The following is a 115,343-nucleotide window of genomic DNA, read 5'->3' as shown; positions in this document are numbered from 1 at the left end:
TGCTTTAACAATATGAAAAGAAATAGCGGAAATAATCCTATGGTTGCACAGATAAAAAATGTCGTGCTATAAGCCATTTGTGACGATACAAAAAGAGATAATGTGTTGAAGATCATTGCAACAAGTGTCGCGCCAACACTAAATACAACTTGACGATTTATATTCCAAATAACACTAGCTTGAATAAGCCTTTGTTTATCAAAGTCATAAAGGGCCGTTGTTTGTGCTGTATTTGCACCGATCCCTCCACCAATTCCCATCATTAAATAAGCCAGTATTAATAAAGGCAGATCGTTCTCTTTATTTACTAATGCTAATAATACAATACCAATACTGTGCAGAATTAAAGCGAATATAGCTAAGCGCTTCATACCCAATTTATTATAAAGTGCACCACCAACAATAATGGAAATAAATGCACCTATAGCATATAGCAGCATAAAACTGCCTGTACCCTGCCCCGAAAAATGGAGATATTGTTGTAAATAAAAAATCGCCAGAATATTTACACCAGTAAAAACACCTGGAATACAGTAATAGAGAAAAATGGAAAGTGATAAGTTTCTATTTTTTAATAAATTTAGATTAATTACCGGTGATAAACTCTGTTTATAATGACGATAATAAAGAAGAGAAAATAATGCAGCAAAAAAACTGATGACTAATGCTAATTGTGTAGAGTGATACTCACCGTAAGCAGATAATGCACATAACCCTGATACGATAATAATACTGATTAATAAGATCCCTTTAAGATCTGGTATTATATTTTCTTGTGATTTAGACTCTTTTACCCAAATAAAAGCCAAAAACGCAGTAAGTAATGAAAAAGGCACATTACTATAAAAAACCCAACGCCAAGATACAGCATCAACGATAAACCCACCTATTGTGGGAGAAATTGCAGGTGCAATAAGAGCAACAGCCATAATTAAAGTTGAGACTTTGCTTCTTTCATGCCCTTGAAAATACTGAAATGTTAGAGCTTGGCCGATGGGAATTAATAATCCACCACTAAGACCTTGAATAAAACGCCATAAAATCAGCTCAAAAAATGAGTGTGAATAGCCTACTAACGCCACAGAAGCACTAAATATCAACATCGAGCTGACCATTAATACTCTCACGCCAAAACGTTGAGATAACCAGTGACTCAATGGAATAATCAGTGTTAAACCTAAAATATAACTATTTGATACCCATGTAATGGAGACGATAGATACCTTCATATCCGCTGCAATTGCTGGTAATGCAATTGCCGACATAAAAATATTTATACAATCAATAAAAAAACCCAGTAAAAAAATAATGGCTATTTGATAACGATAAGACATAGCAATCCTCCGCCCTATAGGGTACGAAAGATTGACGAATATCGTCTATCTGACAAAATAGAACTTATTGTTTAATCAGAGTAAACAATCATGCAAAATCAAATAGACCGAATTCGTTCTTTTATCGCCGTAGTAGATACAGGCTCTTTTACACAAGCAGCAAAGTATTTACGCTTAAGTAAATCAATGGTGAGTATTCATATTAAAGCATTAGAAACGGAATTAAATGTATCTCTTCTTAATCGGAATACTCGGCGCTTCACATTAACTGAAACGGGAGAAATCCTTTATCAAGATTTTCGTCAAGTTTTAATTCAACTCGAGCAAACATTAGATAAGGCACGGTTAGGACAACAAAACTTACAGGGAACTTTACGATTAACTTCAACGGCTGAATTTGGTGAACATTATATATTGCCACTTTTACATCAATTTATGTGTTTACACCCTCAACTAAAAGTGCAATATATATTCAATTCTTCTATTGATGATCTTATCAATCATAAGTTAGATTTGGCGATACGCCTTGGCGCATTAAAAGACAGTAATTATCGCTATCGCAAATTAGCAGATTACACAATCAAATTAGTGGTATCACCACATTTATTGAAAAAATATCCTATCCAAGAAATTGCAGATTTAGCGGCAGTTCCCTATCTTGCAAACAGCAATTTACGCCATAGCAAACTCAGCCAACAAGATAAAATCAATCAACTATTTTCACAATTGCACTCAATGGCACTTTTCGAAACGAATACTATTAGTGCATTAAAACAGATGGCACTCAAACAAATGGGAATGACTATATTACCAGAGTGGTACATTCAACAAGAAATAACACAGGGTGAACTTGTTAGCCCTATTCCTGAACTTACCTTATTAAATCAATCTATTAATGTCATTTTTCCACATGGTGAACATATGCCAAGAAAAACCCGTCTATTTATTGATTTTTTAAAAGAGAGAATTAATTCTATGCCCTAAAAGGTGAGGGGGAATATTGCATAACCCATATACAAGAAGTGAATGCCTTATTTTACGCCACTTACTAGAGGTTAAAATAAGGCATTTTGATTAGAAGAAGAAATAATATAGCCCTACAACTAAAATAATAATGGCGGGAATGGGATGTAATAGATATTGCGCTACGACATGTTTAGGACGATAGGCTAAGCCAAAAACTGCCCCTGCACATACAGCCCAAATCAGTAATATTCCTTGCCAAATCGCTAATGAGCTTGTATTAGCCGCGAATCGACTCGGATCCCACATAACACAAAATGCCATTGCTAGAGCCATGATTAAAACAAGAGCCCTAATTGGGCCCTTGTTAAGTAGTTGGTAACTTTTATCCAACATTATTCTTCACTTTCTGAAGTTTTTTTCGCTTCAGCGTGCTCATAAGCCAGTCCTGCGATCACCGCAATACTACAAGCGAAGAGTGTGCCGAGAAGCCATGCAAAATACCACATTCTCTATGCTCCTTAGTAAAGAGTATGATTATTGCCTTCGATAAATTTCTTATCGAGGCGACCATGCATTTTCCAGTAACACCAGATAGTGTAGAGGAGAACGATAGGTACAAAGATAATCGCGACTACTGTCATCACTTGTAAAGTGAACAGGCTTGAAGTTGCATCCCAAATTGTCAAGCTTACATCAGGGAATGTGCTTGATGGCATAATGAATGGGAACAGGGTTACACCAAACGTTAGGATAACACAAGCAATAGTCAGTGAAGTGAACAGGAATGCCCAAGCTCCTTTGTTTGCTTTAGTTGCAACAACCGCTAATAAAGGACTTAACAGACCTAATGCCGGTAAGATCCATAAAATAGGATAGTTGTTGTAGTTCGTCATCCAAGCGCCAGCTTCGTGAGAAACTGTTTTCAACAACGGAGAAGAAGGACCCGCAGTATCAACCGCACTAGTGATAATAAAGCCATCAATACCGTAGATTAACCACACGCCTGCTAATGCAAAAGCAATAAAAGTGATTAAAGAGGTAATGTAAGTTGCTTTACGAGTACGCTCATGCAGCTCACCGGTAGTACGCATTTGAAGATAGCTAGCACCCTGTGCCACAATCATCATTAAGCTAATAACACCAGCTAATAAACCATATGGGTTTAATAGGCTTAACAGGTTAATTAGTGCGTTAGTTGTACCATTATAAGATACACGTTGCATGCTATCGACTTCTAATGGAACACCTTGTAACAGGTTACCAAAAGCAACACCGATAACTAATGGTGGAACAAAGCTACCAATAAAGATACCCCAATCCCACATACCACGCCATTTTGGTGATTCTAATTTAGAACGGTAGTCAAAACCTACTGGACGGAAGAATAATGCCGCCAGTACGAAGATCATACCAAAATAGAAACCAGAAAATGCCGCAGCATATACCATAGGCCATGCAGCGAATAATGCACCACCGGCAGTGATTAACCAAACTTGGTTACCATCCCAGTGAGGTGCAACAGAGTTAATTAAAATACGGCGTTCTGTGTCATCTTTTGCAATGACGCGCAATAACACACCAACACCCATATCAAAACCATCGGTGACCGCAAAGCCGATCAGTAAGATACCAATCAGTAGCCACCAAACAAACCGCAATACTTCATAATCAAACATAGTGGACTCCTGTGTTACTTACTTTGTGCAGAAGAAGCTGTCTTCTGTTCAAAGTGATAGCGACCCGTTTTCAGACTACTTGGGCCAAGGCGACCAAATTTGAACATCAGGAACATTTCGGCAACGAGGAACAGAGTATACAGACCGCAGATAAGTCCCATAGAAACGAGAATATCAGCCTGTGTCAGTGAAGAAGTTGCTACAGCCGTAGGCAAGATTTCACCAATCGCCCATGGTTGACGTCCATATTCTGCAACAAACCAGCCCGCTTCAACAGCAATCCATGGTAATGGAATACTAAATAGCGCAGCACGCAGTAACCATTTGTAGTTACCGATACGGTTAGACAGAACAGTCCAGAAGGAGATCGCAACAACCAGTAACATCAAGAAGCCGGCCGCGACCATGATACGGAATGACCAGAAAAGTGGTGCGACGTTAGGAATAGAATCTTTTACAGCTGACTTAATTTGCTCTTCAGTTGCATCAGAAACATTTTCAGTATAACGCTTCAATAATAGACCGTAGCCTAAGTCTTTTTTAGACTCATTAAATGCAGCTCGTACGGCAGGATCAGTGTTACCTGAACGTAGTTCAGTTAACAGGTCATACGCTTTCATACCATTACGAATACGCACTTCATGCTGGCTCATCAGATCATGCAGACCTAATACCGGCGTATCAAAAGAACGTGTTGCTATAATACCCATGACATATGGAATTTGTAGAGCAAACGTGTTTTCCATTTTTTCTTGATTAGGGAATGCAATCAAGTTAAAGGAAGCTGGTGCTGGCTCTGTATGCCACTCACCTTCAATAGCAGCCAATTTGGTTTTTTGTACGTCACCCATTTCATAACCAGATTCATCACCCAGTACGATAACAGATAATACCGCAGCGATACCAAAGGTTGCCGCAACAGCGAAAGAACGTTTTGCAAAACCGATGTCACGACCTTTGAGTAGGTAGTAAGAGCTGATACCTAAAACAAAGAATGCACCAGTACAGTAACCTGCAGCAACGGTGTGAACAAATTTCACCTGAGCAACTGGGTTTAAGACCAGATCAGCAAAACTCAACATTTCCATTCGCATGGTTTCAAAGTTGAAGTCTGCAGCAACAGGGTTTTGCATCCAACCATTTGCGACTAAGATCCACAGCGCAGAGAAGTTAGAACCAAAGGCAACTAACCAAGTTACCATTAAGTGTTGCTTCTTGCCTAAACGATCCCAACCGAAGAAGAATAATCCGACGAAAGTTGATTCTAAGAAGAATGCCATCAGACCTTCGATTGCTAAAGGTGCACCGAAGATATCACCAACGTAATGAGAGAAATATGACCAGTTAGTACCAAATTGGAACTCCATGGTCAAACCAGTTGCGACACCCAGAGCAAAGTTAATACCGAATAACTTACCCCAGAACTTTGTCATATCTTTGTAAACTTGTTTACCTGACAGGACATATATCGTTTCCATGATTGCCAGCATAAACGCCATACCGAGCGTTAATGGGACAAACAGGAAGTGATACATCGCTGTTAAGGCAAACTGTAACCGTGACAGTTCGACAATATCAAACATCTTGACTCCTTGCTCCTAGCAGGAAGACACCGACTTGCGGCAACCCGACTTTAATTAATAAATAAAGCCTCATAACTACCAGCAATAAATGCCTCTAAAAACAACAACGAATATTAAAGACCAAAAACACAATACCTTACAAATAGTACGCCTATATTTACATATAATAAATATATTTTGCGTGACCCAGATTTGAATTCTGAGCTTAGGTCAACAATACGACTTTTAGGTTAGTAACAGCATATTTGATCGTGTGCCAATTTAAGCATATTTAGAAAATTTTTCCACAATTAATAACTTGACCCACATCAAAAAAACACTTTAATGTTAACTAGTTGCGAATAAATTACCCAATGGTTACCGTAATGTTAATTTACTGTTGGTTTTATTTTTAAGTATAATTTACCTCCCATTAATTTCCATAATAAAATTAACTTTTTATTTTCATAAATACATTTAAATAGTCATATTTAGCTGTATTTCATTAATTCTAATATTAAAAACATTTTTTTTCAGGTAAAAAAGAGATATTTAAAAAAAATAATCTATTAATTAATAAGTTGAAAATAAATTTTTAATTTTTTATCTTTTTTAATTTAGTTTTATCGAGCGAACCTAAAATATAAATAAACTCTTATAATGATAATCTTTTTTTAATACAAAGTTTAATTTAGGATAAATAATGTATCTATCCGTTGAATAGAAATAACTCATGCACTCTATAGCAATCATACCTTAAGCCATAAAAATAAATAATATTTACTTACAAAACAAAAAGATACAATTTCCTCATTTTTAAATATGGGTAGCAAAATGGCATAACTGTATTGAAGAATGATTATTTGTAAGCTTTATCTCTAAAGTTTAGCTGATAGTTGATAGTTTAATGTTATTTTAGAAGGTCGGTTTTTTAGCATGGTTACTCTGCTACTCATTAAACTTCTCTTTCGAGCATTATTGTATCTATAATACATTTTTTACTATGAAACCTTCACCATACTGCAATAGGGCAAGATTGTGCCCTTCCAATAATACTAACAAATGATAATAATTGAGGGGGGGTATCTGCTAATAAGGTATCGTTAAACAATATAAATTAACTATAGTAAATCTTATACACATAGTATTAATGAATAAAAATTATACTAAAAGTATCCCTTTTTTTGCCTTCCCCTACTCTTCATATCAGTTAGGCTGAGTAAAACAAATTCCGCATTTTTTAGCAAACCAGGGCTCAGGTATTCTTGTTTAGCGCCATATTTTCGTTATTGCTGTGTTTAAACCACTATTTAACACAAAAAAATAAAATAAAAATATATTTAAAAACAATAAGATGAGATAAAATCAAACAAAAATACACGTGACTACTTGCTGATAGCACCTAAAGGCGCCATAAAATAGAACAATAAAAAATGCCAATCTCCAGTTTGATCAGAGATTGGCATGATATGTAGTTTTAACTAGAGATGATTAACAAAAATGTTACTTATTTAATAGCGATTTAACAGCATCACCGATATCAGCTAAACTACGTACTGTTTTAACGCCAGCGGCTTCTAATGCGGCAAATTTCTCGTCAGCAGTACCTTTACCACCCGCAATAATGGCGCCAGCATGCCCCATACGCTTACCTTTAGGTGCTGTAACACCAGCAATATAGCCTACAACAGGTTTGGTAACGTGATCTTTGATATAAGCAGCTGCTTCTTCTTCTGCTGTACCACCAATTTCACCAATCATAACAATTGCTTCTGTTTGCGGATCTTCTTGGAATAGCTTCAGAATATCAATAAAGTTCGATCCCGGAATTGGGTCACCACCGATACCAACACAGGTTGATTGACCTAAACCAACGTCAGTAGTTTGTTTTACTGCTTCATAAGTTAAGGTACCTGAACGAGAGACAATACCTACTTTGCCAGGTAAGTGAATGTGACCAGGCATAATACCAATTTTGCACTCACCTGGAGTGATAACCCCCGGACAGTTAGGGCCAATCATGCGAACACCAGCTTCATCTAATTTTACTTTTACAGTCAGCATATCCAGCGTAGGAATACCTTCTGTAATTGTAATAATTAGTTTAATACCTGCATCAATAGCTTCTAAAATAGAGTCTTTGCAAAATGGTGCTGGTACATAAATAACCGTCGCCGTCGCCCCCGTTGCTTCCACTGCTTCACGTACAGTATTAAATACTGGTAAGCCTAAATGTGTTGTACCACCTTTACCCGGTGTAACACCACCCACCATTTGAGTACCGTAAGCAATAGCTTGTTCGGAGTGGAAAGTTCCTTGGCTTCCAGTGAAACCTTGGCAAATAACTTTAGTGTTTTTATCGATTAAAATAGACATTATTTTGCCTCCGCTGCTGCAACAACTTGTTTAGCGGCATCCGTTAAGCTCTTAGCAGCAATAATATTTAAACCGCTATCTGCTAATTTTTTAGTGCCTAACTCTGCATTGTTTCCTTCAAGACGAACAACAACTGGTACGTTAACACCGACTTCTTCAACTGCACCAATAATACCGTCTGCAATAAGGTCACAACGTACAATGCCACCGAAAATGTTGACTAATACAGCACTGACATTTTCATCTGACAAAATAATCTTAAATGCTTCTGTAACACGCTCTTTGGTTGCCCCTCCCCCAACATCAAGGAAGTTAGCAGGTTCACCGCCATGCAGTTTAACGATATCCATGGTTCCCATAGCTAAACCAGCGCCATTAACCATACAACCGATATTGCCATCGAGTGCTACATAATTTAATTCCCATTGTGCCGCTTGCGCTTCACGTGGATCTTCTTGTGATGGATCATGCATTTCACGCATTTCCGGTTGACGGAATAACGCATTACTGTCCACACCTAATTTACCATCAAGACAAATCAAATCATCATCTTTGGTGATCACCAATGGGTTGATCTCAATAAGCGCTAAATCACGCTCTAAGAAGATCGTCGCTAATCCCATAAATATTTTAGCAAATTGACTAACTTGTTTGCCTTTTAAACCGAGTTTGAAGGCTAATTCTCGTCCCTGATAAGGCATAGGTCCTGTCAGCGGATCAATAATGGCACGATGAATAAGCTCTGGCGTTTCTTCCGCCACTTTTTCAATTTCAACGCCACCTTCAGTGGAAGCCATAAAGACAACACGACGGGTACCACGGTCAACAACAGCACCAAGATAAAGTTCTTTAGCAATATCTGTTGCCGCTTCAACCAAGATTTGCGTTACTGGTTGGCCATTAGCATCTGTTTGATAAGTTACTAAACGTTTGCCTAACCATTGTTCAGCAAATGCGCGGATCTCTTCTTTTGAGTTGACGACTTTTACGCCACCCGCTTTACCACGTCCACCCGCGTGAACTTGACATTTAACAACCCAAGGGCCTTGGCCAATTTTTGATGCAGCTTCTTCTGCCTCGCGCGGCGTGGAGCAGGCGAAACCAGCAGGTGCTGGTAATCCATACCGTGAGAAAAGCTGTTTTGCCTGATACTCGTGTAAATTCATGATGTTCTATCCATAATCTTGTTGAAAGTCGGACTTTCTTATTTTTTTGACTATAAGCCAGAAAAATCTGGCTTCACGAACACACTGTACTTCTTTGATGCTTGTGTATGTTGCTGTAGAGGCAGGAGGAGCATCTCCTGCCTAAAAGCGATATTTATTACCTACACATCCAGTAATAAACGGGCAGGATCTTCTAGCATTTCTTTAACGGTCACTAAGAAACCGACAGACTCACGGCCATCAATTAAACGATGGTCATAAGAAAGTGCTAGATACATCATAGGTAGAATAACAACCTGACCATCAACTGCCATTGGGCGATCTTTAATCGCATGCATACCCAAAATAGCACTTTGTGGTGGGTTGATAATCGGTGTTGACATTAATGAGCCAAAAACACCACCGTTAGTAATAGTAAAATTACCGCCTGTTAAATCTTCAACGGTTAATTTACCATCACGACCTTTCACTGCTAATGCTTTGATATTTTTCTCAATATCCGCCATGCTCATCGCATCTGCATCACGTAATACCGGTGTTACCAGACCACGCGGTGTTGATACGGCAATACTGATATCAAAATAGTTGTGGTAAACCACATCAGTACCATCAATAGACGCATTGACTTCTGGATAACGTTTTAACGCTTCAACTACCGCTTTAATGTAGAAAGACATAAAGCCTAAACGTACACCGTGGCGTTTTTCGAATGCTTCACCATATTGCGCACGTAAATTTTTAATAGGCTGCATGTTGATTTCGTTAAACGTTGTCAACATGGCGGTAGTATTTTTCGCTTCTAATAAACGCTCTGCAACACGTTTGCGTAAACGTGTCATTGGTACACGTTTCTCACTACGATGCGATAATGGAGCTTGAGAAACTTCAGCGGTGGCCGCTGTTGCTGATTTATTATTAGCAACATGGCTTTCAATATCTTGACGAGTTAAGCGTCCACCAACACCACTGCCTTTTACATCTGCTGGATTAATATCGTGTTCAGCGACTAAACGACGTGCTGTCGGGCTAAGAGCATCATTGCTTTCTTTCGCAACAATATCTGCACTTTGACGTTGCGCAGGCGTCGTATCTTGTGCAGGTTTCACATCCGCAGGAATACCAGTGCTATCACCAAGACGAATACGTCCTAATAATTGACGTGAACCTACCGTAGCGCCTTCTTCTTCAAGAATGCTATCCAGCACCCCAGCTTCACTCGCCGGTACTTCTAACACAACTTTATCTGTTTCAATTTCAACCAGCACTTCATCGCGTTGAATGCTATCACCAGGTTTTTTATGCCAAGTTGCGACTGTCGCGTCAGCAACTGATTCAGGGAGATCCGGTACTAGAATATCTACACTACTCATTTTCTATCCTTATTTATTCAACTTTCAGTGCATCTTCAACCAGAGCTTTTTGTTGCTCCTGATGAACAGAGGTATAACCAACAGCTGGAGAAGCTGATGCAGGACGACCTGCATAACGTAATGTTGCGCCAGTAGGAATAGCATCACGGAAGTTATGCTGACTACAATACCAAGCGCCCTGATTTAGCGGTTCTTCTTGACACCAAATAAAATCTTTCACATGAGCATAAGGTGCCAAAATCTGTGCCATATCATCATGAGGGAATGGATATAGCTGTTCAATACGAATAATCGCAACATCTGTTTGCCCATTAGCACGACGTTGTTCTAATAAATCGTAGTAAACTTTCCCTGAACACATCACGACACGTTTCACATCCGCTGGATTTAATTCATCTAACTCACCAATTACAGGTAAGAATTTACCATCCGCTAATTCATCTAAGCTCGATACCGCTAATGGATGACGTAACAGTGATTTAGGTGACATAACGATTAATGGGCGACGCATGCCACGTAACGCTTGGCGACGTAACATATGGTAAACCTGCGCTGGTGTGGAGGGCACACAAACTTGCATGTTTTGCTCTGCACATAATTGCAGATAGCGTTCCAAACGTGCAGATGAGTGCTCTGGACCTTGACCTTCATAACCATGAGGTAACAGCATGACTAAGCCACACATACGACCCCATTTTTGCTCACCAGAGCTAATAAATTGGTCGATAACCACTTGTGCTACGTTAGCAAAGTCACCAAATTGCGCTTCCCAAATAGTCAGCCCGCGAGGCTCAGTAGTGGCATAACCATATTCAAATGCTAATACCGCTTCTTCTGTTAAGACAGAATCCCAAACATTAAATTGACCTTGGGCGTTATGAATATTGGCTAATGGTACATAAACTGAACCATTGGTTTGATTGTGAATAACCGCGTGACGATGGAAGAATGTGCCACGGCCTGCATCTTCACCAGAGAGGCGAATAGTAATACCTTGATCCACTAAAGTGGCATACGCTAAGGTTTCAGCCGCCCCCCAATCGAGTAATTTTTCGCCTTCAGCCATAACAGCACGATCGGCATAAATTTTCTCGACGCGAGATTGCATTGCGATTTCAGAAGGTACTGTGCTAACTCGGCGCGCTAAATCTTGTAAGCGTGATTTTTCGACTTTATGCGGATACTCTTCATTCCATTCATGGTTTAAGTAAGGTTCCCATGTATAAGAATGTAGCCCCATAGGACGATACTCTTCAACGACACAATCACCACGATCGAGAGCATCACGATAGAGATTCACTAACTCAGTAACATCATTAGCTTCGATTAAACCTTGCTCTACTAACTTATCAGCATAGATCTTACGAGGTGTTGGATGTTTTTTGATTTTTTGATACATCAATGGCTGAGTTGCATTTGGCTCATCCGCCTCGTTATGTCCATGACGACGATAACAAACAAGGTCAATCATCACATCACGCTTAAAGGTATTACGGAAATCCAACGCTAAACGGGTGACGAAAGCTACCGCTTCAGGATCATCTGCATTTACATGGAAAATAGGTGCTTGAACCATTTTCACAATATCAGTGCAGTATTCTGTTGAACGGGCATCTTTAGGATTTGATGTGGTAAAACCAACTTGGTTATTAATAACAATACGAACCGTACCACCAACTTCATAACCGCGAGCTTGTGACATGTTCAGTGTTTCTTGAACAACACCTTGCCCTGTCACTGCTGCGTCACCATGAATGGTGATCGGAAGAACCATATTACTGCGCGCTTCATCTAAGCGGTCACGACGAGCACGGACAGAACCGATAACAACCGGACTCACAATTTCTAAGTGAGATGGGTTAAAGGCTAAAGCAAGGTGAACTTGAGCACCTTCTGTTGCAAAATCAGATGAAAAGCCTTGGTGATATTTAACGTCACCAGTTCCCAAATGCTCTTTGTGTATACCCGCAAATTCATCAAATAAATCTGCCGGTTTTTTCCCTAAAATATTAACCAGAACGTTTAAACGCCCGCGGTGAGCCATGCCAAGTACCACTTCACGGGTATCTTGTTTCCCTGCATGACGAATTAAGTCTTTTAACATTGGGATCAGAGCATCCCCACCTTCTAAAGAGAAACGTTTTGCTCCTGGGAATTTAGCCCCTAAGTAACGTTCTAACCCTTCAGCTGCAGTCAGTTCTGCTAAAAAGCGAATTTTTTCTTCTTTAGTAAATTGGTCTGCAACATTGACAGATTCTAAACGTTGTTGGATCCAACGTTTTTCTTCTGTATTGGTAATATGCATATATTCAGCACCGATAGAACCGCAGTAAATACGTTTCAGTGCTTCATAGATATCACCGAGTTTCATGGTTTCTTTGCCGATAGCAAAAGAACCAACATTAAAGGTTTCTTCAAAATCTTCTTTGGTGAGATTATGGAAAGCAGGATCTAAATCTGGAACAGATTCTCTTTTCCATAAACCAAGCGGATCGAGATTAGCATTTTGGTGACCACGAAAACGAAACGCATTAATGAGCTGCAAAACTTTAACTTGTTTTGAGTCCATTGCAGGATCGCTTACCGAGGTATGATATCGAGTGGATTCTTTTGCGAGGCGTCTGAAGTAGTCGCGGGTTTGAGAATGCGACTGTTCTGCGCCTTGACTTACGGGTAGTTGTTGAAAGATTTCTCTCCAACTTTCGTCAACAGAGTTTGGGTCAGTTAGGTAATCTTCATAGATTTCTTCTATGTAAGACTGATTCTCTCCTGCTAGAAATGTGGAATCTAGCCAGTCCTTCATTGCGCCGTTCTGCATTATGATCCCTTAAGCTATACAGCTTTAGTTCGCCGTGGATAACTAGTACCGTTATTAAACGGTGTCGATTGCAAGGTTCTCTTATGACCCGCTATCTCGCAGGTTCTTAAAATATTGGAGTTTTTCACTCTCAAGGAACCTTTAAAAACTGTCTAACAGTGTTTAAAGGTGCCTCCAAAAACCGCTATCAAGACAAACTTATACAAATACACAGACTACTTATTGCAAACGTCTAACTTAATTTTTTCATTAACCGCCCTAACTATTTTAGGGCGGTTATTAATTTATGCACTATGTTTTAGCAACATTGATTTAATATGACCAATTGCTTTAGTCGGATTTAACCCTTTTGGACATACGCTGACACAGTTCATAATACCGTGACAACGGAATACACTAAACGCATCACTTAAATCATCAAGACGAGATTCTGTTTCAGTATCACGACTATCAATCAAGAAACGATACGCTGCTAACAGTCCAGCAGGTCCGATAAACTTATCTGGATTCCACCAGAATGACGGGCAAGATGTTGAACAACAAGCACAAAGAATACACTCATAAAGTCCGTCAAGTTTTTCACGTTGTTCTGGTGACTGTAGATTCTCACGAGCCGGAGGATTTTTGTCGTCGTTAATCACATATGGACGGATCTTCTCGTACTGCGTATAGAATTGAGTCATATCCACTATTAAATCACGAATAACCGGTAGACCTGGTAACGGTCTGATCACAATTTTCTTACTTCCTTTCTGTAAAGATGAAATAGGTGTGATACATGCCAAACCATTTTTACCATTCATGTTCACTCCATCGGAGCCACATACACCTTCACGGCAAGAACGACGGAATGATAATGTAGGATCTTTTTCCTTTAATTGAATTAATGCATCTAGCAACATCATGTCACGCCCTTCGGGTACTTCAAGCGTGTAATCTTGCATACGCGGCGCATTATCAACGTCGGGATTATAACGATAAATTGAAAATTCAAGTTTCATAATTCAGTCTCCGCAACTTCAATAACACCGCTAATTAATATGTACGCACTTTTGGAGGGAAAGCCTCACGCAGTTTCGGCTGCATATTGACTTTACGTCGTGTCATTGTTTCGGTTTGCGGTTGATATAATGTATGGCATAACCAGTTTTCATCATCACGATCAGGGAAATCGAAACGGCTATGTGCACCACGACTTTCCGTACGGAAATTAGCAGATACCGCTGTGGCATAAGCTGTTTCCATCAAGTTATCTAACTCTAAGCATTCAATACGCTGTGTATTAAATTCACTTGAATTATCATCGAGTCGGGCATTTTGCAGGCGTTCACGGATCACTTTCAGCTCTTCTAAGCCCTTCGCCATTGCATCCCCTTCACGGAAGACCGAGAAGTTATGTTGCATACAAGATTGTAATGCTTTACGGATCTCAACCGGATCTTCGCCTGAACGATTATTTTCCCAACGATGTAAGCGTGTTAATGCAGCTTCAACATCAGAATCGCTGGCATCACGCATCGTGCCCTGCTCCATCAAAGACTCTTTTAAGTGAACACCCGCAGAACGACCAAATACCACAAGGTCAAGCAGTGAGTTACCACCTAATCGGTTAGCACCATGGACAGATACACAAGCAATTTCACCCACAGCAAATAATCCTGGGATCACTTCATCTTCGCCTTTTTCATTCATGCGAATAGCTTGTCCGGTAACTTTAGTTGGGATCCCCCCCATCATATAGTGACAAGTAGGAATAACCGGAATAGGTTCTTTAACTGGGTCAACATGAGCAAAGGTACGAGAGAGATCAAGGATACCCGGTAGACGAGATTCCAGAACTTCTTTACCTAAGTGGTCGAGTTTCAGTTTGGCATGAGGTCCCCATGGTCCATCGCAACCACGGCCTTCACGGATTTCAATCATAATAGAACGTGCAACTACGTCACGACCTGCTAAGTCTTTAGCATTTGGTGCATAACGTTCCATAAAGCGTTCACCGTCTTTATTCAGTAAATAGCCACCTTCACCACGGCAACCTTCCGTCACTAACACCCCAGCCCCTGCGATACCTGTTGGGTGGAATTGCCACATTTCCATATCTTGTAAAGGCACACCCGCACGAACTGCCATACCAACACCATCACCCGTATTGATATGCGCATTAGTTGTTGATTGGTAAATACGCCCCGCACCACCTGTCGCTAAAATGGTGGCATTGGCTTTAAAATAAACAACTTCACCTGTTTCAATGCAAATAGCGGTACAACCAACAACATCACCGTCTTGGTTTTTAACTAAATCCAGCGAATACCATTCAGAAAAGATAGTGGTATGATTTTTTAAATTTTGTTGATACAAAGTATGTAATAGTGCATGGCCTGTACGGTCAGCAGCGGCAGCAGTACGGGCAGCTTGTTCACCACCAAAATTTTTCGACTGACCACCAAATGGGCGTTGGTATATCCGTCCATCATCAAGACGAGAGAAAGGAAGTCCCATATGTTCCAGCTCTAAAATAGCTTCTGGACCGGTTTTACACATATATTCGATAGCATCTTGGTCACCGATATAGTCGGAACCTTTAACAGTATCGTACATATGCCATTCCCAGTTATCCTCATGGGTATTGCCTAAAGCAACTGTAATACCACCTTGAGCGGAAACAGTATGAGAACGAGTAGGAAAAACTTTTGAGATTAGTGCACATGACAGACCCATTTGAGAAATCTGTAAAGCGGCGCGCATACCTGCACCACCAGCACCAATTACAACTGCGTCAAATTCTCTAACTGGCAGATTCATTACACACCCCACACCACAATTGTTCCATAAATAAGATAAACCAACAGCGCAACGACAATAATAAGTTGTAACGTCAAACGTAATGCTATTGGCTTAATATAGTCCGTTAACACTTGCCACATACCAATCCATGCATGAATTAGAATAGAAAGTAGCGTTAATAGGGTAAAAACTTTGGTTAGAGAGGAGCTAAAGAATCCACGCCAAACTTCATAGGTAATATCAGTTGTTGCAACAAAACCAACAAAATATAAAACATATAAGAAAATAATGATGGCAGTTGCACGTAGGAATAACCAATCCTGTATGCCTGTACGGCCTAAAGTAGAAGAATTACTTACCATACTAATACCCCCGCCAATATTGATAAAATAACGGTAATAATCATTGAAATTGCCGCAGAACGACGACCAACAACCAATGTTTCATCAATAAAGCCGAAGTCCATTAACATATGACGAATACCACCACAAATGTGGTATGCCAATGCTGTTAGGATGCCCCATAAAATAAACTTCGCGAAGAAGCCAGTCATGATATCAGCGGCTTGCTGAAAACCTTCGGGAGATGAGAGAGAGGTGCCAAGTAACCACAGTAAAATACCAACTGCGACTAACATGATAACCCCTGAGACACGATGCAAGATCGATGCGATAGCAGGGAGTGGAAACTGTATCGTCTGTAAATCCAGATTGACAGGTCTTTGTTTTTTCACAATTTATGCCCACACAGCTTTTATAATTTTTCCTTCCTCCGGACCTGGATGGAAATTAAGCAGCGAATGGGGTACAAAGGCACACTTTAAGTAAAATGTTAAATCCGTCTATTTTACAAAAATTGTGGATTCGTTACGCTGGTTCTCCATACAACAAAGGTTCCGGAGACCTGGGCGCAGTATAAGTGCTTCACAAACTTATTACAATTACCACACAACTTGTGTGCTAGACATTTGGTTCGAACAGTGAGAGGGATCACTTTTTCAAACATCCAATGTAATAATCGTTATCATTTTTGACACATGTACAACATTTTTCTTACATTTAGTGCATATTTTTAATGTTTATGTTTTTTTTGTGCGCAAACACGCTTCCAGAAATCGAAAACTTATGTAAAAGTGTAAGCAGAACACATTCTAAGTGCCTTGCATAAAAAAGCACCTAAAAAACATAACATCAAAAGCTCCTTAACAAAAGTGACACACTATAGACCTACGGTTTTACTCGTGTTAAGCCATAAAATAAAACTCGCTAGGTACTTTTTATCAACTATAGTTTCACTATCGAAGTGCATCTTTATGAAGATACCCTCGACTTTGTTAGGAGACATAATAAGCGCTAAGGAGATTATAAATGGCTGATAACAAAGCTAAGTTAACGATTGGTGAAACTTCTGTGGACTTGGACGTTCTCTCCCCTACACTCGGTTCCAAAGTCATTGATATTCGTACTCTCGGCTCCAAAGGTTATTACACCTATGATCCAGGCTTTACCTCAACGGCATCTTGTGAATCGAAAATTACCTATATCGACGGTAATAACGGTATTTTACTGCACCGCGGTTTCCCAATTGGGCAATTGGCTACTGAGTCAACCTACTTAGAAGTATGTTATATTCTGCTTTATGGCGAAGCACCGACCCAAGAGCAATACGATAAATTTAAAACAACCGTCACTCGCCATACCATGATCCATGAGCAAATCACCCGCCTGTTCCATGGTTTCCGTCGTGACTCACACCCGATGGCTGTACTTTGTGGTGTGACAGGAGCTTTAGCTGCCTTTTACCATGATGCGCTTGATGTCTCTAATCCAGTTCACCGTGATATCACAGCATATCGTTTACTGTCTAAGATGCCTACTGTAGCCGCAATGTGTTACAAGTACTCCATAGGACAACCTTTTGTTTATCCAAGAAACGATCTGTCTTATGCAGGTAACTTCCTACATATGATGTTTGCCACACCTTGTGAAGAGTACGTGGTTAACCCAGTTCTTGAACGTGCGATGGATAGGATCTTTATTCTTCATGCCGACCATGAACAAAATGCTTCAACATCTACTGTACGTACTGCAGGCTCTTCAGGTGCAAATCCATTTGCCTGTATTGCTGCGGGTATTGCTTCACTATGGGGACCTGCTCATGGTGGTGCTAACGAAGCTTGTTTACGTATGTTGGAAGAGATCAAAACCGTTGAACATATTCCTGAATTTATTAAACGCGCAAAAGACAAGAATGACTCTTTCCGTTTAATGGGCTTTGGTCACCGTGTATATAAAAACTACGATCCGCGTGCAACAGTCATGCGCGAAACTTGTCACGAAGTATTAAAAGAACTGAATCTCAATGACAGTTTACTTGAAGTGGCAATGGAATTAGAACGCATCGCCTTAAATGACCCGTATTTTATTGAGAAAAAACTCTATCCTAACGTCGATTTCTACTCAGGTATTATTCTAAAAGCGCTAGGTATTCCATCAAATATGTTTACGGTCATTTTCGCTATTGCACGTACTATCGGTTGGATTGCTCACTGGAATGAAATGCATGAAGATGGACTGAAAATTGCACGTCCTCGTCAGTTATATACTGGTTATAACGAGCGTAAATTCCATAGCGAACTTAAAAATAAATAAATCGATTTAAACACGATTTATTGACTGGCTAAGCCCCGTTTTTGCGGGGCTTAATGCTATTAGTATGGATCAATTTCTTAAATACTCTTGTGGTGTTTGCCCGGTCATTTTTTTAAAAAAAGTGATAAAGGCACTATCGCTGGCAAACCCTAATAATTGACTAATTTCTAAATAACGATGATGTGTGGCTAATAGCTCTATCGCTTTCATTAATCGCCATTGCTGACGCCATTGTTGATAGCTTAATCCTGTTTCTTTATAAAATAATCGAGTAATGGTTTTTTCACTAGCGCCAATATATTGCGCTAATTCTTGTAGTGGCGGAGGTAATTCATCGAAAGATAATTTTCTTAACCGTCTATCATTGGGCATTGATAAATGATTAGGTTGACGTTTAGCTTGCTGAATTTCATCTAAAAAAACAGCTAATAAATTTGCATAACGCCCTACTTCCCACTGGGTGTCAAAATCAGCAATAGCAATACGCTCTAATATCTCTCTAAGTAAAGGTGAAATAGTCAGTATTTCGCTTTCAGTTGGGAAACGATGATGAAATTTATCAGCAATATAAACTGAACGATAACCTACAGCCGCATACATCTCGACTCGATGTTCCAGTTTTGGCGGGATCCAAGCAATTCTCATGGGTGGCAAAACAGATACACGAGAGGCTAAAGTAATTCTCATACAACCCGATTGAGTAAACAGTAACTGCCCCCTATCATGTGAGTGAAAACCTGAATCATGTTTTCCCATCTCTGCGGCAATACCCACAACTGATGCAAGGTGTTCTTCTGGCACAAAGTGGTCGTATTGATTAAGCCAAGCCATCACTTGTCCTATTTGGTAAATATTATGTCTTTATATATATAACAAGACAATTATTATCACTGTATTCTGTCATCAAAGTATCAAGCTTTAGGAAAACAAAGAATGAACAGAAAACTCTCTCTATGGTTAGCAATTGCGTTAATGATGTTTCCACAAATTGCAGAAACCATTTATAGCCCAGCACTTACTGATATTTCAAATGGTTTTAGAGTCAGTGCCAATGAAGCAGGGCAAACACTTTCGCTCTACTTTTTTGCTTTTGCACTCGGTGTCATTATATGGGGTCGTTTATGTGATGTCATTGGCCGGCGCCCAACAATGTTAGCAGGGTTATTTATTTATGCCATTGCTTGTATTGGTGTCTTTATGACCGATAATTTTTCTGTATTACTGATATTACGTATGCTTTCTGCTTTTGGTGCCGCAGTTGGCTCTGTAGGAACACAAACTATTATGCGTGATGTTTATAGTGGTGAAGAATTAGCCAAAGTATTTTCCGTTATGGGAGCGGCAATCGCATTAAGTCCGGCTATTGGTATGTTAAGTGGTTCTTTACTGGTGAGCTATGCAGGTTATCAAGGGGTATTTAGTGGTCTTGCTCTTCTCGCCATCGTTTTATTGCTGTGGAGTACTATTGCATTACCAGAAAGTCGCCCTGCAACAATAAAAACCGCACCACTAGCGGAAACAGCGATAAAAATGCTGAAAGATAAACAAATTGCCAAGACTATACTTTTAATTGCTTTTTTTAATATCAGTCTATTTGCTTATTACCAACTAGCACCTTTTATGTTTGATAATCAAGGTTATAGTGCAAGTACTTTTGGCTATAGTGGTATTGTATTAGCAATAGGTGTCGGTATTGGTTCTTACATTAATAAAGCATTATTAAGCCATCATTGGCAATGTGAGAAATTAGTATTACTTGCAAGTATTATTGCAGTAATTAGTGCTGTAAGTGTTTATTTATTGCGCAATCACATTAGTTTTATTATTCCAATGATGACAAGTGTCGTTGCCTATGGCATTGCTATTCCAAATATCTTAGCGACGGCTTTAGCGCAATATAAAGATCGCTTAGGCACAGCGGGTGCACTATTAGGTTTATTCTACTATTTACTTATTGGTGGTGGTTTAGCACTGGCTGGATGGGGACAAAGTTTAGCGATTACCTTGCTGATTTGTAGTATAGGTGCTTTGTTACTCTCTTTCTCTCGCCAAACAGCAAAATAATATATTTAAAAGAGCTTGTTATATTTATAAGAAGCTCTTTTTATTTTGTAACATTTCGAAAAAATCAAGAATAGAAAGATTAACTTGTCTACAGGACTAAGTGTTAATACTTAGCAAATTAAACAGACAATTCTTAATCTTTTTAAAATCCACAAAAAACGCCTTTATTATCACTTCTTAACTTTTAGTACTTTTTCCTGAGATTGCATTTTATATAATGATGAATTGAATATTAATAAAGTTAGATTGGCTTTTTTAGTGTTTATATCCATATATTTAACAAATGTTATGCCTTGACTTTATTTTCGCCAGTAATAATAAATTGTTCGTTTTACTGTTTCATGGTAAAAAAAACTGTTTATCCATACATGGCTTAAGGAACTGGCGTGATAAAAAAAATATTAGATATTCTCCCTATTTTTGGGAAAAAAGACGTCGATATTACTGAACAATATCTTCAAGGCTCTCTTGTCCTACTGGCTATATTTGATGAAAGTTTACCTAAGCGTGCATTAGATTATGTACTTACAGGTACAAACCCTGAAATTCTATTTGAATTAAATAAACTAGATGCAGCGAAAGCCGCCGTTTATTTTCATCGTGCAGGAACATTAGAGTGGTGGTATGCCAGTAATGTTGATACAGGAAAGTACGGTAAGGTTATCACCCAAGGCCTTAATGCCCGCCATAAACTCTACTCAAAGGTTGGTGAAAGTTTTTCCTTAGAGCAAGTGGCCCGTTATGCCAAAGTCATCGCTGCCGCATGTCAAGATATCAATATTAAAGTAACAACAACGCAAGTCCCCACTTGGGTTATCTACCTGTTAGTTGATGCGTTTTATACCACTTACGATAATGCACGTAATCTTAATTTAGAACATCGTAAACATTGGAGTATGGAGTTTATCGCCAATATGGTCGAAGCAGAGGCCAATATTGCCGGTGAAAATGCGTTATTTGCAATTTTTGATAGAAAAGATGTCTCTGAATATTATGCCGCTAATCTTAAGCGTATTTATGAACTGTGTGATTTAAAAGACTATCTACTTTCACATCAAGAATTTGTTAGAAAAGAATTAGTTGAAAAACTTTCAGCGAATGGCTTAGTCGAGCTAATAAATTATCTAAATAAAAATACGATATTACGCGATACTTTTGCAGATATTATTGTTTTACTTGCCACTAGCAGTTTAAGAACCGTCAAAAAAACGGCTGAACCTATTTTAAATACCTTACCTGCTGAAATCGTAAAAGAAAATTTAACCCATGTTTTAATGAATGGTACTCCCAAACAACGTACACAAGCCGCTGATTTATTTGCGCGCCAAGGTGAAAACCGTGATGTGCTGGCAGAAGCATTAAAACATGAAACCTCAAAAGCAGTTATCAAGAGCATTGAAAGTGCGCTACAACGTTTTTGTGTTGCTGATAATGCAAATACCGTTGAAGCCATTAAAGCGCCTGATTTTACTCCCTTAGAAGACACACCATTACCCGATAGTGCCCGCGATATTCTGGTCAATAACTTCAATGAAATGTTAGTAAAAGCAAAAGAAAATGCTGAACGTGAAATTGAAGAAAATAAAACGTCTAAACACTCTTATAATTGGGCACAACGCCATTATAAAGATCTCTCTAAAATTGATGAAAAACAGTGTCGCGCATTAGTGGATAAACTCAATAGCGGACAAGGCACTATTCAAGTCAATGAGATCCAAATAATTAAACACAAAAACCGTATTCCTAATTTACCTGAATACACCTTTTTCCATGCCGTGCGCGTGATCACCAATAACCGCCAACATGCGGATCACTTTTCCTCTCACTATTTTAATAGTGATATTCCTGAACGTTTATTGAGTGATATTGAATTACGACACGTTGAAAATGTATTAGAACGATGTCATTTCAAACGTGCAACGCGTATCACAGCGGCGCTGTGCTTAGAATCTTATCAAGATGGCTTACGTCGTTTCCGTAAACCAGAACAAGTTTGGCCTTTCTTCTCTCAACATACTGATTATATTGCAGAAGCGCTAAACTTAATGCCAAATCAAAGTGAACACCGCTATCGCCAATTTGAAACTTCACAAGGTATTGAAGTATTAAGCCGTTTTCCAACCATTCCAGCACAATTCGTTCCGCGTATCATGGAATTGGCTCTAGGTGAAAATAAAACACACCGAGTTTCAGCTCAGAAATTATTAGAAACCTTACCGAATATTCACTTAAGTGCACAAGAAGGCTTAACTTCAAGTAAACAAGAAATTCGAGTCACCGCGATTGAATGGTTAGCACGTTTAAATAACCCTGACTCATTACCTGCCCTTAATGCCTTACTGAAAAAAGAGAAACGCGAAGTAGTACGAGCCGCTCTGCTCACTGCGTTAGAACAATTAGGTGAGGATATTTCAAGCTATTTATCGCCAAAGACATTATTAGCAGAAGCTGAAAAAGGTCTCAAAGCCAAACCACCCGCAAGCCTTGCTTGGTTTAACTTCGAGGCGATCCCTGCATTAACATGGGAAAACAAAAAAGCGGTTGATCCCGCGATTATTCGTTGGTGGATTATTCTCGCCGTCAAATTAAAAATGCCAGGGGGTAATGCGTTATTACAACGTTATATCAGCCTACTTTGCGTTGATAGCCAACATAAACTTTCAAGCTTTATCCTGCACACTTTTGTCGCTCAAGATATTAAAGGACCAACACTTGAAGAAGCGATGGCTGAAGCGCAACAAAATGCCCCTTCTCGATTAACACAATACAAAGATTGGGCCAAACGTTATCCTGAATATTATGCTAAATATGAAACCTATACTTTAGAGCAAGTCGTCGAAGAAATTAAAAACGAGGTATTACGTCGTTATTTAGGTTCGGCAATCAGCGATAAAGGAATGCTCGCGCTTATTTGTGGAATTGAGGGGCATATTGCAGTATCAGTATTACGTAACTATATGCGTGATCACTATCAGCGTCGTGCGCAAATCGAAGCGATGATTGATGCGGTAGCTTCAAGTAATGATCCTATTATCATTCAACTTCTGCTTTCATTATCACGTCGTTATCGCACAGCATCTGTGCAGGAAAAAGCGCGTAATTTAGTTACGCAAATAGCTGAACGCAATGGTTGGAGTGCTGATGAATTAGCCGATAGAACCATTCCAACCGCCGGCTTTGATGATTCAGGAACATTAGTACTGGAATATGGTGAGCGTACTTTCACCGCCAAAATGGATGCAAAACAAAAAATTGTCCTGTTTAATCCTGAAGGTAAGGAAGTTAAGTCATTACCTGCAGCACGCAAAAATGACGATCCAGAGCTGATTAAAGAAGCGAAAAAACTTTTCACTTCAAGTAAAAAAGAACTTAAACAAGTTATTGAATTACAAAGTGTGCGTTTATATGAAGCGATGTGCGCGCAACGCCAATGGCTAAGCGCTGATTGGCAAGAGTATATTTTAGCTCACCCTATTATGCATAAATTGATTGAACAATTAGTTTGGCAAGAAGTAAAAGAGGGTGAAGTTATCAATACCTTCCGCCCTTCTGATGATGGTGCTTTACTTAACCTTGAAGATGACGAAGTCACCTTACAAAATGATTCTTTGATTCAATTAGCTCACGCCGCCCTAGTTAATGAAGATGAGCGTAAAGCATGGATTGCACACTTCAAAGATTACAAAGTGAAATTCTTATTTTCACAAATGGAACATAAGATCCCTGATTTAGATCTGACACAAACAGAAGTTGAAGACCGAAAAGGTTGGATCACATACACCTTCACCTTACGGGGTATTTTAACCAAAATGGGCTATCAGCGAGGCCCTGCTGAAGATGGAGGCTCGTTCTCTCACTATTACAAATTCTTCTCTAGCTTAAACTACTACGTCAATATCGGTTTTAGTGGTAGCTATGTACCAGAAGAAAATATTCCAGCGGTTTTATTCGATTTAAGTTTTGAGAAGGATCAGCAAAATTACTGGGATCGCAATAATATTGAGTTAAAGCAAGTACCACCGATTTTATTAGCAGAAAGCTACGCGGATTATCTAAAAGTCGCTGAAGCTTGTGCAGGATTTGATCCTGAATGGGAAAAGAAAACACCTTGGTAAAATTTAGGGATAATTAGGAAAGAATATGGCTAAAAAAGCACCCAAAGAACAACAAGCAATTAGGGAAAGTGCCGAGGTTCGATTTGCTGAAGAATTAGAACGCTTAACAAAAGCGGATGCTAATAATCCGAAGCCCCAAGGATGGCTTCGCTCTCCTCGAGCTGTGCGCCAATTTATTTTAGGTGATGATACTTTAGGTATCACACCTAAGTTTTTCGGTGATGATGCCTTAGTTGATCGTGCAATTGTTACATTATTAGGCAAACAGGGCTTAATGCTGGTTGGTGAGCCAGGTACAGCAAAATCAATGCTCTCAGAACTTTTTGCGGCTGCTATCAGTGGTGATTCAGGATTAACCATCCAAGGTACTGCAGGGACGACAGAAGATCATATCAAATACTCATGGAACTATGCGTTACTATTAGCAGAAGGCCCAACAGAACGAGCATTAGTCGGCTCACCGATTTATCAAGGCATGTTACAAGGTAAAATTGTTCGTTTTGAAGAGATAACTCGCTGTCCTCCTGAAATTCAAGATGTACTGGTTTCTTTAATGTCCGAAAAGCAGTTAATGATCCCTGAAATGGGCGACGGTGCGCGTATTAGTGCAAAACCCGGATTTAACTTGATTGGTACCGCAAACTTGCGTGACCGAGGTGTACATGAGATGTCTGCCGCATTAAAGCGACGTTTTAATTTTGAAACAGTAAAACCTATTCGTGATCCAGCTTTTGAAATCAGTTTGATCCAATCACAGCTTGAAAATGAGTTAGGTACTTTAGCGACAGAAATCACCGTCCCTATGGATGTGGTGGAATTACTGGTTACCACATTCCAAGAATTACGTTCAGGTAATACGCAAGATGGTGGCAATATCAAAACACCTGATGCGGTTATGTCAACAGCAGAAGCCGTAAATATCGCTTATGCTTGTGCGTTAGAAGCGCATTATTTAGGTGATGGCGTGATGAATGCCGGTGCGATTGCACGTCAATTAATCGGCGTTGTATTAAAAGATAATCCTGATGATATTAAGCGTATTCGTTATTACATGGACAACGTCGCCAGAGAAAGGGCCAGAAATAGTAAAGAGTGGAAAGCGTTCTTTGATGCATCAAAAGACTTTTGGCAATAAAACGTAAAGAGCTATAGCGAGGCATTAAAGTCTATTTATTTATCTATCAAAGGCAGAGTTAACTTACTCTGCTTTTTCACCCAAAAAAGGGATCAACACGGTGACGCTACCTTCAATATCTTTACCAACAAGAATTGACCAAGCCCGACTGAAATGGACGTCGTTACAGCAACAACATCTCTATTTTGCCCCTGTACGCCACCATAGCCCAGCTTGTGCTTATGCAGTTTTATCATTAATTGATTCTGTAAAACCTGATTATATCTTAATTGAAGGTCCGGATACCTTTAATTCGCTTATTCCTAGCCTAACGGATAAAGATACTCTCCCTCCTATTGCTATTATGGGGCAAGCCGAATATTGTCATCATGATAGTGGCCTAGAAGAGCGTGAAAAATCGCTACACTCTGCCTATTTCCCATTTTGTGAATATTCCCCTGAGTGGCAAGCTTTGCGAGGTGGTTTACGCATCAATGCAACAACACGTTTTATCGATTTACCTTGGGCTGCTCAAGTCAATAACGAAGAGTATAGCGATCTACAAAGCCGTAGCTTACAAAAAGAACGTTATTTAGCCCATAGCCAATTTATTGCACAATTAGCTAAACAATGTCATTGCCGTGATCATGATGATGTTTGGGAACATCTTTTTGAGTTACGCAGTATTGAGGCATTAGCAGATTGGCAAACTCTGTTTAATGACATTTTTATTTGGTGTGCACTTGCACGCCTTGACTATGAACCTGAAGTACTTGCATCTGAGGGCTCTTCACAACGTGAAGCACATATGCTCACTCATATTAAAACCATCAAACAGCACGAGCCTAATGCCAAAATATTAATCGTCACAGGGGGAGCCCACACCCTTGCGCTAATCGAAGGCTTAGCTTCTTCACAACCCCACTCTTTCGCTATTTCTAGCTCAGAACAAAAGCACTTTACTAAAATGCAAAAAATGGGCGAAAAAGAGCAAGCTTGGCTTATTCGCTATAGCTTTGACAGATTAGATGCACTTAATGGCTATGCATCTGGTATGCCATCTCCGGCTTTTTACCAACAAGCTTGGCAAAGCTTAATGCAACAACATCATGATAAATTAGAAAACAATGAGGCGGCAAAACAGCCAACGCAAGTTTATCGCAATAAAATGGGCATCGCCTTTTTAAGCTCAGTGGCTCAGACTATCAGAGAAAAACAATTTGATAATCCCCCCAGTTATTTAACCGTAAAACTAGCAGCCGAGCAGAGTTTACGCCTCGCTTTACTAAGAGAGCACACTGGTATGGGGCGTTATGATTTGCTTGATGGGTTACAAAGCGCCTTTATTAAAGGCAGTTTAGATGACAGTCAAAACGAATTATGGGACGAAATCAAAACCTGTTTTTCAGGTTATCTATTAGGACAAATTCCATTAGGTACAGCAACGCCCCCTTTAGTCAATGAAACCTATGAACGAGCCAAAGCATTTCGCTTTAAACTTGATGATACATTAGCAAAAACTACAAAATGTGATGTTTATCGTAACCCCCAACATCGCTTAAGAAGTCGTTTTTTACATTTATTGGCATTTTTAGAAATCCATTTTGCCCACCGTGTCAATGGACCTGATTTTCTTTCTGGTCACCAGTTAGATCTATTATTTGAAGAATGGCAATATGCATGGACCCCCAATGTTGAAGGTGAACTGATTTCATTATCAGAAAAAGGCTCTCAACTTGAAACTATCGCCTTAAATAAACTGTTAGCAATGGAAAAACAGCTTGCAGAACAAGGACAAAGTCGTTCAAGCCAAAGTGCGGTCACTTTGTTAATTCAAGCGGCATTAATTGGGCTCCACCAGCGTATCCCTACGCTATTTAAACTGCTAGATAGCTATATTCAGCAAGATTTTCGCCTTGAGTCATTAACACAATGTGGACATAAATTGATCCATTTATGGCGAGGTCGTCAATATCTTGATATTACCGATGAGCTGACATTGGAAAATAGGCTACATCAAGTGATCCCTCAAGCCTTCTTTTGCTTAGAGCAATTGGCTCAAGGTGATGAGCAACAACAAGAAAGCAATCTGCAAGCCCTACTCTCTTTACGTGAACTCATTGAGTTTATGCCATCACTGGATCATCAATATGATTATAAAAGTGATTTTTATCAGCAACTTAATCGTCTTGATGGACAATTAGATACCGTTCCTTTATTAAAAGGTGCGGTAGATGCATTACGTTATCTAGGTTCGTATATTGACGAAAAGACCTTAGCGGCCGTGCTAAATACGACCTTTAGTACAGGCAGCGCTCCCGAACATGCCATTGGTTATTTTGTCGGTATAATGCGCACTGCACCAGAGCTAGTCATTCGCCTACCGTTGTTAGTCAATCACTTAAATAGCTTATTACAGCAATGGGATGAAGAACGCTTTATTCAGATTTTACCTGATCTGCGTTTTGCCTTTAGCCAACTTAATCCCAAACAAAATGCAGAGCTTGCACAATATATTGCTAATGATATTGGTTTAGATACGCAAGCCTTATCACTATGGCAATCAGAATTTAGTGCCAAGCAAATGCTTGAAGCCACTAAACTCAATCAAAAACTGCAACAGCGCATTAAGACACAAGGCATGATTTCTTGGTTTGAGGCGAAGAAAACAGAGAAAGGAGACCATACTCATGGAGAAGCATGATGATATGCCTAAAGATAAAATACAACAAGCCAAACGCTGGCGCTTGATTTTAGGCCAATACGCTGATGATGCTTTAGGGCAAGCCAGGTTTAATGCTGATGATCTTAAAATTGAACGTACACTCGATTTTCTTTATCGCCGTGAATATCAGCGCCGAGGATTACGTCAAGAGCGCGGTCGCCATGGCTCTCTCGATGCATCGCAACTTACTGCCGTAAACTGGCTAAATCAAGCTCGCAAACTTTTTCCCAATAGCACATTTGAACGTATGCAATCACAAGCGATTGAACGTTATCAAATCAGTAGCTTTCTTAAAGATCCCAATACGCTAAAAGCCATGGAGCCGACGAAAGCGTTAGCTAAAACACTATTAAGCTTACGCGGACGAATGAGCGAAGAAACGCGAGATGCAGTAAAAACCATTATTCGTAAAGTGGTTGAAGATATTTTGCGTCAAATTCGTAATAACTTTCGCCAATCATTAACTGGTCGTCGTAATCGCTTTAGACGCTCGTTAGTGCCAAATAGTCGTAACTTTGATTGGCGTGCCACTATTGCCGCCAATTTAAAACATTACGATACCCAAAATCGTCGTTTATTGATTGAAACTCCTTACTTTAATTCACGAATGCAACAGCATTTTCCATGGGATGTCATTCTCTGTGTTGACCAAAGTGCATCAATGTCTAGTTCCATTATGTATGCAGCTGTGTGTGCGAGTATTTTAGCTTCATTACCTGCTGTTAATGTCTCCTTAATCGTTTTTGATACTCAAGTTGTCGATTTATCACACTTAGCCGACGATCCCGTTGAAGTATTAATGACAGTCCAATTGGGAGGAGGTACGGATATTGCTAGTGCCATGCAATATTGCGAAAGCTTAGTTAACAACCCTAAGCGTACTGTTATTTCGCTTATCAGTGACTTTGAAGAAGGGGGATCATTAACCCGATTATTAGATTGCACACAACGTCTCAATAGCCAACAAGTTAAGTTATTAGGACTGGCAGCACTAGATGATGAGGCTCAACCGGTTTATGACTCAACTATCGCACAAAAACTCGCCGATAGAGGTATGCAAGTTGCAGCTTTAACCCCAGAACATTTCGCACAGTGGCTAGCAGAGGTAATGCAATGAGTTGGCAGACCGTTTATTTTCATTATGATGAAGATGCGCTTACCGTCTTTGCTAATGCCGGATTATTAAGACGCGCAAGAAAAGATGTTGATAACGAAAAAGTCTCTGTTACTGATGCAAATACAGGGCAATTTAGCAGTGATGGGCAAAAAGTCGTTTTACATGAAGCAGGCATTCAGCAAGCCAGTTGTGATTGTTCCGCAGCAGGTTGTTGCAAACATATTTTAGCCGCTATTTTATGGTTACAAGCCAACAACAATTCGACTGATGATATTAATACTGATAATCCCATTGAAACATCAGCAGAAAAAATTATAGCGCCTGTTGAAACACCGCCTTTATTACCCTCTTTATTTACGCTTGATCCCGAGTTACTCATCAAAAAAGCAGGTAAACCCGCCTGTCGGACTGCGATTAACTTAATTGAACAATGGGAAGATAAAACTTTAGTTCTAGAAGACACAGGAACCCAGCTAAAAATCCAACTCCCTGATGTTGATGAACCGGTCATTTTCTTACAAGCAAGTGGTTACGATGGCATGTTATCCCCTTTTTCTAGCTCTCAGAAAAAAGCTTTTCATCTTGCGATTGTCGCGAAAATATTTGAGCAAAATACACAGCCTTGGACGTGGCCTGAAGATTTAATTCCTTTAAAATCTTCAAAACGCCCACTAAATGATGAAGAAATTGCCCTTATTAATACTATTGAACAATTTATTGATGATCTATTACGTCAAGGGCTATCACACATTAGTTTAAGTAGCGCAACGCAATTACATTTACTTAATATGTCTGCTCGTGCCGAGGGTTTACCTCGTTTAGCCTCTTATTTACGAACATTAAGTACTCAAGTCAAACGGTTAGCAGAAAGACATTTCACTATGGATGAAAGCAATGTCTTACGTCTATTAGCCCATATCTCAGCCTATCTTTTCCAGCTATCTTATGCGACACCTGAACAATTAAAAACATTACGAGGACAACTTCGCCGTCAATATGATGATAAAAAAACCAGTCTCGCGCTTATTCCTATCGATGCACATTGGTGGACAGCACAAAGTGGCGCATTAGGCACAACTTTTACTTTCTGGGATAAAGAAGCAAAACAATTTTTACAAGCGACACAAGCTCGCCCTAATCAACTTGATACCCTATTTAATCGCTATAGTGTTTGGCATAGTTTATCGTTATGGAAACAAACTGCAGATAAGCTCATGCGCCGACCTTTCTTATTACAAGCGCCTCGTATTTCTGATGAAGGGAAACTAGCTACTATTGGCGATAGCTTTGCGCAAAATCAAACCGATTTTCTTGATGTCACAGATTATCATCAACTACAAACAGAATTAGGTATTCATAACTGGCAAGATTTACCCAATTATTTTACGGATCAACCAGAAGGATTTCTTTCCCCTCTGGTTTTACATATCAAAAGCTATAATCCCTTAATTTGGCATGAAGTAGAGCAGTGTGTTATTTGGGAAGTGGTAGATAATAATGGAAATTCGGCCTTTTTGCGCCTTTATTGGGAAGGCGAAACGCAAAATAATTTAGAAGAATTACGTTTTCTCACTAAACGAGAATTAGAAATCGTTGCGATCACCGTGCAACCTGTTCGACGTGATTTCAATATCGATTTATTACCCACCACCATTTGGATCAAAACAGAGCAAGGCATTGAAATGTTTTATCTCGATTTTGACCAATTTCCACGTAAGAAAAAACAGTCTGGTTTTATTAGTCATATTCAAGAATATATGGCTAAACGTAAGCGACAAACGGCAATGCATCACAGTGAACCTACCCTTGCACAAAAATTTTGTCGCCCCATTTTATCCGTATTGGAAGCCCAAGCATGTACAGGGCGAGAACAACTTTCTGCAATGCAAAAAGAGCAATTAGAGAGAAGCAAACAAATTGCTGACGATTTAGGTATGACATTAATAGCTAACCAATTAACTCGTTATCTCGCTTTAACTGCTCGTGACTCTCAAGCTTTATTACAGTTAATTTGGCTATGTGATAATCTGCAACAATTACAAAGCCCGTTACCCATTCAACTTAATGAATAAATTTCAAGGTTGTTGTTAAATAAAAAGCTATCTCACTTAGTTAATAAGAGAGATAGCTTATAGAATAGCAATAACTGGGTTTAGGCAGGATTATCAATATCGACAAAAGTAACATCTAAATGGTGTGTTTGTGCTAACCATTCACCTAATGCTTTAATACCATAACGCTCGGTAGCATGATGCCCAGCAGCGAAAAAATGCACGCCCATTTCTCTTGCTATATGAATCGTCTGCTCTGAGACTTCTCCTGTTACAAATGCATCAACACCTTGCTCTGCCGCCTGTTGAATAAATCCTTGTCCTCCACCAGTACACCAAGCAATATGGCGAATAACATCTGGTGCATTGTCACCACAGTGAAGCACATTACGCTGTAAGGCTTTTTCGAGTCGTGTTTTTAATTCATTGGCTGTGACAGGTAGATCAAAAATCCCTTTCGGCACTAAAGGCTCGATCTCACCCTCAACTTTTACGCCCATTTTTAACGCTAATTGAGCGTTGTTACCTAAAATAGGATGGGCATCTAAAGGTAAGTGATAACCATATAGATTGAGATCATTACATAGTAGGGTTTTTAAGCGATTGCGTTTCATTGAACGGATAACAACTGGCTCATTCTTCCAAAAATAACCATGGTGAACTAATACAGCATCTGCATTTAAACGTACCGCTTCATCAAGTAAAGCTTGGCAAGCCGTTACTCCTGTCACTATTTTTTGAATATGAGGGCGCCCTTCTACTTGAAGACCATTAGGTGCGTAGTCGTGAAAATTCTCAATACTTAGCTTTTCATTAATAATTAATTCTAGATCAGTATTTTTCATATCCTGTTTCTCCTTGTTATCACGGCGCCACAGTGCGTAGTGTACATATGTGATAAATAACAATAGATTAATTAGCACTTCTCAAAGTGAATAACCTTTATTGTAACTTAAAATAAGAGAATAAATAGAACAGTGAAAAATACACGTGATAACACGTTAAAAAGGGTTTGAAGAAGGGAAAAAATAACGCCTGTTTCAACAGGCGTTAAATGGAATTTTCTGTTATTTATGGCTAGTTAATGCCATTTCTGATTTAGCTAACCAAACTGGCTTATTGCTTGTTTTAGACCATACACGATGTAAATAGCTATAAAACTGAGCGCGTTTAGGATGAAAAACCATAACAGGAAATGCCACAATACCTAGCGCTACCGCACCAGTACGACGGGCTAAAACATGTTTTTTAGTGTATTCGTTATAAGCTGGCATAGTGTTCTCCTGCATAAAATGAATTGATGCTGAAATTTTACCTCATTTGATGAAATTTTACTACTGATCAGACCACTTATTTTGTGCGAAAAATCACCTTTATTTTGCTTGTAGTGTAATTAAATTTCACAATAGAAATAAAAATGAAACAAAATTGAAACAAAAACAAAAAAACATTAACAAAGCAAACTAATACTTTATTGAATTACGGTTATAGTAAATAATTTCGCGAGTGAATGATAAAAAAGAGAAAATCAGAGAAAGAGATTTACTGCTAAACAAAATAAGTTTAGCAGTAAACAAGAAATTAGATATTGGCTAACTCTTTAAATAAATTAGGGTTTTTATAAATAGCAATAAGTACTTTCGCTGTAAGCCCTGTCGGATTACGTCTTTTTAATTCCCAACTTTTTACAGTATCGATACTTGTCCCTAATGCATGTGCAAATTCACTTTGTGAAACGTTAAGTTGCTCCCTAATCGCTTTTACATCAGCAACTTCAAACCGAGTCACTTTCGATGCTTTTTTATCGCCATTTTTAATTTCTACGGCTTCTTCTAAAGAGGCTTTTAGATCATTGAAGAAACTCATATCACCGTTCACCTTTAAGTCTTTTTGTTAGTTTTTTTAACTCAATCTTTTCTGAATCAGTTAAACTAATTTTTATTGTTTTTGGATACGCCATAACTAAATAGATAACTTCTTTAGTCGCTAAAAAATAAATAACTCTAGTCCCCCCACTTTTACCTTTGTTACCTACAGCCATTCTTATTTTGCGTAATCCACCTGTTCCTTTAATTAAGTCGCCTTTATCAGGTTTACTGATAAGTTCATTTTGAAGTATTCTTATTTCTTTATCTGTAGCCAATAGTTTGATTTGCTGAGTAAATATTGAGGTTTCAATAAATTCTATAGCATGACTCATTAAGTTCCCTTTCTAATCCATCATTTAAAAGTGTACAATGTACACCATCAAAATTCAAGATTAAATACGAGTTCTCATACTATAAAGAATTTTCTTGAAAAAATTCTTCTATTTCTATTTAGAAGGAATAATTTGAATTAAGACATATTTATTTCTTCACTGCTTTACCTTTGCCACGTAAGGTTTCAGTTAACCCTTTCAGAAAGTATCTCACCAGTTGATCGCCACAGTTACGGTAGTTTTTATGTCCTGGCTTACGAAATATCGCGCTAAGTTCAGGCTTAGAAACGCGAAAATCCGCTAGTTCATAAATGTTAATCATATCCATGTCTTTTAATTCAAAGGCAACACGTAATTTCTTTAAAATAATATTGTTGGTTATCCGTTTTTCGACTTCTGGAGTAGGATATTTTTCATCTTTACCACGACGATAAAAGATAAGCCCATTTAAAAAATGCCCCAAGGCCATATCATCACACTCAACAAAGGCAGGATCATCGTCTTTTTTTAACCACTGATTGACTTGCTCTTTAGTCGCGGTGAAATCCGCCAGTTTCATTATATCAACAATATGACCATCGCTAAGATCTAACATATAACGCACACTGCGTAACACATAATTATTTTGCATTGATTATCCGCTCTTTATTCAATTCTAAATCAATCATCAATGATGGATATCAATGTTGTGATCTAAAAGTTATTATGATTAAAAAAATACACTCCACCTATAGGTAGAGTGTATTCTATTTGGTGATAAATAAATTATACGACTAAGTTATTTAGTTTATTGTTTACTGGCAAAAACATTATTAACAATTTCAATGGCTTCTTTTTCAATTAATTCGCGATGCTCAGAGCCACGGAAGCTTTCACAATAAATTTTGTACGCTTCTTCGGTTCCAGAAGGACGAGCGGCAAACCAACCATAATCGGTCATCACTTTTAAACCACCAATAGCAGCACCATTACCAGATGCGTGAGTTAAACGCGCAGTAATAGGATCACCTGCTAAGGTATTTGCGGTGACCATTTCTGGTGATAATCGTGACAACAACGCTTTTTGCTCATGAGTTGCAGATGCTTGTATACGATTATAGCTTGGAGAGCCAAAACGTTGCGCTAACTCGTTATAATGTTGTTGTGGATCTTTACCTGTTACCGCTTTTATTTCAGCAGCCAGTAAACATAAGATAATACCATCTTTATCTGTTGACCACGGTTTACCATTAAAACGTAAGAATGATGCCCCCGCACTCTCTTCACCACCAAAACCAAACTCGCCACTGAATAGACCTTGCACAAACCATTTAAAGCCGACAGGTACTTCAACAAGTTCACGACCTAAATCAGCCACGACTCGGTCAATCATCGCGCTAGAGACGAGTGTTTTACCCACTTTTACCTCATTTGACCACTGAGGACGATGGCGAAAAAGATAATTAATCGCTGCCGCTAAATAGTGGTTAGGATTCATCAAGCCCGAAGGAGTGACAATACCATGGCGATCGTAATCAGGGTCATTGGCGAAAGCTAAGTCAAATTTATCACGCAGTTGCAATAAACCTTCCATTGCCCAAGGTGATGAGCAATCCATACGGATCACACCATCATGATCTAATGTCATAAAGCGGAAAGTTTGATCCACCTGATCGTTTACCAACTCAAGATCAAGTTCGTAATATTCACCTATGCGTTTCCAGTATTCAATTCCTGAACCACCCAGTGGATCGACACCTAATTTCAAACCCGCTTTTTTAATTGCCTTCATATCAACAACGTCACCTAACGCTTTAACATAAGGCATAATTAAATCTTGCTCGTGAATATAACCACTCGCTAATGCATCATCATAAGAAAGACGTTTAACCCCCAATAAATTATTTTCCAATAATTCATTGGCGCGTTTTTCAATCACAGAGGTTAAATCAGTATCAGCAGGCCCACCATTTGATGGATTGTATTTTATCCCCCCATCTTCTGGAGGATTATGTGATGGTGTAATGACGATACCATCAGCAATGTCTTGGTGCCCTTGATTGTAAGTTAAAATAGAGAAGGAAACGCTAGGCGTTGGGGTATAACCATTATTCTCTTGAATAATCACGTTAACTTTATTTGCAGCAAGCACTTCTAAAACCGAAATAAAAGCAGGCTCAGATAATGCATGGGTATCTTTACCTACATAGCAAGGCCCCGTTACACCATTATTAGCTCGGACTTCAGCAATAGCTTGAGCAATTGCTAGAATATGTGCTTCATTAAAGCTATGACGTTTGGCACTGCCTCGGTGACCCGATGTACCAAATTTCACACGATGAGCATTCTGATTTGCTTGTGGTTTTAGTGAATAATATTGTGCGGTTAATTGCGCTACATTAATCAGATCGCTTTGACGAGTATGTTGCCCAGCTCTTGAATGGATTGCCACAAATCTTCTCCTATTTTACATCACAATCATGCTTTAAACGAAAGCCTTTGCAATGCATCAATTAACAATAGTGTTTAGATAGTTCCACACACTTTATCAATCTCATTGGCAGGGAATTGCATATCCTGCATGATGCTTTGTACCATAGTTCTTTTACGCTCAGTATTTGAGTTGGTAATAACCCAAAATGGCGTACCGGGAATATGGCGAGGTTTTGTATGACGTCCACTGTCGAGCAATGTTTTTTCATCACCGGCAAAATAAATTCGCGTGCGTCCATGTACTGTTTCAGCAGATTGAGTAAAAGTAGCACTATCTAAGCTATATAATGTAGACAGGATCTGTAAAAAACGATCAACTGATTTTGTTTTCTCTGCATAACTATCAGATAACAGCAGTTCACGCATTTCACGGACCGGATTTTTTGCTGGTGCGACAGGCTTAAGATCAGCATCCTGTTTAACGACAGGCGCTTGTACTGACTCAGTGACAACGACTGGCTGTACGGGCTGTTTGGCATCAAGCTTCAATAGACGCCTTAAAATATCTGAAGCGCTTTCACCGATATGTCTAGTTTCGCTAGCGATATAGCGGTAAAGTTCGTCATCAATTTCTATCTTTTTCATTGCTACCCAGTACTATTTTCAAAAAAAAGTGACTAGGATTATAAGATATAATCTTTAAAAACAAAATAGGTAAAATTTCAATAACTTAAAGCGTATTCATTAAAGAATTAATCTTTTTAAACTTTAAGCTGGGTATTTATCCTATTGTTTCTATCTGTATCATCTTCTATTCTTTAAGTTTATTGCCATAGAATAGAGTTGACATCTTCTTCAATGCCCTTTCACATCAGCAATTAAAATAATATAAAACTCTGACTTATCCTTATTGAGCTATATCAAAATTTTATTTTTTCCATTACATTTGGAATAATAATCTATATTATTCTGTTTTCTCAGAATATAATAAATTACACTATCTCTTGTTAGCTTAACTTTATCTCATATTCCGAAAAAGACAACAAGTTGGCTAATATGATTGCACATGTCATCATAAGGAAAAAATAGACTTAATTTTGGTCATCAATATGAAACTCAATGCATTATTAAACTATCAAATACATCAACCAGAAACAGCAACGATAAACAATTTACCTATTGTTTTGATCCATGGGCTTTTTGGTGATCTCAATAATCTAGGCGTACTAGGTCGCGATCTACGTCAAGACCATACCGTGATACAAATTGATGTGCGCAACCATGGGCATTCTCCTCATAGTGAAAGTATGCACTATCACGATATGGCACAAGATGTATTAACCCTACTTGATAGCTTAAATATCGCAAAAGCAATCGTTATAGGTCATTCAATGGGAGGGAAAATTGCAATGGCAATGACCGCTCTCGCACCTCTTCGCCTTGAACGTATCGTGGTTATTGATATGTCTCCTGTTGCTTATAATGTTCGTCGTCATGATAAAATTTTTGCAGCCCTTGAAGCTGTCACTAAAGCTCACGTCACACAACGTACAGAAGCTATTGCTATTATGCGCCCTTTTATTGAAGAAGACGGCGTTATCCAATTCCTGCTTAAATCATTTAAAAAAGGTGAATGGTTATTTAATTTACCCGCAATCAAACAGGCTTACCCCGATATTATTGGTTGGCAAGAGGTGCCTGCTTGGCATCATCCCGTTTTGTTTATACGTGGTGGGCTATCCCCATATATTTTAGATGAGTATCGCGATAATATTGCTCGCCAATTTCCACAAGCAACCGCCTTTGTTGTCGCCAATACAGGACATTGGGTGCATTCTGAAAAACCAGAAACAGTAATTAAGGCCATTCGTCGCTTCTTAGCCAAAACAGTATAACGTTCCTTTGTTGGTTATAAATCACTAGCAATACTATTTTATAGCGTACAATTATTGCTCTTAAATCTGTCATTGTTGATAAAAAGACCAAATGACAATAGGTTAAACACAGGAAGCAGTAGCGATACGCCGATATGTGGGGTATTATTGGGCGCTTCATATTGAGTCATTGGTATACGCCCTTTCACAGCAAAATTTATGGCAAAAGAACAAACTGATCGCACCACACTGGATTTGTTCGCAAATGAACGCAGACCTGGGCGACCTAAAACAAACCCGCTTTCTCGGGATGAACAGCTTAGAATTAATAAACGAAACCAATTACGACGCGATCGCGTCAATGGATTACGTCGGGTTGAGTTGAAATTAAATGAGGATGCTGTCAATGCGCTTAATGAGCTTGCGAGCGCAAAAAATGTCAGTCGTAGTGAGCTTATTGAAGAAATATTACTAGAACAACTCGCACAAACTTATGCGTTAAAAAAACATCAAAGCTAAAAAAATCAGCAGGAAAATCACACAAATTCGACAGAATTACCCTGCTCTTTTCGTCAAAATAGTGCTTTAGTTTTCAATTATGAAAACATGATGTTTATCTTTTACTGGTAATTGTTCAAAAATACAGACAAAGAGAATAAAAGAGGTTATCTCACTTTATGGCAATCATAGGAATATTCTTCGGCAGTGATACCGGCAACACTGAAAATATTGCCAAAATGCTTCAAGAAAGATTAGGCGCGGATAATGCCGAAGTTCATGATATCGCAAAATCCAGTCAAGAAGACATCGAAGCATTTGATATTCTATTACTAGGTATTCCTACCTGGTATTATGGTGAAGCACAATGCGATTGGGATGACTTTTTCCCAACATTAGAAGATATTGATTTCAACGGTAAACTTGTTGCTCTATTTGGTTGTGGTGACCAAGAAGACTATGCAGAATACTTCTGTGACGCAATGGGAACTATTCGTGATATCATTGAACCTCGTGGCGCAGTCATTGTGGGTCATTGGCCTACTGAAGGTTATCATTTTGAAGCATCTAAAGGTCTTGCTGATGATAATCACTTTATCGGCCTTGCGATTGATGAAGATCGCCAACCAGAATTAACTGAAGAGCGTGTTGACGCTTGGGTTGCTCAGATCAAAGAAGAGATGAGCCTTGACGAAATTCTGGGATAATATAAATTCTTAATATTGAGAATGATAATTATTCAATGGTGTGCTAAGATAGTGTGATAGGTGGGGTGTTTATTTTTTAATATCATGCCTATAATCATTAAGGTTATTAAATACCCTATGTATTAATGAATATATACAGTATTTTGTGAGCACATATTAAATTCACCATTAGCAACAGGATTAAATCCGCATGACCGACAATAATAAAGCGTTAAAAAATGCTGGGTTAAAAGTTACACTTCCTCGCTTAAAGATCTTGGAAGTGCTCCAGGATCCTGAGTGCCATCATGTCAGTGCTGAAGATCTCTATAAAAAACTGATCGATATCGGCGAAGAGATTGGTCTGGCAACAGTCTATCGCGTCTTAAACCAATTTGATGATGCTGGTATTGTTACCCGACATAATTTTGAAGGTGGTAAATCAGTATTTGAATTAACTCAACAACATCACCATGATCACTTAATTTGCCTTGATTGTGGTAAAGTTATCGAGTTTACTGACGATGCTATCGAAGTTCGTCAAAGAAATATCGCTGAACGCCATGGCATCAAACTTTCCAATCATAGCCTGTATTTATATGGTCACTGCGCCGCAGGTAATTGTAAAGAAGATAGCCACGCACATGATGAGAAGTAATCATTCTGGATAATATCTCAGTAAAAAAAGGAACTGCCTGCAGTTCCTTTTTTATTGGTAAAGATTTACTACATTTTGAAATATCATGGGCAGCAACCGTAGCATTCAATCTCGCCTCTAACCAAGCAGGATAGCGTAGTGTAAATACTTTCAGCTTATCTTCTACTTTTAAAAGGTGCGATCTCCTCTTCAGTACAAGTCTCAATAAATTCAGCTAAGGAAATTGCGCCTTCTTTTTGCAACCCTTCAATACTATCAGCAACAAAGTCACAATACCCATTGACATCTAAAAATTGTCCTCGGAATGCACTTATTTCTGATCCATAAACAACAGATGCAGGGTGACCATTTATTATCATGATATTTGTGCTTTTAATCATGTTTTACTCCTATCACACTCTCAAACTATTAAGGATAAAGCGTAATAAATACACTTTATCCTTATTGTTATTTAGAAAATCGTAAATGGCATGATCACATTGAATTTAACGTCTTTTTCATCTTGGAAGATATTACCAAAACCACCTTCATAGCTTGGTATATCGGAATGGTTATCATAACGAGTGTAGTGGAGTTTAAATAACGTACCTTTCGCTCTCCCCTCTTGAACGGTATACATGATGTCGGCATTCCATGCGCTTTCTCTAATACGTTTACTTTGGTCATAAATAGGGTTACTACTCGGTTTTGCATCCCAAGCATACACATAGGAAGTACCAATCGCCCAGCCCGGTAGATCCCAATTTTTTAGATCATACATCACTCCCGCGTATAATGCTTTTTCACCATTGGCGTTAAAATCAGAACGACCATCCCACCAGATATCTAAACGACCATTCGAGGTTGCCCATCCTGGCGTCATACGTTGTAAAAAGTAACCTTGGTTACCTTCTGCTTTAACCCAAGTACCTTCAACTTTAAAATCAAATACATTGTAGGTATAGCCTAAAGTGAATGCTTGTAACCATGCCAAACCATCATAAACATCGTTAATTCCCCCTCCGGTGACTTTATCTTTTGCACCGTAGAATTGATAAGAGGTTTTTAATGTATTATTTGCGATAGGGAAATCGTAAGAAACTTTGCCAAAATATTGATCAATATAACCATCAGCTTGGCCAAATGCGGCTTCTAATACTAAGCTATTTTTAAAATCATATTTGGCACCAAAAGAGTGTAAATAACTGATATTTGTCTCTAAGTCTGCCTTACGGAAATTGTACATATTCCGATACCACGGCGCTTTATATTCATCAGTCCACATATATGAGAAAGAGAGTTCACCATTTTTATCGAAATCAAATACAGCGCCCGCTTCTGCACCGCGATAAGTACCAGGTAAGAAACTCCAATGAGGACGTAATAATGTTTGCCCTTTAGGTTGAATATATCCACCTTGAGCCCAGAAATGGCCTAATTTAAATTTAGCAGCAGCTTTATAAATACTCACGCCACTGCGATCACCTGTCCATTTTTCATCCCAGCGACTTTTTGCATCACTAAATCCTATTTCATTAGGTGCAGCTGGTCCACTGTTGTTAAGTTCAACAGCACCAAAAGCAGCTAAATCAATACCAAAAAAATCACCCAGATAACCAGAAGAAAAATCAAGATTAGCGTTAAAGGTAGAGTGGTGTAAATTGGCTTTATATTTGCCGTAATCAGGACTGTTTGGTGTTAACTCTTTTCTATCACGGTCACGTTGCCAGTAATAGATCCCCCCTGTCAGGGTTGAGTCATCAATAAATCCTTCAGCATAAGACATTTTCGCAGGTAGTGCAGTTACAAGCAATGCGCCCATAACGGCAAGTGCCACCCTGCCTGGTTTAGCATGTTGCATAACCATAGCATTGTTTCCTCTTTGACTTTGACTAAAAAAGAAATAAGCACCAACGCCTATTTCCAAATATAAAACCCCAAATGGGGAAAAAACCTAAAATTAGGTTAACAACAGCTTATTTTTCGCGACGCGAATTATCAACCTAAAAAAAAGAATTTTTATCAAAATATGACCAAGGGCACATTACTTAATTACAGTTTCATATTTTTTCTTTAGTCAATGAGGGACAAGTAGAACGTAAATATTTTTTAATATATTGATATTAAAAAAGAAAATTATCACACCTAATATGATAATGTTTCGTTTTTATAGAAAAGAATTATTAGTCGTATTAATTAATAAACTTTTTTAGAAAAGAAAAATATGTGTCATGGTTCACATTTTTATTATTATAGACAAATTCAATATAATCATATGAAATAAAAGAAGAAGATGATGACAAAAGTTAATAATTTAACACAACGTAAATAAGAATTGATACAAATAATAGCTATAGAAACTCACATTACAAAATAAAAAATAATAATTATTGGTCAATAAAAACAAACTTATTTGATAAATAAAAAATGCTCGATAAATTATTATCGAGCATTTTATTAAGATGTGAGTTTAGTGATATTACACGCCACTAAAACAGAGCGTATTAACCTTGTTTCGAAATCTTCGCCCAAGTATCACGTAAACCAACAGTACGGTTAAAGACCAGTTTATCCGCTGTCGAAAGCTTATCAGCACAGAAGTAACCTTCACGCTCAAATTGATACGCTTTTTCAATAGCCGCATCTTTTAAGCTTGCTTCCACAAAACCTTGACGGATCACTAATGATTCAGGGTTAATGGTTGATAAGAAATCCTCTTCAGCACCAGGATTAGGTACGCTAAATAAACGATCATAAAGACGAATTTCTGCTGGAATAGCATGTGGAATGCTGACCCAGTGGATCACCCCTTTTACTTTACGACCATCAGCCGGATCTTTATTTAACGTCTGTGGATCGTAAGTACAATAAATGGTGGTTATTTCACCTTGTTCATCTTTTTCAACTCGTTCTGCTTTAATGACATAAGCATTACGCAGACGGACTTCTTTACCTAATACCAGACGTTTATATTGACGATTGGCTTCTTCTTTAAAGTCTGCACGATCAATATAAATTTCACGGCTAAATGGTACTTCACGAGTTCCCATTTCTGGTTTATTTGGGTGATTTGGCGCAGTTAAAATCTCTTCACCTTCTGGCATATTTTCAATCACTAAACGTACCGGATCGATAACAGCCATCGCACGAGGTGCATTTTCGTTTAAATCATCACGAATACAAGCTTCTAATGATGCCATTTCCACGTTGTTATCTTGTTTGGTCACACCAATACGTTGACAGAATTCGCGGATTGACTCAGCCGTATAGCCACGACGACGTAAGCCAGAAATTGTCGGCATACGCGGATCATCCCAACCATCAACAATATTTTCTGTCACAAGCTGATTTAGCTTGCGCTTAGACATGACGGTATATTCAAGATTAAGACGTGAGAACTCATATTGACGAGGGTGGCAAGGAATAGTGATATTATCCAACACCCAATCATATAAACGACGGTTATCTTGGAATTCCAAAGTACATAAAGAATGTGTGATATTTTCCAATGCATCAGAAATACAATGGGTAAAATCATACATTGGATAAATGCACCATTTGTTACCTGTTTGATGGTGTTCAGCGAATTTGATCCGGTAAAGAACAGGATCACGCATGACAATAAATGGTGATGCCATGTCAATTTTCGCACGTAGGCACGCTTTCCCCTCTTCAAAGCCACCCGCACGCATTTTTTCAAATAGCGCTAAGTTTTCTTCTACACTACGAGAGCGATAAGGGCTATTTTTTCCTGGCTCTTTGAGTGTGCCACGATATTCACGAATTTCTTCAGCACTCAACTCATCAACATAAGCCAAGCCTTTGTTAATCAGCTCAATCGCATATTGATACAGTTGATCAAAATAGTCAGAGGAGTAATGAACGTTACCATCCCATTGGAAACCTAACCACTGAACGTCTTTTTGAATCGAGTTGATATATTCAACATCTTCTTTTACTGGATTCGTATCATCAAAACGTAAATTACATTTACCTTGATAATCTTGTGCAATACCAAAATTTAAGCAAATTGATTTTGCATGGCCAATATGAAGATAGCCATTAGGTTCAGGAGGGAAACGGGTATGGACACTATTATGTTTCCCGGTAGCCAGATCTTCGTCAATAATTTGACGAATAAAGTTCGTTGGGCGGGCATCTGCCTCATTCATGGTCATTTTTTCCTCAAAGCAAAACGCATATTGACCTACTATAATCCAATAAGCAGGTTTCATAAATACCCTAGCGAAAGAGAGCGCAGAGATATTTATCAAGATAGGGATAAAAAAACGGGAAGTAGACAACACTCCCCGTTTTATCGTCTTATTTAACCATCTCTTTATAGAGGATTAAATATCTATATGATATTTATTTTAATACTTTATAGATTATGGTGTTATTTGCCGTCACTTGGCCGGATGCAATATCACTCACTTTATCAAAGTCATCGATATTACTGATGATAACCGGACTTATCATTGATTTAGCATTAGTGTTTAAATACTCAAGATCTAGCTCTAAGATAGGCTGGCCGAGTTTAACCTCTGTACCTTCTTCAACCAGACGTTTAAAGCCTTTTCCTCCTAATGCGACCGTATCAATCCCCATATGGACGATAATCTCAACACCGTTATCCGTTTCAATGCAAAATGCGTGGTTAGTATCAAAGATTTTTACTACCGTACCAGCAGCAGGTGCCATCACAATATTTGATGTGGGTTTAATAGCAAGACCATCTCCCACGACACCGCTTGAGAAAGCTTCATCAGGCACATCTTTTAATGCAACCACTTCACCATCAAATGGCGCGACCATTTCAAGAATGACTTTGGCATCATTATTAGTCTGTTTTTCTGATGTTTTTTCTGTCGATACCGCGTTATCTGTATGTCTACCAGCATAAGCGGCAACTGGGCCTTGTGCTAATACATCACGCATGGCACTCGCAACGATTTCAGCCCGTGTCCCCACAATCACTTGAACACTCTGTTTATTTAAGCGAATAACCCCTGAAGCACCTAGGTGTTTTGCGTAAGCATCGTTGACTACACTGGCATCTTTTACATTTAAACGTAAACGAGTAATACAAGCATCAATACCAGTTAAGTTATCTGAGCCACCAACTGCAGCGATATATTGACGTGCTTCTTGTTGCACTGCTTCTTTGCTATTAGTGGGGACTGCTTTGATATCTTCATCATAGCCGTCTGCGGTTTCATCCCCCGCCACTTCATCTTCACGCCCCGGTGTTTTCAGGTTAAATTTAGTAATAGTGAAACGGAAAATACCATAGTAAATGAAGAAGAATGCGATACCTTGCACAATCAACATATACCATTTAACCGCCAGAGGGTTGCGTGAAGATAAGAACATATCCACAAGGCCCGCACTAAAGCCAAAGCCTGAAATCCACTCCATACTTGCGGCAATATAAACAGAAATCGCCATTAAGAATGCGTGAATAACATAAAGCACTGGGGCAACAAACATAAAGGAGAATTCAAGCGGTTCAGTGATCCCCGTAAAGAATGCCGCAAATGCACCAGCCATCATGATACCCGCAACTTTTGCTTTATGCTCTTTGCGCGCACAATGATAAATAGCCAGTGCTGCCCCTGGTAAACCAAACATCATAACGGGGAAGAAACCTGCTTGATAACGTCCTGTCACACCGACCGTTGCCAAGCCCGCATCAATCGCTTGCTGACCAGCAAGGAAGTTAGGAATATCATTAATACCTGCCACATCAAACCAGAACACAGAGTTCAGCGCATGGTGTAAACCAACAGGAATTAATAGGCGGTTAAAGAAAGCATAAATACCGGCGCCCAAAGCCCCCATATCTTTAATGCTTTCACCAAAGCTCACTAAGCCACCGTAAATTACCGGCCAGATATACATTAGAATAAAGGCGACGATAATCATCAAGAATGACGTGAGGATCGGCACTAAGCGACGACCACTAAAAAATGATAATGCACGAGGTAATTCGACACTGCTAAAGCGGTTATACAGCTCAGCTGAAAGTACCCCAACCAGAATACCGACAAACTGGTTGTTTATTTTACCAAAAGCCACAGGCACTTCTGCAAGTGGTAGACCTTTGATCATCGATACCGCAGCAGGTGAACAAAGTGTAGTCACCACTAAAAAGCCGACAAAGCCAGTTAAGGCCGCCGCCCCGTCTTTGTCTTTTGACATACCATAAGCAACACCTATCGCAAACAATACTGACATATTATCGATAATGGCAGCACCTGATTTGATCAGTAAAGCAGCTAGCGCATTATCGTTTCCCCAGCCTACCGGATCAATCCAGTAGCCTATTCCCATCAGAATTGCTGCAGCAGGCAATGTCGCAACGGGCACCATCAATGCCCGTCCTATCTTTTGCAGATAACTTAAAATATTCACACACTCCCCCTTGGATAACCCCTATTTGGGATCTTATTTATACTCATTTATATTTATTGATGAGTTAATTATTTAATTCCATTTTTAGTCTAAAAAAATTATTTTGTATCGCAAATTAATTAGTGCTAATTTGTGATTAAAGTCACCTATATAGGATATTTTTTAGCTTAAATGCTGGCTAAGTCAGAAAGCTTATTTTATGATTAAAAATATCTTTTGAAGGATTGATGTCTTCATTGACTAAAAATGAAAAGCAATTCGTGTTATAGATGAGTCACTGATAATCACGCATTGAAATAGTATGTAACTTGATTGTCAGATTTGTCTTTTTTCTATGAGGTTATTATGAGGTTAATCCCCCTATCCACGGCACAGCAAGTGGGAAAATGGTCGGCTAATTATATCGTTGAGAAAATCAACGCATTTGCGCCAAGCGCCGATCATCCTTTTGTTCTTGGTTTACCTACTGGTGGTACGCCATTAGCAACGTACAAAGCGCTAATTGAATTACATCGTGCAGGTAAAGTAAGTTTCCAGCATGTTGTCACCTTCAATATGGACGAATATGTTGGCATTCCAGCAGATCACCCACAAAGTTATCGTACTTTTATGTATGAGAACTTTTTTAATCATATTGATATTAAAGATGAAAATATCAATTTATTAAACGGTAATGCAACAGATCCACAAGCAGAATGTGCACGTTATGAGACGAAAATAAAGTCTTATGGCAAAATCAATCTGTTTATGGGAGGTGTTGGTAATGATGGTCATATCGCTTTTAATGAACCCGCCTCATCACTCTCTTCTCGTACACGGATGAAAACGCTGACTGAAGATACTCGTCTCGCTAATTCACGATTCTTCGACAACGATATCAATAAAGTACCTAAATATGCGCTAACTGTCGGTGTAGGGACATTATTAGATGCAGAAGAGTTAATGATTTTAGCGACTGGCATCAATAAGGCTCAAGCAGTACAGGTGGCAACAGAAGGTGCTGTTAATCATCTATGGACTATCTCTTGCGTGCAATTACACCCTAAAGCAATTTTAGTCTGTGATGATCCGGCGACAATGGAACTGCGTGTGAAAACACTGCGTTATTTTCAACAAATTGAAGCACAAGAGCGCCAGCAATACCAAGATTAAGTTTAGTAAATTAAGTACCTACGATAAGTAGTGGAAAACTAAGCTCTCTTACTTATCAGCCAGAATTTGCTGGCTGATATCGGTTTTTTAGATTGACTTCCCTTATATTAGGAGACAAAGGTATGTTTGCCTTAACAAATGCTGTTATTTATACAGGTTATGACCGTTTAGAAGATCACGCCATTATTATTAACGGGTCACGTATTGAGCAGGTTTGCCCACAGGATCAACTACCAAAAGATATAGCCACTCGTGATATGCATGGTGCGATTGTCTCCCCCGGTTTTATTGATTTACAAGTCAATGGCTGTGGTGGTGTACAATTTAATGACACCGCGGAAAATGTCACAGTAAAAACGCTAGAGATTATGCAAAAAGCCAATGAACGCTTAGGCTGTACTAGCTATTTACCAACATTAATTACCTGTTCTGATGAATTGATGAAAATAGGCATTGAAGCAACTCGCGCTTATATGCAAAAACACCAAAATAAAGTGTTGGGATTACATTTAGAAGGCCCTTATATCAATATCATTAAAAAAGGGACACATGATCCTCAATTTATTCGTCAACCAAGTGCACAGATGATTGACTATTTGTGTGATAACGCTGATGTCATCGCTAAAATTACACTCGCACCAGAAATGGTCGATGAAAAATATGTTCGTCAATTAATCACAGCAGGTATTGTTGTTTCTGCAGGCCACTCAAATGCTACCTATGAAGAAGCGCGTAAAGGTTTTCGTAACGGTATTTCATTGTCGACTCACCTTTATAATGCAATGCCTTATATTTCAGGCCGTGGCCCGGGTCTTGTAGGGGCAATTTATGATACCCCTGAGGTTTACGCAGGGATCATTGCCGATGGTTTACATGTTTCATGGGCAAATATCCGTAATAGTAAGCGCTTAAAAGGTGAAAAACTGTTATTAGTGACAGATGCGACAGCTCCTGCGGGGCTTGATCCAAATAAAAATGAGATGGATAGCTTCGTTTTTGCTGGAAAAACGATATATTATCGCAATGGGCTGTGTGTGGATGCGGACGGTACATTAAGTGGTTCATCACTCACGATGATTGACGCTATTAAAAATAGTGTACTTCATGTTGGTATTCCATTAGATGAAACGTTGCGTATGGCAACACTTTACCCTGCCCGTGCGATTGGTGCAGATAACGAACTCGGTACAATTGAAGCAGGTAAAATAGCAAATATTGCTTCTTTTGATAAGGACTTCAACCTTTGCACAACATTTGTCAATGGTATTGAAATAACAGATAACTAATGGATGTAAATGCTGATGAGTCACAACAACACTGAAACGCAAATTGGCAATATCGATCTTGTTAAGCAACTTAACAGTGCGATTGTATATCGGCTCATTGATCAACACGGGCCGATTTCTCGTATTCAAATCGCCGAGCAGAGCCAACTCGCCCCTGCCAGTGTCACTAAAATTACTCGTCAGCTTCTTGAACGTGGCTTGATTAAAGAAGTTGATCAACAGGCTTCAACCGGAGGTCGTCGCGCAATATCCATTGTTGTGGAACATCGCCGTTTTAATACCGTCAGCGTCCGATTAGGACGCAATGATGCCACTGTTGCTCTTTATGATCTCAGTGGTAAAGCCTTAGTAGAGCAACACTACCCTTTAGAACAAAGCACCCAACAAGAAGTTGAAACCTTGCTTATTAATGCTATTGATGATTTTATTAAACAAAATCAACGTCGTATTAATGAGCTTATTTCAATTTCAATTATCTTGCCCGGGTTAGTTGATCCTAATAAAGGCATTGTCCACTATATGCCTCATATGAAGGTAAATAACTGGGCACTCGTTGATAGCTTAGAAAAACACTTTGATCTGCCTTGCTATGCGGGCCATGATATTCGGAGTCTCGCCTTAGCAGAAAACTATTTTGGTGCCACCAGAGATTGTGAAGATTCTATCTTGGTTCGTATTCATCGTGGCGCAGGGGCTGGTGTTATTATCAACAACAAAATTTTGCTCAACCAGCGTGGTAATCTTGGTGAAATTGGTCATATCCAAATAGATCCATTAGGAGAGCGTTGCCACTGTGGTAACTTTGGTTGTTTAGAGACTATTGCGTCCAATAGCGCAATAGAAGCTAAAGTCCGCTACCAACTTGAACAAGGCTATCCCAGCCAGCATTTATCTGCAACACAATGCCAAATTCAAGATATATGCGATGCCGCGGTAAAAAACGATCCCCTCGCTGTTGAAACCATTAAACAAGTGGGTCTTCATCTAGGTAAAGCCATCGCCATTGCAATTAACCTATTTAACCCACAAAAAGTGGTTCTGGCAGGAGAAGTGACCGAAGCGGCTGAAATATTACTACCGTCGATCCAAAGTTGCATTAATACCCAAGTATTAAAAGAGTTTAGAGAAGCGCTTCCTGTTGTTATCTCCGAACTTGATCATCGCTCAGCCATTGGGGCATTTGCACTTACCAAGCGAGCAATGCTTAATGGAGAGTTACTACAATATTTATTCGACAAATAATCTTTTTGTTACAATAAAACAGCTTTTTAAATGAAGGCTGTTATTTATCTCAATTAAGATTAATTTTAGGATAAATTTCAACCAGTCATCTTTCTTTAAAAAACAACGTGCAGCTAAAATAACTGTGCGTTGTTTTATTATGTCACCACCACACCGCTATATCCCCTTCCCTGTGCTATCAAATTATCACCTATTAGGCTGTTTTTTCTTTTTATTCAGACAATCTGTTGTTATTTACTTAGTAAGATTTTTCATCAATAAGGTTGTTTTTTGGATCTTTTTTCGACAAAATGATTAACCAGCGAGCAAACGAACACTTTTCTCGAAAATTAATGCAAAAAGCAGTTGACGGATTTGTCTGTAATACGCATAATGCGCCCCGCAACGCCGACGAAGGTTATGCAAAAAAAGATGGCTATGTAGCTCAGCTGGTTAGAGCACAACACTCATAATGTTGGGGTCACAGGTTCGAATCCCGTCATAGCCACCATCTTTTTTGCGGGAGTGGCGAAATTGGTAGACGCACCAGATTTAGGTTCTGGCGCCGCAAGGTGTGCGAGTTCAAGTCTCGCCTCCCGCACCATTTTAACCGTCGTCAATTTATCAGGTGGGGTATCGCCAAGCGGTAAGGCACCAGGTTTTGATCCTGGCATACCCTGGTTCGAATCCAGGTACCCCAGCCATTTTCCTGATAGATAATATGCGTGTTGACAATTGAATTAGCGGATGGGGTATCGCCAAGCGGTAAGGCACCAGGTTTTGATCCTGGCATTCCCAGGTTCGAATCCTGGTACCCCAGCCATATTTCTGCTAAATTCAATAAATAGTGAGAAATTATCTCCTATTGGCTATGTAGCTCAGCTGGTTAGAGCACAACACTCATAATGTTGGGGTCACAGGTTCGAATCCCGTCATAGCCACCATTTTGGGGTATCGCCAAGCGGTAAGGCACCAGGTTTTGATCCTGGCATGCCCTGGTTCGAATCCAGGTACCCCAGCCATATTCTGAAAGAGAGACTCGTTAAACGAGTCTTTTTTTCTCAAAGGTTGTTGCGGGAGTGGCGAAATTGGTAGACGCACCAGATTTAGGTTCTGGCGCCGCAAGGTGTGCGAGTTCAAGTCTCGCCTCCCGCACCATTGATTAATAGTGTCAAACACTAAATAAAATCAACAAACAAGACTCGCTATGGCGGGTCTTTTTTGTTTTTAGCCTTAAATATCCCCTCTCTCTCACCCTTTATCAATACGCTGACGCCTTGTCTATTTTCTCATTAATTACTCTCATAGTTATCATTGTTTGCTCGATAATCTACATAGACTCATCGTAACGCTATTTTTTGATCAAGCTGTACATATATTCATACCAATACTATACGCCCCCATAGTATAATTAAGGATTATGTATGCCACACTCACCAGCAGAAAAAAAAGCCGCGTTAACCCGTGTAAGAAAAATCAAAGGGCAAATTTTGGCATTAGAAACCGCCCTTGAAAACGAAAATGAATGCGGCCAAGTTTTACAGCAAATTGCTGCCATTCGGGGTGCTATCAATGGCCTGATGGCGGGCGTACTCGAAAGTCATTTACGTGAAGGTCTAATGGATGCCGTCGCTTCTCCTGAAGATCAAAAAAACTCCGTTGATGATGCAATCTCACTAATACGCACTTACCTGCGCTAATAACAACAAGGATATCATTATGAAATCTCGTGCTGCGGTCGCCTTTGGACCAGGAGAGCCTTTAAAAATTGTTGAAGTTGATGTGATGCCACCTCAAGCAGGTGAGGTATTGATTAAAATTAGTCACACTGGCGTATGCCATACTGATGCCTTTACCCTTTCAGGTGATGATCCTGAGGGTGTTTTCCCGGCCATTTTAGGTCATGAAGGCGCGGGGGTGGTGGTTGAAGTAGGTGAAGGCGTCACCAGTGTCAAACCGGGTGATCACGTGATCCCTCTCTATACCGCAGAATGTGGCGAATGCCTATTTTGTAAATCAGGCAAAACGAATCTCTGTGTAGCAGTAAGAGCAACCCAAGGTAAAGGCTTAATGCCTGATGGCACAACGCGCTTTTCCTATAATGGACAACCTATTTATCACTATATGGGCTGCTCTACCTTTAGTGAGTATACGGTAGTAGCTGAAGTATCACTCGCTAAAATCAATCCACAAGCCAACCATGAAGAAGTCTGCTTACTTGGTTGCGGCGTGACAACAGGTATTGGTGCTGTACATAATACGGCAAAAGTACAACAAGGTGACTCGGTGGCTGTATTTGGTTTAGGTGGCATTGGTCTTGCTGTACTGCAAGGCGCTAGACAAGCCAAAGCAGGCCGTATTTTTGCGATTGATACTAATCCTGAAAAATTTGCATTAGCACGCCAATTTGGTGCCACAGACTGTTTAAATCCCAATGATTATGACAAACCTATTCAAGAAGTACTGGTTGAAATGACTCAGTGGGGCGTTGATCATACTTTTGAGTGTATTGGTAACGTCAATGTGATGAGAGCCGCTCTAGAGAGTGCTCACCGTGGTTGGGGGCAATCTATCATTATTGGTGTTGCGGGGGCAGGACAAGAGATCTCAACACGCCCTTTCCAACTCGTCACAGGTCGTTCATGGAAAGGGACTGCATTTGGCGGAGTAAAAGGTCGTAGCCAACTACCCAATATGGTTGAAGATGCAATGAATGGGAAAATCGAACTCAAACCTTTTGTGACCCACACTTTACCTCTTGAAAAAATAAATGAAGCCTTTGATTTAATGCATGAAGGTAAATCAATTAGAACTGTTATTCATTTCGATTAATCACTCTCAGGCCTATTATCAAATAGGTCTGACTTTGTTGTTAAGGAGTCAAAATGAACAACATTGAACGCCATGCCTGTTTTGGCGGTTGGCAAGAGGTTTATCAACACACCTCTACCACCCTCAATTGTGAGATGAAATTTGCTATCTATCTCCCGCCTATGGAAGATGGGCAAAAATATCCGGTTTTATATTGGTTATCTGGATTAACTTGTAATGAACAAAACTTCATTACCAAAGCCGGAGCACAGCAATATGCTGCGCAACACGGTGTTATTTTAGTGGTACCTGATACTAGCCCTCGCGGTGAAAATGTGGCTGATGATAGTGCTTATGATTTAGGACAAGGTGCTAGTTTTTATCTGAATGCCACACAGGCACCTTGGGATAGTCATTATAAAATGTATGACTACATTGTTAATGAACTCCCTAAATTGATTGAGACACATTTTCCTGCCAATGAGCGACGTGCTATTAGTGGACATTCAATGGGGGGACATGGTGCATTGATGATTGGTTTGCGTAATTTGTCTCGCTATTGCAGTATTTCAGCGTTTTCCCCCATTGTTGCACCAACCCAAGTCCCTTGGGGACAAAAAGCCTTCAGCGCTTATTTAGGCGACGATATGGCACAATGGCAACAATATGACACGATTGAATTACTGAATAAAACACCACAGACAGTGCCCATACGAGTGGATGTCGGTCTTGATGATCCTTTTTACCAACAGCAACTACAGCCAGAACGTTTAGCACAAGTGTGTGATAAAAAACAGTTTGCGTGCTGTTTAAATTTACATCAAGGCTACGACCACAGTTACTATTTTGTCGCGAGTTTTATCGGTGAACATATAGCCTTTCATGCTAAGCACTTAAAGGCTTAAACCTAATGCGATGATCGATGAAGACAATTCAGATCATCGCATTGCTCATCATTTAATCCCTAAAGCATAACGTAACGCGGCTTCTTTCGCTTTTCCTGCATGCTGCGCAGCTAATAATCCGATATTTCTGGCTAATTTTAAGCCTGGTAATTGATGGCTAAAAGCGTGGTAAAAAAGATCCATTCCTGCCTGCATCAGCATATTATCAGGCATACGACGGCGCTGATATTTTTTTAACAATGCCATTGAATGCCAAGGTTCAAAATGCTGTTTCGCTTGCGCCACTAAATTAAGCAAGCAATCCACATCACGATAACCGAGGTTAACCCCCTGTCCTGCTAATGGATTAATAGTATGTGCCGCATCCCCCACTAAAATCACACCATTATCAACATAACGACTAGCATGCTGACGAGTTAATGGGAAAGAGCCTGCTGCAATAGGTGTCACTTTGCCTAAGCGTTCAGGGAAAGCATGTTCGATTTCTTTTTCTAACTGTGCCATTGGCATCGTTTGTAGCTTTCTAATTCTCTGCGGAGAATCATACCAAACTAAGCAAGCCCAATTATCAAACAAAGGCAAATAAGCCCTTGGCCCTGAAGGGTAAAAGCGTTGCCATGTACCCTTTTCTGGTGGCAATTGCGTTTTCACAGTGATTAACATACAGGATTGACGATACTGCCAACCATTACTGCCAATCCCTGCCATTTGACGTACTTGCGAATTAGCCCCATCGGCCCCTACAACTAACTGAGTGGTGATTTCCTGACCATCAGCAAGCGTGACTTGCCATTTATTATCTAAGTATTTCATGTTACTTAGACTATTTGGGCATAATAAAGTGATATTGCTATAACGTTCTGCTTCTTGCCACAATGCCAATTGCAAAATGCGATTTTCAACCATATAACCTAATTCAGGTAAACCAAGACTTTTGGCATCAAAAATAACATGGGCATTATCTTCTTCCCATGTTTCGAGGGTTAGGTATGGCGCACTGCGCATCGCTAAAACATGTTGCCATGCACCTAGCTGTTTTAATAAACTAACGGACGCGCAGCTGATCGCAGAAATACGAATATCAGGATGAGATGAGGCATCAAAAGGTGCTGGAGATTGCCGTTCTACCATTGCAACACGCAACCCTTCTTGCGCCAGCCCAATGGCAACGGCTGCGCCAATCATGCCACCACCGGCAATGACTGCATCAAAATCGTTTTTTACATTTCTCATCATTGTTATGCCATAACTCATTGCTTTAAAAATAATAGGTAAGCGCTATATCAGTTTATTAGAAATAAGCAAAACTGAACGCCAGAAAGAATTAGCGCCGACTGACTCTAGTCACTGACCACACAAATGACTACAATAACCGCCTTATTGGCTTATTACACGCAACGTTTTTCAGTGATTAGCTATTATCTCACTGTAAATACCGGATTTATACAATGTCGACGATAAAAAAACTGTACATTAAAACTTGGGGCTGCCAGATGAATGAGTACGATTCATCTAAAATGGCAGACCTACTCGAAAGCACCCACGGTTATCAGTTAACCGATGTCGCCGAAGATGCGGACATTCTACTGCTAAATACCTGTTCTATCCGTGAGAAAGCACAAGAAAAAGTCTTTCATCAGTTAGGACGTTGGAAAAATTTTAAAGATAATAAACCTGATATTATCATCGGCGTTGGTGGTTGTGTTGCCTCTCAAGAAGGTGAATACATTCGTCAACGTGCGCAGTGTGTCGATATTATCTTCGGACCACAAACCTTACACCGCTTACCAGAAATGATTAATCAGGTAAAAGGCACCAAAAGCCCAGTGGTCGATATCAGTTTCCCTGAAATTGAAAAATTTGACCGTCTACCTGAACCTCGTGCTGAAGGCCCTTCTGCATTTGTTTCTATCATGGAAGGCTGTAATAAATACTGCTCATTTTGTGTAGTGCCTTATACGCGTGGTGAAGAAGTCAGCCGCCCTTGTGATGATATTCTATTTGAAATCGCACAACTGGCCGCTCAAGGGGTACGCGAAGTTAATCTATTAGGTCAAAACGTCAATGCTTATCGTGGTGAAACCTTTGACGGGCAAATCTGTAGCTTTGCAGAATTACTGCGCCTAGTGGCAGCGATTGATGGTATTGATCGTATTCGTTTTACTACCAGCCACCCTATTGAGTTTACTGACGATATTATTGCGGTTTATGAAGATACCCCTGAATTGGTTAGCTTCTTACACTTACCAGTACAAAGCGGATCAGATCGTATTTTAACCTTAATGAAGCGTAATCATACAGCTCTTGAATATAAGAGCATTATTCGTAAATTACGCAAAGCACGCCCTGATATTCTGATAAGCTCAGACTTTATCATTGGTTTCCCAGGTGAAACGCAAGATGATTTCGAAAAAACCATGAAATTAATTGCGGATGTAAACTTTGATATGAGCTTTAGCTTTATCTATTCAGCCCGTCCAGGAACCCCTGCGGCTGATTTACCTGATGATGTGAGCGAAGAAGAGAAGAAACAGCGTTTATATCTGTTACAACAGCGCATTAATCAGCAAGCAATGAACTACAGCCGTGCCATGCTTAACAGCGTACAACGTATTCTTGTGGAAGGCCCTTCACGTAAAAATGTGATGGAACTTTCAGGTCGTACCGAAAATAACCGCGTGGTTAACTTCGAAGGTACACCGGATATGATTGGTAAATTCGTTGATGTCGAAATTGTTGACGTTTACGCTAACTCATTGCGTGGTAAAGTGGTCAGAACGGAAGATCAAATGGATTTACGTATCCATGAATCACCAGAATCCGTTATTGCCCGTACTCGTAAAGAAGATGAATTAGGTGTAGGTGTTTACCAACCTTAATTGATCAGACTTAACAAAAGGATACTCAGTGACAGTAATAGCCCATACACAGGTAGCGACCCAAGAGATTTTCTTAGAGCCCGCAGATAATGACCGTTTAATGAGTTTATGTGGCCCATTTGACGACAATATTAAGCAACTTGAACGCCGTTTAGGTATCGAGATCAATCACCGTGATAACCGTTTTAAACTAACGGGTAAATCACTGAATGTGAATGCAGCTGCAGGAATTTTGCGACATCTGTATGTGGAAACCTCACCTATTAAAGGTGTGATACCCGACATCGACCCTGAGCAAATTCACCTTGCCATCAAAGAGAGCCGAGTGCTTGAGCAAAGTGATGAGCATGTGCCTGAATTTGGGAAATCGACCAATATTCGCACTAAACGCGGCGTGATAAAACCACGTACGCCTAACCAAGCGCAATATATTGCCAATATCCAAACTCACGATATTACTTTTGGTATCGGGCCTGCAGGTACAGGGAAAACCTATCTGGCTGTTGCTGCCGCTGTCGATGCCCTTGAGCGTCAAGAAGTACGCCGTATTTTACTGACTCGCCCTGCGGTAGAGGCGGGTGAAAAGCTCGGTTTTTTACCCGGTGATTTAAGCCAAAAAGTCGATCCGTATTTACGACCACTTTATGATGCGTTATTCGAGATGTTAGGTTTTGAAAAAGTTGAGAAACTGATAGAGCGTAATGTGATTGAAGTGGCCCCTTTAGCTTATATGCGAGGTCGTACACTCAATGACGCATTTATTATTCTCGATGAAAGTCAAAACACCACAATCGAACAGATGAAGATGTTTTTAACGCGTATCGGTTTTAACTCTAAAGCGGTCATCACAGGTGATATCACGCAAATCGACCTTCCTCGAGGCCATAAATCCGGATTGCGTCATGCCATAGAAGTGCTATCTAATGTCGATGATTTAAGCTTTAACTTCTTCCATAGTGAAGACGTGGTTCGCCATCCTGTGGTTGCTAAGATTGTTGTCGCATATGAAGCTTGGGAAGTTGAAGATCAAAAACGTCGCCAAGCAATTAAAGCAGAAAAAGAGAGACTGCAGAGAGAAAATCATGAGTGAAGTGATTCTTGATTTACAAATTGCCACTGAAAATACACAAGGGCTTCCGAGTGAAGCCCAATTTATCACTTGGCTGGAAGCCGTACTACCGCAATTTCAGCCTATTAGTGAAGTGACTATCCGTATCGTTGATGAAGCGGAAAGCCATGAGTTAAACCTAACTTATCGTGGAAAAGATAGGCCAACTAATGTACTTTCTTTTCCTTTTGAAGCACCGCCTGAAGTGGAATTACCTTTACTGGGTGATTTAATTATCTGTCGTCAGGTCGTTGAAAAAGAAGCCGATGAGCAAAATAAAACTGTTGAAGAGCACTGGGCACACATGGTTATCCATGGTTGTCTGCACCTTTTAGGCTATGATCATATTGAAGATGATGAAGCTGAAGAAATGGAAGGTTTAGAGACAGAAATCTTACAAAAATTAGGTTATGAAGATCCCTATTTGATTGAAAAAGAGTAACAGTTCTCTTTATTTTATGATAAATACTATATCTAATAACCATTCAATGAGGAAAAATAGTTAAAACGCCATGAGCGACGACCAATCTTCGAGTAACGATAACCCTGGTCCTAAAAAGGGGTTTCTCACACTGCTTAATCAGTTATTCCACGGTGAACCTAAAAATCGTGATGATCTGATGGAGCTTATCCGCGATTCTGAACAGAAAGAATTAATCGATCCTGATACCCGTGATATGTTAGAGGGGGTAATGGATATCGCTGAACAGCGTGTACGGGATATTATGATCCCCCGCTCGCAAATCGTCACATTAAAACGCAATCAAACCCTTGATGAGTGCCTTGATGTGATTATTGATTCAGCGCACTCTCGCTTTCCTGTCATCAGTGAAGACAAAGATCATATTGAAGGCTTATTAATGGCAAAAGATTTATTGCCATTTATGCGTACTGGTGCTGAGCCATTTAGTATAGACAAAGTTTTACGTTCTGCTGTCGTTGTACCAGAAAGTAAACGCGTTGACCGCTTACTAAAAGAGTTCCGTTCGCAACGCTATCATATGGCTATTGTCATTGATGAATTTGGTGGTGTTTCTGGTTTGGTCACGATTGAAGATATTCTTGAACTTATCGTCGGCGAAATTGAAGATGAGTATGATGATGAGGATGATATTGATATTCGTCCATTAAGTCGCCATACCTACTCAGTGAGAGCATTAACCCAAATAGAAGATTTTAATGAGGCATTTGGTACTCACTTTAGTGATGAAGAAGTCGATACGATTGGTGGTTTAGTTATGCAAGCCTTCGGTCATCTTCCTGCTAGAGGTGAAACTATTACCATTGATAATTACCAATTTAAAGTTGTTATGGCAGATAGCCGTAAAATTATTCAGGTTTATGTGCACATTCCTGACGATGCGCCTGTACCTGAACTAGGTAATGATGTGTAGGATATTAATGAATAATTTCTCTTTATTAAACCGCCAGTGGGTTCGCACCCTACTGGCGGTTTTTTTCGGTGCCAGTGGCACACTCGCGTTTTCTCCCTTTGATTTCTGGCCTGCAGCGTTAATTTCTTTATCAGGTTTGCTACTGATAATAACGCAACGAACCACACGACAAGGGGCATGGCTTGGTTTTGCCTGGGGATTTGGATTATTTGGTAGTGGTGTAAACTGGGTATATGTCAGCATTGCTGATTTTGGGGGAATGCCATTTGCTATCAATATTTTCTTAGTCATATTGTTAGCCCTTTACCTATCGCTTTATACCGCCCTATTTGCCGGATTATTAAACAAGTTCTTCCCTAAACCTACCGTTTGGCGTTTTGTCTTTGCGGCTCCCGCTGTATGGCAACTCACTGAATTTTTAAGAGGCTGGGTGTTATCAGGGTTTCCGTGGTTACAATTTGGTTATAGCCAAATTGATGGCCCATTAAAAGGTATTGCACCTGTTTTTGGTGTCACCATGATAACCTTTTTGCTGACCATAATTAGTGGACTTATTGCTGTCGCTATCTATCGTAAATCACTATATAGTGCGGTGATCGGAGCAATATTATTACTCTTACCTATCAGCTTTAAATCTTATCAATGGTATCAACCTTTAACTGATGAAACACAAGAAATTGCCTTAGTTCAAGGCAATATCGCGCAATCATTAAAATGGCAACCCGGTACTTTAGAAAGTACGTTAAACACCTATCTCACCTTAAGTCGCCCTTTTATCGGTAAAGCAAACTTAATTATTTGGCCTGAGTCAGCTATCCCTGATGTTGAAATTCAGCAACAAGGCTTTTTAGCGCAATTGGATAAACAATTAAGAGCACAAGACACGCATCTAATGACAGGAATTATTGATGCGCGTCCCACCTTAGAAGGCTATCGTTTTTATAATAGTGTTATTACATTAGGTGAACACTATGCTTACCAATATCCGGCAACAGATCGCTATAACAAACATCATCTTGTGCCTTTTGGTGAGTATGTCCCTTTAGAGTCCTTATTGCGCCCATTAGCGCCATTTTTTAATTTACCTATGTCATCATTAAGCCAAGGTGAATATATACAACCTCAACTGACGGTAAATGATGCCAAAATAACCGCCGCCATCTGTTATGAAATTATTCTTGGAGAACAAGTTCGTGCTAACTTTAAGCCGGATACACGTTTCTTATTAACTATTTCAAATGATGCTTGGTTTGGTAATTCAATTGGTCCATGGCAACATTTTCAAATGGCTAGAATGCGTTCATTAGAGTTAGGACGGCCATTATTACGTTCAACTAATAACGGCATTACCGCCTTTATTGCTGCTAATGGTGATGTTATTGCCCAGCTTCCACAATTTGAAGCCGGTGCATTAGCTGAAAAAATGACGCCCACGACAGGATCAACACCTTATTATAAAATGGGGAGTTATCCAGTGTGGATTTTAGCAGGGGTATTTTTAATTCTTGCTTTTATTAAGCGTCGTTCTTAATGTTAAATAAAGCCCTACTCAATTAATCTTAAAACAGTTAATTAAGTAAGGGCTTTTCTAATAAAAGGACTTTTCAATGATCCATTACCCTGAATATATTCTTGATATTATTTGGCAAAGAGCGAAAAAAATATCTGCCGATAATGAAACAAAAGGATTTCGTAAAGATAAAGAAACTAAATGGATCAAGCGCCAAATGTTTAATCAACAAAATGAATTTGGCTGGGTATTATCAAAACAACCTAGTTCGATTCATCAACTTATTGAAGATGAAACAATTGTGCCTTTACATTGGCAAACAGCGAGAGCCTATGAGCAAAAACAAGAAGCAAGCTCTAAACGTCTCAATATGATCCCACTTGACCCACCAGCACTATCGCGACTCATTCAATCACCAACAGATGTTTTACCTTATTGGCAACATGCCCATCAGATTTCCAGCGATAATGAAGAAAAAGGTTTTCGTAAAGATTATTACGGTCGTATTATCCAGAAAAATGCGTTTGGAGATAAACAACATCAATATGGTTGGACATTAGCTCAATTAACACCAGCCAATAAGAATAATCAAATCGTTATTCCTATTAATATTGTACCAATACATATTAATACCTCAAAACGCACTTACAATGAAAAGGAATTAATTGTTCAAGGTAGCCAAGAAGCAAAAATAAAACGCAGACGTAAAAAACTTGTCTATGAGATAATCGATTTTATTGTCAGCCTACCTGGCATTATTTTTTCTTCATTTAAACTCTGATAAACAAGTTAAATTGAAGCCCACCATAACCTAAGTTTTAATCCCCAAGAGGATGTCCAGCCACTTGTAAAGTGCACCATTTCACCTTTATAGAGAATAACAAAAGAAGGTGTAGCACTTATCCCCCAACGTTGAGAAATAGCCCCTCTATCATCATTAATAACCGGAAAAACTAGTTGCTTGGAGTTAATGCCACGTATTATTTTGGCATCATCACCAGAGCGGATAACTACAGACGTAACATTATAACCCTGTTGTGCTAAATCATTTACCGTCGGTGTAGTTAACTTACAAATGCCACACCAACTCGCCCAAAAATAGATCAGTAATGGTTTCTCTTGGCTAAGGGCAATCAATGAGACTGGTTTATCATCAACTGTATAAAGCGTAGATAAATCAGTAAGTTCTGGTGGCGTTGGTTGACGCCACCAGTCCATAGCAAATGAAATAGCCACAAAAATAAGGGCGAGAATAATTAATTCTTTACCCCATTTTCGTAAACGATTTGCCATTATTTTTTCACTTTCGCCAGTTGTTCTTTCACAATAATTTCTAACTGATCATAATCAACAGCACCCGGTAAAATAGTATCACCAATTACCGTCGCTGGCGTACCTTGAATACCCAGTTTACGAGAAAGCTCTAAGTTATTTTGCAACGTTTTTAAGCTGTCATCAGTTAACTTAATTTTGCTAGTATTAGTGCTCTTCATTGCATCTTCAATACTTGCATTATCTAGCATCGTTTTCTTCTGCATCAAACGTTGATGAAGTGCTAAGAATGCTTTTGGATCTTCTTTCCAGACAGAAAGCACTGCCTGAGAGGCTTTAGCAGAGCTTTCACCTTTAAATGGTAATGGTTTAATGATAACCGCCACATCAGGATATTGTTCAGTGATCTTTTCTAATAATGGGTCAAAGCGTTTGCAATATGGGCAGTTATAATCGGTGAACGACACTAACACTAACTTAGCATCTTTAGCGCCAATACGTGGACTTGCCGCATCGTTGTATAATGCATCATGTTCAGAGGCCAATGCTTGACGGAACTGTGCTTGTTGCTCATCTGCCTTCTTAGTTTGCAATGCCATGATAGCTTCTTCCAAAATCTCAGGATTACTCACTAAAGTATCACGAACTAATGCACGTACTTCTTTTTCTTGAGCTGCATTCAAGGCAGCGGCTTGAACATTTGCACCAAAAAGTAACGAAGAGATAACCAGTACAGAAAGTGTTTTTTTCATTATTGGGCTCCTTTAGCCTCTGAAAGAATAGTTAACATTAGATCTTTATTTAAAAGAGGCGGTAGGATCTCCCCCTCCTTGTTACATGGTCCATAAATCTGGTTAAACGGCACGGCGACTTGACCGCGCTGTTTTAAAAATTGGGTGATCTGTTCTGACGGTTTCGTCCAATCCCCTCTTAATGCGACAACATCAGGCTCTGAAAGTGCCTTTTGCACATCATCGCGTAATAATACATTGTATTTATTTGCTTTGCAGGTAACACACCAATCTGCGGTAACATCAATAAATACTCGTTTATTTTCAGCTAACGCTTGATGAATAGCCTCTTCTGAGAGTGGTTGCCAATTTACATGATCTTGCCCCGCCAAGGTCTGAGTATCAGGCTGAGCAATAAATAGATAGCTTGTACCACCTAAAATAAGGGTGATCACCATTGAAGCAAATAGCGTTTTTTTGCCGTAATGTTTAGCAATAGCAAAAAGCAAGATCAGGGCGATAGCCACAAAAATAGCCGCAACAATACCAATACCAAAATGGGGGATCAATAAAGTGATCAGCCAAATACAAGATAGCAACATCATAAAGCCTAAAACAACTCTTAGGCGATTCATCCATTTACCGGGTTTTGGCAACACTTTGGCAATTGATGGAAACATAGCAACCATGATCCATGGTAAACTCATTCCAAGACCTAATGCGGTGAAAATTAACCATAACTCACTTAATGGTGCTATCAATGCATAAGCAACCGCAGTCCCCAAGAATGGGGCAGAACACGGTGTGGCAAGCAATGTAGCAAAAGCCCCTTCCCAGAAATGTCGACTATAACCTTGGCCTCCTGCTGTCGCTATTTTGGTATTCATATTACTTGATAAACGTAATTCAAATAGGCCAAATAAATTAGCGGTAAAAATAGCCGTGATCAGCACCATAAAGCCAATAAACCAAGGGCTTTGAAACTGTATGCCCCAACCTATTGCTTCTTGGCTGTAGCGTAATACGGTCATAAACAGCGCTAAGGCCCAGAATGACACTAAAATTCCCACAACAGAAACAGAAAACTGTTTACGAATAGCCCCTGTATCACGTTTTTCGATATGAAGAATTGAGCCCAATTTCATCGCCAAAACAGGTAACACACAAGGCATTAAATTAAGAATTAAGCCCCCTAACAGCGCAAAGGATAAAATACTCCATAATCCTACCCCCGAGTCAGCAGTAGGCAGAGATACGCTATCGCCTTGGCCTATAGTGTCATTGACTTGACGTGAATAGCCATCGTCAGTCACAACAAAGGAGAGTGGTTTTCCTGTAATGTCACCCGCAGCGTCTCCCCAATCATCGGTTACATCGACAGTAACAGATAAATGATCACCTTTTGCTGTTAACTGTGGAATGCCATATAGCATTCCTTGTGGTGGATCGAGATAAATATTAGGTTGATGCCAATCACCTTGTTCTCGTTGTAATGAGAGGGTTAATTGACTATTTCGATAATCAGATGAAACAGCAGAAATTAATCCACTTGTCACTGGTACTTTGGCCATGGCTTGATTATATTGCCATTCAAAGTCAGCGGGAGCAGGCTCGTTTAAATCCAGATTTAATGAGTAATCAGTTAAAATACAGACATTACTACAGGTTGAAAGTGTTAATACCCCATTTAAGTTATCGCTATCGACAGATTTTAGTTCAATGGGGAAGACGACTTCTTTATCGTAACCTTGGGTATGAATACCTGCGACATCAAAAGCGGAAGGTGATGGCCAATGCCATATCATATCAGACACAGATTGCGTCCAATTAATTTCAGGTGCTACGCCACCTTCTCCGGGAGAGCGCCAATATGTTTTCCAGCCCGGCGCTAATTGCACCTCAAGCAATATTTTAACATCGCCTGTCGATGACTTGTCAGCCGTAGCCCTAACCTGAGCATGATCATTGTCTGGCATAGTTAGCCAACCTGTATCGGCGGCTAATGAAGATAATGAAAATAGCATCAACATCAATGCTATTAAAAAAGAACGAACCATAGCAACTCCCTAAAAAATCCTCTAACGCTACACATAAAACAACGCCTCAATATAAGACGTATTATTGAGTTAAAGCGCTACTAATCCCTTAGAATACAGTAATGAAGGTGAAGCCTTATTCGTGGAGGTGGGTGATGTTGTTTTTTCTGGCTACGTTGACGAGAAACATAAATGGCAGCCATACCAAATAAAAGTAATACCGCCCAAGTATAAAAAAGCGGTTCAATCGCTAAAGGAGGAATCGATAAGAGTGATTTAGCACTTAATTCGCAGGTTGAAAGTGAATATTTCCCTTCACTTGCATTTTGTTGCTCTGCAATTGGCGTCGAGAATGAGGACTGTGTTTGCGAAACAGCAGATGCTAAGCGCTCACTAATCACATGAGCCCCCATAGAGCGCTGAACAATACAACACAAGATCAGCAATACTGTTATCAACACTAGCCAGCGACCTGACCGCCAATTATGCATAGATTTCCTCATTTGTTGACCTGCTATCTTAACGGTAATCTACAGACAAACAACTCCTTAAGATAAACTTTACAAATTCTTTTCTTTTTTAGATTAACGCCTTTTTCTTCTTTGTTCTTTTTAACCTTTAACTTCTCATGGTTATTACTATAATAATTTTAAATATTGAAAATCACTTCCAAAAAACATTGAACAATTTTTTATTTCATCCTTTTATTGAGAGATAGCTCTCGTATTTGGAATATGGCACTTCCCAACCGTATGTTATTTGTTCTATTTATTAACATTATCAAAACAAATTAAAACAAAAAAGTAACACAAAGCAACACATCAATATCACCACGACAGGAGTTATTATGCGCATGCGTAAACTAGCATTATCATTAATGATTTTAGGGGCTGCAGGAGCTGTGCAAGCAGAAGAACTCACTGGTACCTTAAAAAAAATCAACGATAACGATATTATTATTGTTGGTCATCGTGAATCCTCTGTCCCTTTTTCATACTACGATAATCAACAAAAAGTGGTCGGATACTCTCAAGACTATTCCAACCTGATTGTTGAGGCAGTAAAAGAAAAATTAGGCAAACCTAACCTACAAGTTCGCCTTATTCCTATCACTTCTCAGAATCGAATTCCACTATTACAAAATGGTACATTTGACTTTGAGTGTGGCTCAACGACCAATAATCTCGCTCGCCAACAACAAGCTGATTTCTCGAATACTATTTTTATTGTTGGTACACGTTTACTTGCGAAAAAAGACAGTGGAATTAAAGATTTTGCTGATCTTGCGGGCAAAAATGTGGTTGTTACGTCAGGCACCACATCTGAAATGTTACTCAACAAGCTCAATGATGAGAAAAAAATGAATATGCGCATTATTAGCGCAAAAGATCATGGCGACTCATTCCGTACACTTGAATCAGGGCGTGCCGTTGCTTTTATGATGGATGACGCCTTATTAGCGGGTGAACGTGCTAAAGCGAAAAAACCTGCGTTATGGGAGATTGTGGGAACACCTCAATCGGAAGAAGCTTATGGCTGTATGTTACGCAAAGGTGATACACAATTTAAGTCGTTAATTGATGAAACCATTGCTAATGCGCAAAAATCTGGCGCAGCAGAAAAATCGTTCAATCGTTGGTTTAATGCCCCAATTCCACCGAAAAACCTCAATTTAGAATTCACTATCTCGGATGAAATGAAAGCACTCTTTGCATCACCAAATGATAAAGCATTGAACTAACAATGCATATAAGTAATTGATGCAAAATTAATAATTATAAAGTATCTGTTGGACAGACAGATCAGTGAAGTTTGGGGCAGCCGTTCCCTGCCCCATTTTTTTCACCGGAGGTGAAATCATGTCGATTGATTGGGATTGGGGGATATTCTTCCAAGAAGCCCCTTTTGGAAATACCACTTACTTAGGTTGGCTTATTTCAGGCTTTCAAGTTACTGTCGCTTTATCTCTTTGTGCTTGGATCATCGCTTTTATTGTCGGCTCTTTTTTTGGTATTTTACGAACCGTACCTAATCGCTTGCTCTCTAGTTTAGGGGCTATCTATGTTGAACTATTTCGTAACGTCCCCCTGATTGTACAATTCTTCACATGGTATTTAGTGATCCCTGAACTCTTACCACAAGCTATTGGTGATTGGTTCAAAATGGACTTAACGCCGAATATCCAATTCTTTGTCTCTTCAGCACTCTGTTTAGGTTTGTTTACCGCAGCGCGCATGTGTGAACAGGTGCGGGCGGCAATCAATTCATTACCAAGAGGACAAAAAGCAGCAGGCTTAGCACTAGGCTTAACACTGCCACAAACCTACCGTTATGTTTTATTACCTAATGCTTATCGCGTCATTATTCCGCCAATGACCTCTGAAATGCTGAACTTAGTCAAAAACTCTGCAATCGCCTCAACGATTGGCCTGATTGATATGGCTGCGCAAGCGAATAAATTATTAGATTATTCAGCTAAAGCTTATGAATCCTTTACCGCTATCACGCTAGCCTATGTCTTTATTAACGTCATTATTATGTTGATTATGCACTGGTTAGAAAAACGGGTGCGTTTACCTGGCACAGCAGGAGGTCAATAATGTACGAGTTTGACTGGAGTTCTGTTGTTCCTAGCCTACCTTTTTTAATGGATGGCATGGTCATTACTTTAAAAATCACCATAACAGCAATTGTTATCGGTATTTTATGGGGAACAATACTTGCAGTGATGCGCTTATCTACTTTTAAGCCCATCAGCTGGTTTGCGGCCGCTTACGTTAATACCTTTCGTTCTATTCCTTTAGTAATGGTATTACTGTGGTTCTATTTAATTGTGCCTAACATATTACAAAATGTTCTAGGCCTTTCACCAAAAAGTGATATCCGTTTAATTTCAGCAATGGTAGCGTTCTCTCTATTTGAAGCTGCTTATTACTCTGAAATCATCAGAGCAGGTATACAAAGCATCAGTAAAGGCCAGTTTTCAGCATCCTTAGCTTTAGGAATGACAAAATCACAAACGATGCGTTTAGTGATTTTACCTCAAGCATTTCGTGCCATGATCCCTTTATTGCTCACACAAGGTATCGTTTTATTTCAAGATACCTCACTCGTGTATGTATTAAGTCTGACCGACTTTTTCCGAACAGCGGCAAATATTGGTGAGCGTGATGGCACACAGGTTGAAATGATCCTTTTTGCTGGTTTTGTCTACTTTATAATTAGTTTCTCCGCTTCAATGTTAGTGAACTTTCTTAAAAAAAGGACTACTTAGATGATTTCCCTAAAAGATGTATCCAAATGGTATGGTCAGTTTCAAGTACTGACAGATTGTTCCACTGAAGTGAAAAAGGGGGAAGTTGTTGTTGTCTGTGGACCTTCAGGATCAGGTAAATCGACGCTTATCAAAACCGTTAATGGTTTAGAGCCTATACAACAAGGTGAAATCCTAGTAAATGATATAAAAGTCAATGATAAACGAACTGATTTAGCTAAGTTACGAGCCAAAGTTGGTATGGTGTTTCAACACTTTGAATTATTTCCTCACCTTTCCATTATTGAAAATCTTACACTAGCGCAAGTGAAAGTCCTTAATAGAGAGAAAGGTGCAGCAAAAGAGAAAGGGCTAAAATTATTAGAGCGCGTAGGCTTAGCCAACCACGCTAATAAATACCCTGCTCAACTTTCTGGTGGTCAACAACAACGCGTTGCTATTGCTCGTGCTTTATGTATGGATCCTATTGCGATGCTATTTGATGAACCCACCTCCGCACTTGATCCTGAAATGATTAATGAAGTTCTTGATGTTATGGTTGAGCTGGCGAATGAAGGCATGACCATGATGGTGGTTACACACGAAATGGGCTTTGCTAAAAAAGTTGCTGACCGTATTATTTTTATGGATGAAGGTCGTATTGTCGAAGATAGCCCGAAAAATGACTTCTTTGATAATCCTAAATCAGAAAGGGCTAAAGATTTCCTAGCTAAAATCTTACATTAATCTTCAATTTTCTTTTTCATCCCACTCACTTTTCCCCTTTGCTGGCATGAATTATTACATGCCAGCAAAATATCGCTAAAAATAATCATCAACCTTTGATGACGCAACACAGTAGCAATTAATTCATTTTTATTGCAATAATTAGGCTAAACGCTTGAAAATCTCGCATTTATCATTAACAAAAAAATGCTGTTTTCGCGCTATCTCGCCATTGTGGCAAAAAAGTTATGCAAACAATGGCTTTCATTGAGATCAATAGTTGTGGCTATTAGACAAAATCAGCTATGCTATGCAAGTCTTAATTCATCATAGCGGTTACCCTTCGGTAGCCATTAATTCACCATAGGATTATCGGTGCCATGCAAGAACAATATCGTCCCGAAGATATAGAGCAAACTATCCAGGAACACTGGGAAAAGAACAATACATTTAAAGTGACAGAAGATAATAACAAAGAAAAATATTACTGCCTGTCAATGCTACCTTATCCTTCTGGTCGACTACACATGGGACACGTCCGTAACTACACCATTGGTGACGTGATTTCCCGTTATCAACGTATGTTGGGTAAAAACGTCTTACAACCTATTGGTTGGGATGCGTTTGGTTTACCCGCAGAAGGTGCTGCCGTAAAAAATAACACCGCACCTGCACCGTGGACTTATGAAAATATCAATTATATGAAAGGCCAGTTAAAAAAACTGGGCTTTGGTTATGATTGGGATCGTGAAGTCACCACCTGTACACCAGAATATTATCGTTGGGAACAGTGGTTTTTCACTAAGCTGTATGAAAAAGGTTTAGTGTATAAAAAAACCTCTGCTGTAAACTGGTGCCCACACGACTTAACCGTACTGGCTAACGAACAAGTCATCGATGGTTGTTGCTGGCGTTGCGACACCCCTGTCGAGCGCAAAGAAATTCCACAGTGGTTTATTAAAATCACCGATTATGCTGAAGAGCTGTTAAACGACTTAGATACGTTAGATGAATGGCCAGAACAAGTTAAAACCATGCAACGTAACTGGATTGGCCGGTCTGAAGGTGTAGAAATTACCTTTGATGTCGCAGATAGCGACGATACCATGACCGTATATACCACACGTCCAGATACCTTTATGGGGGTCACTTATGTTGCTGTGGCCGCCGGTCATCCATTAGCTCAAAAAGCCGCTCAAAATAATCCTGAAATTCAGCACTTCATTGATGAATGCCGTAACATGAAGATGGCAGAAGCTGAAATGGCAACCATGGAGAAAAAAGGTATTGCTACAGGTCTGTATGCTATTCATCCATTAACCCAAGAGAAAGTCGCTATTTGGGTAGCTAACTTTGTCTTAATGGAATACGGTACAGGTGCGGTTATGGCCGTTCCTGGTCACGATGAACGCGACTGGGAATTTGCCACTAAATATGGTTTGCCGATTAAAGCGGTTATTGCTGATGCAGAAGGTAACCAACCTGACTTATCAACAGGCGCTCTGACTGAGAAAAATAGCCTGATTAACTCTGGTGAATTCTCAGGACTTGATAACCAAGCTGGTTTTAATGCTATTGCAGATAAACTTACTGCAATGGGTGTGGGTGAACGTAAAGTGAATTACCGTTTACGTGACTGGGGTGTTTCTCGTCAACGTTATTGGGGTGCGCCAATTCCAATGGCAACCTTAGAAGATGGTACCGTTGTTCCAGTTCCTGATGACCAATTACCGGTTATTTTACCAGAAGATGTGAAAATGGACGGCATTACTAGTCCAATTAAAGCGGATCCTGAGTGGGCTAAAACAACGATTAATGGTCAACCAGCGCTACGTGAAACAGATACTTTTGATACCTTTATGGAATCTTCTTGGTATTACGCACGTTATACCTGCCCTGATTACGACAAGGGAATGTTAGATCCAAAAGCTGCTAACTATTGGTTACCGGTTGACTGGTACATTGGTGGTATTGAACACGCTATCATGCACCTGATGTATTTCCGTTTCTTCCATAAATTGATGCGTGATGCTGGTTTAGTTAATTCTGATGAACCTGCTAAACGCTTACTGTGCCAAGGCATGGTATTAGCAGATGCATTTTATTATACCGGTGAAGATGGCGCTCGCCATTGGGTCTCTCCTGCAGAAGCGATTGTTGAACGCGATGAAAAAAATCGCATCATCAAAGCAACTGACAGTGCAGGCCATGAACTGACTTACGCTGGTATGAGCAAAATGTCTAAATCAAAAAATAACGGCATCGACCCACAAACCATGGTTGAGCGTTATGGTGCTGATACCGTACGTCTATTTATGATGTTTGCTGCACCACCAGAATTAACACTTGAGTGGCAAGAATCAAGTGTTGAAGGTGCGAACCGTTTCTTACGTCGTTTATGGCGTTTAGTTCATGAGCATACCGAAAAAGGAACGACTCAATCACTTGATTTGGCAACATTAACCACAGAGCAGAAAGACTTACGTCGCGATTTACACAAAACTATCGCCAAAGTTTCTGATGATGTAGGTCGCCGCTTAGCATTCAATACGGCTATTGCTGCGATTATGGAGTTAATGAATAAATTAACACGTGCACCACAAGAGACTGAGCAAGATCGTGCTTTAATGCAAGAAGCATTAGAAGCAGTGGTACGTATGCTTTCTCCTATCATTCCACATGCTTGTTTTGTCATGTGGCAAGCGTTAGGTGGTAAAGAGGATATTGATGTTGCACCATGGCCTGTTGCTGATGAAGAAGCGATGGTCGATGACACGAAACTTATTATTGTTCAAGTTAATGGTAAAGTACGTGGTCGTATCACTGTTCCTGCTAATTCAGAAAAAGATTATGTTCAGGAAATGGCAACAAAAGAGTACAGTGTTGCTAAATATTTAGAAAATGTCACCGTACGTAAAGTGATTTATGTACCGGGCAAATTACTGAACATCGTTGTTGGCTGATAAGGAGGCTTAGTGCGATATCTATTTTCGCTGTTTTTTGCGTTAGCGGTGTTGGTCACCGCTGGCTGCGGTTTTCACCTACAAGGTAAAACCCAAGTTCCAGCTGAATTAAAAACGCTTTACCTAAGCTCTGGTGACCCATACGGGCCACTATCTCGTGTAATGCGTCAACAATTGAGATTAAGTGGAGTTCAACTGGTTGAAACGCCAAAAGCAGATATTCCTGTTCTCAAAATTGTTGGATCTTCAGAAAATAAAGAGACTGTCTCTGTGTATCAAGACGGTAAATCGGCTGAACGTCAGCTCACTTTTGTCCTAGATGCACAAGTGATTATGCCTGATGGAACCATCTACCCTATTTCATCACAGGTTTCACGTCCATTCTTTGATAACCCATTAGAAGCATTAGCTAAAGATGCCGAAAATGATATTATCAAACAGGAAATGCGTGAACAGGCTACCGCTATCTTAGTACGTAAATTATTGGTGGTTCACAATGCTGAACGCCAAAAAGCGTCAGAGGCAGCTAAAGCGAAACAGATAATCTCACCAGCCAAATGATCCGCCTTTATCCAGAACAACTTAATGCGCAACTCCAAGAGGGGTTGCGCCAAAGTTACCTACTTTGGGGTAATGAACCGCTATTACTCCAAGAATCTCAAGATGCCATTCAAACGGTGGCAAAATCACAAGGCTTTACGGAACATTATCAATTTACCCTTGATAACAGCACTGATTGGAATGAAATATATTCACTCTGCCAGTCACTGAGTCTTTTTTCACAAAAGCAATCTATCTTACTCCATCTTCCTGAGAATGGTCCTAATGCGGCAATGTCAGAAAAGCTCTTACGCTTATCTCACGAATTGCATGAAGATCTCTTGTTAATTTTACGTGGACATAAATTAACCAAGGCACAGGAAAATAGCGAATGGTTTAAAACACTCAGCCAGCAAGGTATTTATGTGACTTGCTTAACCCCTGAGTTAGATAAATTACCAAATTGGGTAGCGAGACGCGCCAAGCAAAAAGGCCTTGAGCTTGATGAACAAGGTAATCAATTACTGTGTTACTGCTATGAAGGAAATTTACTCGCTTTAGCTCAAGCAATTGAACGCCTCTGTTTGCTCTATCCTGATGGTAAATTAACCCTGCCAAGAGTTGAAGCGGCTGTCAATGATGCCTCTCATTTTACTGCTTATCATTGGATTGATGCATTATTAGCAGGCAAAACCCAACGGGCATGGCATATCTTGCAGCAACTAAAAAGAGAGGATACTGAACCCGTTATTCTGCTTAGAACATTGCAACGCGAATTAATGCAATTAATTACCTTACATCGTAGCGCTAAAACGGCCTCCTTAAAATCCGTTTTCGATCAACATCGGATATGGCAAAACCGACGTCCGATATTTACCGCCGCGTTACAACGTTTGTCAGAGCATCAATTACTCACTGCCATGCGATTACTTACCCAGATTGAAATAACCCTTAAACAGGATCACGGACAAAACGTTTGGCCTGAACTTCATGCCCTTGGCTTATTATTATGTGGAAAAGCATTACCGGAAGGATTTATTCGCCATGGCTAGCACCAATAATAACCCCCCTTTAATTCATCAAGCCATTGCTCTATATGGTGGTACTTTTGATCCGATCCATTATGGGCATTTACGTCCTGTAGAAGCCCTTTCTGGCTTGATAGGGCTAAAAGAAGTGATTTGGTTGCCTAATAATATTCCCCCTCATCGCCCCCAACCAGAAGCCTCTTCACAACAGCGATTAGCCATGGTGCGGCTCGCATTACAACCTTTTGGTGCTTTCAAAGTCGACACTCGAGAGTTAGAGAAACCGACTCCCTCTTATACCATTGAGACATTAAAAGCGTTTAGACAAGAAATTGGTGAGAAACAGCCATTAGCCTTTATTATTGGACAAGATTCATTACTTTCAATTGATACTTGGCATAAATGGGAAGAGTTGTTAGATGTGTGTCACTTATTGGTTTGCGCTCGCCCGGGTTACCAAACCACATTTACATCACCACAAATGCAAACCTGGCTTGAACAACATCAAACCAAACAGCAAGCAGATATTCACTGTTTACCCGCCGGGAAAATTTTTCTTGCTGATACTCCTTTATACAATATTTCAGCGACCGATATTAGGGCTAGACATAAAGCAGGATTAGATTGTCATGATCTTCTGCCTGAGTCTGTTGAAAACTATATCAAACAGCATCAGTTGTATCGATAACAGATCTTAGAGATTAAAATTGCGCTCTTAAGTCATCAAATACCGCTGGATAAGGTGAAAAATAGCGTTGAGAAAGTAGATAATTATCAGGATAAAACGCCAAGTAGTTTTTCAACCGTGACAAAGGAGCCGAAAGACTCGTTTTTCCTTGCCGATAAGATAAAATCTCTTGTGTTAACAACTGTTTTTGCTCTGCACTAAGTGCTCGCTTAAAATACCCCGCCATATGCATTAATGCATTGGTATGCCCTTCTCGAGTTGCTGGTATTGATAGTGCTTTCATTAAGGCCTTTTGATACTGCTCGGCAAATTGTAACAGCGGTAGCGAATTAGGGATATTGGCCATATAACGCCCCAATTCTCGATAAGCGACTTGAGAATAAGCCATTAACAAATATTTATATCGACTATGAAATTGGATCAGTGCTTTTTTGCTCAACTTAGCATTTACCTGCTGTTGATAATCAATTAAGGCAAAAAACTGTGTCAGAAAATGTTCCAATCCACTAGGTTGAGAAAATTGTTCAAGGGTTAATTGTAACTCTCCTTCCCCCAAAATCTGCGTGAATAAGGTTGATGAATATTCCCCTTTCATTTTAACCCGACAAATCACTGCCTTATTTTGTCGTTTTTGATCATTATTTTGTTTAATTTCAATGCCTTCATGGCATAACAATTGACAAAATTGTTGCCAATCTGCCTGTAACAATGCGTTTTTGTTACTCGCTATTTCTGAAATTTGCTCCAAATAATAATAATTTTCTTTCATTCGTCTGTTTCTCTTAGTCACTATCTCAACATTACACCGTATAATGATACAATCATTGACGTGATGATACCGTTATCAGGTATTTCACGAGCATTGACAGACATTGTTTTACTGTTATTCTCACCCTCGGCTCCCATTAAGGGAACTGTGGAGTAAAACTGTCGTCTAATTGGAAAGTTCTTATCTGCCGGCTTTTATTATTTATTATGGCGCAATAAATAGGCATATATGAATTTTTCTAAATCAAGCGTCGAATAGCAACCATACTTGATAGATGTTTTTGCTATCGACAACTGGAATAAATCATCGAGTAAAATAGATTTATTGGTATAAATTCCTTTAAAATAGCGCTTTGTTATTTTCTCGATTGAGTTAACTAAATAGAAAAAGGTGACCCTTTTGCAAGGCTCAGAATTACAGCAATTTATTATTGATAAACTTGAGGATTCTAAAGCTCAAGACATTATCGCATTAGATGTTCGTGGAAAATCAAGTGTCACTGATTACATGATCATCTGTACGGGAACTTCAAACAGACACTTAATGTCTGTCGCCGATAATCTGGTTGATGACTGTCGTGAAGCAGGATTACAACCTTTAGGCATCGAAGGACAAGGCGTTTCTGATTGGATTGTTGTTGACCTTGGTGAAGCCATGGTACACGTAATGCAAGAAGACAGTCGCCGTATGTACGAACTCGAAAAACTCTGGAGCTGAGTTTGAAATTACAGCTCATCGCCGTTGGTACAAAAATGCCGGACTGGATCCAGACCGGCTTTATGGATTATCTTAACCGCTTTCCCAAAGATATGCCCTTAGAACTCATCGAGATCCCCGCGGGTAAACGAGGGAAAAATGCTGATATTAAGCGTATTCTCGAAAAAGAAGGCGAACAGATGTTAGCAGCGGTAGGTAAAGGAAATCGTATCGTCACCCTTGATATTCCTGGCGCCCGTTGGGATACCCCAAAACTTGCCGAGCAACTCGATCGCTGGAAGTTAGATGGAAGAAATGTCAGCTTATTAATTGGTGGCCCTGAAGGTTTAGCCCCCGCTTGTAAAGCAGCTGCAGAACAAAGTTGGTCTTTATCTCCATTAACTATGCCACATCCGCTAGTACGTGTAGTGGTAGCAGAAAGCCTTTACCGTGCATGGAGTATTACCACAAACCATCCTTATCATCGGGAATAATAAATTGGCGGGTAAGTAAGTGAAATCAACTAATGGGATGAAGAAAAGAAAACGCACCCCGTTTCGAGATTATACAGCGGAGTCAAAACTCTTTATCCGCCGTGTTATTGTCGCATTTTCAGGGATCTTAGTTTTAACGGGCATCTTAGTTTTTAACTTGTATCACTTACAAGTCGCTCGCCACGATGATTATCAAACTCGCTCGAATGATAACCGGATCAAATTAGTTCCCATCCCACCGAGCCGAGGCATTATTTACGATCGTAATGGGGTTCCACTTGCCCTAAATCGTACTATCTATCAATTAGAAATCGTACCGGAGAAAGTGGCTAATATCCAAGAAACATTGGAGAGTTTACGAGAGGTCGTTGATTTAACTGACGACGATATTGCTGCATTTGAAAAAGAGCGAAAACGCTCTCGTCGTTTTAGTTCTATTCCGCTTAAAACGTCACTTGACCAAGTGCAAGTGGCACGTTTTGCCATTAATCAATATCGCTATCCCGGGTTAGAAATCAAAGGCTATCAACGTCGCTATTACCCTTATGGTTCAGCTCTTACTCATGTTATTGGTTATGTTGCAAAAATTAACGATAAAGATGTAGAACGTCTTGAAAAAGAAGGGCTCTATCCTAATTACGCAGCAACCCGAGATATCGGTAAATTAGGTATTGAACGCTATTATGAATCTGTTTTGCATGGTAAAACCGGTTATGAAGAGGTCGAAGTTAATAGCCGTGGCCGTGTGATCCGCCAATTGCATGAGCAACCACCACAAGCCGGTAAAGATATCTACCTAACTATCGATCTTGAATTACAAACCTATATTGAAACGCTATTAACCACTAGCCGAGCGGCTGTAGTCGTCACAAATCCTCGTAACGGCGAGATATTAGCACTGGTTTCTAATCCAAGTTATGACCCTAACCTATTTGTTGGGGGAATATCTAATACAGACTATCAAGGCCTACTTAATAATCCCGATAGACCATTAATAAACCGGGCAACCCAAGGGCTCTATCCTCCTGCATCAACGGTTAAACCCTTTATGTCTGTTGCAGCCCTAAGTGAAGGGGTTATTACTCCTAACACAACTATCCATGATCCGGGCTGGTGGCAACTGCCCGGCTCTGAAAAACGCTATCGTGACTGGAAACGTTGGGGTCATGGAAAACTCAATGTTACTAAATCCATTATTGAGTCAGCAGATACTTTCTTCTATCAAGTTGCCTATGATATGGGTATTGATCGTATTTCCACATGGATGTCTCGCTTTGGCTATGGTGAATACACGGGGATTGACCTGTCTGAAGAGCGTAATGGCATTATGCCAACCCGAGAATGGAAACAACAACGATATAAAAAACCTTGGTATCAAGGGGATACCATCCCTGTTGGTATAGGTCAAGGTTACTGGACGGCGACCCCAATCCAAATGTCAAAAGCGTTAATGACCTTAATTAACGATGGTCAGGTTAAAACCCCTCACTTACTTTATGGCACCAAGTTAGGTAATGAAATGCTACCTTACGTGGATAAAGAGACACGCCAAATTGGCGATATCAACTCCGGTTATTGGGAGTTAGCGAAGTACGGTATGTATGGTGTGGCCAATCTACCCAATGGTACAGGGCGACGTAGCTTTGCTGATGCTCCTTATAAGATTGCTGCAAAATCAGGTACAGCACAGGTATTTAGTTATGAAACCTATAATGCTAGCCAATTAGCAGAACATCTTCGTGATCATAAATTAATGATTGCTTTTGCGCCTTATGAAAACCCTACCGTTGCCGTCTCTATAATTTTAGAAAATGGTGGTGCTGGCCCATCTGTTGGGGATATTACTCGCCAAATACTTGATCACATTATACTTGGAGACAACAACACCGAGTTGCCTATTTCCCCGCCTTCACCGCGTGGCTCAGAGGAATAACCCAATGACAGAAAATAACAAGAAAAAATCACTCTGGACGCGTTTACATATCGATCCATTCTTTATGCTCTGTATTATTGCCTTATTATGCTACAGCGCATTTATTATGTGGACAGCAAGTGGGCAAGATCCCGATATGATGGAACGCAAGCTGGGACAAATTGCTACGGGTTTTATCGTTATGATTATCATGGCGCAGATCCCTCCACGGGTGTATGAAAACTGGGCTCCTCACCTTTACGTATTTTGTGTTGTATTACTTATTTTTGTTGATGTCTTTGGGCAAATTAGTAAAGGTGCACAACGCTGGCTTGATTTAGGTATCATACGTTTTCAGCCTTCTGAAATTGCCAAAATTGCCGTTCCTCTAATGGTCGCTCGCTTTATGAACCGTGATGTTTGTCCGCCAACATTACGTAACACAGCAATAGCCTTAGTGCTGATCTTCGTCCCCACCCTTTTAGTGGCTGCACAACCTGATTTGGGTACCTCTATTTTAATTGCTGCTTCAGGAATTTTTGTTATCTTCCTTGCCGGTATGAGTTGGCGTTTGATTACTGTCGCAACACTATTAATTGCTGGATTTATTCCGATACTCTGGTTTTTCTTGATGCATGACTACCAACGAACACGGGTCATGATGTTACTTGATCCTGAAATTGACCCCTTAGGAGCCGGATATCATATTATCCAATCTAAAATTGCTATCGGTTCTGGTGGATTACATGGCAAAGGTTGGTTACAAGGGACTCAGTCTCAACTTGAATTTTTACCAGAGCGCCATACCGACTTTATTTTTGCCGTACTCGCAGAAGAATTAGGACTGATTGGTGTTTTAATCCTACTAACGCTCTATATACTCTTAATTGCTCGAGGTCTTTATCTCGCGACAAAAGCACAAAATACATTTGGCAGAGTCATGATTGGTGGATTAATGCTGATCTTCTTTGTTTATGTTTTCGTCAATATTGGTATGGTGAGTGGGATCCTCCCAGTAGTCGGCGTGCCATTACCACTGGTAAGCTATGGGGGATCGGCATTAATTGTACTAATGGCAGGATTTGGCATTGTTATGTCAATTCATACACACCGAAAACTATTATCAAAAAGTTTATAATGAGGTTTCTATGCGTTTGCAATGGGTTTTGATGGGTGTCAGTGCATTGCTACTTGCAGGATGTGTTGCTGATAAACCTGTGAATAATAATCAGCCAACCACAAGGTTGCCAAATGTACCTACACAACCCGTATTAGGTATAGAGCCTCGTTATGAGCCTTATCACCCGACTGCGAATCAAGATTATCGTAAAAATGGGGTAATTTATCGCATAGTCAAAGATCCGGCGAACTTTAGTGAACGGGGACAAGCGATTGTTTACGACAGCTTAGCAATGAGTCGCTTAACAACCATAGGTGAACGAGTCAACCCTTATGAGTTTGCTGCGGCACACCCAACATTGCCTATTCCAAGTTATGCGAAAATAACAAACTTAATCAATGGACGCACAATGATTGTGCGAATTAACGATCGTGGCCCTTACGTTGAAGGCAAACAAATACAGGTTACACCTGCTGTTTATAACAGTTTGCAGTTAATGCCAACAACCCCTATTCAAATTGAAGGTATTGTCGTTGATCAAAATGGCCAAATAAGTGGTATTGGTACCCAAGGTGCACAAATAGAGAAAAGAGCCACTACATTACCTGAGCGTCCTAACTTTAATACTCAGCCATCGACAATGGCTCCCCAACCCTCTGTAACAGCGCCGTCTCCCATAACTGTGACTCAACCAGCTCCAGCTCCAGCTCCAGCTCCAGCTCCAGCTCCACAGCCAGTATCTTCATCTAGCGCAATAGCGCAAGGCTACTATGTACAAGTAGGTGCTTTAAGTAATCAAACTAATGCACAAACATGGTTATCTGAATTAACCAATGCTTTAAATACCCAAGGTGTCATTAATACAACTGATGGACTACATAAAGTGCAATTAGGCCCCTACTCATCAAAAACGCAAGCCGAAACAATAAAAAGTGCTTTGAAACAAAGTAAAAATATCGATGGGTTTATTGTTAGCCAATAAAGGGTAATAATTCGTAAAAACTCTTTTTCTAAAAGCAAATTCAGGCATAGAATCACCTGAGTTTGCTGATATTTTTCTTATCAACTTTTATTTATTTTCCCTGAATTTCCGGAACAGACAAACAGAATGAAACAGACACGCCCAGTGAAATTACTAAGAACACGTCTATTTAGTGCAACCTTTATTTTATTAGCTATTAGCCATCATGCTATTGCTGATGACACATTAAAAACAATGATACCCGCTGTTCCTAATATCGAAGCCGAATCCTATATTCTTATCGACTATAATTCTGGGAAAGTCCTCGCGGAAAAAAACGCAGATGTCCGTCGTGATCCAGCCAGTTTAACCAAAATGATGACCAGTTATGTTATAGGTCAAGCCATTCGTGCAGGAAAAATATCGAACAACGATATTGTTCCTATTGGTGAAGAAGCATGGGCAACGGGCAACCCTGTATTTCGCGGTTCATCATTAATGTTTTTAAAACCCGGTGATAAAGTCACCGTTTCACAATTAACACGCGGTATCAATCTACAATCAGGTAATGATGCCTGTGTAGCAATGGCCTCTTATGTTGCGGGAAGCCAAGATACCTTTGTCACTATGATGAATGACTATGTTAAGCGTCTAGGTTTACAAAACACACAATTTCAAACTGTACATGGTTTAGATGCACCTGGGCAATACAGTAGTGCACGAGATATGGCATTGATTGGCGCCGCATTAATTCGTGATGTTCCAGAAGAATATGCCATTTATAAAGAAAAAGAGTTTACCTACAATAATATCCGTCAAACTAACCGTAATGGTTTACTTTGGGATACTAGCCTCAATGTTGATGGTATTAAAACGGGTCATACTGAAGCTGCAGGTTATAATCTTGTTGCCTCTGCAACAGAAGGAAATATGCGCTTGATTTCTGCCGTGATGGGTGGACACTCATCTAAAGGCCGTGATGCTGAAAGTAAAAAACTACTTACTTGGGGTTTTCGCTTCTTTGAAACGGTAAAACCACTGCAAGTGGGTAAAGAATTTGCTGCTGAACCTATCTGGTATGGTGATACTGATAAAGTGCAATTAGGGGTTGATAAAGATGTTTATCTCACGATCCCCCGTGGCCGACTCAAAGATCTAAAGGCCAGTTATGTATTAGATAATGTTGAATTACATGCCCCAGTCAGTAAAAACCAAGTGGTTGGCACCATTAATTTCCAACTTGATGGGCAAGTCATTGAACAACGTCCACTTGTTGTTATGAATGAAGTGAAAGAAGGTGGCATTTTCAGCCGCTTGATTGATTACATCAAATTATTATTTTCACGTTGGTTTGGTTAAGGCTTGAAAAGGATAAATGTGTCCATATATAAAGATTATATCGATATTGGAATAAACACATTTACCCATTCTATATTTACCCTAACTATCAGTATCGCATTCCTCATTATAGGAGGAATGCGCTTTTTATTTGTGCTGATGAGGTGTAAAAGAGATTATTAAAACAACATCGCCTGTTGTCTTAAGGATTACATTATGATGAAAACAAAATTAAACGAACTATTAGAGTTCCCTTGCTCATTTACTTACAAAGTCATGGGACATGCTAAACCCGAATTAGTTGACCAAGTCGTTGAAGTGATCCAGCGTCATGCACCCGGTGATTATACACCTTCAGTAAAACCAAGTAGCAAAGGTAACTATCACTCAGTCTCTGTGACTATCAACGCAACGCATATTGAACAAGTAGAAACCCTCTATAAAGAGTTAGGTGAATTAGAGCTTGTTCGCATGGTGTTATAATTGTTTTCTATTTGCCCCCTTACCCTATTAGGGGGCATTAGACGTACTTAAGAAACAATATTACGCGGTATCTTCTCTTTATCTTTCTCTTTCACCTTACTTCTTATATTAATTCTTATTATTTCGTTATTGATTTGTCACCTAGATTTAGCAAGTCTCACTTAAATAAAAGCCTAATTGGGGTTAATCGCCAATTAAGCTCTTCTTGGTTAATCACATCTATCTCCCCTTCCTCCTCTTCTCACTACGTCGTTTTTTTATCAATATTCCTTTATCAAACACAAACTGAAGCAATAATCTCATCTCATTCTGGTAGTTCATTTGTTGGAGCGTTATACTGCCTTTCACAATTACGCTACAAATGAAGATTTTCACGGTGCAAGATAAAACAATCATTATTCGCCAATTGGGTATGAAACCCTATTTACCGGTTTCTGATTCTATGCATCAGTTTACGGAAAAACGGGAAAGTCATACACCTGATGAAATTTGGCTGGTTCAACATGAACAGGTTTTTACCCAAGGTCAAGCGGGTAAAGCAGAACACCTTTTAAACACAGGCTCTATACCGGTGATCCAATCTGACCGCGGTGGACAAGTAACCTACCACGGCCCTGGCCAACAAGTGATGTATGTTTTGCTTGATCTAAAACGTAACCATATTGGCGTTCGCCAATTAGTCACTGTTTTAGAGAATACTGTGATCAACACACTCGCAGAATTTAATGTAGACGCATATGCTCGTGCAGATGCACCGGGCGTGTATGTTAATGGTGATAAAATTTGCTCTTTGGGATTACGTATACGCAAAGGTTGCTCTTTTCATGGTCTAGCACTTAATGTTGATATGGACTTATCTCCTTTTACGCGAATAAATCCTTGTGGTTATCCTGATCTAAAAATGACACAACTGGTTGATTTGGCGCCGAATGCAACATCGGAACAAGTGGCATCATTATTAATCAACCATTTTTGTACACAACTGGGATTCCAACCACAGCAATAAAAATGCTATAATTTTTTTAACATTTATCATTTTTTTTTAAAACCCTGATTACCTCAGTCACATCGTGTTAATCACCCTAGATAACTGGAACTGGCACAATTATGAGTAAACCTATTCAGATGGAACGCGGCGTAAAATATCGTGACGCCGATAAAATGGCACTTATTCCTGTTAAAACAATCGTTACAGAACGTGAAGAACTGCTACGCAAACCTGAGTGGATGAAAATAAAGTTGCCCGCAGATTCAAGTAAAATTCAAGGTATTAAAGCGGCCATGCGTAAAAATGGCCTGCATTCTGTTTGTGAAGAGGCTTCATGCCCTAATCTTGCAGAATGTTTTAACCACGGCACCGCAACCTTTATGATCTTAGGGGCAATCTGTACGCGTCGTTGCCCATTTTGCGACGTTGCCCATGGTCGTCCTAACGCACCCGATCCCCAAGAGCCAATTAAATTAGCCCAAACGATAAAAGATATGGGATTACGTTATGTTGTTATCACCTCAGTAGATCGCGATGACCTACGCGATGGTGGTGCACAACATTTTGCCGATTGTATTACCGCTATCCGTGAAAAAAATCCTAATATTCGCATCGAAACTTTAGTCCCTGATTTCCGTGGTCGTATGGATAAAGCATTAGAGATCCTCACTGACACACCACCAGACGTCTTTAACCACAATTTAGAAAACGTACCTCGTGTTTATCGTCAAGTGCGTCCTGGTGCGAACTATCAATGGTCTCTAACGTTACTAGAACGCTTTAAACAAGCCCACCCAAATATTCCAACTAAATCGGGGTTAATGGTCGGTTTAGGTGAAACAAATGAAGAAATTATTGACGTGATGCGCGATCTGCGTAAACATGGTGTAACGATGCTGACATTAGGGCAATATTTACAACCCAGTCGTCACCATCTTCCTGTTCAACGCTACGTCAGTCCTGACGAGTTTGAATATATGAAAGAGCAAGCATTAGCAATGGGCTTTACCCACGCCGCTTGTGGACCATTTGTTCGTTCGTCTTATCATGCTGATCTTCAAGCTCAAGGGATTGAGGTTAAATAACGATTAATCTCTCTTATGCTTAACATTGCGATAGCTGTATTTATCGGCGGTGGTTTAGGTAGCGTACTACGCTGGCTAATTAGCTACCGCCTCAATTCTCTTTTTCCCCATTTTGCAACGGGGACCTTGGTCGCTAACTGTATTGGTGCCTTTATTATCGCCTTTGGCATTGCTTGGTTTAGTAAAGCTCCCAATATTGACCCTATTTGGAAAATCATGCTTACCACAGGTTTTTGTGGTGGCTTAACCACCTTTTCTACTTTTTCCGTTGAGGTGGTCGCCTTATTTAATGAAGGACGAATAGGCTGGGCATTAGGTACCATGGGGGCAAACTTAGCGGGCTCGTTTCTGATGACGGCATTCGCATTCTGGCTACTCCGTGAAATGTAGTCTCTTTAACAAGATAAAAACCGTTAATCATAAAGTTGTACTCTTTTAGTTAAGCGATTTATAAGGCCTGAACTTAATATTCAACCAATGTCAGGCCTTTTAATTTGATTTTGTTCCCGGTGGTATTACTCAATAAATTAGCCAATTTTATCAATACATTCATTGATATTTTGAAATGATACCAATGATGTGTTTTTGATTTTAATAATTTAAAAAACTTTCAACCACGGTATTTATCTCGCAGCTAGATACGCAAGCTCCTCTTTAAATTTCTCAAGTCTTTTTTCATCATCAAAACGAGCGAGAGTTATGCAGTGTGGCAAGCATAGTCACCCTAAGTAGCAATGATGATGTTTAAATCCCCTCTGTATTTGACATAAAAAGACCCCCAATAATGGGTTGTCCAACTATTAGAGTATTTCAAATAGTATTTTTAAGAAAACAGTTTAATTTATTATTATCTATTTTCAATTTTTGTTATTTTTAGGTTTTTTATTATTGTTTTTGATGAGGGTTTTATATCTAATAAATGAAATTTTTTGTTGGTATCTTGATGATTTAATTGTTATTAAATTAATTCAATTATTTTTATAATAATGAGAAATTAAATGTCTCACCATTCACATTACATTTTACATGATGAGCTTATTGGTTTTGATATCTTTAAATATATAGATATTAAATTTATTTTTTCCAATAATAGGAAAAGGAGTGTTAAAACGTTTACGTTGAGGAGGCTTATTTTGTTATACAAACAAATATCTAAAAAGAAAAACGACAATGTTGACTATAACGCTATTAAAGTCCAGAAAAATGAGTTACTTCTTCGTTTTCAGCAGGCTAAAAAGAAGGCAGAACAAGATAGTCAGCTTTTAGTAAAATAGTTTTAATTTATTTTAATAAATACTTTTCAGAAAGTGTCTGAAATGCTTCACCCACTGACCATTGATTGGCAATGATGATGTTTAAATCCCCCCTGTATTTGACATAAAAAGACCCCCAATAATTGGTTGTCCAACTATTGGGGGTCATTTCAAAAACGTTTTTTACTTTTGGAGAAGTCGTTAATTAGATAGCGACAACGTTTGCAGCAGATGGCCCTTTCGCGCCGTCAGTAACTTCAAACTCTACCTTTTGACCTTCAGCAAGTGTTTTAAAACCTTCTGAAACAATAGCGGAAAAGTGGACGAACACATCTTTACTGCCATCTTCTGGAGTGATAAAACCAAAACCTTTAGTTTCGTTAAACCACTTAACGTTACCTTTTAATTTAGACATCAAGTTTACCTTTAAAATAGAAAATAAACGCAAGCGTTTTGCGTTGGCTATAGTAAAACAAAAATGATGATTCGCTGTCCACAGTCTAGATCACGAAACGCGTATTTTTTTTCTGTTAAACGATTATTATTCAGACAAATCCCATAACTTAAGCCATTAATCACTTAAGAAATAGTGCTTAATACTTACAATATGAACTATTCGTCAATATCCACTTTTTCATAGTGTAATAGCCAACGTTTGATATCAAGTCCCCCAGTATAGCCTACTAACTTACCATTATGACCAATGACGCGATGGCAAGGAATAATTAACGAGATTGGGTTACGTGAATTTGCCATTCCTACCGCTCTGCAATAGTTGACGGAACCTAATGTAAGTGCCAACTTTTTATAACTCCAAATTTCACCATAAGGAATAGACTGTAAAGTCTGCCAAACGCGTATTTGAAATTCGGTTCCTTTAGGCGCTAGTGGCACTGAAAATAGGGTGCGTTTACCCGAAAAATACTCTTTTAACTGTTTTATACACAGGTCAATTATGGCATTTGAATTAACTAACGCCTCTTTTTCACTAACAAAGTTAAGGCTGGTGATGCCATCATCATCTGCAGTAATGGATATATAAGGCTTTGGAAAACCTTTCGGCGTATTGAGATAATCTTGGTACATAATGTGTTCTCTATTGATTTGTCTGTATCATCAAGATTAAAACATGCTTTGTAAGTAAATCAATCATCTAATTTTCTACTATACCTAATAAAAATTGCTCAAATGAGCGATAAGAAAATAAAATAAATCTGCTAACTGCTTAATTTTAATAATAATCATTATCAAAAATAAAAAACACCATATCTAGTGTGGTTGAAAAAGAATAAACCTATATATAGTATTTAAGCACTTTTCATTGTGACTGTGAGCAGACACATTCACATTTTTATAAGGGTTATTCTATGTCTGTGATCCTCTATACCAAACCAAATTGTGTTCAATGCAGTGCAACCGAGCGCGCATTACAACAACAAAAAATTCCTTTCACTGCGGTTGATCTCACCCAAGACACTCAAGCATTAGCAAAAATAGTTTCTATGGGATATCGCCAAGTACCAGTTGTTGTTAATGGTGACGAACATTGGTCTGGCTTCTGCCCAGATAAAATTCGTCAAATAGCGCGTTAAAGGAGCAACTTATGCAATCAACTGCCCCTTTAATTTATTTCTCTAGTCGCTCAGAAAATTGTCACCGCTTCGTACAAAAACTTAATCTACAAGCGACAAGGATAAAAGAGGGTGAACCACTACAAGCCACACAACCTTTTGTGTTGCTATGCCCAACTTATGGTGGCGGTGGCGTTAAAGGCGCAGTGCCTAAAGCGGTGATCCAGTTTTTAAATATCCCTGAAAATCGCCAATTAATACGCGGTGTTATTGCTTCAGGAAATACCAATTTTGGCTCTGCTTACGGCTTGGCCGGTGACATTATTGCACAAAAATGCCAAGTCCCTTTTCTCTATCGTTTTGAGTTACTTGGTACGCCTGAAGATGTTAAACGTGTAAAAAACGGATTAAGCACATTTTGGTCAGCTAGCAAATAATGACTGAAAAGTGAATGAGATAAAAAATATGACCCACTCTATAGAACAACTCGATTATCACGCCTTAAATGCCATGCTCAATCTCTATGATGAGCAAGGCAATATCCAGTTTGATAAAGACAAATTAGCCACCCACCATTTTTTTCGTCAACACGTTAATCAAAATACGGTGTTTTTTCATGATCTAAAAGAAAAGCTCGATTTTCTGGTGCAACAACACTACTACGAAGCACAAGTATTAGAGCAGTATGATTTCCCGTTTATCAAACAGCTTTTTAAGCATGCCTATAGCAAAAAATTTCGCTTTCAATCGTTCCTAGGTGCATTTAAATACTACACCAGTTACACCTTAAAAACCTTTGATGGTGAGCGTTATCTCGAACGCTATGAAGATCGTGTTTGTATGGTTGCCTTAACCCTAGCACAGGGGAATACCAAACTCGCCACTCACCTTGTCGATGAGATAATTAGTGGCCGTTTTCAGCCTGCAACCCCTACTTTCTTAAATTGTGGAAAAAAACAGCGTGGCGAATTGGTCTCTTGTTTTTTATTACGTATCGAAGACAACATGGAGTCCATTGGCCGAGCAGTCAATTCTGCGTTGCAATTGTCGAAACGTGGCGGAGGTGTTGCTTTCTTACTGACTAATTTACGAGAAGCAGGAGCTCCCATAAAACGCATTGAAAACCAATCGTCTGGCGTAGTACCGGTAATGAAAATGCTTGAAGATGCCTTCTCATATGCCAATCAATTAGGCGCAAGACAAGGTGCTGGAGCGGTTTATCTCCATGCTCATCATCCTGATATCTATCATTTTCTAGATACAAAACGAGAAAATGCCGATGAGAAAATACGTATTAAGACGCTTTCATTAGGTGTCGTTATTCCCGACATCACCTTTGAATTAGCTAAACGCAACGAAGATATGTATCTATTTTCACCTTATGATGTAGAACGAGTATATGGCGTTCCTATGTCAGAAATCAGTATTAGCGAAAAATATACTGAAATGGTCAACAATGCAGAGATACGTAAGAAAAAAATTAAAGCACGGGCATTTTTTCAAACTTTAGCTGAAATTCAATTTGAATCAGGTTATCCCTATATTATGTTTGAAGATACCGTCAATCGCGCAAATCCGATTGCGGGCCGAATTAATATGAGCAATTTATGCTCAGAAATCTTACAAGTAAATAGTGCCAGTGAATACAATCCTGATTTAAGTTATCGACAAATTGGTCATGATATTAGCTGTAATCTCGGATCAATGAATATCGCTATGGCGATGGACTCACCAGATTTTGCGCATACCGTAAATGTTGCCATCAGAGCACTGACGAGTGTGGCACAAATGACTAAAATAGAATCAGTACCTTCTATTGAAAAAGGCAACCAAGCATCTCATGCCATTGGCTTAGGGCAAATGAACTTACATGGTTATTTAGCCCGTGAAGGGATTTATTATGGTTCAGAAGAAGGACTTGATTTTACCAATATCTATTTCTATACCGTAACATACTATGCCCTTTTAGCCTCTAACCAATTAGCGATAGAGACTAAACAGCGCTTTAAAGGGTTTGAACAGTCAAAATATGCCACTGGGGAGTATTTTGATAAATATTTATCAAAACAGTGGTTACCTAAAACCCAAAAAGTCCACCAGCTATTTAGCCAATCCAATATTCATATTCCAACCCAAGAAGATTGGCAAAAACTTAAGCTCTCGATTATGACTCACGGTATTTATAATCAAAACTTACAAGCAATACCGCCAACAGGATCAATCTCTTATATCAATCACTCTACATCGAGTATTCACCCCATTGTGGCACCGATTGAAATAAGAAAAGAAGGTAAAATCGGTCGGGTTTATTACCCCGCCCCTTTTATGACTAATGAAAACCGTCATTTTTATCAAGATGCTTATGAAATTGGCGCAGAAAAAATTATCGATACCTATGCCCAAGCATCACAACATATCGACCAAGGATTGTCGCTAACATTATTCTTTTCTGATGAAGCAACCACAAGGGATGTTAATAAAGCACAAATTTATGCATGGCGTAAAGGTATAAAGACCTTGTATTACATTCGTATTAGACAAACAGCATTAGCCGGCACAGAAATAAAAGGCTGTGTTTCATGCGCCCTTTAATAATAATGATAAGGAAAGTGTTACTATGTCTGCATCTTATTTAAGTCGTGTTAATGCGATAAATTGGAATCGTATTGAAGACGAAAAAGATTTAGAAGTTTGGAACCGTTTAACCATGAATTTTTGGTTACCCGAAAAAATTCCACTTTCTAATGATATACCTTCATGGAATACCTTAACCCAAGCTGAAAAACAGTTGACTATCCGTGTATTTACAGGGCTTACACTGCTCGATACGATACAAAATACGGTCGGGGCACCAACCTTAATGCCTGATGCTCAGACTCCTCATGAAGAGGCGGTATTATCGAATATCTGTTTTATGGAAGCGGTACATGCTCGCTCTTATAGCTCGATATTTTCGACACTCTGCTTAACAACAGATGTTGATGATGCTTATCGTTGGAGTGAAGAAAATATCTATTTGCAAAAGAAATCAGATATTATTCTGCGTTATTATCAAGATAGTGATCCATTAAAGAAAAAAATTGCCAGTGTATTTTTAGAGTCTTTTTTATTCTATTCTGGATTTTATTTACCAATGTATTGGTCAAGTCGAGGGAAATTAACCAATACAGCCGACTTAATTCGTTTAATTATTCGTGACGAAGCTGTGCATGGTTATTATATTGGCTATAAATTCCAAAATCAGTTATTAAATAAATCATCATTAGAGAAACAAGATATTAAAGACTTTGCTTTCTCATTATTATTAGATTTATATGATAATGAAGTTAAATATACAGAAGATCTCTACGACTCTGTCGGTTGGACAGAAGATGTAAAAAAATTCCTTCATTATAATGCGAATAAAGCGCTGATGAATTTAGGTTATGAAGCACTATTTCCAGATGAAATAACTAATGTTAGTCCAGCAATACTTTCATCACTATCGCCAGATGCAAATGAAAATCATGATTTCTTTTCTGGCTCAGGCTCTTCTTATGTTATTGGTAAAACGATCAATACCGAAGATGATGACTGGGATTTCTAGCTAACCCTCTACAGTAAAAAAACAGAATACATTCATATTAATTATGAATTAATCAATTAATATAATGCACTGAAAAATAAAACTTATTTTTTAGTGCCTTTTTATTTGCTTGAAAAACAACCTGATTGTGTAATTTTTACCGTCCCATTAACCAGAATTATCAATTTTTTACGAATGATTTTTATGACTAGTTATCGATAACTTAAGATCACCCCTCAAAAAACATAAGATTTTTTAATGTTAATGCATTTTTTTCTATTTTTATTTTATTAGTATCTTTTTACATTTTTTTATTTTGTTGTTATTTCTATTGTGATGATAATTAAAATTAACATCTGAATAAAAATAATGTTATTTCATACAGTTAGTATGATTTCCTTGACTTCTTTCTTTTCTATAATTTTACTTTATTTAATTATTAATCATCAAAAAAAATCTAAAAAAATCACAAAATTATTTGTTTAATTATAATTAACATAGGGTTGTCAGGCTTGTTCATTATGATAGGGTAATTCCCCTACTAAAAATCTCAATTTAGGAAAAACAACAAACTAATTTATTAACATTTAAATTATTCCTTTCATATTTAAATAGGAAAATAGATATTGCATGGCAATTAAACTCGAAGTAAAAAACCTATATAAAATATTTGGTGAGCACCCTAAACGTGCCTTTGAATTATTAGGATCTGGTATGAACAAAGACCAAATCTTTGATAAAACAGGGTTAACCGTTGGTGTGCAAAATGCCAATCTGGCCATTGAAGAAGGCGAAATATTTGTCATCATGGGATTATCAGGCTCTGGTAAATCTACATTAGTGCGCCTTCTCAATCGTCTGATAGATCCCACTAAAGGCGAAGTCCTTATTGATGGTGAAAACATCACCACCATGTCTGATAAAGATTTACGACAAATTCGACGTAAAAAAATCAGTATGGTGTTTCAATCATTCGCTTTAATGCCTCATATGAATGTACTCGATAATACAGCATTTGGTATGGAGCTTGCAGGCATTAGCAAAGAAGAGCGCTATGAAAAAGCCATGGCAGCATTAGAGCAAGTTAACTTAAGCTCTCATGCTCAATCTTGGCCGGATGAGTTATCCGGTGGGATGCGACAACGTATTGGGCTTGCTCGTGCACTGGCCAATGATCCTGATATCTTATTAATGGATGAGGCATTCTCCGCACTTGACCCATTAATCCGAACAGAAATGCAAGATGAGTTATTAAGCTTACAGGGTGATAAACAACGCACCATTGTATTTATTTCTCATGATCTGGATGAAGCCATGCGTATTGGCGATCGTATCGCGATTATGCAAGGTGGTGTGGTGGTACAAATCGGTACCCCTGATGAAATTCTTAATAACCCAGCCAATGATTATGTACGTACCTTCTTCCGTGGCGTTGATATCAGTCATGTATTTAGCGCTAAAGATATTGCTAAACGTCGCCCAGAAACACTGCTGCATATTGCGCCAGGTTTTGGCCCCCGTTCAGCATTAAAAGTACTGGAAGATGAAGATAGAAACTTTGGTTATTTAATTGAGCGAGGACGGAAATTTGCAGGTATTGTTTCTGTCACTTCTCTTGAAGAAGCATTAAAAGCGAAGCAACCTATTGAGTCCGCTATTTTAACTGAACCTTGTGCGATTAATGGTGATACACCATTAAATGAACTGATTTCTACTGTTGCGCAATCTCCCTGTGCGATCCCTGTTATTGATGAAAAAAACCGTTATATCGGTTTAATTTCTAAAGGAATGTTGTTACAAGCACTGGATAAGGAGACACCAAATGAGTAAGACAAATAACCAAGCCAATCCTTGGGAAACGGACACTCAAGAAGCGGCAACAGAAAACGCCAATACAACACAAAATTCAGCGCAAGAAACGCATAACAACACAGATACAGACAATGATCCTTGGGCAACCACGGATAGCAACACTACTGATACCGACCCTTGGAGTAGTAGCGCTGGCGGTGATACCGGTGGAGCTGATGCTGATCCTTGGGGTACAGGGAGTGGCACTGACGGCAGTGATCTCTCTTCTGGTACTGATTGGCTAGATGCCATGCCAACAGAAAGTACACCTGATCACTTTAATATTATGGATCCATTTAATCATACGCTGATCCCACTAGATTCTTGGGTAACGGATGGTATTGACTGGATTGTGCTGCATTTTCGTCCTATTTTCCAAGGGATACGCGTTCCAGTCGATTTAGTATTAGGTGGCTTTGAAAACTTTCTTACCTCAATGCCTGCACCTGTTGCGATTATTTTATTTTCACTGATTGCATGGCAACTTTCAGGTAAGGTGATGGGAATAAGCGCTTTTATTTCACTGATCTTAATCGGTGCTATTGGTGCATGGTCTGAAGCGATGATAACCCTTGCATTAGTGCTGACCTCATTACTATTCTGCCTGATTATTGGTCTCCCCTTAGGGATATGGCTTGCACATAGTGACAGAGCATCAAAAATTGTCAGACCACTTTTAGATGCCATGCAAACAACCCCCGCTTTCGTTTACTTAGTACCTATCGTGATGTTATTCGGGATTGGTAACGTACCCGGTGTGGTTGTCACAATTATTTTCGCCTTACCACCGATAGTGCGATTAACTATTTTAGGTATCAAACAAGTACCGGAAGATCTCATTGAGGCGGCTCAATCATTTGGAGCAAACCCTCGACAAATGTTGTTTAAAGTACAATTACCGCTGGCAATGCCAACGATTATGGCTGGGGTAAACCAAACCTTAATGTTAGCACTGTCAATGGTTGTTATCGCATCAATGATAGCCGTTGGTGGTTTAGGTCAAATGGTATTACGTGGTATTGGTCGCCTAGATATGGGATTAGCGGCTGTAGGTGGTGCTGGTATTGTGATCCTCGCGATTATTCTTGACCGCTTAACTCAATCTTTAGGCCAAAATAGTCGCCTGAAAGGTAATAGACGCTGGTATATGACAGGCCCGATTGGTTTGATCTGCCGCCTGTTTGGTAAAAAAGCCGCATAACTCATACTGGCAATAAGATTAACTAACAATCAAACATATTTATTCAATTAATATAAGAGATAACAGTAGCACGACACAGCGACTATTATCTCTTACCCATCACAACAGAAGGAAAAACTATGCGTAATCCAGTTCTCTGGGCAACAGTATTGTCCGCCACACTGATAAGCACTCAGTTATCCGCTGCTGATTTACCCGGTAAAGGGGTTTCGGTTCAACCGGTACAAAGTACTATTTCTGAAGAAACTTTTCAGACACTCATTGTCAATAAAGCACTCGAAAAACTCGGCTACACAGTGCAACCCATTAAAGAAGTTGACTACAACGTAGCTTATTCTTCTATTGCTAATGGTGATGCCACTTTTATGGCGGTTAGTTGGGTACCTTTGCATAACTCACAATATGAAGCCGCAGGTGGCGATAACACATTTTATCGTAAAGGTGATTATGTGGTTAACGCAGCCCAAGGTTATTTAATTGATAAAAAAACGGCTGAAAAATATAACATCACTAATATAGAGCAATTTAAAGATCCGAAAATTGCCAAATTATTTGATGCCAATGGTGATGGAAAAGCAGATTTAACCGGTTGTAACCCTGGCTGGGGTTGTGAAGAAGCCATTAATAATCACTTAAAAGCCTATGATTTAGAGAAATCAGTCACCCATAATCAGGGTAACTATGCGGCAATGATGGCAGATACCATTACTCGTTATAAAGAAGGTAAACCTATCTTCTATTATACTTGGACACCGTACTGGATAAGTGATGTATTAAAGCCGGGTAAAGATGTCGTTTGGCTACAAGTTCCCTTCTCTTCATTACCGGGAGATGACAAAACCGATACAACCTTACCCAATGGTAAAAACTACGGTTTCCCACCGAGTACAATGCATATCGCGGCAAATAAAAAATGGGCCGAAGCCAACCCTGCTGCTGCTAAATTATTTGAAATAATGAAAGTTTCAGTGGCTGATATCAACGCCCAAAACTTACGTATGCATAATGGTCAAAAATCACAAGCAGATATTGAACGTCATGCTAACGCGTGGATCAAAGCACATCAAAAAACCTTTGATGGCTGGGTAGAAGAAGCGCGTAAAGCGGCTAATTAATAGTGATAATCCTTAAATAACGTCAAAGCAGAGCATTATTAATATGCTCTGCTTTTTTTATCTTATGGCTGTTGTCCTGTTGTCTAACTAAAAACTTTTAACCACAGTAAAGCGATAATCTCGCCCAGTACCAGATACCGACTCACCTAAATAAGGGTAATAATCACGGTTAAATAAATTGGCGACAGTAAAACGTATCTCGGTATTATCGATAAAAGCAGGTTTCCAATTAGCGAATAGTCCATGAATGGCATAGCCTTTACTTTTTGGTAATGACCAATAAGTAGCAGCCGGATCAGCATCCATCGGTGAACGACGTTGAGCGCCAATAAAGTCCCCTGTCCACCCTGCAACCATATTTATTTGTGGGATTTTCATTCCAAGGGTGGCATGTAATGCATCCGGTTGAATTTCTGCAATCCATGTTTTTTGTCCAAACCACGGATCACGAGGAGATTGATCGCGTTTACCTTTCATTGTCGAATACGCTAAGCGACCAAAGAGATTAGTACTGTCATAAAATGCCTCTATTTCCATACCTTGAATATGGTAGCCAGGTAAATTGCGATAATTTCCAAGGGAAGGAGGACAACTTCCATTGTTTCCGGTTACTTTTCCGCTTTCACAATAGACACCGCGACGACGGAATATCTCATCTTTCCCACGGGTATCAAAAAATGTGCTTCGAAGTTGAAGCTGATCTTCTTGTTGGAAAACATTTTCAAAATCAACAATGGCGCCAATCCGTGTTGCGGTAACGGTCTCTTTATCTAAATGGCGACTCGTGCCTGTCAAACTAGAGATACTGGCTTGCACTTCATATTGTTCATCAATTAATGGCGCACGCCATGTATGAGTTATATCACCAAAAAATCTAATATTTGGGCTCGCTTTCCATAAAATACCCAAATGAGGTGTAATGCCACGATAAGTTACATCACTATAATCATGACCGTAATAGGGATTAGGATCTTGATAAACCTTCGCTCGACTCCCTGCTCCTTGATTTTTCACTATATCATAACGCACACCAGGCGTGAGGGTTAGTGTTCGATAACTAATTGAATCTTGAAGATAAAAACTCGTGGTTGTTTGCGTCCCTTCTGGCATATAAGGTGGTGCATAATAGCCATAATTATAATTTGGATTTTTCGCTTTATCCCGCGTAAACATTAACACATTACGATCATTACGGTGCCAACGCGCTCCTACTAAAATCACATGTTCGGTAGCTCCTTGCATCACGGTACTTTCATTTTTCACTTCAATTTGATGATTTTTATAGTTAACCCAACTTTGGTTACCCATACTACTACTTAGATAAGAACTCGCATTATCAGGGCGTTTATCATTCTGTTTGGTATTTGAATAACCATAAGTCAATGTGAAATTAATCAGGTCAGAATCAATTGGCTGAATATTCCATTTCACACTCACAGTGTCATCTTTTTGGTCACGATAAACTAACTTACGTTTCATCGCTCCATCAAAACCATATTTATCAACATCATATTGACTCGGTTTTGCCAGTTCATCTCGCTTGGCAGCCCAAGGCGTCCAGCCATCACTGACAGATCTTGATGCTGATAAAGTTAATGTTTGTGCATCTGTTAAATAGACATTAGTTTTAATTAAAAACGAATCTTGATCTGATTGTGAATAACCAAATTTAGTGCCATCAGGACGACGTAAATCATCGCTTTTACGACGATTAAAATAAAATAGACCGTCAGCCGTTCCATCCATTAGCTTGCCATATATCGCACCACTATAACGATTTTGCCTATCATTAGTATGATGTCCATATTTTAAAAACATACCAATATGCTGATCAGGTAACAGTAAGTCATCCGGATCTTTCGTTTCAATCCGTACGGAGCCACCAAATCCTCCATTTCCTTGGGTGATATTATGTGGCCCTTTATCGACATCAAGGCGTTTAATTAATTCAGGATCGATAAATATGGAACCTTGACGATATTTTTCAAACGTCTTCGGTGTACCATCAAGAGTGATTTTCACATCTTCCGGATTGCCCATTCCCCAAATATTTAAAGTTTGCCCGCCAGGTCTTGGTGAGCCAGATGAGGAAATCCCTGGTAATTTATCTACCAATTCAGCGATATTATTTGGCTGAATTCTATTGATATCTTTTAATGTCAAAGCCGTGCTTCCTGCTTCAACACTCGAATTTAATTTTCCGGAAACATAAATAGGATCAAGCACCACAGTTTCAGATTGTTGAGTTTGTGATGCTTTTTCTGTGCTTTGTGAAGCAACGCTATTAAACGAAGCAAGTGTAGTGAGTAATAAAAAAATCGCATGAGATGAAAATGAAACGGCCCCCATTCCCTGAAAATGAGGCTCATGCTTAATTAATAAAAAGTTCATAATAGTATCTTTTATATGGTTATTAATACGCAAATAAATAGCTAAAAATACATTTAACAACACAATCATGTTAATGATAATTATTATCATTACATAGCTTTTTTTGATCTAAACCATAAAAAAGTTAACTAAACTAAAAATGAGCTATATTTAAAACAAAATGACTAAATAATTTAACATTAATGACATAATTAACTAATAACATTGGTTATTATATGGATTAATACTTGTCTAATCAGGACAGCGAGGGAATGGGGCTATTTATCTATTTAGCATAATAAATGATGCAAATATGCGGTTATCTGCTGAGAATAAATCACATCTTACTTTTAATATTAATCTATTATAAAAATAGATTAAAAACTTTCATGCCCGATTGATTGAACATTACTATCACAGTAATTCTTTCCGCAAAAAAATGACTCATGTTACTATCATTTACCTTACAAATAATTTGTGATCAGTATTATGGAAAACACAGCACCACAAACCTCTCTTAGTAAAGGCCTTATTTTACTTATGGCCATTGCCACTGGCATGGTTGTCGCAAGTAACTATTATGCACAACCGCTACTTGATTCAATTGCAAATTATTTTCATATCTCTGCCACTTTAGCTGGCTTTATTGTCACTACAGCACAATTAAGTTATGCCTTAGGTTTAATGCTATTGGTTCCCCTTGGCGATATTTTTGAACGTCGTTCACTGATTGTTATCATGACGCTGATTTCAGCGAGCGGCTTATTAATTACGGCAATGGCACCTAATATTTGGCTTATGTTAATTGGTACTGCCCTATCAGGTATGTTCTCGGTCGTCGCCCAAATTCTGGTTCCTTTTGCCGCTACACTTGCTGCACCTCATCAACGAGGAAAAGCGGTAGGTACTATTATGAGTGGGCTTTTACTTGGTATTTTACTGGCAAGAACAGCGTCAGGGCTGATGGCTTCCTTTACTAATTGGCAGGGCATTTTCTGGCTAGCAAGTGTTTTTCTAGCTATTTTAGCTATTACACTATGGCGCTGTTTACCTACCTATAAAAGCCAAACAAATTTAAATTATTTTCAACTGCTCGGTTCTATTTTTAAATTGTTTGCCACGACCCCAGTATTACGTACCCGCTCACTGATTGGTGCACTTATCTTTGCCCACTTTGGTTTACTGTGGACATCAATGGCTTTTTTACTCGCTTCTGATCCCTTTAATTATTCCGATGCAGTTATTGGCCTGTTTGGACTTGTCGGTGCTGCGGGAGCACTAATGGCGGGTAAAGCGGGTGTATGGGTTGATAAAGGCAAAGGTAAAAAAACGACTACTTCAGGTTTAATTCTTCTCTTCATTTGTTGGGGACTTATTGTTATCGCCCCTTATTATCAATGGATTGGACTGATTAGTTTTATTATTGGTGTGGTTTTATTAGATTTAGCCGTTCAAGGTGTTCATGTCACTAACCAAAGCACTATCTACCGTATTTTACCTGATGCCCGAAATCGGCTTACTGCCGCTTATATGACTAGCTATTTTATCGGGGGCGCCCTAGGCTCTTTATTATCGGGTTACGCTTATCACCAATATGGCTGGATTGGTGTTTCCAGCGCCGGTGCAATCATTGGCTTATTAGGTTTACTGGTTTGGTTATTTGGTTATAAAAATGATCCAGTGATCCAATCTGAATAATAAAACTTATCTCAAAAGGGGTATTTTATGTCAGCAATACCCCTCTAAACAGAACAAAACGTAAATGTTTTAACAGCGTGATTACTATTTATGTATATCATCATCTCATTCTTTATTAAGAAATACATATCAATTATATCAATATAGCATAAACGGCATAGTTTCTAAGTGGTATTATTAACAATAGAATCATTATAGTGTAAAATAAATTTATTACGTGTTTTATCGTAGAAATCGATCCATTTTTTCCTAAATAGACTATTATTCATAAGTAAATAAGGGATAAATTGATTTTTATAACTTATTGTAAATAGATAAGCACCTAGTGATTTTTTTATGTTATCATTCAAAAAATTTATGAATCAGGTAGCATAATCAAAAAAACATAGTGACTATAAATAATAAAAATTGCTAAATTGTGTGTTTAATATACCATTTAACATGTTGATAACAACGTTATCCTAATTATCGAAACTAACAAGGTGTCTAAAAATGGAAAGCTCATTTACGCCAACAGAAGAACTACTAAACACTCGCGCTACACAACAGAAATCGCTTAACAAAGATATTCCTTACCAAGAAATTTTGTTAACTCGCCTGTCTATGCACGTCCAGAGCAAACTTCTTGAAAGTCGTAATAATATGTTAAAGTCTCAGGGCATTAACGAGACATTATTTATGGCACTTATGATTTTAGATACAACGGAAAATCGTAGTATTCAACCATCAGAATTGAGTGCGGCGTTAGGCTCATCAAGAACAAATGCCACTCGTATTGCAGATGAATTAGAAAAACAAGGATGGATTGAGCATCGTGAAAGTCATAATGACCGTCGCTGTCTACATCTTCATTTAACTGATGCTGGAGAAGAGTTTTTAAATAGCTTATTACCACCACAGCACGAATGTTTAAAGAAAATTTGGTCGGTATTAGATGAAGGTGAACAAAAACAACTGGAAACCCTAATGCGTAAATTATTACTACAACTTGATACATTAGCGGATAATCAGCAGGAATAACCATCACCATCAATAAACTTATTGATCTAATCTGTATTAGCTCAGATTTGACCTGACTAGCTATGGCACAGAGCTAACATAAATCTGACAGGTCGCTCTGTGCCAAAAGCCAATATTCCCCAGCCCTTGCACTCAATCATGTATGTCTGATATTTAATCTATCATACTACCGACAAGATCTATGTAACATTGGCTACTTAGGCTATTTATACCCAATATTTTGATATTTCAGATGAACTGGTTACAACAGCATGTTGAGACAAGATTTTCTCGAGTAAAAAAACATGTGTGTCATGATCAGGATCAGCACAACAATCACTTGCAATCACTAGACGATAATCTAGGTCAAATGCCTGACTAACTGTAGATAAGATCACGCCACTCGTCGTGACTCCTGCAAGGATCAAGGTTTCAATATCTTGTGTACGAAGAACCATCTCAAGCTCAGTAAATGAAAAAGCCCCCACTCTACGTTTAATAATAACGATTTCATTTTCCTGCGGAAAAATATCATCATGAATAGCGGAACTTTCACTATTGGTGATTAATATTCCATTGTCTTTAATCGATGAGAAAATTATGTTGTTTTGACTAACCTCAGGATACCCCTCACGAAACTCAACACTAACATAGATAATCGGTATGCCTGCTGCACGCGTAGCGGAAATTAATGATGATGTATTACGAATAACATCTTCAGCACGATCTTGTGGAAGAAAATTATTAAGAATGGCCGTCTGAAAATCCATTACCAGCAGAGCACTATTTTTATCGATATTATTATTGTTATTGTTGAATTGTGTTGTCATAAAATCTCCGAAATATACAGGTGAAGAAGAACGAAGTTCATCAGCGTATAACTGAATTACGATGTAATTTAAAATTCCAAGCGGCTCCCAACAATAAGACAACACTAGTTGCCAGAAAAACTGCGCGCATACCTATATGACCACCAATAACGCCACCTATTAACGGGCCGATGAACTGACCTGCAAACTGGGCTGCGACCGAATAGCCAAGGATACTGCCTATCATTCCTTCTGGAACGTGATGACGTATTACTGCCGCAATACAAGGCAACAATCCCCCCAATGCTAATCCCATAAGAAAACGTAAAATAATAAGTTGCCAACCAGAGGTAACAAATGCCTGAGGGATCAGCAATAAACCGGCTATAGCTAGTGCCAGCGTGATAATACGCAAATGCCCTATCCTATCTGCTAATTTCCCAAGCCAAGAGGCTGAAATAATACTACCTAAGGCAGCAGCGGCCATGACATAACCTGCAACCCTAGTTATCTGAGCAGGATCATTAACGAGTGTACGCACATAGACTGTAATAATAGGTTCTATCGACATATTGGCCAGCATCAGCAACAACCCCGTGCAAAGCATGCTAACTATCACAAATCGTGCAGGTAACTGCGACCAACTCACTTGCATTTTTGTCGTAGTATTTATGTATTTCGGCGTATCTTCACGGATAAGCGTAAGGGTCATGATAAAGGACAAAAAGATCAGTGCACCGGCACAGAAAAACGTGTTTCGAATGCCGAACAAGTCAGGTAACCACCCTCCAGCTAGAGGGCCAATAAGATTACCCGCCATTACACCACATGAAACAATGCCCAACGCCCAAGCAACACGCTCTCTAGGAGCTTGTACTGCAATAAGAATAGTTGCTCCAGATGAGTATCCCCCCGCCAAACCAACTAATAGCCTTAAACCGACAAGTTGCCAAATATTTGTTACCATCCCCATAAGTGAGACGGTCACCGCCATACCAAGACTGGCTCTTACGAGCATCGATTTACGTCCATATTTGTCACCGAGCTTTCCCCATACTGGAGCAATTAAGCCAGCAGTGATAAACGTTGCACTGAATGCCACGCCAGACCATTGGACAATGGCGGCGTGACCTTGAACACCAAGCTCTTCAACATATAGGGGGAGGAACGGTAACATCAAGGTCATTGCAAAAACAGTTGAAAAAGAACCAATAAAGCAAACGAGCAGATTTCGACGCCAAAAGCTGTTATATAATTGAGTCATAGAAACATTCTTTTCTGGTATACCAAGTTGGTATACCATATAGATAATTTATTTTACTGTCAATTTTTAGGAGAGTATTGCCGTTATGAGCCAAGTGTTAGAGGTTGAAAAACAATTAAGAAAACTGATACTCAACATGGAACTAGGCCCAGGAGAACGGTTAACTGAACGCTGGGCTGAAGCGAAATTTAACGCATCCAGAACTCCCGTTCGAGCCGCATTACAAAAGTTGGAATCAGAGGGACTTATATGTCGTGATGGTATACGTTGGTTAGTGGCACCAATCGATGCTGATGAAATCGAACAATTATGTATTTACCGAGAAATTTTGGAGGTAGCAGCATTAAAACTTTCAGTCAGCCAGATCACCGAAGAACAGTTGAACAATTTGGAACGCCTGCTTAAAGAAACCACGGTAGATTCACCAGAAGAGAGCATGGAAAATGCGGGAACACGATTCCATAGAGAGTTGGCACGCCTTTGTAATAACGCATTTATTATTGAAGGGATAAATGATGCCCTACGTAGGCTTTCGCGAGCACGATGGCTTGATAGAGCGCCGTCTAATCCAGCGTGGGATGAGCATCGTGAAATATTTGTCGCACTTCGTTCGAGAGATACGGACAAAGCCGTAGAACTACTCGCCACTCATTTGTGCGAAAGTAGACTCCGTTTACTAGATACCATTACATCTAGTAAACGTAGCCTAAGAGCAAGAGGCATTGCGATATCCTGACCAAATACCGCCAACCTCATTTACAACATGAATTGATAAACAAATATATTCATTCACATTTATAATTGGCCTTTCGTGCTAATTATTATTCTAATATAAGCCCAATATATATGTTTCCGGATTTTATTCTGGAAACATATATAATGCTTTTTTCTGGTTTATGGAGATCTTCTAAATGAGTGTAAATGAGGAAAAAAATCCACCTCAGGCTCCCATTCGCAATAAAAAACGAACTCGCCGAAATGTTTTATTGCTACTGACTTTTATCTTTATTCTCGCGGGGCTCGCTTATACCGCTTACTGGTTTATGGTTCTTAGACATCATGAAACCACAGATAATGCCTACGTAACAGGCAATCAAATTATGGTTATGCCACAAATTTCAGGCTCGGTAACCACTGTCTATGTGGACAATACAGACTACGTAAAAGCAGGTGAACCGCTAGTCCAATTAGATGATAGTGATGAAATACTTGCATTAGATAAAGCAAAAACCGCTTTAGCAAATAGTGTCCGTCAAATGCATCAGCAAATCATCAATGGTCGTCAATTAAAAGCGAATATTGTTTTACGTGAAACTGAATTGGCAAAATTGCAAAATGATCTGCGTCGTAGAGAAGTATTAGGCGAGCGAAATGTCATTGGAAAAGAAGAACTCCAACATGCAAGAGAAGCTGTTGCCACGGCAAAAGCGGCATTAGATGTAGCAAAAGAGCAATATAATGCTAATCAAGCCATTATCTTAACCACGCCTATTGCACAACAACCTTCTGTATTACAAGCTGCAACAGAAGTACGTAATGCATGGCTAGCTTTACAACGAACAAAAATACTAAGTCCTGCTGAAGGTTATGTCTCACGTCGTAGCGTTCAAGTTGGTGCACAAGTTGCACCGGGTAAACCGTTAATGGCCGTCGTACCTGTCACAGGTATGTGGATAGACGCTAACTTTAAAGAGACGCAACTGGCCAATATGCGTATCGGACAGCCCGCGAAAATAACCACTGATTTTTATGGTAAAAAAGTTATTTACCATGGTCGTGTACAGGGATTAGATATGGGAACAGGCAGTGCATTCTCACTATTACCGGCACAAAATGCCAGTGGTAACTGGATAAAAGTAGTTCAGCGCTTGCCGGTACGTATTTCCCTTGATGAAAAAGAAGTTGCAGAAAAACCGCTACGTATTGGTTTATCCACTGAAGTGACTGTGGATACCGTTAATCTTGATGGAAAAGTATTATCACAGAGCGAACGTCAAGCACCGGCTTATCATACTGATGCACTCACTATTGATATGTCAGAAATCAATTCATTGATTAATGAAATCATTGAACAAAATGCAGGATGATAAAGCGAGGTGTAAAGGTGATTAAAGAACCCTTACAAGGAGGAAAACTTGCTATAATGACCATCGCACTTGCGCTGGCCACTTTTATGCAAGTTCTCGATTCAACAATCGCTAACGTAGCCATCCCGACAATAGCGGGTAACTTAGGTGCATCAAATTCTCAAGGCACTTGGGTTATTACCTCATTTGGTGTTGCAAATGCTATCTCAATTCCTATTACTGGCTGGCTGGCAAAACGTATTGGTGAAGTACGCCTCTTTATGTGGTCAACAGCACTATTTGCCTTAACATCATGGCTGTGTGGTATTTCTCAAAGTTTAGAAATGCTGATCTTTTTCCGTGTACTCCAAGGTTTAGTCGCAGGCCCTTTAATTCCGTTATCACAAAGTTTGCTATTGAATAACTATCCACCAGCAAAACGCAATATGGCATTAGCGTTATGGTCGGTTACCATTGTCGTTGCACCTATTTTAGGCCCTATTTTAGGTGGCTATATCAGTGATAATTACCATTGGGGATGGATCTTCTTTATTAACGTACCTTTTGGTGTGTTAATTATTATGTGCATCTCAAATACATTAGCGGGTCGCGAAACCAAAACGGAAATTAAACCAATAGATACCATTGGTCTCGTACTATTGGTGGTTGGTGTTGGTGCACTACAGATCATGCTTGATCAAGGTAAAGAGCTGGATTGGTTTAATTCAACTGAAATAATTGTACTTACTATTATTGCTGTAGTGGCGTTAAGTTTCTTAATTGTGTGGGAGTTAACTGACGAACACCCTGTTATTGATCTTTCTCTGTTTAAAAGTCGCAATTTCACTATTGGCTGTTTAACCCTTAGTCTCGCTTATATGATCTATTTCGGTACTATTGTGTTGCTCCCTCTCCTGTTGCAAGAAGTCTTTGGTTATACCGCAACATGGGCGGGTTTAGCTGCAGCCTCTGTTGGTTTATTACCGCTGATCATTACACCAATCATCGGAAAATTTGGTGGAAAAGTCGACTTACGCTATATCATTAGCTTTAGCTTTATTATGTTTGCGGTATGTTTTTATTGGCGAGCTTATACTTTTGAACCTGGAATGGATTTTGCCACAGTTGCTTGGCCACAATTCTGGCAAGGTTTAGGTGTAGCATGTTTCTTTATGCCATTAACCACGATGACCTTATCGGGATTACCTCCGGAGAAAATGGCCTCGGCATCCAGTTTATCTAATTTTTTAAGAACCTTAGCGGGTGCAATTGGCGCGTCATTAACGACAACAATTTGGACACAAAGGGAGTCATTACATCATGAAACCTTTGTTGAAAAAATTAATCCACTCGATCCCGATGCACAATTGGCTTTTCAACAGATGAGAGAATTGGGGCTTTCTGATGAACAAACCTCAGCTTATTTAGCTAAAACAATCACTGAACAAGGTCTGATTATTTCAGCGAATGAAATTTTCTGGCTAGCGGCAGGAATATTCATTTTAATGCTGGTGGTTGTTTGGTTTGCTAAACCGCCATTCTCACCGGGTAAATAGCCATTAATGAATTGATTAGTTAATTAAAGAAAAATCCCGCTGAACATGGTGAACTGACTGCAGTTCATTATTCAGCGGGATTTTTAAATCATCTAACAATTAAATAATTAGCCGTGATGTTGACGCCACCATTCAGCCAATAACACGCCAGAAGCCACAGAGACATTTAAGCTTTCAATATGGCCTGTACCACCAATATAAATGCTCATATCCCCTTGCTTTAACGTGCTATCACTTAAGCCATCCTTCTCTTGACCTAAGATTAATACCATTTTTTCAGGTAATTGAGCTTTTGCTAGCGGCACACTTCCTTTGTGACTTGAGGTTGTCACTAAGGTATAGCCAGCCTGTTTAAACTGCTCTAATGTCTGAGCAAAATTATCAGCATCAATTCCTTGAATATACTCGGCACCACCTTCTGCGGTACGCACTGCTGCACCAGATTCTAACACTGATGAGTCAGGAGAAATGACGCCTTTCACACCAAAATGAGCACAGCTACGCATAATAGCACCGACATTATGTGGATTACCCACATCTTCAAGCGCTAAGACACAATCTTTTGTTGGTGCATCTTTTAAATAGGTTTGTGCATCATGACCAACACGTTTTTTGATTAAGAAACAAACGCCACCATGATGATCCGTACGCGCCGCTTTAACCATCTCTTCTTCTTCAACAACATGGTAAGCTTTACGATTTGCCGCCATCCATTTTAACGCTTCACGAAAACGAGGTGTTACTTCTTGTAAGAACCAAGCTCGAACAATGGCTTCTGGACGGTTTTTAAACATAGCCTGACAAGCATTTTCACCATAGATACGCGTCTCTTCTAAACGCTGACGGCGAAGCTGTTCTGGATCTATTTGGCTTTTCCCGGTAATTCCATCATGCTCTTTTAATGGCTCATCTCCAGGACGAGAAATCGTTTTCCATGGAGAATAATTACCACCTTCACTATTGTTATCACGTGAGGAGCTTGCTCCACTGCGTGATGGATTACGTCCTGAAGACTTACCTGCACCACGTTCATCACGACGAGAAAATTTGTTATCACCGCGTTTATCATCACGACGATGACTACGGTCAGTATCACCACGAGCATTATTAGGGCGGCGGGATGGTTTTTTAGGTTTATTATCGGCACTGTCCTCACTGCGGACATACATCACTTTTACTTTGCCGTTTTTACCTTCATAAGAATCGTTCATTAGTCTCTCCAACTGCAATAGGGGCGCAGATTACATGATAGTTTAGCAACTGTCACCGAGAGAATCACGCAGAGTAAGAGATAAACCTATATCAAAAAACACTCTCTTTAAAAATAAAATTTGATTTAGCTTTTTATTAATAATAAATAGCTTTTATATCAATAACTAAGAGAGCTATTCATCATTAGATTTAACAATACAAAAAAGTGTATCCATGATCAATTTTTTCCTAAAATTATGATTAAATGTGGTTTGCTCACCACAACTTAGGTTTAGAAAGTCTTTTCCTGTTTTTTGTAATACTGTTTCTATCGTGGATGTTAAATCATCTTCTTTTTCATGATTAAATTTATTCCATTCATTATGTAAACTATCAATATAATTAAGCGCCAAAAGACCACATCCATTAGGTACATTTTTTTGTAGATTATATTCTATATTGACAGTATTAAATCCTTTTTCTTCTAGTTCAATTAATAAGTTATGACGTTCATCTTTTTCTTTTTTGCTTGAGGGCAATGAATCACATAAAAAACAGCTATCTTTATAAGTCAATAACGCAACCCAATGGTTATTATTGACTAAAACCACATAATTTTTTAACTCCGCGGATCCTTTGCTATTTTCTATTTTTTTAAGTATTGATTCATAGGAACCAATATCACACTGATAGGGTTGAAATGACGCCCAAGACTCTAATTCAGATGAAGATATATATCGATTATTATTACTTACGCTTTCATTACTATTGGCCAATACGCTATCATTACATTTTATATTTAAATAATTATCAACCGCTGAGATAAAAACATTCTCCCCTTTTCCCTGTTGTCTAGCAATCGCTTCCTCACAAGCCATTGCACTTAATAAAGGTCGTTCTTTAAAATACTCTTGATCCTCTTTTATTTTTATTTCATAGAGTAATTTGACTAATTCTTTAATATCTTCTCTTATCGAGTTGTTTAATTTTGGATAAATCAAGTAGAGCTGATTAGTTGCATATAAGCTTATTTTTATATCATCATGAAACATGATGTTTACTAAATAATCTAAATCTATTGAGCTTCCATTCCTAACTGCATCAGCGAGTTTATTTATTTGATTTTTGGCAGTCTCAAGATTAACATCCACTCTACTATTATTAATGACCTGAGTATCAAAGATATTAAATAGGTTTTTTATTTCATTATCTGTAATACTATTTTCATTATTATAAAAAAGGATTTGTGTTACCTTCATAAGTCACCAAAATTTATTAAATAATAATAATCCTACCACTATACGGTAAATAAACTTTCATAAAAAACAACTGATAGTAGACCTTTGGGGATCATGGTAATATTCATTCCTTTATTTATGATTGTGGTCTTTCTGTTATGCATGACAATGCGGTTTCTCGACTTCGTCAATATCGAGTTTCTATCTCTACACGCCCATATAAAGCCAGGGGCTTTCGTGTTAAACGATGCACTTTTTGTTTATTACCTGAAAAACAGTGTCTGTGTGACACCATCATTCATCAAACCGCGAAAAGCCGTTTTTGTTTAATGATGTACGATACAGAAGTGATGAAACCAAGTAATACAGGAAAATTAATTGCCGATGTTTTACCCGATACACTTGCCTTTTTATGGTCACGTACCGAGCCTGAAAAAGCCTTACTTGATGCAATTAATGATCCGCATCGACAAGCTTATGTCGTCTTCCCAGACAGCTATGCTTCTCCTTCGCGAAAAGTTTATCACCAGTTACCTGCAAACAGTAAGCCACCGCTATTTATCTTACTAGACGGCACTTGGACAGAGGCGAGAAAAATGTTTCGTAAAAGCCCCTACCTTGATGCATTACCACTGTTTTCAATTAATGAAGCCAGTAAATGTGACTACATGCTCCGTCAAGCAGCAAGAGAAGAGCAACATTGTACCGCTGAAGTTGCCGCTTCTATTTTAGCCAATGTCGGCGATGATTTAGCGTCACAACAGCTTTTTTCTCATTTTAGTTACTTTCGTCAACAATATTTAATTGGAAAACCAGACAGACGTCAGGCAAAAGAAGAGTAAATCAGCTACATTGAATACAGTTTATCATAAACTTAGGAGTTGATATGAGCCAGCGAGGCCTTGAAGCACTATTACGTCCTAAATCAATTGCGGTGATTGGCGCCTCTGACAAAGTAGGCAGAGCAGGAACCACAATGATGAAAAACTTACTCAGTGGTGGGTTTAATGGGCCAGTCTTTCCAGTCAATCCGACTCGCAATTCTGTTTCTGGTGTTTTTACTTATCCTTCTATTGATAAACTCCCCCAAGTACCAGACTTGGCAATTATCTGTACTCATCATCGCCGCAATCTTGAACTTCTTGAGCAATTAGGTCAATCAGGCTGTAAAGCCGTGATTGTTCTTTCAGCACAATCAGAACAATTTCAAGCTATTAAGACACTCTGCCAGCAATACCATATTCGCTTGTTAGGTCCAAATAGTTTAGGTTTATTAGCCCCTTGGCAAGGCTTAAATGCCAGCTTTTCACCCCTTCCTGTAAAAAAAGGCAAATTGGCATTTATCTCACAATCAGCAGCAGTAGCTAACACCATCCTAGATTGGGCGTATTACCGCAATATTGGCTTTTCCTATTTTATTGCATTAGGTGATAACCAAGATATCCAAGTTGATGATTTACTGGATTTTCTAGCAAGAGATAGTAAAACCAGTGCAATATTACTGCATTTAGAGCATATTCATGATGCAAGGCGCTTTATGTCTGCCTCACGTAGTGCATCACGCAATAAGCCAATACTAGTTATAAAAAGTGGTCGAACACAAAAAGCCCAATTACTCTTAGGCGATACGCCAAGTTATGATGTAGCTTATGATGCAGCCTTCCAACGCGCAGGACTGTTACGCGTACAAGATACTCATGAGATGTTTTCAGCGGTTGAAACCCTCAGTTATATGACGCCATTAAAAGGCGAGAAACTGATGATCATCAGCAATGGTTCAGCTCCTGCGGCAATGGCCGTAGATGAATTATTTTTACAGTCAGGCAAATTAGCACAATTATCTGCTGATACTCAGCAACAATTGCAAGCCATTGTGCAAGACACATCTGCTATTCGTAATCCGCTTAATTTAGGTGATGATACCACGGTAGAGCGCTATATTAGGGCAGTGAATTGTCTATTAGATAGCCATGATCATGATGCATTACTCTTAATTCATACACCAAGTGCTATTGCACCAAGTATTGAAACAGCACAAAAAGTTATTGAAGCAATTAATAAGCACCCCAGAAGAAAATGGCTCACTCTATTTACTAATTGGGGAGGCGAATATTCATCTCAACAATCACGTAAATTATTTAGTGAAGCGGGTATTCCTACTTATCGCACTCCTGAAGGTGCAATTACCGCTTTTATGCATATGGTGGAGTACCGCAGAAACCAAAAACAACTAAAGGAAACGCCGGCATTACCTTTAGAAATAAAAATGAATACCCAGCAAGCCCATCGCTGTATTGAAGAAGCTCTCGACAAAAAACAGTATCGCCTTGATACACACCAAGTCCAGCCCATTATGGAAGCCTATGGCTTTAATACTTTACCGACTTGGATTGCTCATAATGCACAAGAAGCGGTCAGTATTGCAGAAAAAATAGGTTATCCGGTCGCGCTGAAATTACGCTCTCCTGATATACCTCATAAATCGGAAGTTCAGGGGGTTATGTTATACTTAAGAGACAGCAATGAAGTTGAATCGGCTGCACATGCCATTATCGAGCGGGTAAGCGAGCTTTACCCACAAGCGAAAATTCAAGGACTATTAGTACAAAGTATGGCAAACCGTGCAGGCTCCCAAGAGCTACGTGTTGCGATTGAACAAGACCCCATCTTTGGCCCACTAATTCTATTAGGAGAAGGAGGCGTTGAGTGGCAAATCGAAACAAAAGCTGCCGTTGCTTTGCCACCACTTAATATGGCGCTAGCTCGTTATCTGGTTATTAATGCAATAAAAAGTGGCAAGCTCCAACCTAGAAGTGCATTACAACCACTGAATATCCTAAGCTTAAGCCATTTTTTGGTGCAAGTTTCACACTTACTATTAGATTGTCCACAAATTGTCAGGCTCGACATACATCCGTTGTTAGTATCGGGTAATGATTTCACTTTGTTAGACGTGGCTATGGAGCTGTCACCAATCGAAGGCGATCCTCATCAAAAACTTTCTATTCGCCCGTATCCCAATGAATTAGAAGAAACTTTCTTTTTAAGAGATAGCAAACCTTGTTTTATTCGACCTATTTTGCCTGAAGATGAACCTCTACTAAAAACCTTTATTAATCAAGTGACCAAAGAAGATCTCTATTATCGCTATTTTAGTGAGATCAGCGAATTTACCCATGACGATCTCGCTAATATGACACAAATTGATTACGATCGTGAGATGGCTTTTGTCGCCATTCGCCACCCTCACGATGATCCAGAAATTATTGGTGTTGCTCGAGCTATGGCAGATCCTGATAATCAACAGGCTGAATTTGCTATTCTGGTACGCTCTGATTTAAAAGGTAATACACTGGGTCACCAATTAATGATGAAATTAATCAACTATACTAAGGCGCATGGCATCAAACGGTTAACTGCCATTACCATGCCTGAAAATCGTAATATGATAAGTCTTGCTAAAAAATTAGGGTTTTCTGTGGAAGTACAGTTTGATGAAGGAATAGTCAATCTCAACTTGCTTCTTGATCCTCTCAGTGATGTATAGTGATAAAATCGCGAATAGAAAATTTCTGAATGTGATTATTCACACATCCTAAGAGAAATTCACTCTATAAGATGATTTTATGCGTACATCCTATATAACTAATGTTATGATCAGAAGATCGGTTACAGAATTTTTTACATAGAAGATGACTCTTTTAGTCATCATAAACAAGAGAAATAAGCACTGTGATGTTGTCTAAACTAAAACTTGCTAAGCATCAACAACACCTTGCACAACTGCCTAAATTAGCTCAGTCAGTTGCTGATGTTGAAACGCTTTATCAGACATCCGCGTTTCGCAGCACCTTATTGAAATATATCGCGCAAGCTCAAAAAGAGATTTTTATTACCGCACTCTATCTAGAACATGATGAAGCGGGCGAGGAGATCCTTGAAGCACTTTATACCGCAAAACAGCAACGTCCTGAACTTTCCATCACCGTTATTGTTGATTGGCATCGTGCTCAACGCGGTCGTATAGGTGTCTCTGCTGATGCAACAAATGCAGATTGGTATCATAAAGTTGCACAACAGCATCCTGATGTTGACGTCCCTATTTATGGTATTCCTGTTAATACACGTGAAGCATTAGGCGTATTACATCTAAAAGGGTTTATCTTTGATGATACGGTTATTTACAGTGGTGCAAGTATTAATAACGTCTATTTGCATAAACTTGATAAATACCGTTATGACAGATATCACATCATTCATAATGCTGAACTCGCAAACACAATGAAGCAATTCATTGTCGATAGCCTTTTGCAATCAGATGCTATTCAACGTCTTGATTCAGAAGAGAGAGTGCGTTGTGCAGAAATTAAAAATTGTATCCGTCAATTCCGCTTTAATTTACGCACACATGATGGTTACGATATAAAAGGAAATGCCTCAAATAATCAGTTAACAGTGACTCCATTAGTCGGCTTAGGCAAGAAAAATATCTTGAATAAGACTATCTCCCACCTCATGGCCGTGACTGAAGAAAAGTTGGTTATTTGTACACCTTATTTTAATTTACCTGCTATTTTGGTGCGCCAAATTAGTCATTTACTGAGAAATGGTAAACAGGTTGAGATTATTATTGGTGATAAAACGGCAAATGACTTTTATATTCCGCCAGAAGAGCCCTTTAAAATAATCGGTGCTTTGCCTTATTTGTATGAGATTAATCTTCGTAAATTCACCCAACGTTTCCAACGTTTTATTGATAATGACCAATTAACAGTAAGGCTTTGGAAAGACGGTGATAATACCTATCATTTAAAAGGCATGTGGGTTGATGATGAGTGGCAATTGATTACAGGTAATAATCTAAACCCTCGAGCTTGGGGATTAGATCTTGAAAATGCCATCTTAATTCACGATCCACATCATGAATTACATGAACAACGCCATAAAGAGTTAGCTTGTATCAGAGAAAAAACACTGATTGTTAAAAGCTATCAACAATTAGAGAGTATTAAATTTTACCCTCTAAAAGTGAAAAAATTAATTAAACGCTTACGGCGTATCCGTGTTGATAGACTAATTAGTCGTATACTCTAATTTAACTATACTGCTAAGCTCTATTTATAAGCCTTACTTAAAATAAGTAAGGCTTTTTTGTCGCTATAATCCACTATACTTCAACTTATTAAGATTTAAGCTTAACTATCTAGCGATCAAGATATAGTAATAAGGCGTGGATATTATATGAAACTAAAGCGTAATAGCTTCTATCTGATAGTTTTACTTTCACTCGTCACGTTAAATGGTTGTCAATCCTTTCATGTTGCCAATGATAATTGGCAAGGAAAAGATAAAGCACAGCATTTTTTATTTTCTATGGTAGCCTCCGCAGGAGCTAATGCTTACGCAGATCATCAGAACTATTCTTATCGAGAAGGATTAGTTATTGGCTTATCCTTTTCAATAAGTTTAGGCGTCGCTAAAGAGCTTTATGATAGTCGACCACAAGGTACGGGATGGAGCTGGCATGATTTTGCTTATGATGTGGCAGGAGCAGCTGCTGGCAGTTTACTCTATCAGCAATTGAAATAACTCTTTTCCTTAGTTAAAGGATAAAATTGAGAATAAAAAATATCAAATGCAAAAAAGCCAACCCATTGGGTTGGCTTTCTCGTCTTATTTAATGCTTGGCAGTTCCCTACTCTCACATGGGGAGACCCCACACTACCATCGGCGCTACGGCGTTTCACTTCTGAGTTCGGCATGGGATCAGGTGGGACCACCGCGCTATGGCCACCAAGCAAATTCGGTTTTAATTACCCGTTATCTTCTGTTATCACAGTCTATAACCAGTAATTCAATCTTGAACAAGCTGACTTCATCGTTTCGTCTCTCTGACAAAACACTTTCGGTGTTGTCAGGTTAAGCCTCACGGTTCATTAGTACTGGTTAGCTCAACGTATCGCTACGCTTACACACCCAGCCTATCAACGTCTTAGTCTTAAACGTTCCTTTAGGTCGCTTAAAGCGACAGGGAAGACTCATCTCGAGGCAAGTTTCCCGCTTAGATGCTTTCAGCGGTTATCTCTTCCGCACTTAGCTACCGGGCAATGCCATTGGCATGACAACCCGAACACCAGTGGTGCGTTCACTCCGGTCCTCTCGTACTAGGAGCAACCCCTCTCAATCTTCCAACGCCCACGGCAGATAGGGACCGAACTGTCTCACGACGTTCTAAACCCAGCTCGCGTACCACTTTAAATGGCGAACAGCCATACCCTTGGGACCTACTTCAGCCCCAGGATGTGATGAGCCGACATCGAGGTGCCAAACACCGCCGTCGATATGAACTCTTGGGCGGTATCAGCCTGTTATCCCCGGAGTACCTTTTATCCGTTGAGCGATGGCCCTTCCATTCAGAACCACCGGATCACTAAGACCTACTTTCGTACCTGCTCGAGCCGTCACTCTCGCAGTCAAGCTGGCTTATGCCTTTGCACTAACCGCATGATGTCCGACCATGCTTAGCCAACCTTCGTGCTCCTCCGTTACTCTTTAGGAGGAGACCGCCCCAGTCAAACTACCCACCAGACACGGTCCCCGACCCAGTTTATGGGCCTAGGTTAGAACATCAAACGTTAAAGGGTGGTATTTCAAGGTTGGCTCCATGCAGACTGGCGTCCACACTTCAAAGCCTCCCACCTATCCTACACATCAAGGCTCAATGTTCAGTGTCAAGCTATAGTAAAGGTTCACGGGGTCTTTCCGTCTTGCCGCGGGTACACTGCATCTTCACAGCGAGTTCAATTTCACTGAGTCTCGGGTGGAGACAGCCTGGCCATCATTACGCCATTCGTGCAGGTCGGAACTTACCCGACAAGGAATTTCGCTACCTTAGGACCGTTATAGTTACGGCCGCCGTTTACTGGGGCTTCGATCAGGAGCTTCGCTTGCGCTAACCCCATCAATTAACCTTCCAGCACCGGGCAGGCGTCACACCGTATACGTCCACTTTCGTGTTTGCACAGTGCTGTGTTTTTAATAAACAGTTGCAGCCAGCTGGTATCTTCGACTGGCTTCAGCGCCGTCCGCGAGGGACTTTACCTACCGCCAGCGTGCCTTCTCCCGAAGTTACGGCACCATTTTGCCTAGTTCCTTCACCCGAGTTCTCTCAAGCGCCTGAGTATTCTCTACCTGACCACCTGTGTCGGTTTGGGGTACGATTGTTGGTAACCTGAAGCTTAGAGGCTTTTCCTGGAAGCGGGGCATCAATTGCTTCACCACCTTGGTGGTTCGTCATCACATCTCAGCATTAAGTGACCGGATTTGCCTAATCACTCTGCCTACCTGCTTGAACCGGGACGACCGTCGCCCGGACAACCTAGCCTTCTCCGTTCCCCCATCGCAGTTACCACCAGTACGGGAATATTAACCCGTTTCCCATCGACTACGCTTTTCAGCCTCGCCTTAGGGGTCGACTCACCCTGCCCCGATTAACGTTGGACAGGAACCCTTGGTCTTCCGGCGTGCGGGTTTTTCACCCGCATTATCGTTACTTATGTCAGCATTCGCACTTCTGATACCTCCAGCATACCTCACAGTACACCTTCGCAGGCTTACAGAACGCTCCCCTACCCAAC

At 39.4% G+C, this 115,343-nt stretch carries 96 protein-coding genes, 7 tRNA genes and 2 rRNA genes (1 of these 105 running past the window's edge); 65 read left to right on the top strand and 40 right to left on the bottom strand.

The window, feature by feature from the left end:
- Positions 1 to 1,334 carry the 5' portion of an MFS transporter gene (locus AACV01_RS11820; protein ID WP_112843553.1) on the bottom strand. It extends 37 nt beyond the left edge of the window, so the window shows 1,334 of its 1,371 coding nt (coding positions 1-1,334); its start codon is at positions 1,332 to 1,334; its stop codon lies beyond the left edge, outside the window.
- A gap of 90 nt (positions 1,335 to 1,424) precedes the next feature.
- On the opposite strand from AACV01_RS11820, the gene AACV01_RS11815 reads away from it, so the two are divergent.
- Entirely contained in the window at positions 1,425 to 2,318 is an 894-nt protein-coding gene (locus AACV01_RS11815) for a LysR family transcriptional regulator (RefSeq protein ID WP_161682953.1), read from the top strand.
- Between the two features lie 90 nt (positions 2,319 to 2,408).
- Here AACV01_RS11815 and ybgE read toward each other — a convergent pair whose 3' ends face one another.
- The 12 genes from ybgE to sdhC all read right to left on the bottom strand — a co-directional run bounded on the left by ybgE (position 2,409) and on the right by sdhC (position 16,788).
- Positions 2,409 to 2,693, bottom strand: coding sequence for a cyd operon protein YbgE (ybgE, locus tag AACV01_RS11810; RefSeq protein WP_004244426.1), 285 nt, complete (start codon positions 2,691 to 2,693; stop codon positions 2,409 to 2,411).
- Positions 2,693 to 2,806 (bottom strand): cytochrome bd-I oxidase subunit CydX, encoded by a 114-nt coding sequence (gene cydX, locus AACV01_RS11805; protein WP_004244425.1) that lies wholly within the window; start codon positions 2,804 to 2,806, stop codon positions 2,693 to 2,695. The genes ybgE and cydX overlap by 1 nt, the downstream gene beginning before the upstream one ends.
- A gap of 12 nt (positions 2,807 to 2,818) precedes the next feature.
- Complete coding sequence (gene cydB / locus AACV01_RS11800) at positions 2,819 to 3,976, bottom strand: cytochrome d ubiquinol oxidase subunit II (protein ID WP_004244423.1); 1,158 nt, start codon at positions 3,974 to 3,976, stop codon at positions 2,819 to 2,821.
- Positions 3,977 to 3,990: 14 nt separating this feature from the next.
- Positions 3,991 to 5,559, bottom strand: coding sequence for a cytochrome ubiquinol oxidase subunit I (gene cydA / locus AACV01_RS11795; protein WP_004244422.1), 1,569 nt, complete (start codon positions 5,557 to 5,559; stop codon positions 3,991 to 3,993).
- Between the two features lie 1,482 nt (positions 5,560 to 7,041).
- Complete coding sequence (gene sucD, locus AACV01_RS11790) at positions 7,042 to 7,914, bottom strand: succinate--CoA ligase subunit alpha (protein ID WP_004244421.1); 873 nt, start codon at positions 7,912 to 7,914, stop codon at positions 7,042 to 7,044.
- Positions 7,914 to 9,080: an ADP-forming succinate--CoA ligase subunit beta gene (gene sucC / locus AACV01_RS11785; RefSeq protein ID WP_004244420.1), complete on the bottom strand. Its 1,167-nt coding sequence runs from the start codon at positions 9,078 to 9,080 to the stop codon at positions 7,914 to 7,916. The genes sucD and sucC overlap by 1 nt, the downstream gene beginning before the upstream one ends.
- Before the next feature lie 161 nt (positions 9,081 to 9,241).
- Positions 9,242 to 10,450 carry a 2-oxoglutarate dehydrogenase complex dihydrolipoyllysine-residue succinyltransferase gene (odhB, locus tag AACV01_RS11780; protein ID WP_004244419.1) on the bottom strand — a complete coding sequence of 403 codons (1,209 nt, stop codon included), beginning with the start codon at positions 10,448 to 10,450 and terminating at the stop codon, positions 9,242 to 9,244.
- A gap of 13 nt (positions 10,451 to 10,463) precedes the next feature.
- Complete coding sequence (gene sucA, locus AACV01_RS11775; RefSeq protein ID WP_004244418.1) at positions 10,464 to 13,268, bottom strand: 2-oxoglutarate dehydrogenase E1 component; 2,805 nt, start codon at positions 13,266 to 13,268, stop codon at positions 10,464 to 10,466.
- Positions 13,269 to 13,552: 284 nt separating this feature from the next.
- Positions 13,553 to 14,269, bottom strand: coding sequence for a succinate dehydrogenase iron-sulfur subunit (locus AACV01_RS11770; RefSeq protein WP_004244417.1), 717 nt, complete (start codon positions 14,267 to 14,269; stop codon positions 13,553 to 13,555).
- Positions 14,270 to 14,303: 34 nt separating this feature from the next.
- On the bottom strand, positions 14,304 to 16,070 hold the full coding sequence (gene sdhA, locus AACV01_RS11765; RefSeq protein ID WP_004244416.1) for a succinate dehydrogenase flavoprotein subunit: 1,767 nt from the start codon (positions 16,068 to 16,070) through the stop codon (positions 14,304 to 14,306).
- The gene (gene sdhD, locus AACV01_RS11760; RefSeq protein WP_004244415.1) at positions 16,070 to 16,414 is read right to left on the bottom strand and encodes a succinate dehydrogenase membrane anchor subunit; all 345 of its coding nucleotides are present in this window, start codon (positions 16,412 to 16,414) and stop codon (positions 16,070 to 16,072) included. Before sdhD ends, sdhA begins: the two co-directional genes overlap by 1 nt.
- A complete protein-coding gene (gene sdhC / locus AACV01_RS11755) occupies positions 16,408 to 16,788 on the bottom strand; it encodes a succinate dehydrogenase cytochrome b556 subunit (protein ID WP_123059542.1) in 381 nt (126 codons plus the stop codon). Before sdhC ends, sdhD begins: the two co-directional genes overlap by 7 nt.
- Before the next feature lie 631 nt (positions 16,789 to 17,419).
- On the opposite strand from sdhC, the gene AACV01_RS11750 reads away from it, so the two are divergent.
- On the top strand, positions 17,420 to 18,703 hold the full coding sequence (locus tag AACV01_RS11750; RefSeq protein ID WP_004244410.1) for a citrate synthase: 1,284 nt from the start codon (positions 17,420 to 17,422) through the stop codon (positions 18,701 to 18,703).
- Positions 18,704 to 18,772: 69 nt separating this feature from the next.
- Here AACV01_RS11750 and AACV01_RS11745 read toward each other — a convergent pair whose 3' ends face one another.
- Positions 18,773 to 19,534, bottom strand: coding sequence for an AraC family transcriptional regulator (locus AACV01_RS11745; protein WP_004247546.1), 762 nt, complete (start codon positions 19,532 to 19,534; stop codon positions 18,773 to 18,775).
- A gap of 102 nt (positions 19,535 to 19,636) precedes the next feature.
- On the opposite strand from AACV01_RS11745, the gene AACV01_RS11740 reads away from it, so the two are divergent.
- The 6 genes from AACV01_RS11740 (at position 19,637) to AACV01_RS11715 (ending at position 31,910) form a co-directional block, all read left to right on the top strand.
- Entirely contained in the window at positions 19,637 to 20,767 is a 1,131-nt protein-coding gene (locus tag AACV01_RS11740; protein ID WP_060554558.1) for a multidrug effflux MFS transporter, read from the top strand.
- A 386-nt stretch (positions 20,768 to 21,153) separates the two neighbouring features.
- Positions 21,154 to 24,882: a DUF4132 domain-containing protein gene (locus AACV01_RS11735; protein ID WP_161682951.1), complete on the top strand. Its 3,729-nt coding sequence runs from the start codon at positions 21,154 to 21,156 to the stop codon at positions 24,880 to 24,882.
- A gap of 25 nt (positions 24,883 to 24,907) precedes the next feature.
- On the top strand, positions 24,908 to 26,017 hold the full coding sequence (locus AACV01_RS11730) for an ATP-binding protein (protein ID WP_004252202.1): 1,110 nt from the start codon (positions 24,908 to 24,910) through the stop codon (positions 26,015 to 26,017).
- Positions 26,018 to 26,117: 100 nt separating this feature from the next.
- Positions 26,118 to 28,700, top strand: a complete 2,583-nt coding sequence (locus AACV01_RS11725) for a DUF5682 family protein (RefSeq protein WP_161682949.1) — start codon at positions 26,118 to 26,120, stop codon at positions 28,698 to 28,700.
- Positions 28,687 to 29,838, top strand: a complete 1,152-nt coding sequence (locus tag AACV01_RS11720) for a VWA domain-containing protein (protein WP_161682947.1) — start codon at positions 28,687 to 28,689, stop codon at positions 29,836 to 29,838. The genes AACV01_RS11725 and AACV01_RS11720 overlap by 14 nt, the downstream gene beginning before the upstream one ends.
- Complete coding sequence (locus AACV01_RS11715) at positions 29,835 to 31,910, top strand: SWIM zinc finger family protein (protein WP_049211076.1); 2,076 nt, start codon at positions 29,835 to 29,837, stop codon at positions 31,908 to 31,910. Before AACV01_RS11720 ends, AACV01_RS11715 begins: the two co-directional genes overlap by 4 nt.
- A gap of 80 nt (positions 31,911 to 31,990) precedes the next feature.
- Here AACV01_RS11715 and AACV01_RS11710 read toward each other — a convergent pair whose 3' ends face one another.
- From AACV01_RS11710 to seqA, 7 genes are all read right to left on the bottom strand, one after another.
- Complete coding sequence (locus AACV01_RS11710; RefSeq protein WP_004247540.1) at positions 31,991 to 32,734, bottom strand: type 2 GTP cyclohydrolase I; 744 nt, start codon at positions 32,732 to 32,734, stop codon at positions 31,991 to 31,993.
- A 222-nt stretch (positions 32,735 to 32,956) separates the two neighbouring features.
- Complete coding sequence (locus AACV01_RS11705) at positions 32,957 to 33,163, bottom strand: YbfA family protein (RefSeq protein WP_004247539.1); 207 nt, start codon at positions 33,161 to 33,163, stop codon at positions 32,957 to 32,959.
- A gap of 307 nt (positions 33,164 to 33,470) precedes the next feature.
- Positions 33,471 to 33,755: a NadS family protein gene (gene nadS / locus AACV01_RS11700; RefSeq protein WP_004247538.1), complete on the bottom strand. Its 285-nt coding sequence runs from the start codon at positions 33,753 to 33,755 to the stop codon at positions 33,471 to 33,473.
- A 1-nt stretch (position 33,756) separates the two neighbouring features.
- Positions 33,757 to 34,089: a type II toxin-antitoxin system RelE/ParE family toxin gene (locus tag AACV01_RS11695; RefSeq protein WP_036919972.1), complete on the bottom strand. Its 333-nt coding sequence runs from the start codon at positions 34,087 to 34,089 to the stop codon at positions 33,757 to 33,759.
- A 148-nt stretch (positions 34,090 to 34,237) separates the two neighbouring features.
- Positions 34,238 to 34,720: a YehS family protein gene (locus AACV01_RS11690; RefSeq protein ID WP_012367657.1), complete on the bottom strand. Its 483-nt coding sequence runs from the start codon at positions 34,718 to 34,720 to the stop codon at positions 34,238 to 34,240.
- Between the two features lie 156 nt (positions 34,721 to 34,876).
- Positions 34,877 to 36,520 carry a phosphoglucomutase (alpha-D-glucose-1,6-bisphosphate-dependent) gene (gene pgm, locus AACV01_RS11685; protein ID WP_036919970.1) on the bottom strand — a complete coding sequence of 548 codons (1,644 nt, stop codon included), beginning with the start codon at positions 36,518 to 36,520 and terminating at the stop codon, positions 34,877 to 34,879.
- 74 nt (positions 36,521 to 36,594) lie between these two features.
- Positions 36,595 to 37,146: a replication initiation negative regulator SeqA gene (gene seqA, locus AACV01_RS11680; protein WP_004244392.1), complete on the bottom strand. Its 552-nt coding sequence runs from the start codon at positions 37,144 to 37,146 to the stop codon at positions 36,595 to 36,597.
- A gap of 464 nt (positions 37,147 to 37,610) precedes the next feature.
- Between seqA and ybfF the strand changes: the two genes are divergently transcribed.
- The 4 genes from ybfF to fur all read left to right on the top strand — a co-directional run bounded on the left by ybfF (position 37,611) and on the right by fur (position 40,217).
- A complete protein-coding gene (gene ybfF, locus AACV01_RS11675) occupies positions 37,611 to 38,396 on the top strand; it encodes an esterase (RefSeq protein WP_004244388.1) in 786 nt (261 codons plus the stop codon).
- 198 nt (positions 38,397 to 38,594) lie between these two features.
- On the top strand, positions 38,595 to 38,894 hold the full coding sequence (gene ybfE / locus AACV01_RS11670) for a LexA regulated protein (protein ID WP_004244385.1): 300 nt from the start codon (positions 38,595 to 38,597) through the stop codon (positions 38,892 to 38,894).
- A gap of 158 nt (positions 38,895 to 39,052) precedes the next feature.
- A complete protein-coding gene (fldA, locus tag AACV01_RS11665; RefSeq protein WP_004244384.1) occupies positions 39,053 to 39,580 on the top strand; it encodes a flavodoxin FldA in 528 nt (175 codons plus the stop codon).
- A gap of 190 nt (positions 39,581 to 39,770) precedes the next feature.
- Positions 39,771 to 40,217: a ferric iron uptake transcriptional regulator gene (gene fur, locus AACV01_RS11660; protein ID WP_004244382.1), complete on the top strand. Its 447-nt coding sequence runs from the start codon at positions 39,771 to 39,773 to the stop codon at positions 40,215 to 40,217.
- Between the two features lie 155 nt (positions 40,218 to 40,372).
- Here the strand turns inward: fur and AACV01_RS11655 are convergent, their stop codons facing one another.
- The 4 genes from AACV01_RS11655 to nagE all read right to left on the bottom strand — a co-directional run bounded on the left by AACV01_RS11655 (position 40,373) and on the right by nagE (position 46,568).
- Positions 40,373 to 40,597, bottom strand: a complete 225-nt coding sequence (locus AACV01_RS11655) for a type II toxin-antitoxin system HicB family antitoxin (protein WP_049236268.1) — start codon at positions 40,595 to 40,597, stop codon at positions 40,373 to 40,375.
- Between the two features lie 71 nt (positions 40,598 to 40,668).
- The gene (chiP, locus tag AACV01_RS11650; protein ID WP_004247531.1) at positions 40,669 to 42,063 is read right to left on the bottom strand and encodes a chitoporin ChiP; all 1,395 of its coding nucleotides are present in this window, start codon (positions 42,061 to 42,063) and stop codon (positions 40,669 to 40,671) included.
- Between the two features lie 637 nt (positions 42,064 to 42,700).
- On the bottom strand, positions 42,701 to 44,368 hold the full coding sequence (gene glnS / locus AACV01_RS11645) for a glutamine--tRNA ligase (protein WP_012367653.1): 1,668 nt from the start codon (positions 44,366 to 44,368) through the stop codon (positions 42,701 to 42,703).
- 196 nt (positions 44,369 to 44,564) lie between these two features.
- A complete protein-coding gene (gene nagE / locus AACV01_RS11640) occupies positions 44,565 to 46,568 on the bottom strand; it encodes an N-acetylglucosamine-specific PTS transporter subunit IIBC (protein ID WP_004252221.1) in 2,004 nt (667 codons plus the stop codon).
- Between the two features lie 387 nt (positions 46,569 to 46,955).
- Between nagE and nagB the strand changes: the two genes are divergently transcribed.
- The 13 genes from nagB to fghA all read left to right on the top strand — a co-directional run bounded on the left by nagB (position 46,956) and on the right by fghA (position 53,985).
- Positions 46,956 to 47,762, top strand: a complete 807-nt coding sequence (gene nagB, locus AACV01_RS11635) for a glucosamine-6-phosphate deaminase (protein WP_161682945.1) — start codon at positions 46,956 to 46,958, stop codon at positions 47,760 to 47,762.
- A 122-nt stretch (positions 47,763 to 47,884) separates the two neighbouring features.
- Positions 47,885 to 49,048, top strand: a complete 1,164-nt coding sequence (gene nagA / locus AACV01_RS11630) for an N-acetylglucosamine-6-phosphate deacetylase (protein WP_161682943.1) — start codon at positions 47,885 to 47,887, stop codon at positions 49,046 to 49,048.
- A 9-nt stretch (positions 49,049 to 49,057) separates the two neighbouring features.
- On the top strand, positions 49,058 to 50,290 hold the full coding sequence (nagC, locus tag AACV01_RS11625; RefSeq protein WP_012367593.1) for a DNA-binding transcriptional regulator NagC: 1,233 nt from the start codon (positions 49,058 to 49,060) through the stop codon (positions 50,288 to 50,290).
- A 413-nt stretch (positions 50,291 to 50,703) separates the two neighbouring features.
- A tRNA-Met gene (locus AACV01_RS11620) sits at positions 50,704 to 50,780 on the top strand.
- 8 nt (positions 50,781 to 50,788) lie between these two features.
- Positions 50,789 to 50,873: transfer RNA gene (locus AACV01_RS11615), tRNA-Leu, on the top strand.
- 25 nt (positions 50,874 to 50,898) lie between these two features.
- Positions 50,899 to 50,973: transfer RNA gene (locus AACV01_RS11610), tRNA-Gln, on the top strand.
- Positions 50,974 to 51,017: 44 nt separating this feature from the next.
- Positions 51,018 to 51,092 (top strand) — tRNA-Gln (locus AACV01_RS11605).
- Positions 51,093 to 51,136: 44 nt separating this feature from the next.
- Positions 51,137 to 51,213: transfer RNA gene (locus tag AACV01_RS11600), tRNA-Met, on the top strand.
- A gap of 3 nt (positions 51,214 to 51,216) precedes the next feature.
- A tRNA-Gln gene (locus AACV01_RS11595) sits at positions 51,217 to 51,291 on the top strand.
- A gap of 51 nt (positions 51,292 to 51,342) precedes the next feature.
- Positions 51,343 to 51,427, top strand: a tRNA-Leu gene (locus AACV01_RS11590).
- 266 nt (positions 51,428 to 51,693) lie between these two features.
- Positions 51,694 to 51,969 (top strand): formaldehyde-responsive transcriptional repressor FrmR, encoded by a 276-nt coding sequence (gene frmR / locus AACV01_RS11585; protein WP_004246023.1) that lies wholly within the window; start codon positions 51,694 to 51,696, stop codon positions 51,967 to 51,969.
- A gap of 19 nt (positions 51,970 to 51,988) precedes the next feature.
- Positions 51,989 to 53,101 (top strand): S-(hydroxymethyl)glutathione dehydrogenase/class III alcohol dehydrogenase, encoded by a 1,113-nt coding sequence (locus AACV01_RS11580; protein ID WP_012367592.1) that lies wholly within the window; start codon positions 51,989 to 51,991, stop codon positions 53,099 to 53,101.
- A 53-nt stretch (positions 53,102 to 53,154) separates the two neighbouring features.
- On the top strand, positions 53,155 to 53,985 hold the full coding sequence (gene fghA, locus AACV01_RS11575) for an S-formylglutathione hydrolase (RefSeq protein ID WP_004247448.1): 831 nt from the start codon (positions 53,155 to 53,157) through the stop codon (positions 53,983 to 53,985).
- Between the two features lie 48 nt (positions 53,986 to 54,033).
- Here the strand turns inward: fghA and ubiF are convergent, their stop codons facing one another.
- Positions 54,034 to 55,221: a 3-demethoxyubiquinol 3-hydroxylase gene (gene ubiF / locus AACV01_RS11570; RefSeq protein ID WP_004247447.1), complete on the bottom strand. Its 1,188-nt coding sequence runs from the start codon at positions 55,219 to 55,221 to the stop codon at positions 54,034 to 54,036.
- A gap of 212 nt (positions 55,222 to 55,433) precedes the next feature.
- Here ubiF and miaB point away from each other — a divergent pair, with 212 nt between their 5' ends.
- The 6 genes from miaB (at position 55,434) to AACV01_RS11540 (ending at position 61,657) form a co-directional block, all read left to right on the top strand.
- Positions 55,434 to 56,864, top strand: a complete 1,431-nt coding sequence (gene miaB, locus AACV01_RS11565; RefSeq protein WP_004246028.1) for a tRNA (N6-isopentenyl adenosine(37)-C2)-methylthiotransferase MiaB — start codon at positions 55,434 to 55,436, stop codon at positions 56,862 to 56,864.
- A gap of 28 nt (positions 56,865 to 56,892) precedes the next feature.
- The gene (locus tag AACV01_RS11560) at positions 56,893 to 57,954 is read left to right on the top strand and encodes a PhoH family protein (RefSeq protein ID WP_004246031.1); all 1,062 of its coding nucleotides are present in this window, start codon (positions 56,893 to 56,895) and stop codon (positions 57,952 to 57,954) included.
- On the top strand, positions 57,947 to 58,414 hold the full coding sequence (gene ybeY / locus AACV01_RS11555; protein WP_036972271.1) for an rRNA maturation RNase YbeY: 468 nt from the start codon (positions 57,947 to 57,949) through the stop codon (positions 58,412 to 58,414). Before AACV01_RS11560 ends, ybeY begins: the two co-directional genes overlap by 8 nt.
- Before the next feature lie 70 nt (positions 58,415 to 58,484).
- The gene (corC, locus tag AACV01_RS11550) at positions 58,485 to 59,366 is read left to right on the top strand and encodes a CNNM family magnesium/cobalt transport protein CorC (protein WP_004246033.1); all 882 of its coding nucleotides are present in this window, start codon (positions 58,485 to 58,487) and stop codon (positions 59,364 to 59,366) included.
- A 7-nt stretch (positions 59,367 to 59,373) separates the two neighbouring features.
- Complete coding sequence (gene lnt, locus AACV01_RS11545) at positions 59,374 to 60,897, top strand: apolipoprotein N-acyltransferase (RefSeq protein WP_161682941.1); 1,524 nt, start codon at positions 59,374 to 59,376, stop codon at positions 60,895 to 60,897.
- A gap of 76 nt (positions 60,898 to 60,973) precedes the next feature.
- Positions 60,974 to 61,657, top strand: coding sequence for a hypothetical protein (locus AACV01_RS11540; protein WP_004252233.1), 684 nt, complete (start codon positions 60,974 to 60,976; stop codon positions 61,655 to 61,657).
- A gap of 8 nt (positions 61,658 to 61,665) precedes the next feature.
- Here AACV01_RS11540 and AACV01_RS11535 read toward each other — a convergent pair whose 3' ends face one another.
- The 4 genes from AACV01_RS11535 to AACV01_RS11520 all read right to left on the bottom strand — a co-directional run bounded on the left by AACV01_RS11535 (position 61,666) and on the right by AACV01_RS11520 (position 65,406).
- Positions 61,666 to 62,169, bottom strand: a complete 504-nt coding sequence (locus AACV01_RS11535; RefSeq protein ID WP_004252236.1) for a protein disulfide oxidoreductase — start codon at positions 62,167 to 62,169, stop codon at positions 61,666 to 61,668.
- A complete protein-coding gene (locus AACV01_RS11530; RefSeq protein ID WP_004247442.1) occupies positions 62,169 to 62,900 on the bottom strand; it encodes a DsbA family protein in 732 nt (243 codons plus the stop codon). The genes AACV01_RS11535 and AACV01_RS11530 overlap by 1 nt, the downstream gene beginning before the upstream one ends.
- On the bottom strand, positions 62,900 to 64,936 hold the full coding sequence (locus AACV01_RS11525; RefSeq protein ID WP_004252238.1) for a protein-disulfide reductase DsbD family protein: 2,037 nt from the start codon (positions 64,934 to 64,936) through the stop codon (positions 62,900 to 62,902). Before AACV01_RS11525 ends, AACV01_RS11530 begins: the two co-directional genes overlap by 1 nt.
- 80 nt (positions 64,937 to 65,016) lie before the next feature.
- Entirely contained in the window at positions 65,017 to 65,406 is a 390-nt protein-coding gene (locus tag AACV01_RS11520) for a hypothetical protein (RefSeq protein ID WP_004246039.1), read from the bottom strand.
- A 356-nt stretch (positions 65,407 to 65,762) separates the two neighbouring features.
- Between AACV01_RS11520 and AACV01_RS11515 the strand changes: the two genes are divergently transcribed.
- From AACV01_RS11515 to nadD, 8 genes are all read left to right on the top strand, one after another.
- On the top strand, positions 65,763 to 66,656 hold the full coding sequence (locus AACV01_RS11515) for an amino acid ABC transporter substrate-binding protein (protein ID WP_004246040.1): 894 nt from the start codon (positions 65,763 to 65,765) through the stop codon (positions 66,654 to 66,656).
- A 118-nt stretch (positions 66,657 to 66,774) separates the two neighbouring features.
- Positions 66,775 to 67,515: an amino acid ABC transporter permease gene (locus AACV01_RS11510; protein WP_004247440.1), complete on the top strand. Its 741-nt coding sequence runs from the start codon at positions 66,775 to 66,777 to the stop codon at positions 67,513 to 67,515.
- Positions 67,515 to 68,189 carry a glutamate/aspartate ABC transporter permease GltK gene (gltK, locus tag AACV01_RS11505; RefSeq protein WP_004246042.1) on the top strand — a complete coding sequence of 225 codons (675 nt, stop codon included), beginning with the start codon at positions 67,515 to 67,517 and terminating at the stop codon, positions 68,187 to 68,189. Before AACV01_RS11510 ends, gltK begins: the two co-directional genes overlap by 1 nt.
- Positions 68,190 to 68,915, top strand: coding sequence for an amino acid ABC transporter ATP-binding protein (locus tag AACV01_RS11500; protein WP_004246043.1), 726 nt, complete (start codon positions 68,190 to 68,192; stop codon positions 68,913 to 68,915). It abuts the gene before it with no gap.
- A 359-nt stretch (positions 68,916 to 69,274) separates the two neighbouring features.
- Positions 69,275 to 71,857 (top strand): leucine--tRNA ligase, encoded by a 2,583-nt coding sequence (leuS, locus tag AACV01_RS11495; protein ID WP_004246044.1) that lies wholly within the window; start codon positions 69,275 to 69,277, stop codon positions 71,855 to 71,857.
- 12 nt (positions 71,858 to 71,869) lie between these two features.
- A complete protein-coding gene (gene lptE / locus AACV01_RS11490) occupies positions 71,870 to 72,418 on the top strand; it encodes an LPS assembly lipoprotein LptE (protein ID WP_004246045.1) in 549 nt (182 codons plus the stop codon).
- A complete protein-coding gene (holA, locus tag AACV01_RS11485; RefSeq protein ID WP_004246046.1) occupies positions 72,415 to 73,449 on the top strand; it encodes a DNA polymerase III subunit delta in 1,035 nt (344 codons plus the stop codon). Before lptE ends, holA begins: the two co-directional genes overlap by 4 nt.
- Positions 73,442 to 74,113: a nicotinate-nucleotide adenylyltransferase gene (gene nadD / locus AACV01_RS11480; RefSeq protein WP_060554515.1), complete on the top strand. Its 672-nt coding sequence runs from the start codon at positions 73,442 to 73,444 to the stop codon at positions 74,111 to 74,113. The genes holA and nadD overlap by 8 nt, the downstream gene beginning before the upstream one ends.
- Positions 74,114 to 74,126: 13 nt before the next feature.
- Here the strand turns inward: nadD and AACV01_RS11475 are convergent, their stop codons facing one another.
- Positions 74,127 to 74,882, bottom strand: a complete 756-nt coding sequence (locus AACV01_RS11475; RefSeq protein WP_161682939.1) for a YbgA family protein — start codon at positions 74,880 to 74,882, stop codon at positions 74,127 to 74,129.
- A 390-nt stretch (positions 74,883 to 75,272) separates the two neighbouring features.
- On the opposite strand from AACV01_RS11475, the gene rsfS reads away from it, so the two are divergent.
- The 10 genes from rsfS to crcB all read left to right on the top strand — a co-directional run bounded on the left by rsfS (position 75,273) and on the right by crcB (position 84,349).
- Positions 75,273 to 75,599 (top strand): ribosome silencing factor, encoded by a 327-nt coding sequence (gene rsfS / locus AACV01_RS11470; protein ID WP_004246049.1) that lies wholly within the window; start codon positions 75,273 to 75,275, stop codon positions 75,597 to 75,599.
- Between the two features lie 2 nt (positions 75,600 to 75,601).
- Complete coding sequence (gene rlmH / locus AACV01_RS11465) at positions 75,602 to 76,072, top strand: 23S rRNA (pseudouridine(1915)-N(3))-methyltransferase RlmH (protein WP_004246050.1); 471 nt, start codon at positions 75,602 to 75,604, stop codon at positions 76,070 to 76,072.
- 37 nt (positions 76,073 to 76,109) lie between these two features.
- Positions 76,110 to 78,005: a peptidoglycan DD-transpeptidase MrdA gene (gene mrdA / locus AACV01_RS11460; protein ID WP_161682973.1), complete on the top strand. Its 1,896-nt coding sequence runs from the start codon at positions 76,110 to 76,112 to the stop codon at positions 78,003 to 78,005.
- Between the two features lie 4 nt (positions 78,006 to 78,009).
- Complete coding sequence (gene mrdB / locus AACV01_RS11455) at positions 78,010 to 79,122, top strand: peptidoglycan glycosyltransferase MrdB (RefSeq protein ID WP_004246052.1); 1,113 nt, start codon at positions 78,010 to 78,012, stop codon at positions 79,120 to 79,122.
- A gap of 10 nt (positions 79,123 to 79,132) precedes the next feature.
- Positions 79,133 to 80,086: an endolytic peptidoglycan transglycosylase RlpA gene (gene rlpA / locus AACV01_RS11450; RefSeq protein WP_049201191.1), complete on the top strand. Its 954-nt coding sequence runs from the start codon at positions 79,133 to 79,135 to the stop codon at positions 80,084 to 80,086.
- A 126-nt stretch (positions 80,087 to 80,212) separates the two neighbouring features.
- Positions 80,213 to 81,424, top strand: coding sequence for a D-alanyl-D-alanine carboxypeptidase DacA (gene dacA, locus AACV01_RS11445; RefSeq protein WP_004246054.1), 1,212 nt, complete (start codon positions 80,213 to 80,215; stop codon positions 81,422 to 81,424).
- 198 nt (positions 81,425 to 81,622) lie between these two features.
- Entirely contained in the window at positions 81,623 to 81,886 is a 264-nt protein-coding gene (gene ybeD / locus AACV01_RS11440; protein ID WP_026090527.1) for a DUF493 family protein YbeD, read from the top strand.
- Between the two features lie 361 nt (positions 81,887 to 82,247).
- Positions 82,248 to 82,892 (top strand): lipoyl(octanoyl) transferase LipB, encoded by a 645-nt coding sequence (gene lipB, locus AACV01_RS11435; RefSeq protein WP_004246056.1) that lies wholly within the window; start codon positions 82,248 to 82,250, stop codon positions 82,890 to 82,892.
- Positions 82,893 to 82,993: 101 nt separating this feature from the next.
- A complete protein-coding gene (gene lipA / locus AACV01_RS11430; protein WP_004246057.1) occupies positions 82,994 to 83,959 on the top strand; it encodes a lipoyl synthase in 966 nt (321 codons plus the stop codon).
- Between the two features lie 15 nt (positions 83,960 to 83,974).
- Positions 83,975 to 84,349: a fluoride efflux transporter CrcB gene (gene crcB / locus AACV01_RS11425; protein WP_004246058.1), complete on the top strand. Its 375-nt coding sequence runs from the start codon at positions 83,975 to 83,977 to the stop codon at positions 84,347 to 84,349.
- Positions 84,350 to 85,417: 1,068 nt separating this feature from the next.
- On the opposite strand, the gene cspE is transcribed toward crcB, so the two are convergent.
- Both cspE and AACV01_RS11415 read right to left on the bottom strand, forming a co-directional pair.
- Positions 85,418 to 85,627, bottom strand: a complete 210-nt coding sequence (gene cspE, locus AACV01_RS11420) for a transcription antiterminator/RNA stability regulator CspE (RefSeq protein ID WP_004246068.1) — start codon at positions 85,625 to 85,627, stop codon at positions 85,418 to 85,420.
- 197 nt (positions 85,628 to 85,824) lie between these two features.
- On the bottom strand, positions 85,825 to 86,298 hold the full coding sequence (locus AACV01_RS11415) for a methylated-DNA--[protein]-cysteine S-methyltransferase (RefSeq protein WP_004246069.1): 474 nt from the start codon (positions 86,296 to 86,298) through the stop codon (positions 85,825 to 85,827).
- A 281-nt stretch (positions 86,299 to 86,579) separates the two neighbouring features.
- Between AACV01_RS11415 and nrdH the strand changes: the two genes are divergently transcribed.
- The 7 genes from nrdH to proX all read left to right on the top strand — a co-directional run bounded on the left by nrdH (position 86,580) and on the right by proX (position 94,515).
- Entirely contained in the window at positions 86,580 to 86,804 is a 225-nt protein-coding gene (nrdH, locus tag AACV01_RS11410; protein WP_004246071.1) for a glutaredoxin-like protein NrdH, read from the top strand.
- Between the two features lie 11 nt (positions 86,805 to 86,815).
- Positions 86,816 to 87,220 (top strand): class Ib ribonucleoside-diphosphate reductase assembly flavoprotein NrdI, encoded by a 405-nt coding sequence (gene nrdI / locus AACV01_RS11405; protein ID WP_161682937.1) that lies wholly within the window; start codon positions 86,816 to 86,818, stop codon positions 87,218 to 87,220.
- Positions 87,221 to 87,248: 28 nt separating this feature from the next.
- Positions 87,249 to 89,375: a class 1b ribonucleoside-diphosphate reductase subunit alpha gene (gene nrdE / locus AACV01_RS11400; protein WP_004252248.1), complete on the top strand. Its 2,127-nt coding sequence runs from the start codon at positions 87,249 to 87,251 to the stop codon at positions 89,373 to 89,375.
- A gap of 25 nt (positions 89,376 to 89,400) precedes the next feature.
- The gene (gene nrdF, locus AACV01_RS11395) at positions 89,401 to 90,369 is read left to right on the top strand and encodes a class 1b ribonucleoside-diphosphate reductase subunit beta (RefSeq protein WP_004252250.1); all 969 of its coding nucleotides are present in this window, start codon (positions 89,401 to 89,403) and stop codon (positions 90,367 to 90,369) included.
- Positions 90,370 to 90,978: 609 nt separating this feature from the next.
- Positions 90,979 to 92,178 carry a glycine betaine/L-proline ABC transporter ATP-binding protein ProV gene (gene proV / locus AACV01_RS11390; RefSeq protein ID WP_046334484.1) on the top strand — a complete coding sequence of 400 codons (1,200 nt, stop codon included), beginning with the start codon at positions 90,979 to 90,981 and terminating at the stop codon, positions 92,176 to 92,178.
- Entirely contained in the window at positions 92,171 to 93,400 is a 1,230-nt protein-coding gene (gene proW, locus AACV01_RS11385) for a glycine betaine/L-proline ABC transporter permease ProW (RefSeq protein WP_004252252.1), read from the top strand. The genes proV and proW overlap by 8 nt, the downstream gene beginning before the upstream one ends.
- 119 nt (positions 93,401 to 93,519) lie before the next feature.
- Positions 93,520 to 94,515 (top strand): glycine betaine/L-proline ABC transporter substrate-binding protein ProX, encoded by a 996-nt coding sequence (gene proX / locus AACV01_RS11380; RefSeq protein ID WP_004247424.1) that lies wholly within the window; start codon positions 93,520 to 93,522, stop codon positions 94,513 to 94,515.
- 87 nt (positions 94,516 to 94,602) lie between these two features.
- On the opposite strand, the gene AACV01_RS11375 is transcribed toward proX, so the two are convergent.
- The gene (locus AACV01_RS11375) at positions 94,603 to 96,996 is read right to left on the bottom strand and encodes a TonB-dependent hemoglobin/transferrin/lactoferrin family receptor (protein WP_046334482.1); all 2,394 of its coding nucleotides are present in this window, start codon (positions 96,994 to 96,996) and stop codon (positions 94,603 to 94,605) included.
- Between the two features lie 378 nt (positions 96,997 to 97,374).
- Between AACV01_RS11375 and AACV01_RS11370 the strand changes: the two genes are divergently transcribed.
- Together AACV01_RS11370 and mprA are read left to right on the top strand one after the other, a co-directional pair.
- Positions 97,375 to 98,583, top strand: coding sequence for an MFS transporter (locus AACV01_RS11370; protein WP_046334481.1), 1,209 nt, complete (start codon positions 97,375 to 97,377; stop codon positions 98,581 to 98,583).
- 492 nt (positions 98,584 to 99,075) lie between these two features.
- Positions 99,076 to 99,603, top strand: coding sequence for a transcriptional repressor MprA (mprA, locus tag AACV01_RS11365; RefSeq protein ID WP_161682935.1), 528 nt, complete (start codon positions 99,076 to 99,078; stop codon positions 99,601 to 99,603).
- A 206-nt stretch (positions 99,604 to 99,809) separates the two neighbouring features.
- Here the strand turns inward: mprA and AACV01_RS11360 are convergent, their stop codons facing one another.
- Together AACV01_RS11360 and AACV01_RS11355 are read right to left on the bottom strand one after the other, a co-directional pair.
- Positions 99,810 to 100,412 (bottom strand): cysteine hydrolase family protein, encoded by a 603-nt coding sequence (locus AACV01_RS11360; RefSeq protein ID WP_161682933.1) that lies wholly within the window; start codon positions 100,410 to 100,412, stop codon positions 99,810 to 99,812.
- Positions 100,413 to 100,452: 40 nt separating this feature from the next.
- On the bottom strand, positions 100,453 to 101,655 hold the full coding sequence (locus AACV01_RS11355) for an MFS transporter (RefSeq protein ID WP_012367580.1): 1,203 nt from the start codon (positions 101,653 to 101,655) through the stop codon (positions 100,453 to 100,455).
- Between the two features lie 85 nt (positions 101,656 to 101,740).
- On the opposite strand from AACV01_RS11355, the gene AACV01_RS11350 reads away from it, so the two are divergent.
- From AACV01_RS11350 to emrB, 3 genes are all read left to right on the top strand, one after another.
- Positions 101,741 to 102,391: a GntR family transcriptional regulator gene (locus AACV01_RS11350; protein WP_012367579.1), complete on the top strand. Its 651-nt coding sequence runs from the start codon at positions 101,741 to 101,743 to the stop codon at positions 102,389 to 102,391.
- A 175-nt stretch (positions 102,392 to 102,566) separates the two neighbouring features.
- Entirely contained in the window at positions 102,567 to 103,742 is a 1,176-nt protein-coding gene (emrA, locus tag AACV01_RS11345) for a multidrug efflux MFS transporter periplasmic adaptor subunit EmrA (protein ID WP_004252255.1), read from the top strand.
- Positions 103,743 to 103,759: 17 nt separating this feature from the next.
- Positions 103,760 to 105,277 carry a multidrug efflux MFS transporter permease subunit EmrB gene (emrB, locus tag AACV01_RS11340; RefSeq protein ID WP_004247419.1) on the top strand — a complete coding sequence of 506 codons (1,518 nt, stop codon included), beginning with the start codon at positions 103,760 to 103,762 and terminating at the stop codon, positions 105,275 to 105,277.
- Between the two features lie 107 nt (positions 105,278 to 105,384).
- On the opposite strand, the gene AACV01_RS11335 is transcribed toward emrB, so the two are convergent.
- Together AACV01_RS11335 and AACV01_RS11330 are read right to left on the bottom strand one after the other, a co-directional pair.
- A complete protein-coding gene (locus AACV01_RS11335) occupies positions 105,385 to 106,488 on the bottom strand; it encodes a tRNA/rRNA methyltransferase (protein ID WP_004252256.1) in 1,104 nt (367 codons plus the stop codon).
- Between the two features lie 174 nt (positions 106,489 to 106,662).
- Positions 106,663 to 107,727 carry a hypothetical protein gene (locus AACV01_RS11330; RefSeq protein WP_161682931.1) on the bottom strand — a complete coding sequence of 355 codons (1,065 nt, stop codon included), beginning with the start codon at positions 107,725 to 107,727 and terminating at the stop codon, positions 106,663 to 106,665.
- Positions 107,728 to 107,864: 137 nt separating this feature from the next.
- Here AACV01_RS11330 and AACV01_RS11325 point away from each other — a divergent pair, with 137 nt between their 5' ends.
- The 4 genes from AACV01_RS11325 to AACV01_RS11310 all read left to right on the top strand — a co-directional run bounded on the left by AACV01_RS11325 (position 107,865) and on the right by AACV01_RS11310 (position 113,295).
- Positions 107,865 to 108,548: a tRNA-uridine aminocarboxypropyltransferase gene (locus AACV01_RS11325; RefSeq protein ID WP_004247414.1), complete on the top strand. Its 684-nt coding sequence runs from the start codon at positions 107,865 to 107,867 to the stop codon at positions 108,546 to 108,548.
- Positions 108,549 to 108,592: 44 nt separating this feature from the next.
- The gene (locus AACV01_RS11320) at positions 108,593 to 111,253 is read left to right on the top strand and encodes a bifunctional acetate--CoA ligase family protein/GNAT family N-acetyltransferase (RefSeq protein WP_004247413.1); all 2,661 of its coding nucleotides are present in this window, start codon (positions 108,593 to 108,595) and stop codon (positions 111,251 to 111,253) included.
- Between the two features lie 188 nt (positions 111,254 to 111,441).
- Positions 111,442 to 112,800: a CDP-diacylglycerol--serine O-phosphatidyltransferase gene (pssA, locus tag AACV01_RS11315; protein WP_004246096.1), complete on the top strand. Its 1,359-nt coding sequence runs from the start codon at positions 111,442 to 111,444 to the stop codon at positions 112,798 to 112,800.
- Between the two features lie 147 nt (positions 112,801 to 112,947).
- On the top strand, positions 112,948 to 113,295 hold the full coding sequence (locus tag AACV01_RS11310) for a YfiM family lipoprotein (protein ID WP_012367575.1): 348 nt from the start codon (positions 112,948 to 112,950) through the stop codon (positions 113,293 to 113,295).
- A 93-nt stretch (positions 113,296 to 113,388) separates the two neighbouring features.
- On the opposite strand, the gene rrf is transcribed toward AACV01_RS11310, so the two are convergent.
- Positions 113,389 to 113,504: ribosomal RNA gene (gene rrf, locus AACV01_RS11305) — 5S ribosomal RNA — on the bottom strand.
- A gap of 117 nt (positions 113,505 to 113,621) precedes the next feature.
- Positions 113,622 to 115,343 (bottom strand): 23S ribosomal RNA (locus tag AACV01_RS11300); the annotation flags it as partial.

It is taken from the genome of Proteus sp. G2609, from assembly GCF_963896135.1.
GTDB lineage: Bacteria > Pseudomonadota > Gammaproteobacteria > Enterobacterales > Enterobacteriaceae > Proteus > Proteus mirabilis.
This window is presented reverse-complemented; position numbering and strand designations above follow the sequence as displayed.

Bases quoted from the DNA above. Each gene is read 5' to 3' on its own strand.
- AACV01_RS11720 (WP_161682947.1), top strand. From the start codon at position 28,687: ATGGAGAAGCATGATGATATGCCTAAAGATAAAATACAACAAGCCAAA.
- proX (WP_004247424.1), top strand. From the start codon at position 93,520: ATGCGTAATCCAGTTCTCTGGGCAACAGTATTGTCCGCCACACTGATA.
- nagB (WP_161682945.1), top strand. From the start codon at position 46,956: ATGAGGTTAATCCCCCTATCCACGGCACAGCAAGTGGGAAAATGGTCG.
- corC (WP_004246033.1), top strand. From the start codon at position 58,485: ATGAGCGACGACCAATCTTCGAGTAACGATAACCCTGGTCCTAAAAAG.
- ybfF (WP_004244388.1), top strand. From the start codon at position 37,611: ATGAAACTCAATGCATTATTAAACTATCAAATACATCAACCAGAAACA.
- AACV01_RS11375 (WP_046334482.1), bottom strand. From the start codon at position 96,996: ATGATAATAATTATCATTAACATGATTGTGTTGTTAAATGTATTTTTA.
- AACV01_RS11325 (WP_004247414.1), top strand. From the start codon at position 107,865: ATGCATGACAATGCGGTTTCTCGACTTCGTCAATATCGAGTTTCTATC.
- AACV01_RS11500 (WP_004246043.1), top strand. From the start codon at position 68,190: ATGATTTCCCTAAAAGATGTATCCAAATGGTATGGTCAGTTTCAAGTA.
- AACV01_RS11520 (WP_004246039.1), bottom strand. From the start codon at position 65,406: ATGCATAATTGGCGGTCAGGTCGCTGGCTAGTGTTGATAACAGTATTG.
- nagE (WP_004252221.1), bottom strand. From the start codon at position 46,568: ATGGTGCCCGTTGCGACATTGCCTGCTGCAGCAATTCTGATGGGAATA.
- nagA (WP_161682943.1), top strand. From the start codon at position 47,885: ATGTTTGCCTTAACAAATGCTGTTATTTATACAGGTTATGACCGTTTA.
- lipB (WP_004246056.1), top strand. From the start codon at position 82,248: ATGAAGATTTTCACGGTGCAAGATAAAACAATCATTATTCGCCAATTG.
- cydB (WP_004244423.1), bottom strand. From the start codon at position 3,976: ATGTTTGATTATGAAGTATTGCGGTTTGTTTGGTGGCTACTGATTGGT.
- AACV01_RS11580 (WP_012367592.1), top strand. From the start codon at position 51,989: ATGAAATCTCGTGCTGCGGTCGCCTTTGGACCAGGAGAGCCTTTAAAA.
- AACV01_RS11475 (WP_161682939.1), bottom strand. From the start codon at position 74,882: ATGAAAGAAAATTATTATTATTTGGAGCAAATTTCAGAAATAGCGAGT.
- dacA (WP_004246054.1), top strand. From the start codon at position 80,213: ATGAAACAGACACGCCCAGTGAAATTACTAAGAACACGTCTATTTAGT.
- AACV01_RS11710 (WP_004247540.1), bottom strand. From the start codon at position 32,734: ATGAAAAATACTGATCTAGAATTAATTATTAATGAAAAGCTAAGTATT.
- AACV01_RS11535 (WP_004252236.1), bottom strand. From the start codon at position 62,169: ATGGCAAATCGTTTACGAAAATGGGGTAAAGAATTAATTATTCTCGCC.
- nrdI (WP_161682937.1), top strand. From the start codon at position 86,816: ATGCAATCAACTGCCCCTTTAATTTATTTCTCTAGTCGCTCAGAAAAT.
- proW (WP_004252252.1), top strand. From the start codon at position 92,171: ATGAGTAAGACAAATAACCAAGCCAATCCTTGGGAAACGGACACTCAA.
- nrdE (WP_004252248.1), top strand. From the start codon at position 87,249: ATGACCCACTCTATAGAACAACTCGATTATCACGCCTTAAATGCCATG.
- ybeD (WP_026090527.1), top strand. From the start codon at position 81,623: ATGAAAACAAAATTAAACGAACTATTAGAGTTCCCTTGCTCATTTACT.
- sdhD (WP_004244415.1), bottom strand. From the start codon at position 16,414: ATGGTAAGTAATTCTTCTACTTTAGGCCGTACAGGCATACAGGATTGG.
- AACV01_RS11525 (WP_004252238.1), bottom strand. From the start codon at position 64,936: ATGGTTCGTTCTTTTTTAATAGCATTGATGTTGATGCTATTTTCATTA.
- gltK (WP_004246042.1), top strand. From the start codon at position 67,515: ATGTACGAGTTTGACTGGAGTTCTGTTGTTCCTAGCCTACCTTTTTTA.
- AACV01_RS11815 (WP_161682953.1), top strand. From the start codon at position 1,425: ATGCAAAATCAAATAGACCGAATTCGTTCTTTTATCGCCGTAGTAGAT.
- AACV01_RS11540 (WP_004252233.1), top strand. From the start codon at position 60,974: ATGATCCATTACCCTGAATATATTCTTGATATTATTTGGCAAAGAGCG.
- AACV01_RS11730 (WP_004252202.1), top strand. From the start codon at position 24,908: ATGGCTAAAAAAGCACCCAAAGAACAACAAGCAATTAGGGAAAGTGCC.
- nrdH (WP_004246071.1), top strand. From the start codon at position 86,580: ATGTCTGTGATCCTCTATACCAAACCAAATTGTGTTCAATGCAGTGCA.
- fghA (WP_004247448.1), top strand. From the start codon at position 53,155: ATGAACAACATTGAACGCCATGCCTGTTTTGGCGGTTGGCAAGAGGTT.
- AACV01_RS11355 (WP_012367580.1), bottom strand. From the start codon at position 101,655: ATGACTCAATTATATAACAGCTTTTGGCGTCGAAATCTGCTCGTTTGC.
- AACV01_RS11530 (WP_004247442.1), bottom strand. From the start codon at position 62,900: ATGAAAAAAACACTTTCTGTACTGGTTATCTCTTCGTTACTTTTTGGT.
- AACV01_RS11750 (WP_004244410.1), top strand. From the start codon at position 17,420: ATGGCTGATAACAAAGCTAAGTTAACGATTGGTGAAACTTCTGTGGAC.
- AACV01_RS11415 (WP_004246069.1), bottom strand. From the start codon at position 86,298: ATGTACCAAGATTATCTCAATACGCCGAAAGGTTTTCCAAAGCCTTAT.
- sucD (WP_004244421.1), bottom strand. From the start codon at position 7,914: ATGTCTATTTTAATCGATAAAAACACTAAAGTTATTTGCCAAGGTTTC.
- AACV01_RS11715 (WP_049211076.1), top strand. From the start codon at position 29,835: ATGAGTTGGCAGACCGTTTATTTTCATTATGATGAAGATGCGCTTACC.
- cspE (WP_004246068.1), bottom strand. From the start codon at position 85,627: ATGTCTAAATTAAAAGGTAACGTTAAGTGGTTTAACGAAACTAAAGGT.
- AACV01_RS11330 (WP_161682931.1), bottom strand. From the start codon at position 107,727: ATGAAGGTAACACAAATCCTTTTTTATAATAATGAAAATAGTATTACA.
- ubiF (WP_004247447.1), bottom strand. From the start codon at position 55,221: ATGATGAGAAATGTAAAAAACGATTTTGATGCAGTCATTGCCGGTGGT.
- AACV01_RS11745 (WP_004247546.1), bottom strand. From the start codon at position 19,534: ATGGCTTGGCTTAATCAATACGACCACTTTGTGCCAGAAGAACACCTT.
- AACV01_RS11310 (WP_012367575.1), top strand. From the start codon at position 112,948: ATGAAACTAAAGCGTAATAGCTTCTATCTGATAGTTTTACTTTCACTC.
- nadS (WP_004247538.1), bottom strand. From the start codon at position 33,755: ATGAGTTTCTTCAATGATCTAAAAGCCTCTTTAGAAGAAGCCGTAGAA.
- seqA (WP_004244392.1), bottom strand. From the start codon at position 37,146: ATGAAAAAGATAGAAATTGATGACGAACTTTACCGCTATATCGCTAGC.
- AACV01_RS11335 (WP_004252256.1), bottom strand. From the start codon at position 106,488: ATGAACGATTCTTATGAAGGTAAAAACGGCAAAGTAAAAGTGATGTAT.
- odhB (WP_004244419.1), bottom strand. From the start codon at position 10,450: ATGAGTAGTGTAGATATTCTAGTACCGGATCTCCCTGAATCAGTTGCT.
- crcB (WP_004246058.1), top strand. From the start codon at position 83,975: ATGCTTAACATTGCGATAGCTGTATTTATCGGCGGTGGTTTAGGTAGC.
- proV (WP_046334484.1), top strand. From the start codon at position 90,979: ATGGCAATTAAACTCGAAGTAAAAAACCTATATAAAATATTTGGTGAG.
- AACV01_RS11370 (WP_046334481.1), top strand. From the start codon at position 97,375: ATGGAAAACACAGCACCACAAACCTCTCTTAGTAAAGGCCTTATTTTA.
- nadD (WP_060554515.1), top strand. From the start codon at position 73,442: ATGGCTAGCACCAATAATAACCCCCCTTTAATTCATCAAGCCATTGCT.
- fur (WP_004244382.1), top strand. From the start codon at position 39,771: ATGACCGACAATAATAAAGCGTTAAAAAATGCTGGGTTAAAAGTTACA.
- AACV01_RS11655 (WP_049236268.1), bottom strand. From the start codon at position 40,597: ATGATTAAAAGCACAAATATCATGATAATAAATGGTCACCCTGCATCT.
- AACV01_RS11705 (WP_004247539.1), bottom strand. From the start codon at position 33,163: ATGCCAGCTTATAACGAATACACTAAAAAACATGTTTTAGCCCGTCGT.
- glnS (WP_012367653.1), bottom strand. From the start codon at position 44,368: ATGAATGAGGCAGATGCCCGCCCAACGAACTTTATTCGTCAAATTATT.
- pssA (WP_004246096.1), top strand. From the start codon at position 111,442: ATGTTGTCTAAACTAAAACTTGCTAAGCATCAACAACACCTTGCACAA.
- AACV01_RS11690 (WP_012367657.1), bottom strand. From the start codon at position 34,720: ATGCAAAATAATTATGTGTTACGCAGTGTGCGTTATATGTTAGATCTT.
- AACV01_RS11510 (WP_004247440.1), top strand. From the start codon at position 66,775: ATGTCGATTGATTGGGATTGGGGGATATTCTTCCAAGAAGCCCCTTTT.
- mprA (WP_161682935.1), top strand. From the start codon at position 99,076: ATGGAAAGCTCATTTACGCCAACAGAAGAACTACTAAACACTCGCGCT.
- holA (WP_004246046.1), top strand. From the start codon at position 72,415: ATGATCCGCCTTTATCCAGAACAACTTAATGCGCAACTCCAAGAGGGG.
- AACV01_RS11695 (WP_036919972.1), bottom strand. From the start codon at position 34,089: ATGAGTCATGCTATAGAATTTATTGAAACCTCAATATTTACTCAGCAA.
- miaB (WP_004246028.1), top strand. From the start codon at position 55,434: ATGTCGACGATAAAAAAACTGTACATTAAAACTTGGGGCTGCCAGATG.
- frmR (WP_004246023.1), top strand. From the start codon at position 51,694: ATGCCACACTCACCAGCAGAAAAAAAAGCCGCGTTAACCCGTGTAAGA.
- chiP (WP_004247531.1), bottom strand. From the start codon at position 42,063: ATGGTTATGCAACATGCTAAACCAGGCAGGGTGGCACTTGCCGTTATG.
- fldA (WP_004244384.1), top strand. From the start codon at position 39,053: ATGGCAATCATAGGAATATTCTTCGGCAGTGATACCGGCAACACTGAA.
- mrdB (WP_004246052.1), top strand. From the start codon at position 78,010: ATGACAGAAAATAACAAGAAAAAATCACTCTGGACGCGTTTACATATC.
- AACV01_RS11320 (WP_004247413.1), top strand. From the start codon at position 108,593: ATGAGCCAGCGAGGCCTTGAAGCACTATTACGTCCTAAATCAATTGCG.
- lnt (WP_161682941.1), top strand. From the start codon at position 59,374: ATGAATAATTTCTCTTTATTAAACCGCCAGTGGGTTCGCACCCTACTG.
- ybeY (WP_036972271.1), top strand. From the start codon at position 57,947: ATGAGTGAAGTGATTCTTGATTTACAAATTGCCACTGAAAATACACAA.
- rlpA (WP_049201191.1), top strand. From the start codon at position 79,133: ATGCGTTTGCAATGGGTTTTGATGGGTGTCAGTGCATTGCTACTTGCA.
- AACV01_RS11770 (WP_004244417.1), bottom strand. From the start codon at position 14,269: ATGAAACTTGAATTTTCAATTTATCGTTATAATCCCGACGTTGATAAT.
- mrdA (WP_161682973.1), top strand. From the start codon at position 76,110: ATGAAGAAAAGAAAACGCACCCCGTTTCGAGATTATACAGCGGAGTCA.
- emrA (WP_004252255.1), top strand. From the start codon at position 102,567: ATGAGTGTAAATGAGGAAAAAAATCCACCTCAGGCTCCCATTCGCAAT.
- sucC (WP_004244420.1), bottom strand. From the start codon at position 9,080: ATGAATTTACACGAGTATCAGGCAAAACAGCTTTTCTCACGGTATGGA.
- leuS (WP_004246044.1), top strand. From the start codon at position 69,275: ATGCAAGAACAATATCGTCCCGAAGATATAGAGCAAACTATCCAGGAA.
- nrdF (WP_004252250.1), top strand. From the start codon at position 89,401: ATGTCTGCATCTTATTTAAGTCGTGTTAATGCGATAAATTGGAATCGT.
- cydX (WP_004244425.1), bottom strand. From the start codon at position 2,806: ATGTGGTATTTTGCATGGCTTCTCGGCACACTCTTCGCTTGTAGTATT.
- ybfE (WP_004244385.1), top strand. From the start codon at position 38,595: ATGGCAAAAGAACAAACTGATCGCACCACACTGGATTTGTTCGCAAAT.
- AACV01_RS11740 (WP_060554558.1), top strand. From the start codon at position 19,637: ATGAACAGAAAACTCTCTCTATGGTTAGCAATTGCGTTAATGATGTTT.
- sdhA (WP_004244416.1), bottom strand. From the start codon at position 16,070: ATGAATCTGCCAGTTAGAGAATTTGACGCAGTTGTAATTGGTGCTGGT.
- nagC (WP_012367593.1), top strand. From the start codon at position 49,058: ATGCTGATGAGTCACAACAACACTGAAACGCAAATTGGCAATATCGAT.
- cydA (WP_004244422.1), bottom strand. From the start codon at position 5,559: ATGTTTGATATTGTCGAACTGTCACGGTTACAGTTTGCCTTAACAGCG.
- AACV01_RS11350 (WP_012367579.1), top strand. From the start codon at position 101,741: ATGAGCCAAGTGTTAGAGGTTGAAAAACAATTAAGAAAACTGATACTC.
- AACV01_RS11360 (WP_161682933.1), bottom strand. From the start codon at position 100,412: ATGACAACACAATTCAACAATAACAATAATAATATCGATAAAAATAGT.
- ybgE (WP_004244426.1), bottom strand. From the start codon at position 2,693: ATGTTGGATAAAAGTTACCAACTACTTAACAAGGGCCCAATTAGGGCT.
- AACV01_RS11515 (WP_004246040.1), top strand. From the start codon at position 65,763: ATGCGCATGCGTAAACTAGCATTATCATTAATGATTTTAGGGGCTGCA.
- lipA (WP_004246057.1), top strand. From the start codon at position 82,994: ATGAGTAAACCTATTCAGATGGAACGCGGCGTAAAATATCGTGACGCC.
- sucA (WP_004244418.1), bottom strand. From the start codon at position 13,268: ATGCAGAACGGCGCAATGAAGGACTGGCTAGATTCCACATTTCTAGCA.